The following is a 95,700-nucleotide window of genomic DNA, read 5'->3' as shown; positions in this document are numbered from 1 at the left end:
AGCGAAGAAGGCTCTCGTATCTACGCCAAACGGAAAATCGATGTCGAACCCGTTTTTGGCCGATTGAAGAGTGTTTTTGGCGTTCGCAGAATTCACGTTAGAGGTAACCAAGCCGTCCAAACGGAAGTCGGCTTCCTCTTCATGAGCATGAATCTCACGAAATTGGCCAAGAATCTCGACTCTAAAACATCACATACTCAAAAACCACACAGTGATTCTTTCATCTTGATTGTTTTCGAGACGGAAATCACTGTGTGGTTTTATTTTGAAGCTAGTTTTTGCCCAGCCTCGTCTTTTTTAATAAATGATTAAATATGATTGTTCAAAAAAATCATTTTCGCCTTGCTTTATAAAATTCAATGCAATTTATGTCATATTTTTTTAATAAGTTGGTACAAAAAGTACTCTTGCTCACTTGAGCTAAAAGCTATAATAATAGCATAATATTTCAAAGGAGCATAAGATTATGAAATACGAAAATCTTATCAATCAAATCGTTACAAATGTTGGTGGTGAATCTAACGTTGAAACTGTTGTTCATTGTGCGACACGTCTTCGTTTTGTACTGAAAGATGAAAGTAAATTTAATGCAGATGAATTGAAGAATTTGACAGGTGTTCTAACGGCTCTTCCTTCAGGTGGTCAATACCATGTGGTTATTGGAAATCATGTGTCAGATGTTTATAATGAGCTTGTATCAATGTATCCATCTACAGTTTCTAATGATCTTGCTCAAAAAGACCAGGAAGAAAAAGTATCTGACAAAAAGAAAAATCCACTAGGTGTCTTCATTGATACTATTGTTAGTATCATGCTACCTATGGTTAATATCATGGCGGCAACAGGGATTATCAAAGGGTTTGTTATTCTCTTTAATTCTCTAGGATGGTTAGCTTCTGATAGCGGTGCTTACAATATCTTATATGGGGTTTCAAATGTCTTCTTCTATTTCTTACCTCTATTTGTAGGCTATTCAGCAGCAAAACGCTTCAAATTGGATGAAACAATAGGGATTGCAGTGGGGGCTATCTTCTTCTATCCAACATTAGTTTCCCTCTTGTCTAATACTGAAAATGTAAAAACTCTTTTTACTGGAACTATGATTCAAAGTAATGTTGCAACAGATTTCTTTGGTATTCCAGTTATCTTTAATGATTATTCAACGACAATCATTCCAACTATCCTATCAGTATACTTTACAGCAAAAGTTTATCATGCTTTCAAAGGGAAATTACCTGTTCTTGTTGAAAGTTTCGGAACACCACTTTTGACTCTTCTTATTTCTTTGCCAATTTCTGTTATTGTTATTGGCCCAATCGCAAATGTCATCAGTTCATTCCTAGCTAATTCAGTAATGGCTCTTTACAATATCAACCCAACTATCATAAGCGCTTTACTTGGCGGATTCTGGATTCTCCTTGTTAGTATCGGTCTTCATAGTGCTATTGTTCCAATTGCTATTACAAACTTCTTTATTAATGGCTATGATGTTATCTTCCCAATGATTACAGCTCATGGTTTTGCTATTGCAGGTGCTATGTTCGCTATCGCACTTAAACAAAAATCTCAAGCTCAAAAATCATTGGCATGGTCAGCTGGATTCTCAGCTTGGGTACCAGGTGTTATCGAACCAGCTCTTTATGGATTTATTCTTGAAAACAAAAAACTGTTAGCAACTATGTGTCTTATCTCAGGTGTTGGTGGAGCTGCTTCTGGATTCTTTGGTGTGAAATTAGTGCAATTGGCCCCAGGTGGTATCTTTGCTGTCCCAGGATTTATTGAACAAGGTGGTTCAGGTTTACCTGTAGGCTTGGTTGTTACAGTAGCAACGATTGTCTTGAGTACGATTGCAGGCTTTGTGCTCACACTCATGATGTATAAAAACGAAAAATAGGTGAAAGTATGAAAGAAAATTTTTTGTGGGGAGTAGCCATGAGTGCTTCCCAAGCGGAAGGTGAAGCCTTAAAAGATGGTAAAGGCTTGGTTATGGATGATGTCGTAGCCAATGCCAATCATGAACGTTACCAAGCGACAGCAGATATTGACATTGCCTTGGGAAAAACTTACGATTACTACCCAAGTCACCGTGCTATTGATTTCTATAACCGTTACCCAGAAGATATCAAACGGTTTGCTGACCTCGGTGCTAAGGCCCTGAGAACATCAATTAACTGGGCGCGTATTTTCCCAAATGGAACAGAAGAAAAGCCAAATGAAGCAGGTTTAGCTTTCTATGACAGAGTTTTTGATGAGTGTCTCAAATATGGCATTGAACCTGTTATCACTCTCAATCACTTCAACACACCTTTTGAATTTTACTATTCTGGAGGCTGGAAAAATCGTGAATTGATTGGTCACTTTGCCCGTTATGCTGAAACGGTCTTCAAACGCTACAAAGACAAGGTTAAATATTGGATGACCATCAATGAAATCAATATGATTTTGAGCCTTCCTCTGGTTGGTGGTCTCATTAACCCGACCAAGGAAGAAAATGTAACTCAGGCTAAATATCAAGGTGCTCATTATCAATTGGTAGCTTCTGCTCTGGCTGTTAAAATTGGTAAAGAAATTAATCCAGATTTCCAAATTGGCTGCATGATGGGAGCTGGTATGACCTATCCTTACTCTTGCAATCCAGAAGATGTCTGGGAAGCTTACCAAGAAAACGAAAAAGAATATGCCCTCATTGATGTTCAAGTTAAAGGTGTTTACCCTTATTCATTGACTAATAAGCTAAAACGTGAAGGTATTGAGCTTGATATAACTGATGAAGATTTGACAATTCTTAAGGAAAATACGGTTGATTTTGTTGGACTCAGCTACTATTCATCGCGTTTAACTGCAGCAGATAAAGCAAGTTTGCAACGTGCAGGAGCTAATCTTAACAGCACACTAAAAAATCCTTACCTCAAATCAAATGATTTTGGCTGGCAGTCTGATCCACTTGGCTTCAGAATTACTTTGAACGAACTTTATTCTCGTTATCAATTGCCACTCTTTGTTGTGGAAAATGGCTATTCTGCACTTGAAAAAATGGAAGACAATAATCCAATCGAAGACGACTACCGTATCGATTACATTAGAGATCATCTTAAAGAGCTAAAAAATGCCATGGATGATGGTGTTGAGATTATTGGATACACACCGTGGTCAGGAATTGATATTATCAGTGCAAGTTCAGGTATGATTGAAAAACGTTACGGTCTCATCTATGTTGATCTTGACGATGAAGGTAATGGAAGTCTAGATCGTACTCCTAAAAAATCCTATCATTGGTATCAAAAAGTTATCTCTTCGAACGGAGCAGACCTATAAACTCATAAAGCAAGACAATTCGTTTTGCTTTTTTCTTTACTTATGGATAAAATACTTTTATGACTAAAACTAAAATTTGGGAAAATGTTTCCATCATACAATTAAAAGCAAAAGATGCTATTACAAATTTTACCGAAAATGCTAAGTTAGTTTATGTTCTCTCGGGAAAAATTGAAGTGGCTTTTGATGATTACACCATGACTTTTGGATTAGGTGAATTTTTTGTAGTACCTAATTTTACAACTGTCAAAATTTTGAATGCTGAAAGAAGTAGTCGATTCTATGCTATGGAATTCGCTTATTGGTCTGAAAATGAGGACAAGGGAAAGATAGACGTTTTTGAAGGTGATTCAAAGAGTAAAGGGGAAGCCAGTAATTCAACCCTATCACAATCTTTAGGTAGGATGTTACGCCTTTATTATTTGGAAAAAGAGTCAGCATCTTACTGGGAGGTAAATGCCCTTTACTTTCAGATTATCAGTAAGTTGGAACAGAAGTATCTGGTTAAACTAGAAGGAAATAAGTGGCAACTATCAGTTGAAAATATAGAAGCTTATCTTAATCAGAATATTTCTGAGGATTTGTCCCTTGAAGGTCTAGCTGAGGTCTTCTATGTCTCCAAACAATCCATGTCCCGTTTCATGAAGAAGCATTTCGACATATCTTTTAGCAAGTATCTCCAAGAGAAACGTTTTGAAAAACTTGAACTTTTATTAGCCACAAGTGATACTCCAATTAACAGCTTGGTTTATGAAGTGGGTTTTAAAAATCTCAATTCTTTTAACCGCTTATTTAGAAAGAAATATAACCTGTCTCCCAGAGAATGGCGCCAAGGACATAGTAAAGAAGTAGGCAATAGTACTGAAACAGAAGAAAAACTAAGCTTTGATGATTTCCAATCCTTTATGGAGGATTCAAAAAGTAATTTTAGTTTTAATGCTAACCAAAGTAAAAAGTCTCAGTCCCCCAAGTATATTTGGAATCTCTTAAATCTTGAGGCTTTAGGAGATTATCAGACTTATAGGAAAATCAAGTTTATACAATCCAAACTTACTTTGGATACGTTGCGCTTTCCACTTGATTTACAGAAGAAGGAAGAGGTATATTTTGATAGTTTCCTGGATTTTTTAGAGGACAGGCAGATTAAGCCTTATATGGTGATAGACTTGTCAGATTCTATTTCCAATAATCGCAGTTTAAATTATTTAAAAAGTCTATATCAACGTTATGGAGCTAAACAATTCAGTCAATATTACATTGAATTCCGCAGTCAGGTAATCAGTCAAGAAACTGTTAGTGAGTACAAGCGCCTTTGTTTTGCCCTAAAACAAATGAGCTCAGACCTTCAATGTGGTTTTGGCGACTTTAATATCTATGCTGATAAAGACAAAATGGAACAACTTATGGGGTATTCTGATTTAGAAGATAGTATTGATTTCATCGCAATTGAAGCATTGCCCATTGTCAAAGAACCTAGCCTATATTCATCAAGAGAGAATATCGTTCTAGGTTCAAATGTAAAAGCAATTTCACGTAAAATTGATGATTTTTTAGCTATTAGCAGAACCAGAGTTCCTTTTATTTTATCAGGTTATAATTTAACAGCTGACAATTTGGATGACATCAATGACTCAGCCTATAAGTCGGGGTATTGTTTGGCCTTTTTAGAACATAATGAAGATAAATTTGCAAAAATCGGTTATGCTAGTTTGCTAGATAATTGGAGTTTAGAACTGGCTAATTCTGCGGAATTTATTGGTTTATCTGGGCTCGTTACCAAATCTGGCTTGCCTAAGGTAGAATTATTTGCCTATGACTTTAAAAGTCGTCTACAGGATTACCTTATTGCCAAAGAGGATGGACTTATTTTGACCACTGATAGGGCAGGATCCTATACTATTTTGGCGCATAATCATCAAAAGTTAACGGATTACTATTCTAGCAGTAGGGATATTAATCTTCATGAAAGTCAAAACTATGTTTTTGAGACTCAAGGGCGACATTTACAAGTTGAACTTACTAATATTCCAAATGGAACCTATCAGGTAACCTTTACTATTTTAGGACCAAATGATGGTAATGCCCTTGACGAAGCTAGGAAATACACGGCTTTGAAACAATTTGATGTAAGAATGCTTGATTTTTTAAAGTCACGAATTCAACCAACTATTTACCAAAAACAGGTCCAAGTGCATGATTCTAAGTTACTTGAGAAGCTTATCCTCAAACCTTTAGAAGTTATCCTTGTTGAATTTAGGAGACTTTTGTAGTGAATAATAAAAAAGTATCAAATAAGTTGGTACTTTTTTATTTTGACTTTTTTATTTTTTTAAAAGTCTGTAAAAATGATGGAGTAGACAAGTTAAAAGTGACAAGTCATTTTCTTAGCTAAGGTCTATAATAATAAATGTAAACGATAACAAAACAAAAAACGGAGGTCATCTCATGACTAAACTTAAATTCGGTATCATCGGATGTGGTGGAATTGCTAACAGCAAACATTTCCCAGCTCTTGCTAAACTATCAGACAAACTTGAAATCGTCGCTTTCTGTGACGTTATTGAAGAACGTGCTGCTAAAGCAGCAGCAGAATACGGTGCAGAAGGAGCTCTTGTAACAACAGACTACCGAGACATCGCTAACCTCCCTGACATTGATGTTATCCATGTTTTGACACCAAACGTATCCCACTCAGAAATTACAGTTGCCTCACTTGAAGGTGGCAAACACGTTATGTGTGAAAAACCAATGGCTATCAACTATGAAGAAGCTAAAGCTATGCTAGATGCAGCAAAACGCACTGGTAAAAAATTGACTATCGGTTACCAAAACCGTTTCCGTGCAGATTCATTGGCAACCAAAGACGCTTGTGAAGCAGGTGAACTTGGTGATATCTACTTCGCTAAAGCACACGCAATTCGCCGTAAAGGTGTTCCAACTTGGGGTGTATTCCCAGATAAATCAAAACAGGGTGGCGGACCACTTATTGATATCGGTACACACGCTCTTGACTTGACACTTTGGTATATGGATAACTATGAACCAGCAATGGTTCTTGGTTCAACTTACCAAAAACTCAAAGATAACCCAATGGGTAACATGTTCGGACCATGGGATCCAGAAACATTTGAAACTGAAGATTCAGCCTTCGGTTTGATTAAAATGAAAAATGGTGCAACAATCTTCCTTGAAGCAGCATGGGCCCTTAACATGATTAACCCTAAAGAAGCACAAGTTACACTTTGTGGTGACAAAGGCGGAGCTGAAATGTTTGGTGCAGCTTTCATGGACCAAGGATATGTTGTCTTTAACAAGGCTGCCCATGGTCAATTGGAAGAAACAAAACCTTCTGAAGCTGGTGGTGTCTTTGGATTTGCAGGTGCAAGCCTTGAGCAACGTGATGCAGAAGCACAACAATGGATTGATGCTATCATCAACGATAAAGAACCAATGGTTAAACCAGAACAAGCTATCGTAGTTACTCGTATCCTTGAAGCTATCTACAAATCAGCTGAAACTGGTCAAGTTGTAGTCTTTGAAGACTAATAGATAACTAAAACATGTAACTAAGTATGATATTGGCATGAGGTAGAAAACATGACAGAAAAGAAATTACATTTTGGAATTATCGGATTTGGTTTTATGGGTCAAACTCATGCCAAAATGATTACTGATGATTTAGATTACGCAGAATTGATTGCAGTTTGTGACGCTAATAAATTGCAATTGGAAAATGCTGCTCAAGGTTACGATACCTATCTTAAAGCAGATGAATTGCTTAAAGATGACCGCATCGATACTGTGATTATTGCGGTTCCTAACCACCTCCACTTGGAAATGGTTAAGAAAGTTGTTGCAGCAGGTAAAGATGTTATCTGTGAAAAACCAGCTGCGATGAATGCTACTGAGTTTGAAGAAATGCAAAGAGTAACAGAAGAAGCAGGTGTTCGCTTCACTATCCACCATCAACGTCGTTGGGATAAGGATTACAACATTGCTAAAGAAGTTTACCAAAGTGGTACTTTAGGAAAAACCTACACTATCCAAAATAGCCTCTACGGTTTCAACGGTAATATGCATGACTGGCATGTTTACCCAGAATTCGGTGGCGGAATGCTCTACGACTGGGGGATTCATCTTCTTGACCAAATGCTTTACATGGTTGACAGCAAGCTAGTTGCAGTCTACGCCACTGTCAAAAATGTTATCAATACTGATGTTGATGATTACTTCAATATTCAATTGCAGTTTGAGAATGGTGTTACCGGTCAAGTTGAGCTTGGAACGTATTTCCTAAGTAATGAAGATGGCTGGTTCGAACGTCATTGGTTCCTTGGTGGTAATGAGGGAAGTGCTAAGATTGATGGTTTCCACCCACAGGGTGAAATCACTCGTACAACAGATTTTCTTCGCAATGTTCCAGGTCAAATCACAATGACAGCTGCTGGTCCAACACGTTCATTCGGTCCAGCACCAGAAGGTCGTATCGTGACAGAAGCTCTTCCAGAAGTGAATGTCAGTCACCGTGATTACTTCGATCGTTATTATGATTATGTCACAGGCAAAGGTGAATTAATTGTTAAACCTGAAGAAATTCATCGTTTGATGAAACTCATGGATGCTATACGTGTCTCTGCAGCAGAGCACCGCAGCGTATCTTTTGAATAAAATTGACGACAGAGTGGGAGCTCGCTTATGAGCGGGCTCCCTTTATATAGAAAGTATGAAAGGAATAGAATCGCAAAGCGCATATCCATGGAGGATGCAGGTAGCTGGTTCTAGGTAATTTACAATGAAATTAGGTCTTGTATCAGCCATTTTGGACAATGCCACATTTGAAGAATTGATTGATGTTGTTGCAGGAAATGGTCTTGACTGTGTTGAAGTGGCTTGCTGGCCACAAGGAAAAGCTGCTCGCCGTTATGCAGGTGTCTCTCACATCGATGTTGCTAATTTGACAGCGGAAAAAGCAGCAGAGCTCAACGCTTATGCAAATTCTAAAGGTGTTGAAATCTCATCTTTAGCTTACTATCCAAATCCACTTGATGAAGATTTGGAAAAACGTCAAGAAGTCATTGATCATCTTTATAAAGTTATTGATGGCTCAGCAATCTTGGGTGTCAACATGGTGACAACTTTCATCGGCCGTATGCCAAGTAAATCTGTTTCAGAAAACTTAGCTGAAGTTAAAAAAGTTTGGCCAGCCATTCTTGAATATGCGGCAGACAAGAGTGTTAAAATCGCCATTGAAAACTGTCCAATGCTCTTCACAGAAGATGAGTGGCCAGGCGGACAAAACCTTTTCACAACACCAGCTATCTGGCGTCAAGTCTTCGAAGTCCTTCCATACGATAACTTGGGAATTAACTATGACCCATCACACTTTGTATGGCAACATATTGACTATATTGCACCACTTTATGAATTCAAAGATAAAATCTTCCACGTTCATTACAAAGACATCAAAGTTTACCAAGACAAACTCAAAGATGTAGGAGTTATGGCAACACCGCTTCAATACATGAGTCCAAAACTTCCAGGACTTGGTGATGTCGATTGGGGTAAATACGTATCAGCCCTTACTGATATTGGCTTTGATGGCTATACTTGTATCGAAGTTGAAGATAAAGCTTTTGAAAAAACTGACCGTGATGTTAAAAACTCAATCACTCTCAGTGCCCGTTACCTTCGCAATTATGTGATTTAATAGAAAAAGAGGAAATAAGATGGCAATTAAAAATGCTGTGAGCTTGTATAGCTTGCAAGATGAATTCATGAATGGTCGTATGTCACTTGAAGACATCATGGCTTTCCTAGATGAAAATGAGGTTCCTGGATTTGAAATTCTTCCAGACCAAATGTTACATGGCACTCCAAACCCAACAGAAGAAACATTGGCTGAGTGGGATCGTATCATGGCAAAAACAAAATCTAAACCTGTTTGTGCCGATGTTTTCTTGAACACAAACCTTTATAACAACCGTGAATTGACACAAAAAGAATGTGTTGACCTCTTGATTGAAGAAATCAAATTGGCCAACCGTCTTGGTTTCAAATTGATTCGCTTGGTATCAATGGTCCCAGCCTTTGTTATTGAACCACTCTTGCCGTATGCTGAAAAATACGATGTAACTATCGCACTTGAAATTCACGCTGGTATGAGCTTTAATGAACCAGAAACAGCTGAGTTCATTAAAGAGATGAAACGTGTTAACTCACCATACTGTGGTTTGGTTGTGGATACTGGTATCTTCTGTGACCGCATTCCACGTGTCTTCTGTGAGTTTAACAAACAGGTTCTTGGTGTAAATCCTGACGTTATCGACTATTTCAATGCTTTCTTTGATAAAGGTCTTGATGGAACTCACGCTTTTGATGAAAACCACAATATGCAACCTGAATTGGCTGCTATGGCTGAGCCAAAAGACATGCCATTTATCATGTTGGCTGATGGTTATGAAAATACGCCATTGACAGTTTTAGATGATGTTATGCCTTATATCAAACATTTCCACTTCAAACTGTGGGAAATGACTGAGGAAGGCATCGAATACTCTATTGATTACAAGAAAATTCTCCAATACCTCCATGACAAAGGTTATGATGGCTATGTAGCAACTGAATATGAAGGCAATCGCTGGATTCTTCCTGGAAACCCAATGGTTGAAAAAGAACAAGTTGCTGCTCACCAAAAACTCTTGCGTGAAGCCATTGCAGAGATTGAAGGATAGGAGGAAGAAAACATGTTTGATAATAACGTCTTTAAAAAAGATTCATGCAAAAACACAGTAGTTGATGGTAAAGTAGTTGGATTTGAGCTTGAAACCTACATCACTTATTACCGTGCCATTCCATTGTCAATGGTAAATGAAATTGCTGTTAAAGTTGATGGCGTTGAAGTTCCACGCGAAGCCATCACTTGTAGTGCAGAAGGTAAAGATTGGTTTACCTTGGATGAAATGACAACCGTGACAACATACAAATGGGAATATGATGTTCCATTGAAAATTCGTGTTGCTCAAGAAGGTGGTTTGTCAAAAGGCGAACACGATGTTGAATTGACAGTTGAAACACGTACGGCCTATATTCCAATCCCAATCCACGGGGTAAACTCACGTAAAGTTACTATTGCTTAGTTCGTTGTTAAAAAGAAATCCTGCAATCAATCTCCTTGCAGGATTTTCTAGTAAAGTCTAAAGTTGTGAAAGGAAAAATGATGACTCAAAAAATTATTGGTATCGACCTTGGTGGGACTAGTGTTAAACTAGCAATTATTTCTCAAGAGGGAGACATTCTTGAAAAATGGTCTATTCCAACAAATATTCTAGATAATGGTCAACATGTCGTACCTGATATTATCGCTTCAATTCAAGAAAAATTGGACTTGTTCCAACTAACTCCTGCAGATTTTGTTGGTATTGGTATGGGGTCCCCTGGTAAAGTGGATGGCACAGCTGCTACCGTTATTGGAGCCTACAATCTTGGTTGGTCTGAGCTTCAAGAGATTGGTAAATCTTTTAAAGAAGCTTTTGCTCTGCCATTTTTCATCGGAAATGACGCCAATGTGGCAGCTCTTGGTGAACAATGGAAAGGTGCTGGTCAAGGCAATTCTGATGTGGTTGTGTTCACCTTGGGGACTGGTGTCGGCGGTGGTATCGTGGCTAATGGACAGCTAGTTACTGGTCAAGACGGTGCAGCTGGTGAAATCGGTCATCTGACGGTAGATACCGAATATGGATTTGCCTGTACTTGTGGCAAGAAAGGCTGTTTGGAAGCTGTAGCTTCAGCAACTGGTATCGTGAATTTGGCCCATAAGTTTTCAACTGACTATGAAGGTGACTCAGCCATCAAGGAAGCTATTGATAATGGCGATGAAGTGACCTCTAAAGATATTTTTGATGCTGCCAAAGAGGGTGATGTTTATGCAAACTTGATTGTTGATAAGTTTGTTCACTACCTTGGCCTAGCAGTTTCTCATATTGCCAATACCCTTAGTCCAAGCCATATCGTTATTGGTGGCGGGGTCTCAGCAGCTGGTGAATTTTTACGCGCAAAAATAGCAGAGCAGGCTTATGATTATACCTTCCCACAAATCCGCCAAACCTGTCAAATTGTTTTGGCAGAGTTAGGTAATGATGCTGGTGTTATTGGGGCAGCTCAATTGGTAAAATTAAGTTTGGGATAAAAGATAATGAACTATCGTGTTCAAAACATGATAGTTTTTTCTTGGTAATTGAGCCTAAAAATATCCTTTAATTAAATAGGAAGAAAGTTGATAAAATCAAGGTTTTCTAGGAAAAAAATAGTAAAAAACTTTGTTTTGAATCGTCTAAAAGCTCAGAATTTTGGTAAAATAGAAGTATTATGTGAGAGGAGGTGGCACGGTGGCAAATTCCATTTTACAAACGATGCAGGATATCGAAAATGAAGCTAAAGCAGTTTTAGCGGATTATGATAGCCAAATTCAAGGATTACGCTCACAATCAGCGAATCAATTGGATAGCATTAAAACGGATTGTGACCAGAAAACTCAAGCTGAGGTAGCAGCACTTGAAGAAGACTTAACGAAAGAAACAGCTCTTTTGAAAGAAAAACTAGCTGATACCATTGCTAAAAATGACAGCAACGTCAGATCAGTCTTGACTGATAAAAAAGACGATCTGGTTCAGCAAATTGTGGACAGGGTGGTAGAAAAATATGGCAATTAGTCAAATGAAGAAGATTTCTATCGTCTTCTCAAAAGAAAATCTTGACCCTGTTTTGTTGGCCTTGCAAGAATCAGAAACTGTTGAGGTTCGTGAGATTGCTCAGATGACTAACTGGCAAGAAGCCTTTGAAGAAGAAAAGGTTGACTTACCGCTTATTCATCAAATTGATGCCAAAACTCAGGAAGTCTTAGCAGGTGAAGAAGCTCTGTCTTACCTATCGCGTAGACAGCAGACTTTGGAAAATACCATCGAAAAATTGCGTCACTTCATTCCTAAAGAGGGAATGATTCAAGCGCTTAAAAAAGAGGATTATGTCCTTTCTTTCGAAGAACTTGAGCAATTTGGCCAAGATAATTCGGCTGAAGACTTGATTGATCAAGTCACCAAAAAAATCAGTCGTGTTTATTCTTTGGAACGTAAAATAGGTAAAAATGAGTCTGAAATTGCTAGCTTGACTAAATGGAAGAATCTTGAAGTCACACCAAAAGAGTTACGACAATTTGATTTTATCAGAGCAGTTATTGGTACAATACCTAAGACTGAAGATGATAATCTCTACCGTCTCTTTAAAGCTAATGAAGCTATTGAGGTTCAAGAAATCTTCAATTCTGAAATTGAATATGGTGTCCTTACCTTCTTTGATGCCAAGGCAGATATAAACCTGCATGATTACGGTTTTAAAGCCTTTGACTATGACAAAGATATCTTACCAGCGCAAGCTATTTCTCAAATGCAAGCCAAAAATCAAGATTGGTCAAAAGAAAAAGATAGCTTAATTGAAGAACTAAAAGGTTCGCAACAAGCTCTGCAAGACTTAGAAGTGCAAACGGATTATGTTCTAGGACTCTACAACCGTCAAGAGGTTAAGAAACACTTAGCCAGCACCAAGCATTTGGTTGCCCTTGAAGGTTGGGTTCAAGAAAATGAGGTTGCTCTCCTTAGAAACGAAATTACATCTCAATTTGGAGATAGCGTCTATGTCCAAGAACTTGATGTGGCTAAGGAAGATTGGGATCAGGTTCCGATTAAACTTAAGAACCACCCTCTCGTTGAACCTTTTGAATTAGTTACAGAGATGTATTCTCTGCCTAAATACAATGAAAAAGACCCAACACCATTTTTAGCACCATTCTACTTTGTCTTCTTTGGTATGATGGTTGCCGACCTTGGTTATGGTCTCTTGATGTTTGTTGGGACGCTTTTAGCTCTTAAATCCTTTAATTTAAACAAGGGAATGGCACGTTTCATGAGGTTCTTTAATCTCTTGGGAATTGCGGTTAGCCTATGGGGCTTGGTTTATGGTTCCTTCTTTGGAGCGGATCTTCCCTTCCACCTATTGAGTACGACAAATGATGTCATGACCATTCTCATGCTTTCAGTAGTCTTCGGTTTCATCACTGTACTCTTTGGTATGATTCTTGGCGGTCTGCAGAATCTCCGTATGAAGGACTATGCAGAAGCCTATAATTCAGGTTTTGCCTGGGTTGGTATCCTTGGGGGAATCGCAATGCTGGCAGTTGGAACACTTTTGCCAAGCTTATCCTTCCTAGTAAGTCTTGGAGCAATCCTTGCCATCATCAATGCCATTGGTATTTTGGTGGTATCAGTTATCCAAAGTAAGGGTCTTGGAGGACTTGGATCAGGTCTCTTCAATCTATACAATATTAGCTCATATGCAGGTGACCTTGTCAGCTTCACACGTTTGATGGCCCTTGGTTTATCAGGAGCAAGTATTGGACAAGCCTTTAACTTGATTGTTGGTATCTTCCCAACAGGTGCGAGATTCACTATCGGTATCGTGGTATTTGTGGTATTACATGCCATTAATATTTTCCTATCTCTGCTTTCAGGTTATGTGCATGGCGCACGTCTCATGTTCGTAGAGTTCTTCGGTAAATTTTACACAGGTGGCGGACGTGCTTTCGCTCCCCTAAAATCTGCTGAAAAGTATATTAAAATTAAAAAATAAGTTCAATTGGAGGACAATTAAAATGGAACAATTAGCAAACTATTTCTCACAATACGGTGGCGCATTCTTCGCTTCACTTGGTATCGTTTTGGCAGTTGGTTTTGCAGGTATGGGTTCTGCACTTGGTGTTGGTAAAGCTGGACAAGCTGCCGCTGCACTTTTGAAAGAACAACCTGAAAAATTTGCACAAGCTCTTATCCTTCAACTTTTGCCAGGTACACAAGGTCTTTACGGATTCGTTATCGGTATTTTGATTTGGTTGCAATTAACACCAGAAATGCCAGTAGCAACAGGACTTGCTTACTTCTTCGTAGCACTTCCAATCGCAATCGTTGGTTACTTCTCAGCTAAACACCAAGGTAATGTTGCCGTTGTCGGTATGCAAATCTTGGCTAAACGCCCAGAAGAATTCATGAAGGGTGCCATCCTTGCTGCCATGGTAGAAACTTATGCCATCCTCGCATTCGTTGTATCATTCTTGTTGACACTTCGTGTAGGATAATCTCCGAAAAGTTATAAAATAACAGAGAGATTAACCAAGGTTACATCTCAAATCTATGGAGGAGGTATTCTATGAGTGATGTTAATCGCTTAAAAACATCTATTATTGAACAATCTCACCAAGAAGGACAGGCAAAGTTAGCGGAAGCTAAAGCTCAAGTGGAAAAAGATTTTGAAGCGCGCAAAGCTCATCTTTTATTTGAAAAAGATGCAGAGCGCCAAAGTCAAATCAAGGCTGTTAATCAGCGTTTTCAAATTGAAGCTCAGCAAATTCGCAACCAAGAGCGCCAGTCAACCTTGGTGTCAAAACAAAAAATATTAAAAGAGCTGTTTGCAGCAGCCTTGGACAAGATGACGGCATGGAGCGCAGCTGATGAGCTTGCCTTCCTTCAAAAAATCTTGCCTAAGTATGCTGGACAAGCAGTCAGCGTTCAGTTTGGTGACATCACAGCAAATAAGTTTTCATCGTCTGATCTTGAACAAGTCAAACAAGCTTTCCCAAATGTGACCTTTGAAGCGTCAGCTATTGCCAGAGAGGCTGGTTTTGTTGTGTCAGATGGTAAGGTTGATGATACTTACTTATTTGCTAACTTGATTGATTCTATCTACAAAGAAGAAAGTTCACGTATCGCTGCTGACATTTTTAAAGAGAATTAAGAGGAGGAATCTCAATGGATACCAATCTTTTCTCACAAATTAATACAACAATTAGTGTCAAAGAAGCGAGTGTTGTTACAGTAGACCAATTTCAAAAACTCTTGCAGGCAGGAGACAAGGAAAATCTTTCTCTCCTCTTGCAGGCCACACCTTATCACCTATCAGCTGAGGATTTAGATGATCTTAACATCATTGATGATATCCTTATGAAAGAGTTGGCAAGTGAATACCAGTGGGCTTTTGAAGAAGCACCAGACAAGACTATTGTGACCATGTTTTCATTGCGTTACGTTTATCATAATATCAAGGCTTTGTTAAAAGCTCGCGCTTCTAAGCAAGATTTGTCTCACCTGCTTATTCCAATTGGTGAGCAATCTTTGGGAGCTCTTGAGCATTTGGTTTCAGCCCTTAGTTCAGAATTCTTCCCAGAATTCATGGTCCAAGAGCTCCAATCCATCTGGTCTGAATATGAAGGCTACCACGATGTCCGTGTTTTAGAAATTGGTGCCGATTTAGCTTATTTCAAACACTTGAAAAAAATAGCTACAGATTTTGACAATCCAGTCTTTAATCAAGCTATTATGCTAATGATTGACTTCTATAACGTCATCACAGTAAAACGTGCCTTTGCACAAGACAAACCAAAGAGTTTCATGTTGCAACTCTTGTCTGATGAAGGTAGCATGACTGCCAATGAATTCATTGCACTTGAAGAAGAAGGTGGTTTGATTAGCTGGTTTAATCAGATTAATCCAGACCATTTCACCCTTGCCCTAGCTGATTTTGAAGAAAAAATGAGTCAGGGAAGAGCGGGTGCAGTTGATTTGGAATATCTCTATGACCTCATGCAGTTCCACTTATTGGAAGAGGCAAGATATCAAACAGACGGACCACTAGTCCTAGCTCGATATTTATTAGGTCGTGAGTTCGAAGTTAAAAACATGCGTTTGCTTTTGTCGGCTTTCTGTAATGAATTGCCATTGGATGCTGTAAAAGAAAGGATGAGACCGATTTATGGACAATAAAAAATACAAAATTGGTGTTATTGGCAATCGTGATGCCATTCTTCCTTTCCGAATGATTGGTTTTCAAACCTTTCCGGTCAATCATGCTCAAGATGCTATTAATACGCTGCGTAAGCTAGCTAGAGATCATTATGGCATCGTTTATTTGACAGAAGATATTGCAGCAGAAATTCCAGACACTATCGCCTACTATGACAGTCAAGTAACACCTGCAGTTATTCTTATCCCAACCCATAAAGGGGCAACTGGGCTAGGACTTCAGCGTGTTCAGGATAATGTGGAGAAGGCTGTCGGACAGAACATCCTCTAACTCACCACCTATGGTTGGCGCTAAAGCATCTAACCATAGGACGGCAAACCCGATAGGGTTTTGCCTAGGTGCCTTACTAGCTCGAAACCAAAAAGGTATCGTTTTTGGTTTCTCACGTCGTAGAAGGTTACAATTTATACGAGGGTGTAGTCGTCGCCTACTAGTATTTAGGAATTGAACCATTAGACACTAGGTCAAAACGTTATGGATTTGTCCGAGCGCCTTACTAGCTCTAAATCAAAAAATAATGTTTTTTGATTTCTTATCGTTCTAGTCTGTCATTATTCAGGAATTGATACATTAGAAACTTTGTTTAAGGAGGAAAATCTTGAGCCAAGGAAAAATTATTAAAGTTTCAGGGCCACTTGTTGTGGCATCTGGTATGCAAGAAGCCAACATTCAAGATATTTGTCGTGTTGGTGACTTGGGCTTGATCGGTGAAATTATTGAAATGCGCCGTGACCAAGCATCTATTCAAGTATATGAAGAAACATCAGGAATCAGCCCAGGGGAACCTGTAGTTACTACAGGTAGCCCATTGTCAGTTGAATTGGGCCCTGGTTTGATTTCAGAAATGTTTGATGGGATTCAACGCCCACTCGATCGCTTTAAAAAAGCAACAGACAGTGATTTCTTGATTCGTGGTGTCGAGCTTCCAAGTCTTGACCGCGAAGCTAAATGGACATTCACACCAAGTCTTGAAGTAGGAGCAGAAGTTTCTACTGGTGATATTCTTGGTACTGTTCAAGAAACACTTGTTATCGAGCACCGCATCATGGTACCAAACCGTGTTGCTGGTAAACTGATTTCAATTTCAGCAGGTGACTTCACTGTTGAAGATACTGTTTATGAAATTGAACAAGCTGATGGTTCTGTCTACAAAGGGACCCTCATGCAAAAATGGCCAGTACGTCGTGGCCGTCCAGTTGCGCAGCGTCTTATTCCAGAACAACCACTGATTACAGGACAACGTGTTATTGATACTTTCTTCCCTGTAACTAAAGGTGGAGCTGCAGCTGTTCCTGGACCATTCGGTGCTGGTAAAACAGTCGTTCAACACCAAATCGCTAAATTTGCTAACGTAGACATCGTTATCTATGTTGGTTGTGGGGAACGTGGTAATGAAATGACTGACGTATTGAACGAATTCCCAGAATTGATTGACCCAAATACTGGTCAATCTATCATGGAGCGTACAGTTTTGATTGCCAATACATCAAACATGCCCGTTGCTGCCCGTGAAGCGTCAATCTATACAGGTATCACAATCGCAGAATACTTCCGCGATATGGGTTACTCTGTTGCCATCATGGCTGACTCAACATCTCGTTGGGCCGAAGCCCTTCGTGAAATGTCAGGTCGTTTGGAAGAAATGCCTGGTGATGAAGGTTATCCAGCTTACCTTGGTAGCCGTATCGCTGAGTACTACGAACGTGCAGGACGTGCCCGCGTGCTTGGTAGCGACGGTCGTGAAGGAACAATTACTGCTATCGGTGCCGTATCACCTCCAGGAGGAGATATTTCAGAGCCTGTAACGCAAAATACACTTCGTATCGTTAAAGTCTTCTGGGGACTTGATGCACCGCTTGCACAACGTCGACACTTCCCAGCTATCAACTGGTTATCATCATACTCACTTTATAAAGATGAGATTGGGGCTTATATCGATAAAACCCAAAATACAACTTGGGCAAGCAAGGTAACACGTGCTATGAACATTTTGCAACGTGAATCAAGCTTGGAAGAAATCGTTCGTTTGGTTGGTATTGATTCCTTGTCAGACCAAGACCGTTTGACTATGGAAATTGCCAAACAAATCCGTGAAGACTATCTTCAACAAAATGCCTTTGACTCTGTTGATACCTTCACATCATTTGACAAACAAGAAGCTATGCTTAATAATATCCTCAACTTTGCGGATGAAGCAGAAAAAGCTTTGGATTTAGGTGCATACTTCACTGAGATTATTGACGGAACTGTCGAAGTCCGTGACCGTATGGCACGTAGTAAATACATTTCAGAAGAAAATCTTGATCAAATCAAGGCACTTTCTACTGAAGCACAAGAAGCCATTCATCAAGTACTAGCGAAGGGAGGAATGTAGCATGAGTGTTCTTAAAGAATATCGAACAGTTAGCGAAGTTGTCGGCCCTTTGATGATTGTAGACCAAGTAGAAGGTGTACAATACAACGAGTTGGTTGAAATCAAACTCCATGATGGTGAACTTCGTCAAGGACAAGTCTTGGAAGTCCATGAAGACAAGGCTATGGTTCAGTTGTTTGAAGGTTCAAGTGGTATCAACCTTGAAAAAGCAAAAGTACGCTTTACAGGTCACCCTCTTGAATTGGCCGTGTCTGAAGATATGGTTGGTCGTATCTTCAACGGTATGGGTAAACCAATCGATGGTGGACCAGACTTGATTCCAGAAAAATATATGGATATTGATGGACAAGCCATCAACCCAGTGGCGCGTGACTATCCCGATGAATTTATCCAAACAGGGATTTCAGCCATCGACCACCTTAACACGCTTGTTCGTGGTCAAAAACTCCCTGTATTCTCAGGTTCAGGTCTGCCTCACAATGAATTGGCAGCTCAGATTGCCCGTCAAGCAGCGGTATTGAATTCCGATGAAAACTTTGCCGTAGTCTTTGCGGCTATGGGTATTACCTTTGAAGAAGCGGAATTCTTCATGAATGACCTTCGTCAAACAGGTGCCATCGACCGTTCTGTACTCTTTGTCAACTTAGCAAATGACCCAGCTATCGAGCGTATTGCGACTCCTCGTATCGCCTTGACAACTGCGGAATACCTTGCCTATGAAAAAGACATGCACGTATTGGTTATCATGACTGACATGACTAACTACTGTGAGGCCCTTCGTGAGGTTTCTGCAGCTCGTCGTGAAGTACCAGGTCGTCGTGGTTACCCAGGTTACCTTTACACTAACTTGTCAACGCTTTATGAGCGTGCAGGACGTTTGGTTGGTAAGAAAGGTTCTGTGACACAGATTCCAATCCTTACCATGCCTGAGGATGACATCACTCACCCAATCCCTGACTTGACTGGTTATATCACTGAAGGACAAATCATCCTATCACATGAATTGTACAATTCAGGTTACCGTCCACCAATCAATGTTTTGCCATCACTTTCTCGTCTTAAAGACAAGGGTTCAGGTGAAGGTAAGACACGTGGTGACCATGCGGCTACTATGAACCAGCTCTTTGCTGCCTATGCCCAAGGGAAACAAGCAGCAGAACTCGCTGTCGTACTGGGTGAATCAGCCCTTTCTGAAACCGATAAATTGTACGTTCAATTTACCAAACGTTTCGAAGAAGAGTACATCAACCAAGGCTTTACGACAAACCGAAGCATCGAGGATACCCTCAATCTTGGTTGGGAATTGCTGTCAATTCTTCCTCGTACCGAACTCAAACGTATCAAAGACGATATGTTGGATCAGTATTTGCCACAGACAAAAGCTGATTCTGACAAATAATCGTGAAAGGGGTGTAACCTATGGCACGATTAAATGTAAAGCCAACTCGTATGGAGTTGAGCAACCTAAAAGAACGTCTCAAAACAGCAACGCGTGGGCATAAATTGCTCAAAGACAAACGTGATGAGCTCATGCGTCGCTTCGTTGATTTGATCCGTGAAAATAATGTCCTTCGTAAAGAAGTTGAAGCTGCCTTGGTGACAAATATGCGAGACTTTGTCCTGGCTAAATCACTTGAAAACACCCTCATGGTAGAGGAGATGTTTGCAGTCCCAACCAAAGAAGTGCAACTATTTATCGAAACCGAAAACGTCATGAGTGTTAACGTTCCTAAGATGCACAGTCAAGTGGACAACCCTTATGGCGATGATGAGGGGGACGTGGTCTACAGTTATCTGGCTTCTAACAGCGAGATGGACGCAACCCTTCAGGCTATGGAAGGCTTGGTTGAAAAATTGCTGCGCTTGGCAGAGGTTGAAAAATCTTGTCAGCTGATGGCGGATGAAATTGAGAAAACGCGTCGCCGTGTAAACGGGCTGGAGTACTCAACCATTCCACAACTGGAAGAAACCATTCACTACATCGAACTCAAGCTTGAAGAAGCAGAGCGCGCTAACCTCGTGCGTATCATGAAGGTCAAATAAACAAGAATCCTATCTTAACTTATGTTGAGCTAGGATTTTTTTGTCTAGAATCACTCCGATAAACTCACTTAGACGTTTTGAAATTCAAAAATCTACTTTCTTATTCTCAAATATAGTCAAAATCAGACAAGGAAACGAGACGAAGGGGGGTAGGGCAGGCTGATAGTGACGATGTATCAAAGATAATTCAAAGAGCATTAAGCCTTCTTACTTATTCTTAGATACGCCTTTGTTAGCTAGACTCGACCATTTTGGAATTTTGTTGAGTATTAAAAGCTATAATGGATTTGGAAGGGTAGGACTAAAAATCAGAATTTTATTTTTCAAAAATATTACCACAAAACACATGAAAAAATGGCTAAGAAAGTGCCTAAGTAAATTTACAAAAGCGCTTACAAATGATATAATGAAATCACTTTCTAAGTATGAAAGTGACATGTAAAATATGTTTAGAGATGTGAGAAAAAGAGATGTCAAAGCATGAAATTGTAGTACCAGAAAATAATCTCCCAGCCTGGATTTATTTACATGAACAAAGCCTTTCTTCTTATATCGAGCCACATTGGCACTCTTCAGTAGAAATTAGTTATACAATGAGTGGTCATATTGCCAATTTTTTTATTGCAGGACAGTCATATGTAACCTCACCGGGCACTATTCTTGTTGTGAATTCAACAGAACTTCATAGCATTAGGACTTTTCATGAGCCAGATGTGCAGGCAAGAGCTCTTACTATTATTTTTCCCTATCATATTATTAAAATGTATAAGCCGACGATTAATCATTATAGGTTTAATTTGAACAATTTAAGCCTAGAGGATATTGCGAATAGTCAGGCTTATCAATGTTTGCAGGAAAAACTAGATATCGTTGCGTCTTTATATGATAGTAATAATTTTATCCGAAAAACAGTCTTACTCTTGGAAATTTTAGAAATTATGCTAGAACATTTCCTAGTAGAAAGAACCTTATCCATTACGGATAAGCATGATGGAAAGCAAAAAGAGCGTCTAAACGATATCAAGACCTACATTGAAGAAAATTATAAAGCCGATATTGATTTAGAAGATATTGCTAAGTTTTGTTATTTATCCAAAGAGCATCTAGCAAGATTTTTCAAAGAGCAAATGGATATTACGGTATTTCAATATCTTAACTATGTAAGAGCCAAGCATGCTAAACCACTTCTTCTGGAAGGGAAACTGACAGCAACACAGGTTGCTTTAGAGTGTGGATTTAGTGGTTTGAGGACCATGGATAGAGCCTTGATTAAAAACTATGGCTTAACTTCGCGTGATATTAGGAAAAAAGGTCAATCAGCGCCATAAAGATGCTAAGGTATTGATATCCTTTAGTAGAAAAAACTGATAGACTAATGATAAATAGTAGGAGAGGAATAGGAGTTAAATTATGACACAATTTTTGACCATTGATGTGGGTGGAACGAATATTAAATATGCATTGATGCAGGATGATGGTACTATTGGATTGACCAATAAAATACCAACACCCCCAAATTCTTTGGAAGAATTTTTAGAAAGTATCTTCACCATTATTGAAGCTGTTAAGACAGAAATTAAGGGTGTTGCATTTAGTGTTCCAGGAAAAGTAGATACGAAGACAGGGACTATTTATTTTGGTGGTGCTCTAACCTATTTGGATAAATTATGTCTGAAACAAATCATTGAAGAGAAATATGGTCTTGAAACCAGTGTTCAAAATGATGCTAAGGCGGCTGCAATGGCAGAGCTTTGGCTAGGAAGTCTTAAAGGTGTCAAAGATGCTGCTGTTATTGTTCTTGGAACAGGTGTCGGCGGAGGGATCATTCTTGACGGGAAACTACGATTGGGACCGCATTTCCAAGCTGGAGAATTGAGCTTGTCTGTCTTAGAATCTAGCAAACCTGAAGTAGAAAAAATGGTTGGTTTCATCGGCTCAGCAGTCAAGATGGTATCAGAAGTGAATAAGGCAGTTGGAAACGACGATTTAAAAGATGGAAAATTAGCTTTTGAAGCCATTTTGAATGGACAGGAAGCAGCTCTCAATATCTTCCAACACTATTGTAAACAAATTGCCTATCTCATTCTAAATCTGCAATCATTCTTTGATTTGACAACTTATGCGATTGGCGGTGGTATCAGTTCTCAACCTATTTTAGTTGAAGAAATCAATCGCCAGTTTAATGCTATGCTTGATGAATCTCCTTTGCTTCGAATGAATGTGCCTGATGTGGACATTATTCCAGCTAGCTATGGAAATGATGCGAATCTTTTTGGAGCCCTATACACACTATTAGAAAATCAAGAATAAGGAAAAAATAAGAATTCTAGAACAGAATTCTTGTTTTTTTGTTACTTAAGATATCGTCTAAAAAAGTTTAATTGTTCCTTGTTACATTTTATAGCTAATTCATCCTTAACATTGCAGTGAAAAACATGGTATCTTGGATTTTCCTCATTTCCATAAGAATGAAATTCATGGTAGATGTTTTTGGCTAGTAAATAGCCCTGCAGCCTTACAGAATTATCCCTTATAAAATCATGTGAACTTGTCATGATAAAGAGTGGTGGACAGTTTCTTGTAAGGTACTCTTCAGTACGTAGATGATTAGCAAAAATTTCTTGTTTTTCTTTAGGAAGATAAGCTTCCAAAGCACCGCTTATTGCTCCAGGTAGATAGAGAAAGGTTCCTGCACAGTTTATGGCAGCGGCTCTCAAGTGGATAGCAGGTTTTTCGTAGCCAAATAGGTGACGAAATTGATCATTGCTTAAAATAGCTATGTATTGCAGAGCCATCTGACCACCAGCACTATCTCCAACAATAAAAACATTTTCCAAATCAAGTTGATAAGTATCAGCATGTTCTACAAGCCAAAGGATGGCTAAATGAATATCATCTAATTCTTGAGGGAACTCTACAGAAGGTGCTAATTGATAACTGATATTGATAAAGGCAAAGTCGTCTTGTGCTAAATACATGCCATAATGTTGATAGGTTTCTTTGGTTCCATAAACGAATCCACCACCGTGAAAATTTATGATGAATGGTAATTTTCCAGACTTTCCTTTTGGTCGATAGATATCTAGTAAGTGCCATTCTTGATCAGGACCATATTTCAGATTATTTATTCTTTCTACTTTTGGAAGTTGTAGAGGTAAGTCCTTGTCTCTTTCCTCATCCGACTTGGCAAATAATTCTCTCATTTGTAGCGCAAGAGCTATGGTTTCTTTACTAGCAGGCATAAATATGTCTCCAATCTTTTAAGATGATAGAATTGAACAGTTCTTGTTTATCAGACTGGCTGGTTCAATTTACTCTATTATATGACCTATTATTGAAATAGATGGGTTTAATCTTGATTGAAAATAGGCGCTAATTGATATGTAATTAATCAATTAGCGCCTGTTTTTTAATTTAAAATGGACTATATGAGAGACAAAAAAGTCTTATAATTCAGATAAAGCTCTCAAGTAATCGAGACCTGAAAATATGATAAATTGTAAGTTCAGGTTAGAGTTAATAATGTATAAAAATGATACTTTGTATCTTATGAAAGGAGACAGAAATGTCAAATATCAATTCTACTAAGACATACAGACGTTATTTTGCTGTAGCTTCTGTTGGAGCAGCTTTGTTGCTTCAGGCTTGTTCTACGAAAGGAGAATCAGAAGTGACAAGTCAAAACGATATTCAGAAAATTTCACTAGGTGTTCAAGGTTATGAATTTGGTCCAGCAGTTAATAAGTTAATCATTGAATTGGATAATCCAGTTTCAAAAGTTGATATTGCAGGACTAAAAGTAGAGACAGCAAACACCGAAAGAGAGGTAAAAGAAGTCTATCTTTCTGATGAAAAAGGAAATCAAGGGACAGATAAAGAAAGTAAGTTTGTGACATTAGAACTTGATGTTACTTACTCACAAAAAACATTTTCTGGTATTGCCAGCCCATTCACCTTTAATTTTGAAACCTTTATGAATGAATGGTTAACAGAGTATCCAGTTAAGGTTTCAGACCTAACTGTTGGTGAAACAAAAGTATCCAAAGAAGAGGATGCTATAGGCAATAGAGTAATACCAGAAGCAGACAAATTTGCGGTACGAAAAGAGTTTAAGGGAACCTATCTTAATGCTATTAAGAATGAAGAAGAAGAACTGACTCTGAATTATGCAGCTTTTGAGCCAGACAATTTAAAAGATGGTGAAAAGAATCCACTTCTTATCTGGTTACATGGTCAAGGTGAGGGGGGGAAAGACATTACCATTTCATTGTTAGGAAATGAAGTAACTGCCCTAACTCGAGATGATATTCAAAGTCAATTCACTTCAGGCGATGAAGTCGGTGCTTATGTACTTGCTGTACAAACCCCTACTTATTGGATGGATGAAGGTGACGGTACCAATGGCTCAGGAGCAGGGGTATCACGCTATACTAAAATTTTGATGGACGCAATTGCTGATTACGTAGCATCAAATCCAAATGTCGATCCAAACCGGATTTACTTGTCAGGCTGTTCAAATGGTGGCTACATGACATTAAATATGGCCATTACTTACCCTGATTACTTTGCTGCACTTGTGCCAAATGCGCCAGCTTATTCATATTATAATTTTGAAAAAAATGAAGATGGCAGTTATAAGAAGGTTAAGGATGAAGAGACCGGTTATGAAATGCCTGTTCAACTAGAAACAAGATGGTTTGACCAAGAAAAGGTTGATAAAGTCAAAGATATTCCGATGTGGTTTATCCACTCGGCTGATGACACGACAGTTTCACCAGAAAACTATCCTCTACCAGTTTACAAGGCTTTAGTTGATGCTGGTGCCAAGAATACTTGGTTCTCATATTATGAATCAGTTTTAGGAACAGATGACGCATCTGCTCAATATATGGGACATTGGTCATGGATTTACTACTTTAACAATCAAGCTTCTGGTGTCCAAAACCCAACAGATATTGCTGGTAAAACAGATTTTTCAGGCTTTAAAGCAAATAATGCGAACTTAGGTGGAGAACAAAAAGCTAAAGTTGATGGTAAAGAGTACGATAATGTCTTTGCGTGGTTGAATGACCAAGTGAAATAATAATCAATTACCGCCATTTTTTTATCAATGCAAGTCATTCTTCAGAAAAATGAAAGCGCTATAATTGATTTAAATTAACACAAATTAACTATTATTCCTAAGGAGGATATGAATGAATAGCCATAAGTTCCCAGAAGACTTTCTTTGGGGTGGTGCAACAGCAGCTAACCAATATGAGGGAGGATACAGAGAAGGTGGAAAGGGTCTCAATACTAGTGATGTATTGACCAATGGGAGTCATACGGTAGCTAGAAGGATTACTTGGAGAAATCCTGACACTGGTGAGACGGGTTCAACTGGAATGGGATTTGGTGCTCAGATGGAAGTTCCAGAAGGTGCCGTTTTAGATGTTATTGCTGGAGAGTATTATCCATCACATGTAGCGACAGATTTTTATCATCATTACAAAGAGGATATCGCCCTCTTTGCTGAACAGGGTTTCAAATGTTTCCGACTTTCTATCAACTGGGCCCGTATTTTTCCAAATGGAGATGATGAAAGGCCAAATCAAGCTGGTATTGATTTCTATCATTCTGTTTTTGATGAATGTTTAAAATATGGTATCGAGCCACTTGTTACGATTTCTCATTATGAAACGCCACTTGGTCTAACCAATAAATATGGAGGCTGGTTGGACCGCAAAGTAGTTGACTTTTACCTCAATCTTTGTCGCGTTCTCTTTACAGAATACCGTGATAAGGTTAAATATTGGATGACTTTCAACGAAATCAATATTATGGGCATGGCTCCTTATATGGGTGGAGGACTTATCAAATCAGATGAACAGAGCAAGGCTCAGGCTGCTCATCATCAATTTGTTGCTAGTGCTAAAGCAGTACAGTTGGCGCGTGAACTTTCTCCGAATGCAAAAGTTGGTATGATGGTGGCTTACGGTGTTACTTATGGTGAAACCTGTAATCCAGCTGATCAACTAATGGTAATGGAGGGAAGTCACTGGGCACATTTCTATACGGATGTTCAATGTCGAGGGAAATATCCAAACTATAAACTAAAAGAGTATGAGCGTAATGGTATTGAAATTCAGATGGAAAAAGATGATTTGGAAATTCTAGCTGATGGAACTGTTGCTTTTATCGGATTCTCATATTATTCAACTCATGTAGCTAGTGCGGTTAAAGCTGCTGAACAAGGCGGTAACTTTATGGCTGGCGTTAAAAATCCGTATCTTGAAGCCAATGCTTGGGGCTGGCAAATTGACCCAACAGGTCTTCGTATTGCTCTTAATACTTTGTGGGAACGCTACGAATTACCACTTTGGATTGTAGAAAATGGCCTTGGTTTTGAGGATGTTTTAGAAGAAGACGGAAGTATTCACGATGACTACCGGATCGCCTATATGAAAGGACATATTGAATCAATGGCTGACGCTATTAACCTAGACGGTGTGAACTTGATTGGTTACACCCCTTGGGGTTGTATTGACTTAGTCAGTGCTGGAACGGGTGAGATGCGTAAGCGTTATGGAATGATTTATGTAGATCGTGACGATTCAGGACAAGGTAGCCTTGAACGTCGTCGAAAAGATAGTTTTTACTGGTATCAAAAAGTGATTCAGTCGAATGGAACTGAATTAGATTAAGAGGAGGACAGTTCATGTCATTTATGGATTCAATGCAATCTGGGCTAGAACGTTTCATGGGCCCATTTGCACAAAAACTAAGCGAAAGTAAAATTATTTCTGCTTTAACAGCAGGTATGATGTCATCTATGCCAATTACGCTTGGTGTAGCGGCCTTTGCTATCCTAGGAAATCTACCTTTTGAACCATGGCAAGCATTTCTTGCAAGTACTGGTATGGGACCACATATGTTGGACATCGTAGCAGGAACTTCAAGTTTGTTGGCAGCTTATATCGTACCAACTATTGCCTATCATTATGCTAAAAATGAAAAAGAAAATGGTTTAACAGCAGCAGTTCTAGCATTAGCATCTTTCATTGTTTTACAACCACAAAATATTATTGTTGGAGAAGCAAGTGTTGCAGGTCTGACTCAATCTAATATGGGGAGTAATGGAATCTTCGTTGGTATGATTACAGCTATTGCGGTTGCAGCAAGCTACTCTGCCCTAATGAAAAAGAACATTAAACTCAAATTACCATCATCAGTTCCACCAAACGTTTCTGAATCTTTAAGTCCAACCTTTGTGTCTATGATTCTTTTCCTTGGTGTATTTGTGGTTCGCTATGCAGCTGGTTTGACTTCTTATGGTAATATCTTTGATCTGGTTGCCAATGTGGTGTCTAAACCAGTTATGCTTTTTGGTGCTAACCCATGGTCATTAATTCTCTTCCACGCTTTCATGAACCTTTGCTGGTTCTTTGGTATTCACCCTGCTCCAATTCTTAGTGTTTACATTCCAGTTTTGATGTCAGCAGGAACTGCCAATACAGAGGCTTTCTTAGCAGGCACACCATCTTCTGAGTTACCATATCTTACTTTCTCGGTTCTCTATGGTTTCTGTTACATTGGAGGAACAGGTTCTACACTCTCCTTGGCTTTCTCAATGTTTACTGCTAAATCAGAACGTTACAAAGTCTTCAGAAATGTTGCAGTAGTCCCTAACATCTTTAATATTAATGAGCCTATGATTTTTGGGATGCCAATCATGCTTAACCCACTTTTCTTCATTCCGATGATTTTAGCAAGTCTTGTAGGTGGTTTGATGGGTATCTTTGCTCTAGATGTCTTAGGAGTTGGTTCAGCATTTAATCCGACTATTTCACTTCCTTGGGTAATGCCTCCATTTGTTGGCCCATTTATCACAGGAGGTTGGAAACTAGGATTAGCAATTATTGCCGTTATTTTTGTTCAAATGTTTATTTGGTATCCATTCTTCAAAATTGCAGATAACCAAGCATTGAAAGAAGAACAAGCAGCCCAAGCTTAAAAAGAAAAATAATAGATCAAAAGAAAGGAAAGTTTAGTTTGTCTAACTAAACTAGGACTAAATGCACTGCTTATTTTCAAGCGGATTACAAAGTCCTTGGTATCTTAATAATGAGAAAAGTACTCTTAGTTTGTTCAGCAGGTATGTCAACATCACTATTAATGAATAAAATGCGAGAATTTGCCGATAGCATTGGTTACGATATCTCAGTAGATGCTCATCCAGTATCAACGGTTGATGAAACTGGTAAAGACGCAGATGTCATTCTTCTTGGCCCACAAATTCGTTTCAATCTCAATAAAGTAAAAGGTATGTATCCCGATAAACCAGTTGAAGCTATGGATATTCAAGCATACGGCACTATGAATGGACAAAAAATTGTTGAACGTGTTAAAGAATTATTGGGGGACTAGGAATCAATGGAAGGTATCGAATTAGTTGCATTTCAAATCATTGCTTCTGTAGGTTCTGCACGCTCATCATATATCGAAGCAATTCAGGAAGCTAAAAATGGTAATTTCTCTGCAGCAGAAGACTTAATCAAAGCAGGAGATAAGGAATTTGCGGAAGGTCACCACGCTCACGCTTCACTTATTCAAAAGGAAGCCAATCAAGAAGAGGTAGATTTAAAGCTTCTCCTCATGCATGCTGAAGACCAGCTCATGAGTGCAGAAGGATTTAAATTTATTGCTCAAGAGTTCATAGATGTTTATGAAAGATTTGAAAGTCTTAAATAAAGATTTGCCTTAATCTAAAAGAGCTGTTTCAGAAAAAAATGTTTGGAACAGCTTTTTAGACTCTTAAAAAAGCTAGTCAGCAATTCGTACTTATGAGGATTAGATGGAAAGTCAATGAAAAGGTTGATGATTGTTATATAGACTAGTCATCTGGCTACTAAAGGTAGCCATTTTTTGATACAATGGATTTATCATAATTTAAGATGAGTTAAGGAGAATATATGAGTCATCGGATTTATAATATGACTTTTCCTGGAGTTTTTCAGGCTCTGATTGCAAAGGCAGAGCGTAAAGGTAAGACAAGGCAAGATGTGTTTGATTTAACCAGTTGGCTGACAGGTTACGATTTGGAAAGACTGGAAGACCTCTTTACATCGGACATAACTTATGGAGATTTCTTTCGACAGGCACCTCATTACACACCTTTTCGTGTTAATATTACAGGAAAAATCTGTGGCGTACAGATTGAAACCATCGAAGATCCCCTCATGCAGGAAATCCGTAGACTTGACCGCTTGGTAGACTGGTTGGCTAAGGGGAAATCTGTTACTGATATTATCGGGAAGTATCAAGTATGAAAAACTATGCCCAATACTACCAAGCAATAACTGTATCTCTTCGTAAGTCACTGCTTGCTCTTAAACTTTTGGAACTATTAAATGGCAGTGTGACCAAGTTAATGTATTTATTTTATCCCCTTTTATTGGCTTACCTAGCATGGAAGCTGCCTGAGCGACTGTTAATCTATATTCTTGTACCAGGAATTTCCTTTGTCCTAGTCAGCGGATTGCGGAAATTAATAAATCAAAAACGTCCTTACGAGAACTGGGACCTTGATCCCTTAATCAAAAAGGATACAAAGGGACAATCTATGCCGAGTCGACACGTCTTTTCAGCAACAATCATTTCCATGTGCTTTCTCAGTCTTAATCTATATTTAGGAATTCTTTTACTAATCTTTTCAGCTATACTAGCCCTTTGCCGTGTTCTAGGTGGCGTTCATTATCCCAAAGATGTCTTGGTTGGTATGCTGCTTGGTATTCTTGCTGGATTCTTAGTTTTTATTTTTTAATACAAAATTAACCCCCATCACAAGCACGATGGGGGTTACGTTTTATAGTACGAGAGTAATCTCGTTTTGATCTAGGAGGAGGTCTTCTGGTAGATAAGCTTCAGGTAGTTCTTGCCCATTTAGGATAAGCTTACTGAAACCTGATTCTTTATGATTTGGGTTTTCCACTGTGATATGAAGTTCTTTACCACGGAAGTTCTTATCCATTGTAAAGCTGTCCCAATCTTTTGGAATGGCTGGTGCTAGTTTGAGACCGTCAAGGTCTGGACGGAGTCCCAAGATACCTTCAACACATCCCACCATGACGGTTGATGCTGTTCCGGTTAACCAGTGAACATGAGAGTGACCGTGGTTAGGACTTGCTGGACCTTCAGTAAATTGTCCATAACAGTAGGGTTCCAATTGACGAATATCAGCTTGATCGTTCTGTGCAGCGGGAGCATTTTCCATAAAGTATGTGAAGGCACGCTCACCTTGTCCGCGAAGGGCCTCTGCCAGAATCAACCAGCCTTGAGATTGAGAGAAGATACCGGCATTTTCCTTATTTCCTTGGTTATAAATAACAGCAAGGGCACCATCGAAAGCATGTTTATGGTATGGAGGGTCCATGAGGATAGCACCGTAACTTGTATTGAGGCGGTTAAAGACATTGTCCATAGCTAGCTCAGCTTGTCTGTCGTCAGCAAGGCCGCTAATAACTGCCCAGCTTTGAGGGTTGAGCCACATATTTGCTTCAGGTGCGCAAGCTTCTCCGATACGCTCACCTGCTTCAGTGTAGCCACGTACGAATCGATCATCGTCCCAGCAAAGCTCCTGAATTTTTTCTCCCATTGACTCTTGTTCAGAATCAAGGAAAGTCAGGTATTCTGTATCTGCTTTTTGTTTAGCGAAGATTTTTAGAATACTTAGGGCGTAGTAGTATTGCAGAGCGACAAATGATGATTCACCTTGTGCTCCAAGACGGAGGCAGTCGTTCCAGTCAGCGTGAAGTCCAGCTGGCATACCATGTGGCCCAAGGTTATCCATTGAGAACTGAATAGCAGCTTTCAAGTGGTCGTAAACGGTAGCCTCTCCCTTGTTGGCATAAGGAATAACTTCATCAAGGAAAGCAGTGTTTCCAGTTTCAGAAATATATTTATAGACAGTTGGGAAAAGCCAGAGAGCATCGTCAGCACGATAGGCTGGGTGCCCAGTTTCTTGAACGTAGGATGCATCGTCTGGAGTGTCCTCATGACCAGGGTTGTGAGTGAATTTAACCAGTGGCAGTCCACCGCCGTTATCAACTTGTGCTGATAACATGAAACGAATCTTATCCACAGCCATTTCAGGAGCTAAGTGGATAATTCCTTGAATATCTTGAACAGTATCTCGGTAGCCGTAACCGTTACGTAGTCCACAGTAAATGAGAGAAGCAGCACGTGACCAGATAAAGGTCATGTAGCAGTTGTAAGCATTCCAAGTGTTGATCATAGTGTCAAAGACAGGACTTGGTGTTTTGACTTGCAAGCTCTCTAGGCGTCCGCCCCACTCTGCGCGGAGCTCGTCAACTTCGGCTTGGACGGTTGTTTTGGCATCTTTGTAACTGTCAACAATAGCTTGTGCTTCATTAGAATATTTTTCACCCAGTAGGAAGACAAGAGTCTTACTTTCATTAGGTGCAAGTGTTACTTTACTTGCAAGAGCACCACAAGGATTTTCGTTGTAGTTATTGGTGTCTCCAAGGTCACCTGAAGTGACTCCAAGAGGTTTATCGTAGCCATTGTAGCGCCCTAGAAAGGCCTTCTTATCGCCACAGAAAGAAGAAACGGGATTACCTGCTAGACCAAAGAAGCGTTCGGTAACATTTTTTTCATCAACTTGTTCATCTTCCTCAAGAGCGTTAAGATTCCCGTGAATTTGTTGAACGATACGGTTTTCTTGGAATGCTGTGCGCGAAATGAAAAGTGAGTATTGGAGGTTGACTTGGTCTTGCTCGTAGTTGCTGTGGTTAGTAAACTCAGCATAACCAGTTAATGTCAAATGACGTTCTTGGTCTGAAGTGTTTGTCACTTCAATGGCCCAAACTTCGTAGCTTTTACCTTTAGGAACATAATAAGTAGCTTCTGAATGAATGCCTGCGTAATCAGCTACCATTTTAGTGTAGCCAAGGCCGTGGTGACATTTACTGATGTAGTCTTTCAAGTCTTTTCCAACTGGTTGCCAAGAAGCAGACCAGAAGTCTTGATTATCATCGTCACGAAGGTAAATGTAGCGACCTGGTTGGTCAAAGTTGTTGAAGACATAACGGAGGATACGGCCATTAGCGCCAGATTTGGCAAAGCTGTAACCACCTGCGTTGTTTGAAATGATTGCTCCGTACTCTGGTGAACCTAGGTAGTTAACCCAAGGAGTTGGAGTATCAGGTCTGTCAATCACATATTCACGATTGACATCATCGAAATAACCGTATTTCATGAAAATCCCCTTTTTGTGTAATATTAAATCTAAAAATGCATTATCAAAATAAAAAATTGTTGCTAACTGAGTGTGCTTGAGGTAAGTTTACTTTTTGACATCACTTTCAGGCTGTTTTTAATTAAATAAGATACAGAATCAGTAGTTTCAATTTATTTATAACTATTTTTAACAGTTCCTAGCACTTCGTGTGACAAAAGTAGACCAAGAATCTAAATTTAAGGATAGAGAATAGATTCTTGGCGAACTCTTTTTTGTCACTAAGGAGAGTACTGTGTTGGTAACTTGTCTTATCTTATGTACAGCTATTTATTGTAGCGTAATGTTAATTTGATGACTTTCTTCGCTATTTAGTTTTGCTAATTTCTCTTTTGATAAGAAAGCATAGGAGTCATCGGTGATGCTGAGTTCAATTCCATTACATTCAGCCGATGTAATAACATAGTCTCCAAAGCCTTTATGATTTGGATTATCATAGTTGATTTGGAATGTTTTTCCAGAGAATTGAGTAGTGATAGAAGCTTTGCCATTTTCATCAAATTGTTCAGCCAAGAGTTTAGGATGAAGAACGAGGTCACCCGCCCTACCTTGAACACCGAACACTTCGGTTACCATAGTTAACATATACCAGCTAGCAGCCCCTGTTAGGTAGTGGTAAACTCCACGTCCATCAGCACGGAAGTACTCGGGAATACCAGGGAAGATATGACTGGTTTCGAAGTCAAGAGAAGTATCAGCGAGAGTTTTTAGAGCTTTCCATCCTTCTTTAGCAAATCCACGGCGATAGAGTGCATTTGCATACATGACTGTCATATGAGAGAAAACGGCACCGTTTTCTTTTTCACCATAAGCAAATCCAAACATGCGACCAAGGTCTGATTTGATTTCTTTAAAGTCAGTATTCAAACGATAACCACCAATTTCTTTACGATAGAGGTAGTGATCGGCACTCCTTGTAATTTTTTGAATTTGCTTATCTGTTGCTACAAAATTCATGATTGGGAAAACTTGTCCAGTTAACATCATGTGGATACGACCATTGTAATCACCATCAGTTGGACGTCCATTGTCGTCATAATAACTGTTGTACCATCCTTCTTCCTCGTTAAGGTCAATCCATTCTTCTTGTTGCAAGTGTTGGCGAAGCCATGTTGCTTTTTGAATAAGATTGAGTGCCAACTCAGAAAGGGGAATAGTAACTTTACGTCCGTTTACGTTATGGAGACATTGGTTAGTGTAGGCATCAAGAATTTGATGTTTACGACCAACATTATCATATATTGCAGTATCTTTCTTAAGGAGGAGACCAATCTCTTCCAAAATTTCAACTGATTGAGTTTGTGTTTGACTTTCAAGTAGTCTTATAAGTGCAGCCAATTCCATCAGATTACCAGAATAGGCAGCAGTAAAAGCAACACTTTCTCCATTTTCATTAGCCATGTCAAGTGCATCATTCCAATCAGCGCCTCTTAAGCGGTAGATGTTATGTTGACCAACTTCATAGAATCCTGTTAGGTGTTGAATGAGTAGGTGCTCTAGAATGCTACCTGTATAAATAGTACCATCCTCTGAACGTTGCTCATTGCCATACGCATCATTCCAGGCTTCATCTAGAGTAGTGCCACGTTTTACGTGTGGATCTTTGAAATATGAGACTTGTTTTGTCAGGATATCAACATCACCAGTCTGATCAATATAAAGTTTTGTTGTAATTAATGGCCATAGGGCATGGTCCATCCAAACTCGGCTAATACCATTTCGGTCGGCTAAGAAGTTACCATCTCCATCACCGATAATAGTAGCATTTGTACCGTCTAGACGTACACCTTTGAAATTATTGACAATCATGTGCCCCACTTGACTAGGTTCCATGAGAAGAAGTGAGAGACAATCTTGCCATAAGTCACGCCATCCTCGGCCCCCTCTACCATAATCATGATGAGGAAGGAAAGAACAACCAAAAATACGACGCAAAAATGGTTGGAAGCAGACCCACTTCATATAATTGTCAAAATTACTGTCTCCGGTTTTGAAATCTACAGTAACTTTATCTTGCCAATATTGTTTCGTTTCTTCTAAAACCTCTTGTACTGTCCCAAGTTTGCTATATTTTTCTCCTATTGATTTGATTGAGTCTTCATTGCGATCAATACCTAAAAGGATAGTAAAGCGCTTACTTTCTCCTGCAGATAAAGTAAAGTTATCAAATCGAAAAGCTCCCATGGCTTCGCGACCATCAATTTGATTATCAGAAGAAACTCCTTCGTAGGATTGATAGACTGCGCGTGGGTGGATAAAGCTTCCGCCCTCCCCAATAAAGGATTCAACTGTAGGATAAAATTCTTGTGGAGTATTTCCATCTTCATCAAAACCAAGAACATAATAGATTTCTTGATTTAATTGGTGTCCGCGTTCATCAAATGACATAGTAGGGCAAACTTCAATACCTGTTTTTGTCGTTTTGATTCGATGAAGCATTGACGTTACATTACGGTGATCACGGATATTATCTGCACTACGACCAAAAATTGGAATCGCAGCATAGGCAGTTAGTTCCTGAGCGACATCTGCGGTATTTGTTACCGAAATTTGCATGATTTCAACATTATCTTCACGAGGAATAAATGTAGTTGTCTCTACTTTAAGGTTAAGTCTGCTGAGCTGACGGTCCAATTTTTGCCACATCAAGCCAGCTGTTAGTTGACTGTCTTCTTGATTATCAGTAAATTTATCAGCTTCTTGTTGAGCAGAAGCACCTGAGATTGATTCTACTGTCCCGTCTTGATTACGTATCCAAAAATTTCTAGTTGAACGATTATTGTGAAGATTATCTACGCTCACTGGCTCAAGTAGAAAAGTTTCTTGATTGATTTTGCTATCACCGCCTAAGTTTGGCGTAATAGCACTCTTTAAACCAACTTCAGAAGCAAGTGGAAAGTACAAGGAACTGATATTTTCGGGTTGTTGAATAGTGAACTCCCCAGTATCATTTTTAAATCTTAATGGCTTCATTAAAATCTCCTTCTTTGAAAGAATTTCTATGGTTTCTATTGTAGTGAAAAGCCCTGGGATAAAAAATAAAAAAGTAGAGAAAAATATCAGAATTATGACATTAACTAAAAAAATACCAATATTCTTATAAATTCGGAAAGTGCAAGGATATTTTATATTTAATTTCAAAAATTCTGTAGAATGCTTACAAACATAGCTTTTTAGAAGAGTTTTTGGGGATTGTTGAAGATTTTTCTTCTATTAAATGCAAGAAAATATTTTAAATAAAAAATATAAAAAAAGTGAAATGAGGTCAAAAATCTGATATTTTTTGAAAAAATATAATATATCAAACTAAATTTACAGGATATAATACAAATACAAAAACACGAGGGAAGACCCTCAACAAAAAAAGGAGACTTATTATGAACAAAAAAGTAAGCGCTTTTATCGCAATCGCACTTGCAGCTGGAACAATGGTTGGATGTTCTTCTAAATCATCTTCCTCAGCATCAGGAGATGTTGAAGAAGGAAAAGTCATTAATATCTACTCTTGGAATGATGAATTCCGTCAACGTGTAGAAGCTGTTTACCCAGAAGTTGAATCAACTTCAAAGGATGGTACAGTAACTACTCTTAAAGATGGTACAGAGATTCATTGGATTGTAAACCCTAACCAAGATGGTGTCTATCAACAAAAACTAGATGAAGCTTTGTTAAAACAAGACTCTGCAGCAGCTGATGATAAAGTAGATATCTTCCTGTCAGAAACTGACTATGTTAATAAATATTCTTCAAAAGATGCTGGTGCAGCGATGGCTTTGAAAGATTTAGGAATTGATCCAGATAAAGACTTGGCTGATCAATATGAGTTTACAAAAGTAACTGCTTCTGACGAAGATGGTGTTCAACGTGGTTCTACATGGCAAACATGTCCAGGTGTCCTTGTGTACCGTCGTGACATTGCAAAAGCAGTTTTTGGAACAGATGATCCAGCAGCTATTGCTGAAAAAACAAAAGACTGGGATACATTGAAATCAACTGCTAAAGAACTTCAGGATAAAGGTTATCTTACATTTGCATCATACGCAGATACTTTCCGTCTATATGGCAATAATATCAAAGAGCCATGGGTTAAAGCCGGTGAAACAACTATCAACGTCGGACCTGAAATTATGGACTGGGTTAAAGACTCTAAAGAGTGGTTGGATGCTGGTTACTTTAATAAAACAGTTAAAGGTCAATGGACTGATGACTGGAACAAAGCAATGGGATCTAAATCAAATGTCTTTGCCTTCCTCTTCCCTGCTTGGGGTGTTGACTTTGTCTTGAAACCAAACTGGGATGGAGATGAAGGTGCATGGGCTGTGACAACTCCACCACAAGAGTACAACTGGGGTGGTTCATACATCCACGGTGCTGAAGGCACAGACAATCCAGAGCATGTTAAAGACATCATCATGGCTTTGACTGGAACAAAAGAAAACCTTTTGAAGATTTCAAAAGATTATCTAGATTTTACAAACACACAATCAGGAATGCAAGAAGCTGCTAAAGATGATAGCTTCACATCTGATTTCTTGGGTGGACAAAATCCATTTGAACAATTTGCACCAGTTGCAGAAAATATCGAGATCGCACCACTTTCAGCTTACGACCAAGGATGTGTTGAATTGATTCAAAACTCATTTAACGACTATCTCCAAGGTAAAGTAAGCTTTGATAAAGCTAAAGCAAACTTTGAAACTGCCATTAAAGAACGTTATCCAGAGATTACTGAAATTAAATGGCCAAACTAATATAAAGTCTAAAGTGTAAAAACACTAAGGCTACTTATTGAACAAGAACTAAGAGCTCTGTCACTATAAACAGACAGAAAGCAAAAAAGACAGAGCTCAAATATGTTCTTGTATATTGTTGAAGGAGTAAGAAAGATGAAACAAAAGCGCAAACGCATTGATTATGGTAAATGGGGATATATTTTTATCTTACCATTCTTCCTGAGTTTCTTTATTTTTTCTTTTATTCCATTGGTAGACACGGTAAGATATAGTTTTTATGAATATTACCGTTCAGGAATTAGGGAAATTGGTCCGACTTTCATTGGTTTAGAAAACTATGCCAATCTATTGAAGTCAGATATGTTAAGATACGCTGGGAATACCATGATTCTATGGATTATTGGGTTTGTACCTCAGATTGGAATTGCCATGCTTTTGGCAAACTGGTTTGTGGATGCGCGTCTAAAAATTCGTGGTAAACAGTTTTATAAGGTAGTTATTTACCTTCCGAACTTGATTATGGCATCTGCATTTGCTATGCTTTTCTTCACCCTCTTTTCAACAAATGGTCCTATGAACTCTATTTTGACTTCACTAGGATGGATTAAAGAACCGATTGATTTCATGGGGACAGCTTTCGGGACACGTTCTTTGGTTGGTGTCATGAACTTCCTTATGTGGTTTGGTAATACTACAATTATGCTCATGGCGGCAATCATGGGAATCAACCCAGATATTTTTGAAGCAGCTGAAATTGATGGTTGTAACAGTCGCCAGCGTTTCTTCTATATCACTCTTCCGATGATTCGCCCAATTCTTGCTTACACCTTGATTACTTCTATTATCGGTGGTTTGCAAATGTTTGATGTGCCACAAATTTTGACAAATGGTCAAGGTGCACCAGACCGTACATCGACAACATTAATTATGTTCCTAAATAATCATTTGAAGAGTAAAAACTATGGTATGGCCGGTGCCTTATCTGTATATCTCTTCATTGTAAGTGCTATTCTTTGCTGGTTTGTCTATAAGATGACAAATAATGAAGTGAAAGCAACAAAACAAAGAGCTAAAAAATTAGCTAAGAAGGCATAGTGAGGTGAAAAAAATGTCAACAAAAGCACAAAATCGATTACGACTTATTGTGGCACATTTTGTATTAATACTCCTTTCATTTATGTGCCTTTTCTTCTTCTATATTTTGATTATCAATGCAACGCATTCACATGCTGAATTGCAAAAAGGATTTTCTGCCTTGCCAGGATCTTCCCTTTTTGACAACCTTAAGAAGGTTGCAAATGATGGTAGTTTCCCAATGTTCCGTGGTATCTTAAATAGTTTACTGGTGTCAGGAGCTACTGCAGCTATTTGTACCTATTTCTCAGCATTAACAGCTTATGGACTTTACGTTTATGATTTCAAATTGAAAAAAATTGCCTTTACTTTTATCTTGGCGATTTTGGTAATGCCAACACAGGTAACATCAATGGGATTCTTGCGTTTGATTACAAACATGGGAATGTATGACAGCCTCTTGCCATTGATTATTCCATCTATCGCATCACCAGCGGTGTTCTACTTCATGTACAGTTACATGCAAGCATCACTACCTATTTCAATGGTTGAAGCAGCGCGTATCGATGGTTCTAATGAATTTAGAACATTTAATACAATCGTATTGCCAATCATGAAGCCAGCAATTGCGGTTCAAGCAATCTTTACATTCGTAGGTTCTTGGAATAACTACTTCATTCCAGCTTTGGTTATCCAATCAAAATCTAAGATGACAGTCCCAATTCTAATTGCGACACTACGTGGTGCGGACTACATGAGTTTTGATATGGGTAAAATCTACACAATGATTTTGGTTGCTATTGTCCCAATTATTATTGTTTACCTCTTCCTTTCAAAATACATCATCGCAGGTGTTACACTTGGTGGTGTGAAAGAATAGGTTGTTTACAACCCTTCCTATATGACTTTTAAATTGATATTTTTCCAGCAACTCCTAAGCTCTCATGAGGGCTGCTGGTTTAATATCTTTTTGATTGACATTTTATTTAAGCGCTTCCAGTTTCGGCCTTTTGAAAATAGCAGAGCTATTATTCTGAAAACAGTGTCTTGCTAGCGAAGCGTGAGACGTGTTTATAGTGTATTGAGATGAGATTAAACTTTTGTCACTGAATCGACCTGCCGTTAGTACAATTGACACCTCCTAATTTAGTTTATATTCTTTTAAAATCAAAATAATAGATGCCAGTTTAGACTTGGCGCACTTTGGTACTACCTTCGTCTCACTTCCTTTTCTGATTTTGATTTTATTTTAATATCATATCTATCTCAATTCACTATTGTTAATTCAGTTATCAAAAAAATATAAAAACGGAGACTTTTTATGACAAAAAAACATGTTCTAAAATGTGTATGTTATGCTGCAGCATTGTGCAGCTTGCAAGTTGGTTTGGCGACTGTTTCAGCCGAAGATGATGTGACAGTTTCAACACAAGCAGATACAACTCAGCTTACTACTACAGCCACAGAAGCTGATTCTGTTGATACAAGTTCAGACGTTTCTTCAGCAGGCGATGTTGATCAAAACACTACTGGTACAGAAGCAGATGCTTCGACAGTTGTTGAGGATACTGGAGCTTCTGTAACTGAAGAAGCTCCAGCAGACGCACCTGTAGCTGAAGAGGCACCAGCGGAGGCAGCTGCAACAGAAGAAACAGCTGAAAAAGCTTTGCCAACAGAATTTAGAACTGAATTTGATACATTCGATGAAGCAACTATGGCAAAAGCTGATTGGTGGAATGGAAATCCATTTGGAGCTGTCTGGAAACCAGAAAATGTTAAGGTTGAAAATGGGATTATGACGCTTACCATTGATAATGGAACAGATGAAACTGCACCGGTTCCATTCATCTCAGGTGAATTGCGTACTCAAGAATTTTTCCACTATGGTACTTATACAATTAGCATGAAACCAATTAAAAATCCAGGTACAGTAAGTTCATTCTTCACTTACACTGGTCCAAGTGATGATAATCCTTGGGATGAAGTAGATATTGAGTTCCTAGGGAAAGATACGACTAAAATTCAATTCAATTACTTTACCAATGGTGAAGGAGAACATGAGTTTGTTTATGAACTAGGATTTGATGCTTCTGAAGATTTCCATACTTATGCATTTGATTGGCAAGAAGATTACATTACCTGGTATGTTGATGGGGTAGCTGTCCACACAGCAACTGAAAATATTCCAGTGACTCCTGGTAGAATTATGATGAATGCTTGGCCAGGTACTGGTGTTGATGACTGGTTGGAACCATATGACGGAACTACTCCACTTGTTGCTTATTATGACTGGATGACCTATGAGGCAACAGCACCTAAACCACTCTCATCAGAAGAACCAGCTGAGGATGATGTTACTGAAACTCCAGATAATGAAGAAGTACCTTCAGAAGATGATGTTACTGAAACTCCAGATAATGAAGAAGTACCTTCAGGAGATGATGTTACTGAAACTCCAGCAGAAAAAGATTCTGAGGATAAAGGTAATAAAAATGTTGAAACTCCAGCAGCTGAAAAAGAAGCGCCAAAAGCTGGTGATGCAAAAGTTGCTAAGAGTGATGATAAAGAATTGCCAAGTACTGGTGAAAAATCAGGATTAATGGCTTCTCTAGTAGGTATTGTTCTTCTAGCAGGAGCTGCTATTTTCAAACCAAAAAGAAGAAAAGGATAATTCTTTTTGGAATTTAGTCAAAAATCAATAAATCCAATTTAGATAAGGATGGAAAGTTACTATAATGGAAAATAAGAATCCCCAATTTGGGACAAAGTTTGAATCTTACGAAGAAAGTTTTATGGAACTTAGAACAGGCTCAAATGGAGACATGTTCAACTGTATTTGGGAACCAGAAAATGTTGAATTTAGAGACAATCTGATGACCTTGAAAATTGACAGTGATGGACAAGGTGGGTTCACAGGAGGTGAATGGCGAACTAGAGACTACTTTAGCTATGGTTTCTATGAGGTTTCCATGAAACCAATCAAAAATCCTGGTGTAGTAACATCCTTCTTTACCTATACTGGCCCAAGCGATGGAACAAAATGGGATGAAATCGATATCGAATTCTTAGGTAAAGATACAACCAAGGTTCAGTTTAATTATTTTACTGATGGACAAGGTAATCATGAGTATTTATTGGATCTTGGATTTGATGCAAGCCAAGAATTTCACCGTTATGGATTTGATTGGCAAAAAGATAGCATCACTTGGTATGTTGATGGAGTAGCAGTTTACACGGCAACTGAGAATATTCCAGAAACACCAGGTAAAATTATGATGAATGCTTGGCCGGGAATTGGTGTTGATGATTGGCTAGATGCCTATGACGGGCAAACTCCGCTTTATGGTTACTACGATTGGATGTCATACAAAGCACCAGAAGAAATTTTGGACACTGAGGACCTTCAGTAGTCAGCATAGAGATTGGAATAATAGACAACATTAACTATAATAACCACACTTTCAAGAGGTTTTAAATAAAATTACCTTTGACAGTGTGGTATTTTTTAAAATATGCTGGGTATATTTTAATAGTGAGGTACATATATGCTGAAAAAATATTTTCGAGTAGTCGCCCTTCTAACTATTTTTTTGGGACTTAAATGTCAAGGAACAGTTAGTGCCCAATCGAGTCATTATAGTACTGGATTTGATAGATATGAAGCTAGTCATATGGAGCTTAGAAGCGGTACAAATGGTGGCATGTTTAATTGTACTTGGAAACCAGAAAATATAGCTTTTAACGGTGGAGTTATGTCTCTAAAAATCGACGGTGACGGCCGTGGAGGCTATACTGGAGGAGAGTGGCGTACAAGAGATTATTATGGTTATGGCTTGTATCAGGTTCGTATGAAACCTATAAAAAATTCAGGCGTTGTCAGTTCATTTTTCACTTATACAGGACCAAGTGATGGAACAAAATGGGATGAGATCGACATTGAATTCTTGGGAAAGGACACAACCAAGGTTCAGTTTAACTATTTCACAGATGGAAAAGGTGATCACGAAAAACTTTATGATTTAGGTTTTGATGCATCGGCAGCCTTTCATACTTATGGTTTTGATTGGCAAAAAGATCGTATCACTTGGTATGTTGATGGCAAAGCAGTTTATACAGCGACAAACAATATACCGGAAACACCAGGCAAAATTATGGTGAATGCTTGGCCAGGAATTGGTGTAGATGAGTGGCTTGCACCATATAATGGTCGTACGCCTCTATATGCCTATTATGATTGGATTAGCTACGATGGATCAACTTCAAGCGCTAATTCTTCATTTTCATCTGGAAAAACATATAAAATCGTTTCAAAAAATAGTGGCTATGCTTTGGATCTTGCTTGGGGTGATAGTAAGAATGGAGCCAATATCTTACAATACCCATATCAAGGTAATTTAAACCAAAAATGGTTGTTAAAACCGATTTCAAATGGTTATTATATCATTGAGAATAGTTTATCTGGGAAAGTCTTGGCTACTCAAGATAAGACAGCGAAAGATGGTGGCAATGTATGCCAGTGGGAATATCAATATCATCCAAGTCAGGAATGGGAGATTATTTCGATTGGTGATAACCTTTATAAGATTGCTAATCGTCAGACTGGCTTGTTATTAAATGTTTCCTACGCTAGTAAGGATAGGAATGCTAATATTGAAGTTTATCATGATGTCAATAGTCCAGCACAAAGTTGGTGGATTGATCTTGCAAATTGATAAATTGACGATAGTTTGATTGTTTTAAATCTTCCTGTTTTTCGGTAGATTTTTTGAAGAAACCGATTTGTTAGGACGTATGACGAAAATGAAATCGACTTTGAAAATTTGATGCATGGTCAATTATTAATATGATATAATGATTTACGGCATCGCTTTCTTTTTTTAATATAAATAGATAGAATAAAAAAGATGTGATACGAGAAAGTATAAAAATCGGGGGGATATAATGAATTACAAAGATGAATGGAAACTTTTTGAAGCCAGTGATAATGCAGATGAAGTTGCCCACCGCCCATTGACAGAAGAATTCCGGTTTTATCAGGCTGTTGCTGGTGGGGATGTTGAAGCTGTAAGAAAAAATTGTGAGCAGGAGAGATTTACAGAAAAAGATGGTGTCGGTAAATTATCACGTAACCCTGTTACCAATTTAAAATATCATTTTGTCATAACAACTGCACTTGTTACGCGCATGTGTGGACAAAAAGGAATGGAATTAGAGCAGGCATTTAGATTGAGTGATTTTTACATTCAAAAATTAGATGACCTTCATACTGTCCAAGAAGTTCAAAATTTACATGATGAAATGGTAATTGATTTTACAGAAAAAATGCGTCGAAGTATTCAAAAGGATGTGACGTCAAAACATATTTCAGCTTGTAAAGATTATATCTATTGTCATATAAAAGAGCGTATCACGGTAGATCAGCTTGCCGCAGAATACGGTGTATCTTCAAGTTATCTATCTCGTTTGTTCAAAAAGGAAGTCGGCATTTCAGTCAGTGCCTATGTCCGTAACAAGAAAATAGAGGTTGCTAAGGATTTGCTGAAATTTAGTAATTTCTCCATGATTGAAATCGCCAATCATCTATCCTTTTCATCTCAAAGTCACTTTATTCAGCAGTTTAAAGATACTGTGGGCATGACACCTAAAAAATATCGGGATACTAATCATACAGTTAAGTGGGATAAAAATTTAGTTGAAGAATAGAAAGCAGGAATGGACAGATTTGTCCATTCCTTTTAATCTTACAAAGCACAGAATTTCCATGTCTAATTTTGAATACAAGAAGGCGCAAGACTAGCTCTTTCATGTTATAATAAGAACATGAATATTTTCGATACCCATACCCACCTCAACATTGAAGACTTTGCAGGACGCGAAGCAGAAGAATTGGCCCTAGCCAAAGAAATGGGCGTAACCCGCCACAATGTTGTTGGTTTTGATCACAAGACAATCCAACGTGCTCTGGAATTAACTGAGATTTACCCTGAAATTTACGCGACAATCGGCTGGCATCCGACCGAAGCAGGAACTTATAACGACCAAGTTGAAAATTGGTTAGTTGAGCAACTTGCCCATCCCAAAATTCTTGCCCTTGGCGAGATTGGACTTGATTACCACTGGATGACTGCTCCAAAAGAAGTCCAGATTGAGGTCTTCAAGAGCCAGATTCAGCTCTCTAAAGACCATGACCTGCCTTTCGTCGTTCACACCCGTGACGCCCTAGAAGACACTTATCAAGTCATTAAAGAAGCAGGTGTTGGCCCACGCGGTGGTATTATGCATTCTTATTCAGGTTCTTTGGAAATGGCGGAGCGCTTTGTCGATTTGGGCATGACCATCTCATTTTCTGGTGTGGTGACCTTTAAGAAGGCTTTGAATGTCCAAGAAGCTGCGCAGCTATTGCCCTTAGACAAAATCTTGGTTGAAACTGACGCACCTTATCTAGCTCCAGTTCCAAAACGAGGTCGTGAAAACCGCACCGCTTACACCCGCTATGTTGTTGATAAAATCGCAGAGCTTCGCGGACTTACATCAGAAGAAGTCGCGCAAGCCACCTACGACAATGCACAAAAGCTCTTTGGACTGACAGACTAGTATTAAAAGAAAAAATGATGACAGAAAAAATTAAAATACAGGAAGTTTTGGTCGTTGAAGGCAAGGACGATACTGCCAATTTGCGTCGTTTTTACGATGTCGACACCTACGAAACACGAGGCTCCGCTATTGATGAGGACGATTTAGAACGCATCCAAAAGCTCAATGACCTGCGTGGAGTTATCGTTTTTACCGACCCAGACTACAATGGCGAGCGCATCCGTAAAATCATTATGCAGGCTGTCCCAACTGCCAAGCACGCCTTTCTCAATCGTGACGAAGCCAAACCAGGATCCAAAAGCAAGGGACGCTCGCTGGGCGTAGAACATGCTTCCTTTGAAGATATTCAAAAGGCTCTTTCTGGTGTCCTCGGTCACTATGACGATGAGAACAACTTCGATATCAGCAAGTCTGACCTCATGCGCCTTGGCCTTCTTATGGGAAACGACAGCCGCAAACGCCGTGAGTATTTAGGAGAAAAGCTTCGCATCGGTTACAGCAACGGCAAACAACTAATCAAACGCTTGGAACTCTTTGGGATAAGCTTAGCTGAAGTTGAAGAAGTTATGGGGAAATATGAAGGATGAAGAAAATCACCCTTCTACGCGGTGTCACACCTGTCGGTCAAAATAAGATTCCCAAAATGTCCTATTTGGTTCAAATATTAGAAGAAGCTGGCCTGAATAAAGTTAAAACCTATATCCAATCTGGTAATATCATTTTCGAGACTGATTTATCTGATAAGGAAGTGGCTCAGCTCATTCACGACACCATCAAAAGTAAAATCGGTGCCGATTTGGCAGTCATTATCAAAGACTAGAAGCAGCTTGACATGGCTGTAATTGAAAATCCTTTTGATGAAAACTATGATTTTTCCAGAGCCCATCTGGTTTTTACAAATGATGAGATTAATAGACTGAATTTAGACCAACTCTTAAGTCAAGATTTTGGAGATGAAGAACTTCATGCTGGCAATCAGTGCCTCTATATATACTTACCTAGAGACGCCAAGAAGAAGCGTCTCAACACCAACTATCTTGAAAAACAGCTGGGGATTGTTGCGACTATGAGGAAGCTCAGTGTAGTTTCTCGTTTGAGTGAGATGACAAAATGAAAATTACAGAGAATTACGAGGGATGATAATGGAAATTTCTCCTGCTTATAGAATGGAGCTAATCTATCGGGTAAAAGAAGAGATTTTTAATAAGTATAGTAGTTATGATGGAGCAGAACGGTATGTAAAGTTTTGGAAAGAAAACTACGCTAATTATGAATCGGATTTTTATATTAGTTATTTTGAGAGCGGAAATAATCAAGGGAAAATAAATTTGTATGATACTTTGGGGAATATTGCAGCTGAAGTACCAGAGAAATTACTAAGAATGGCTATTGATTTAGGAATTGAGACCCCAGACTTCATTCCCTCAATCCCAACATTTAGAAATAAAATAAAAGTTGAGTATAAAAATGCATCAAAAAGTTTTGAAAAGGCTTTTCAGAATATTGAAGAAGACCCTCAAGAAGCTGTCGGGAGTGCAAATTCTATATTAGAGAGTATTATCAAAGAGATTCTTTCAGATGACAGATTTGCAGATATAGATTCTTCAAAGGCAACAAGTGGTAAACTAGTAAAACAAATTTTAAAGGCATTTCAACTCAATCCAGATAGTCCTGAATTACCTGATGAAATGAAAGCGATAGGTAGCTCCTTGATAACAGTTGCAAAGGCAATTGAGGATTTGAGGAGTGACAAAACACTTCATCATGGTCAAGAATCAGAGAAATATCTAATTGATCAACCTTTATATGCATACTTTGTTGTTAATGCTTGTGCTACATTTGGCTTGTTTTTAATTGATTTTTACGAAAATAAGTTTCCAAAGCCAGTTGTTTCTTTTGAAGTTTTAGAAGATGAATTACCGTTTTAATGTGATTGAAGGAAAAGTACCGTATTAATTAATTCACAGTGTGCTGTTTTACGGTGATTTGAATTAATGAAAGTAGAGGTGAATTCAATTCGTAATGAAGATAGTTTAATATTTGAAATTATGTTATAATATTCACGCGTATGATTAGATTTTTGACTTGTGTGTTCGCAAGTATTAGCGATAATGGGTATGGTAGTGTTTAGCTCACTCCAGTATATCTACTTAGAGAAATCGAATGTCAGCTACTAAGAAAACTGTATTAGTAGAAGCCGTAAACTATTTCGGAAGTATTTCTTTACTGTCGTTCGCATAAGAGTTTTCATACGCTTTTTTTTGTTTTACTAAGGAAACACATAATGAACAAGCTAAAACAATTAGAGTCAAAAGACGATTTTGCAAGACTTCTTGGATTTCAAAATAGTAAGTATATCAATTACTTATTATATAGTGTGGGAACGGACAATTTGTATAAAACATTCTCTATACCCAAGAAAGGCGGGGGAGAGAGAATTATTAACGCTCCCAAAAAAGAACTGAAATTTCTACAGAGGAAATTGGCAAATGTTTTATGGGATTCATACATAGATAGTTTAAAATTAAAATCTAAAGACAAGAAATTCAAAATCCCTATGTTATCACATGCTTTTGAAAAAAATAAAAGTATTATCACAAATGCGCAGGTACATAGGAATAAAAGATATATTATAAATATTGATTTAAAAAACTATTTTGACAGTTTTAATTTTGGAAGAGTAAGGGGATTCTTTCTTAAAGACAGAGATTTTTGTGTCACTCCAGATATAGCTACCATAATTGCACAGATTGCATGTTACCAAGGTAAGTTACCACAAGGAGCGCCGTCTTCGCCGATAATTACAAATTTGATAACTAGAATTTTAGATTACCGTATTGTAAAAATAGCCAAAAAATACCGTTTCACATATACTAGGTATGCTGACGATATGACTTTCTCTACAAATCGTGACTTGTATTCAAATAAGTTGCAAGCGACTAAGGAATTAGAAAAATTTTTAAGAGAGTTGAATGAATTAGTTATTTCATCTGGTTTCGAAATTAATTCACAAAAGACGCGGTTAAGTAATGAAATGCAACGTCAAGAAGTAACGGGGCTTGTCGTTAATAAAAAGTTGAGTATAAAAAGAGAATATATTAAGAATACACGAGCAATGGCTTTTAGGTTGTATAAGGATGGTTATTTTGAAATTGATGGAAAACTTGGAACAATTGACCAGTTAACTGGTCGATTTGCTTTTATCTTCCAAATAAACCAGGTTAACAATTATTTACTTTACAAAAAATCTTTAGTAAAAAATAATCTCGAATTTCAAAAAAATTTGCTAGCACAGCAAACTCTTAAAAAATCAGAATCGAAATATTATTGGAAGTATATTTTTTACGCTAGGGATTTACGGAAAGAATTATTCTACAACGAGAAACATAAGACTTATAATCTCCCCACAGAGTTCTATGATATTAGCAAAAATGAAAAAAGAATGTACATGAGTTTATTTGATTCAAAAGAAAAAGAGTACAAAAAATTTCTTTTTTATAAATATTTTTTTGGAAATGATAAGCCAATAATAGTGACTGAAGGCATAACTGATCCAAGGTATATAAAAGCGGCTCTAAAAAGTCTTCATCAACAATATCCTGAATTGATTGAGAAAGTTGATGATAAATTTATATACAAAGTAGAATTTTTAAATCATAGTAATACGATAGAATACTTGTTTAATGTCCCAGAGGGTGGAGAAGGTTTCAAGTATTGGTATAATTATTTTTCTAATAAAGAGAACTTTCCGATGGATTCAAATGAAAAAATACTATACCCTAATTATATAGACTATTTCCAAAAACTAACAATCAGAAAACCCAAAAATCCAACAATGTTTTTATTTGATAACGAACCTACTGGAAGTCCTCTATACAATTTTGCTAGGTATGCAAAGGATTTAGATATTAATTCAAATAATTTGAATCAAATTAGACAACCAATGTTGAATTATAGGATTAACCGAAAATCTAGTTTATACTTGATGTTGACTCCGTTGATAATGGGAAGTAACTCATCGGATATCGAAGATCTATTGTTGTCAAAAAATACTCCTCCTATATTAAAAGGGAAAAGTTTTTCTAAGGGAGGAGGAAGCAATAATTATGGTAAAGATGTATTTTCGAAATATGTTTTGAAAAAATACAGTCAATTTGATTTCTCGGATTTTTGTCCACTGTTAGACAAAATAAGAGATAATATTTTAGATTATAGAAAATAGGTATCATGACACATGAGAATTGCAGATAAAAACGCAACCCGCGCCATTCTTGAGCGTCACGGGTTTACTTTTAAAAAATCATTCGGTCAGAACTTTTTGACTGACACCAATATCCTACAAAAAATTGTGGATACGGCGGAGATTGACAAGAATGTCAACGTTATTGAAATCGGTCCTGGTATCGGTGCGCTTACTGAGTTTTTGGCAGAAAATGCGGCAGAAGTTATGGCTTTTGAAATCGATGATCGTCTCGTGCCAATTCTGGCTGATACGCTCCGCGATTTTGACAATGTCCAAGTCATCAATGAGGACATCCTCAAGACTGATTTGCAGACCCGCATCAAGGACTTTGCCAACCCGGACCTGCCTATCAAGGTGGTGGCTAACCTTCCTTACTACATCACAACCCCTATCCTCATGCACCTGATTGAATCTAAGATTCCCTTTGCCGAGTTTGTGGTCATGATGCAAAAAGAAGTGGCGGACCGCATCTCAGCCAAGCCTAACACTAAGGCTTATGGCTCTTTGTCAATAGCTGTGCAGTATTACATGACGGCTAAGGTGGCCTTCATTGTGCCACGTACAGTCTTTGTACCAGCTCCAAATGTGGATTCAGCTATTCTTAAGATGACCCGCCGTGAGCAAGCGCTGGTTGAAGTTGAGGATGTGGATTTCTTCTTCCGCGTCTCTAAAGCAGCCTTCGTCCATCGCCGCAAAACCCTTTGGAATAATCTGACTAGCCACTTCGGTAAATCAGAAGAAATCAAGGCAAAACTTGAAACAGCCTTAGAAGCTGCAGAGCTCAAGCCATCTGTCCGTGGTGAAGCTCTGTCCATCGCAGAATTTGGGAAATTGGCCGATGCCCTTCTAGCAGCTGGAATCAAATAAGAAAGCATTAATAATTGAGTTTTGATTATAATGCTATAAAGAATAGAAAAACAAAGTAAGAAGGTGAAAACGGCTCCAGTGTGAAGGGCTAGTTTGAGCTTTCTTTTTTCTTTTATAAAACGTCTAAAGTATGGTAAAATAAAAGTTATGACAAAAGATTTTCATCATATCACAGTGCTCTTACATGAAACCGTTGATATGCTTGACATCAAGCCTGACGGAGTCTATGTTGACGCTACGCTTGGTGGAGCAGGGCACAGTGAGTATTTACTTTCAAAATTAGGGCCTAATGGCCATTTATACGCTTTTGACCAAGATCAAAAAGCCATTGATAATGCCCAAGTGCGTCTTAAAGAGGCCATTGCAGAAGGCAAAGTCACCTTTATCAAGGATAATTTTAGAAATCTGACATCAAATTTGGCTGCCCATGGTGTAACTGAAATTGATGGTATTTTGTATGACCTTGGGGTTTCAAGTCCTCAGCTGGATGAGCGTGAACGCGGATTTTCTTATAAGAAAGATGCTCCGCTGGATATGCGTATGAATCGCGACCAAGCTCTTTCTGCTTATGATGTGGTCAATACTTATGACTATCATGATTTGGTTCGAATTTTCTTCAAATATGGAGAAGATAAATTTTCTAAGCAAATTGCTAGGAAGATTGAACAGGCACGTCAGATTAAACCAATTGAGACCACAACAGAATTAGCTGAAATTATTAAATCTGCTAAACCGGCCAAAGAACTTAAGAAAAAAGGCCACCCAGCCAAGCAGATTTTCCAGGCTATTCGAATTGAAGTTAATGACGAACTTGGTGCTGCAGATGAATCCATTCAACAGGCATTGGATTTACTAGCAGTCGACGGTCGTATTTCAGTTATCACTTTCCATTCTTTGGAAGATCGCTTAACAAAACAGCTCTTTAAAGAAGCTAGTACTGTTGATGTCCCCAAAGGTTTGCCTTTTATTCCAGATGATTTACAACCAAAAATGGAATTAGTTAACCGGAAGCCCATCCTGCCAACAGAGCAAGAACTGGCTGTGAACAATCGTTCACACTCAGCTAAATTGCGCGTGGCTAGAAAAATTAGGAAATAAGCATGACAAATACAAAACATAGCGAAGCTGTATCAAATGCCCTACAAAAACGCATTAGAACTTTCAGCAGAGTTGAAAAAGTTTTCTATGGTGCTATTATACTAACGGCTATTACTATGGCAATTAGCATTATCTTTTTACAAAGCCGTAATTTACAAGTTCAACAACAAATTTCTGAATTGAACAGTGATATCAATGCTCAAAAAACTGAACTGAATAATGCTAAACAAGAGGTTAGCGAACTAACACAGAAAAGTCGCGTCACAGAAATTGCAAATCAGGCAGGTCTAAAAGCTGAGAACGCAACGATTGCAGAAGTGGAGTAACTGCCTATGAAGATATTTAAAAGATGGGTTAATGTCTTTCTAAATTATGTAATCAAGGATAGAAAGTCCCCAACTAAGAACCGTGAACGGGTTGGTCAGAACCTCATGCTTCTGGCTGTTTTCATGTTCTTTGTCTTTATGATTAATTTCATTATTATCATCGGGACAGACAGTAAATTTGGTGTTAATTTATCCAAAGGAGCCAAAAATGTTTACCAGGCAACTGTGACTGTTCAAGCCAAACGCGGTACGATTTATGATCGTGGTGGTAATCCAATTGCGGAAGATTCGACAACATATAGTGTTTATGCCATTGTTTCAAAATCTTATAAGACAGTAAGTGGGAAAAAGCTATACGTCCAAAGCTCTCAATTTGATAAGGTTGCTGAGATTTTTAATGAGCAGCTTGGGATGGAAAAGGACTATGTTCTTAAACAACTAAAAACAAAAGATGTTTTCCAAGTGAGTTTTGGAACACTGGGATCAGGCATTTCATATAGTACCATGAGTGCCATCGAGGCGGCAATGGAAGAGGCAGAGATTGAAGGAATTGCCTTTACAACAAGTCCAGGACGTATGTATAAAAATGGGACATTTGCCTCACAGTTCATTGGCTTTGCTCAATTACAAGAAGACGATGAAGGAAATAAATTACTAGTCGGAAAAACTGGACTCGAAGCCAGTCTTGATAGTATTTTATCTGGTCAAGATGGACAGGTTACCTATGAAAAAGATAAGAATGGTAACATCTTATTAGGAACTGAAACAACTGTTACTGAAGCGATTAATGGTCAAGATGTTTATACAACTTTATCTGAGCCACTGCAAACCTATTTAGAGACCCAGATGGATGTTTTCCAATCTAAAGCTAACGGCGTATTTGCAGGTGCTACTGTTGTCAATGCAAAAACAGGCGAGATTCTGGCAACCACTCAGCGACCAACCTACAACCCTGAGACCCTTGAGGGTTATAATCTAGAAAATCTAAATAATTCTTGGAATACTTTGCTGCATCAAGCAGGGTACGAACCTGGATCAACGATGAAAGTGATGACGTTAGCCTCAGCTATTGATGCGGGTGTCTTCAATGCTTCTGAAGGAGTTTCAACTGTTGATGGGATTACCGTTGTTGACACAACCATTAATGACTGGAACGTTAACGAAGGTGAAACAGGTGGCTATATGACCATGGCTCAAGGTTTTGCTTTTTCAAGTAATGTGGCCATGACGACCCTGGAGCAAAAAATGGGTGCAGACAAGTGGCTCAATTATTTATCATCTAAGTTCCGTTTTGGCTATCCTACGCGCTTTGGTTTAGGCGGTGAAGCTGCGGGTATCTTAACTGATGATAATGAAGTAACGACAGCCATGACTTCATTTGGTCAAGGTATTAACGTGACTCAAATTCAGATGCTCCGTGCTTTTACAGCTATTTCAAATGACGGTAAAATGTTGGAGCCTCAATTCATTTCCAAATTAGTTGATACGAATTCTGGTACAAGTAGAGTTTCAACGCCTGAAATCGTTGGTAATCCAGTTTCAGAAGAAGCTGCTAGCCAAACACGTGATTACATGGTAACAGTTGGTACGGACCCACAATATGGAACTCTGTATTCAAGACTTTATGGTCCTGTAATCCAAGTTGGTAACTACTCAGTTGCCGTTAAATCTGGTACGGCTCAAATTGCTGCGGAAGACGGAAGTGGTTACCTTGACAGTTCAGGAAATAATAACCTTTATTCTGTTGTTGCAATGGTCCCATCAGGAGATCCAAGTTTCATTATGTACGTGACTCTTCAGCAACCTAAAGATTTCCAAGTTTTATATTGGCGTGATGTCGTTAATCCAGTCTTGGAATATGCTATGCAGATTGAAGAAAGTCTGACTGCTCCAGCCCTTGCTGTAGGTGAGGAAGAAACAAGTTATGTCATGCCAGATTTTCTTGGGAAAGGGCCTGGAGAAACAGCTGCTGTGTTGAGACAAAATTTGGTTCACCCAATTGTTTTGGGAACAGGAAGTAAAATTGTTAAAATTTCTAAAAAAGAAGGTAGCAATGTAGCTTCTGGGGAACAAGTTCTTATCCTATCTAACACTCTGAAAGAAGTTCCGGATATGTATGGATGGACAAAAAAGACTGTTGAACGTTTCTCAAAATGGACAGGAATCACGATTAACTACAAAGGAGCAGAGTCGGGAACTGTCATTAAACAAAGCGTTGATGTTGGTAAAGACATCGATGATGTTAAAAAAATTACAATTACTCTAGGAGACTAAAATGTTATCAAGTTTACTTGCGGGGGTGCTTGCATTTGTACTTACCGTATTAGCTATGCCACGCTTTATTCGATTTTATCAAATGAAAAAAATCGGTGGTCAGCAAATGCACGAAGATGTAAAGCAACACTTAGAAAAAGCAGGGACACCAACGATGGGAGGAACTGTCTTCCTTGTTGTTAGTTTATTAGTAAGTGCTCTCTTCAATATTTTTCTTCAAGGTTTCAATAGCCTGGGAGCTACTATTGGTATCTTGTCAGTTGTTCTTATTTATGGATTGATTGGTTTCTTAGATGATTTCTTGAAGATTTTCAAACAAATCAACGAAGGATTAACCCCAAAACAAAAGATGGCTCTTCAAATTTTAGGCGGTTTAATCTTCTATTTCGTACATGTTAGACCAAGTGGCAGTGATACGCTTAATATCTTTGGTTATAATCTTCATCTTGGTATTTTCTATGTTTTCTTTGTCCTATTCTGGATAGTTGGTTTTTCAAATGCGGTCAACTTGACGGATGGTATTGATGGCTTAGCCTCAATTTCAGTTGCCATCAGTTTGGCTACATATGGAATAATTGCTTATATTCAAGGACAATTTGATATTTTACTGATTATTTTGGTGACAATTGGTGCCCTTCTAGGCTTCTTTGTCTTTAACCATAAACCGGCTAAGGTTTTCATGGGAGATGTGGGAAGCCTTGCTTTGGGAGGATTATTGGCTGTGATTTCAATTGCTCTTCACCAAGAATGGACATTGTTGATTATTGGGATTGTCTATGTCATTGAGACTAGCTCAGTCATGTTGCAAGTGTCTTATTTCAAATACACAAAGAAAAAATTTGGTGAAGGACGTCGTATTTTCCGTATGACACCTTTCCATCACCATCTTGAACTTGGCGGATTATCAGGAAAAGCTGATAAATGGTCAGAATGGAAAGTAGATGCTTTCCTTTGGACGCTAGGTTTAGTTGCTAGCTTGATTGTACTGGGAATTTTGTATTTCTAATTAGCTATCAAATATAATGAGTGGAGTTTGACTTTTAGTCAGTTTCATTTTTTATTTCTTTTAAGTTAAATATTTTACAAAAATGTTACAAAAATATTGACAATAGATTTCTTGGTGATATAATAGATGGTGTAAAAACATGATAAAGGAAAGAATCTAATGAAGGTAAAAGTAATTCGTATTGTCAGTCTTCTCTTGCTAAGTAGCTTTTTATTGATAGCTTGTGGTAAAAATCAGTCCAAAGATACTAGTCAATCAAGCGATAAAACAGAGCTAAAAACTTCGAAATCGACCTCATCAAGTAGTAAATCAAAAAATAAAGAAAAAACCAGTGAAAGTGAGTCAGCAACTGAAGCAGATCAGTCATCTACAGAAAATGACAGTAATGCAAGACAAGAGTCAACTAATGAAGAAAGCTCAGATGTGTCTTCTACAATTGACCTCAATGCTTTGTTAAATGGAGACAATACTAGCATAGCTGATACTTGGGAAAATGATTTGGGTGAATGGGTGACGATTACACCTAATGGGCAAGTTTATACTAATAAAACTGATTTGGAATATGCCATTCAATCGGATCGCATAGATCAAGTTTTCTGGGGTACGATTTATAATCCAGAAAGCGAGTATGGTAGCGCAGCCTTTATCGTAGTGCCAGCTGGAGTGGCGAATCCTCACTTTGGGGATACTTCAGATAAGGATAGAATTTTGATTGGCCAAGATATCAATGCCGATTATCATCCATATTTCCGTAAAGAACAGTAATATAACCTAAGAAGAGGGCAGGTGATGTCCTCTTTTCGTTACCTTTGCTTAAAATCACTATTTAATGGTATAATACTAGGAGAAGAAATCGAGGTATAACATGTCATTATTTAAGGATTTTAATTTTAAAACTTACATCCAAGAGGCCTTGGATGATTTAAAGTTTACAAAGCCAACTGATGTCCAGAAAAAGCTGATTCCAGTTGTTCGTTCTGGCCGTGATTTGGTAGGAGAGTCAAAGACTGGTTCTGGTAAAACACATACTTTCCTTTTGCCAATTTTTGAAAAATTAGATGAGGATGGAAAGTCTGTTCAGGTTGTTATTACAGCACCTTCTCGTGAATTGGCGACTCAGATTTATCAAGCAACAAAACAGATTGCAGATCATTCTGAAAAAGAAATTCGTGTTGCTAACTATGTTGGTGGTACAGATAAACTTCGTCAAATTGAAAAGCTCAAATCTTCACAGCCTCATATTGTTATTGGGACACCTGGTCGTGTGTATGATTTGGTTAAGTCTGGAGATTTAGAGATTCATAAGGCTCATACATTTGTAGTGGATGAAGCTGATATGACTCTAGATATGGGATTCTTGGACACAGTTGATAAGATTGCAGGTGCTTTGCCTAAGGACGTTCAAATCTTAGTCTTTTCAGCAACTATTCCACAAAAATTGCAGCCTTTCTTGAAGAAATATTTGACAAATCCTGTCATGGAAAAAATCAAGACTTCAACTGTTATCGCTGATACTATTGATAACTGGTTGGTTTCAACTAAGGGGCGCGATAAAAATGCTCAAATTTTGGAAATTGCCAAAACTCTTAACCCTTATATGGCTATGATTTTTGTCAACACCAAAGAACGTGCGGATGACCTTCACGCCTATCTTTCAAGCAATGGTCTTAAAGTGGCGAAAATCCATGGTGGTGTGGAGCCTCGTGAACGAAAACGTATTATGAACCAGGTTAAGAATCTACAGTTTGAATATATTGTAGCGACTGACCTTGCTGCTCGTGGTATTGATATTGAAGGGGTTAGTCATGTGATTAACGATGCCATTCCTCAAGATTTATCATTCTTCGTGCACCGTGTCGGACGTACTGGACGTAATGGTTTACCTGGCACAGCTATCACTCTCTATCAGCCAAGTGATGATTCTGACATCAGAGAACTTGAGAAGTTGGGCGTAGCCTTTGTGCCAAAAGTTCTTAAAGATGGTGAATTTCAGGATACTTACGACCGTGATCGTCGTGCTAATCGTGAGAAGTCATATAAGAAACTTGATACTGAGATGATTGGTTTGGTGAAGAAGAAAAAGAAAAAAATTAAACCAGGATACAAGAAAAAAATCCAGTGGAAAGTTGATGAAAAACGCAAACGTGAACGCCGTGCTGAAAATCGTGCCAAAGGCCGTGCTGAGCGTAAGGCTAAGAAACAAAGCTTCTAATAAAGCGACTCTTGAGATTCTGTCTCAGGAGTTTTTCTTTGTGATAGTTTTTGTCTATCAGGTAATAGAAATTCTCAAATAGTCTAGGTTCTATAATTTTGATAGAATGGAACAAAATATAAAATGAGGATTTATGATGAAAAATAGATTTTTAGTAGCTTTAGGTTTGGTTTCGGCAGCTTTTCTATTCTTAGCAGCTTGCTCGACAAAAAGCGATGAGGCTGCTTCTGGGAAAAAAGTGATAACTGTTGCGACTGATTCGGATACTGCACCTTTCACTTTCAAAAAAGATAATGACTTTAAGGGCTATGATATCGATTTGATTAATGCCATTTTTGATGACTCGGATACTTACGAAGTTAAATTTGTAACCACAGCCTTTGATTCTATTTTGACAGGAGTAGATGCAGGACGCTATCAGATTGCTGCCAATGACTTTAATTACAATAAAGAACGTTCTGAAAAATACTTATTCTCAGATCCAATTTCAAAATCAAATTATGCTATTACTAGTGCTAAAGGGGTAAGTTATTCTAGTTTGGATGATTTATCTGGTAAGTCAACAGAGGTAATTTCAGGATCAAATTATGCTCAGGTTTTAGAAGAATGGAATAAAGCTAATCCAGATAAAGAAGAGATTAAAATTAATTATGCTTCTAGTACGACAGGATTAACAACACGCATTCAGCATATTGAGAGTGGTAAAATTGATTTTATTCTCTATGATGCGATTTCATCATCATATTTGGTAAAAGATCAAGGTTTTGATTTGACTGTAAGTAATCTTGAAGATACAATTGGCGGAGAAACAGATGGACTTGAATATTTCTTGTTTGCTGATAGTCAAGAAGGAAAAGAACTTCAAGAATTTGTTAATGAACGTCTTAAAGACCTGCATGAAGATGGGACACTAGTTGAATTGAGCCAGGAGTATTTCGGTGGAGATTATGTTTCATCACTTAAGTAAGAAGTGATATTTCAGACTTATGATAAAGAGTACCTATCCTTGTGATAGGTTTTATTTATCACATGATAAGAATAAAATATTTTACAGAGGACTTGTTATCGTGTTAAAATATTAGGATGAAAAGGAGAAGGTGCCGTAAGAAACAGCCGTATTGTCAGTTTGTCATAGGTGTAACCAATTCTTCCCATAAATAGAAAAAGTAAGGAACAAGTTATGAGTTCACTAATATTAACTTCAGGATGGGCTTGGTATGATAAGTTTGTCCAAATGTTTCCACAAGGGAAACTCTTCAGTTGGCGGTCTGTTTTTGATGCCATTCCATCAATTTTAGGTCATTTACCAACAACCTTAGGATTGACACTTGCAGGGGCAGTCTTTGGATTGATGTTAGCTCTGCTATTTGCCATCGTCAAAATTAACCGTGTTAAGGTTCTTTATCCCATTCAAGCTGTTTTTGTCAGTTTTTTACGCGGGACACCGATTTTGGTTCAGCTTATGTTGACCTACTATGGAATTCCTCTCTTTTTGAAATTTCTTAATCAGAAGTATGGTTTTGCTTGGAATATTAATGATATCCCAGCTTCAGTCTTTGCTATTACTGCCTTTGCTTTTAATGAGGCGGCCTATACGAGTGAAACCATCCGTGCAGCTATTTTGGCTGTGAATTCTGGTGAAATTGAAGCTGCGCGAAGCTTGGGGATGACATCTATCCAAGTTTACCGTCGTGTCATCATTCCTAATGCGGCTGTTATTGCTACACCTACATTGATTAATGGTTTGATTGGTTTGACTAAAGGAACATCATTGGCCTTTAATGCGGGTATTGTCGAGATGTTTGCGCAAGCCCAAATTTTAGGTGGTTCTGACTATCGTTATTTTGAGCGCTATATTTCAGTTGCCTTGGTTTATTGGCTTGTCAGCATTGTCATTGAAAATATCGGCCGCTTGATTGAAAAACGCATGGAAATCAAGTCTCCAGAAAACATCACTAATGATATTCCAGGAGGTGTACGTTAATGATTAGAATTTCAAATTTAACCAAAGAATTTTCAGGGCAGAAAGTTTTGGATGGTCTTAACTTGGATATTGAAAAGGGTGAAGTTATTGCTTTGGTTGGTGCTTCAGGTGCAGGTAAATCAACTTTCTTGCGAAGTATGAATTACCTTGAAGAGCCTGACTCTGGAACAATTGCTATCGACGATTTTAAGGTAGATTTTAATAAAATCACAAAAGAAGAGATTCTAACCCTTCGTCGTAAGCTTGCCATGGTTTTCCAACAGTTTAATTTGTTTGAGCGTCGTACAGCACTTGAAAATGTCAAGGAAGGCCTCAAGATTGTTAAGAAGATGTCAGATGCTGAAGCGACAGCTATTGCCAAGGAAGAATTGAGGAAAGTTGGTTTGGCAGATCGTGAAAATCATTATCCTCGCCACCTTTCTGGTGGTCAGAAGCAGCGTGTGGCTTTGGCGCGTGCTCTTGCTATGAAGCCAGATGTCTTGCTATTGGATGAGCCTACTTCGGCTCTTGATCCTGAGCTAGTTGGTGAAGTTGAGAAATCTATCGCTGATGCTGCTAAATCAGGTCAGACCATGGTTCTAGTCAGTCACGATATGAATTTTGTCTACCAGGTTGCAGATAAGGTTCTCTTCTTGGAAAAAGGAAAGATTCTTGAGCAAGGGACACCTGATCAAGTTTTCAATCATCCAAAAGAAGAGCGCACCAAAGAATTTTTTGCTAGCTATACAAAATCATACATTTAAAGTCTGACTTTTGCTATAATGAGAAGAGTGAGAATTCTCGCTCTTTTTATTGTCAGTTCTTTACTTGGATGGCTGACGTTGTGAGAACAAAAGTAAGAATGATAAAGGTGATATGATGGTTGTAGAAATATTTTCCCTCTATGTGCAGGGGTTGTTACTGGCGATTTTAACAGTAATTATTGCAGGGGGTTTTTGGCTTGCTTGGAGAGCAAGTAAGAAGTTTGATAAGACGGTCAAAGAGCGACAAGCCTCTTTATATGAAGCAATGATGATGGCTGTCATGACTGCACCAATCTTATCTTTTGCTTACATGGCTATATTATTAATGCTCAAGTCGTAATGATTGCATTATGATTTTTGACTGGTAAAATGTAAGTAGAACTGATAACAAGGAGAAAAAACGTAATGTATGATACTTTAATTATTGGATCAGGACCTGCTGGGATGACAGCAGCCCTATATGCCGCACGCTCAAATCTCAAAGTTGGGATTATTGAACAAGGAGCACCGGGCGGTCAAATGAATAATACATCTGAAATCGAAAACTATCCGGGATATGAGCATATTTCAGGACCTGAGTTGTCTATGAAGATGTATGAACCACTTGAAAAATTCAATGTTGAACATATCTATGGAATTGTCGAAAATATCGAAAGTGATGGTTTGGTAAAACGTGTCATCACTGAGGATGAAACTTATGAAGCTAAGACTGTTGTTATCGCAACTGGTGCCAAATATCGTCTCTTGGGTACTCCAGGTGAGGAAGAGTATACTAGTCGAGGCGTTTCTTACTGTGCGGTCTGTGATGGAGCTTTCTTCCGTAATCAAGACTTACTAGTAGTTGGAGGCGGTGACTCTGCTGTTGAGGAAGCTATTTACCTTACTCAGTTTGCTAATACAGTAACAATTATTCATCGCCGTGATGAATTGCGTGCGCAGAAAATCTTGCAAGATCGTGCCTTTGCAAATCCTAAAATTAAATTCCTTTGGGATTCTGTTGTTAAAGAAATCAAAGGTGGGGATATCAAAGTTTCTGGTGTGACAGTTGAAAATGTCAAAACTGGCGAACTTAGCGAACATGATTTTGGTGGTATTTTCATCTATGTTGGTATGAATCCAGTTTCTGCCATGGTTTCAAAACTTGGTGTTACAGATGATGCTGGCTGGATTATGACAAATGATAAGATGGAAACAAGCGTTCCGGGTGTCTATGCAATTGGTGATGTTCGTCAGAAAGAACTTCGCCAGATTGCGACAGCAGTAGGTGAGGGTGCTATTGCTGGTCAAGGTGTTTATCACTATATTACTGAGAATTTTTCATAATGCATCCTATTGAAAGCAGACTAAGTTCTGCTTTTTTTGGTTATGGAGCTCTGCAATTTTCCGAAAATTAATGAAATATGTTATAATAGTCACAATATTGTGTATGACACATGAAAAAGGAGTCAATCTATGTATCAAGATGACAGTTTAACGCTACACACAGATTTGTATCAAATTAATATGATGCAGGTTTATTTTGAGCAAGGAATTCATAATAAAAAAGCTGTTTTTGAGGTCTATTTCCGTAAAGAGCCTTTTAATAATGGCTACGCTGTTTTTGCAGGGTTGGAAAGAATTGTTAATTATCTAAAAGATTTGAAGTTTTCGGAGTCTGACTTGGCTTATTTGGCTGAGCTGGGTTACAATGAAGCTTTTTTGACTTACTTACGTGACTTGAAATTAGAGCTTACTGTTAAATCTGCGCGTGAGGGAGACTTAGTCTTTGCTAATGAACCAATTGTACAAGTGGAAGGCCCGCTTGCTCAGTGTCAACTTGTTGAGACTGCTCTGCTTAATATTGTCAACTTTCAAACCTTGGTTGCTACAAAAGCAGCTCGCATTCGCTCAGTAATTGAAGATGAGCCACTCTTGGAATTTGGTACTCGTCGTGCTCAGGAAATGGATGCAGCTATTTGGGGTACCCGCGCAGCTGTTATTGGTGGAGCTGACGCCACATCAAATGTCCGCGCAGGAAAACTTTTCGGAATCCCTGTCTCAGGTACGCATGCGCATGCTCTTGTTCAAGCCTATGGTAATGACTATGATGCCTTTATGGCTTATGCAAGTACCCATAAAGATTGTGTTTTCCTAGTTGATACCTATGATACCTTGAAAATTGGGGTTCCAGCAGCTATACGCGCGGCTAAGGAATTAGGAGATAAGATTAATTTCCTAGGTGTTCGTTTGGATTCAGGTGACTTGGCCTATCTCTCTAAGAAAGTTCGTCAACAGTTAGATGATGCTGGATTTCCTGATGCCAAAATCTACGCCTCTAACGATTTGGATGAACATACTATCCTTAACCTTAAGATGCAAAAGGCAAAAATTGATGTTTGGGGAGTTGGAACAAAACTGATTACAGCCTTTGACCAGCCTGCTCTTGGAGCTGTCTATAAGATTGTCTCTATGGAAGATGACAATGGGGTCATGCAAGATACTATCAAGCTATCAAACAACGCTGAGAAAGTTTCAACACCAGGTAAGAAGCAAGTTTGGCGTATCACTAGTCGTGAAAAAGGTAAGTCAGAGGGAGATTACATCACCTTTACTGATACTAATGTTAACGACCTAGATGAGATTAACATGTTCCACCCAACCTATACTTATATTAATAAGACGGTTAAAGATTTTGATGCTGTTCCTCTTCTTGTGGATGTCTTCGATACAGGTGAATTAGTCTATGACTTACCAAGTCTAAAAGACATTCAAACTTACGCCCGTAAGGAATTTGATAAACTCTGGGATGAGTATAAACGTGTCCTTAACCCACAAGATTATCCAGTTGATTTGGCCAAAGATGTCTGGCAAAATAAAATGGATCTTATTGACCGTATTCGTAAAGAAACCTATGCAAGAGGTGAAATCAAATGAGTTTACAAGACCAAATAATTGCCTATGAGGGAGTCAAACCAGTTATTGATGCTAAGGAAGAAATCCGTAAATCAATCGATTTTCTCAAAAACTACATACTTAAACATCCTTTCTTAAAAACCTATGTTTTAGGAATTTCTGGAGGACAAGATTCAAGTTTAGCAGGTCGCTTAGCCCAGCTTGCTATGGAAGAACTTCGTGCTGAAACAGGCAATCAAGACTACAAATTCATTGCAGTCCGCCTTCCTTATGATGTTCAAGCTGATGAGGACGATGCTCAAAAAGCTTTGAGCTTTATTCAACCTGATATCTCTTTGGCAGTCAACATCAAAGAAGCAGTAGACGGTCAGGTAGCAGAGCTAATTAAGGCCGGGGTGAGCGTTTCAGACTTTAACAAGGGAAACATCAAGGCCCGTCAGCGCATGATTACTCAATATGCTATTGCTGGGGAAAATAGCGGAGCTGTTATCGGAACCGACCATGCTGCTGAAAACATCACAGGTTTCTTTACTAAGTTTGGTGATGGTGGAGCAGATATTTTGCCACTTTATCGCCTCAACAAACGCCAAGGCAAACAGCTTTTGGAAGAACTAGGTGCCAATAAGTCACTTTATGAAAAAGTTCCAATTGCAGACCTTGAAGAAAATCGTCCAGGCTTAGCGGATGAAGTTGCACTCGGTGTGACTTATGACGATATTGATGATTACCTTGAAGGTAAAAAAGTATCTGCGCAAGCCCAAGCTACCATTGAAAGCTGGTGGCACAAAGGTCAACACAAACGCCACTTACCAATCACCATCTTTGATGATTTTTGGAAATAAATCACTTAAAAAGGCTACTTGGCCTTTTTTTATTTTAGTTACTAACACTCTTTTAAAATCAAAATGATAAAGTCGAATGAAGAGTTTTCAGACAAGGAACGCAGGGCGCAGGTAGCTCAAACAGTCAGGGGAGTGACTGTTTGAGGTGGGAAATAAGAACTGACCTAGGTCAGTTTACAAAACAGTCAGGGGAGTGACTGTTTGAGGTGGGAAATAAGAACTGACCTAGGTCAGTTCACCAAACAGTCTGGAGATAGACTCTTGGGTTTGGTCTTGAAGAAACTTCTTTCTCTCAACCGAGAGTACGGAAAGCCGATAGTGACGATGTATCAAAGCTCTTCAAATGACTATACATTATCAGTTTCGACTTGTCCCATCCTAGCACTGCCTTTGTCTTACTTCCTCGTTTGATTTTGATATTATTTGATTTTGAATTGCAGATTTGCAAAAAATCTAAAGTCACTTTTTAATATTGCTATAATGACATAAGGAGGTGGTTTTATGAAAAAAATATCAATCAAACAGTTTATCCACTTATCGACAGCAACTATATTGGCTATTTTTCTAGCTAGTATCAATGGAGGTAATGTTATTGCAGAGGAAAAAAGTCAAGAAATAACTGAAATTGAAATATTTGAAGACAGCTCTGCAATTGAAGAAATCCCAGCTGAAAAAGAGGCCGTTGACTTGGGTGCTTCTTCAGAAGAAACAGATTTAGACTTACAGAACACCACTGAAAGTCAGGTTGAGAATGAATCTGATTTAGTCGTTAGTCAAGATGAAGTCCCAGAGGACTTTGCAACTAATGAGGAAAGCGAAGATTCAGTAGATAATTTAGAAGTTCCTAATAGAAGAGGTTTCTACTTGGATGAAAATGGTAATTGGCATTATGCCGATGAAAATGGCCAAGATGTGACAGGTATCCAAGTTATTGATGGTGCTACCCATCACTTTGACAAAAATGGTATCCAAACAAAAGGAAAAGAAGTGGTAATTGATGGCAAGGTTTACTTTTTTGATAAAGATAGCGGTCATCTATGGACGAATCGATTTCGTGACCTTGGTCGTACAACTTACATAAACGGAACATTTGATGAAAACTGGACATACTACGGTACAGACGGTGCTCGAGTTACTGGCGCGCAAATCATTGATGGTACAGAATACTATTTCAGTGATAGAGGGATACAATACCGCTATAAAACCTTGGGAAATGGAGATGGCACTACTAGTTATTATGGACCATCAGGAGCCAAAGTTTATAATGACTGGGGTGTCATTCGTGGAATGTATTTGCGTGGTTATTCGTTTAGTTTCACCATTTATTTGGATGAAAATGGTAATATGTTGAAAAATGGTGTCAAAGAGATTGATGGAAAGCTCTATTATTTTGACCAAAGTGGTTATCGTATCTACGGCTATTATTCATCAGGTAGCTATTATGCGACTTCCAATGCTTATTCAGGTGGAACATCTTATCCTATTATCTATGAAGGTAATGCCTACATTTGCAGCAACTCAGGACAATTGATTTCCAATACTTATTTCAAAAATCAATACCGTACCTTTGGTGGTAATTGGTATTATCTCGATGCTCAGGGACAGGTAGCTAAAGGAGCGCAAATCATTAATGATGCAGAAGTGTACTTTGATACTGAGTCGGGTGTACAAGTCAAGGGACGTACAATAACTGGTACTAAGCCAACAGTAGGTAACTATTATTATGATGCTGATACGGGAGAAAAATGGACTAATCGTTATCTAGAATACAATGACAACTGGTACTATCTTGATAATGATGGCAATCCATTGATTGGTTTTCAAGTGGTTGACGGTGCTTCTGTATATTTCCACGAAGACGGTCGCCAAGCCAAAGGAGAACTAATTAAAGATGAGAATGGTTACTATCATTACTATGATTCTGATACAGGTGAGCAAGTGACCAACACTTCAATTACAATTAATATTAATATGGATGGAGAAGGAAGCATACCCCTTTAATGAAAAACTAGGATTGAAAAAGCTAGGTTGTTTTCTCTATTCTATTAATTATCCGATATAAGCAACTCTTGAATGCCAAAAAATTTAAAAGAATGTTATAATATTTCTGGCATAAAAACACATCGCAGTTGGTAGTCTGCGAGCATCTGAGGATGTCAGTAACCTTCCCTCCCGGGTCGTCCGATGTCAGATATTTTAATTTTAGGGAGGGACTGGCATGAAAATGACAGTTTATTTTGATGGTGCTTTTTGGGCCGCCTTGATTGAATTTCGAGATAGCCAAAATCGTTACAAGGCTTTTAGCTATGTTTTTGGAAAAGAACCCAAGAATGAAGATATTTTGTACTTTCTTCATCATGATTTTGGAAAATGGCTGAGCAGATATGATAAGATAGAAATAAGTTCTAGCGTCGAAGCGTCAGCTATTGCACAAAAGAAAACAAATCCTAAAAAGATGCAACGAGAGCTAAATCGTGCAAAAAGAAAACCTGTAATCTCTACCAAGGCACAAGATGCCATGAAAGAGTTACAGGAAAGACTGAAGCAAGAACGCAAAACTCAGAGCAAGGAGAAACGTGAGGCAGAAAAAGTTTTTAAATATCAGCAAAAGCAGCAAAAGCGTCATCAGAAAAAGAAAGGGCATTAGAGAATATCATTGCCTCAAATTTTAAAATCTCAGTTCTAAACTGGGATTTTATTTTGTCTAAAAAATAACATGATGTAGCAAGGCTTGCAAATCTTTTTCTAAGTTCTATAATAGAGTGGTATCAATTATTTTAAAGTTAGAAAGGAAAGAGCATAGAAGAAAAGTTAGCGTCGCTGATTAAGCTAATAAATCTTTATGCTCTTGCTATCTTGATTTATGTCTTATATATCACAAGATTTTACTGAAAAGTTATTTGCCGACTATGAAGCAAATGCAAAATATCGTGCTGTTGAAAATGCAGTCACTCACAACGGTCTTCTTAAATCTCTTGAAACACGTCAAAGTGAGATTGAAAATGATCATGTCTTCTCAATTGATTTGACCAAGGATGAGGTGTCTAATCAGAAAGCTTCAGGTCGTTGTTGGATGTTTGCTGCGCTCAACACTTTCCGCCACAAACTCATTTCCGAATTTAAATTGGAAAACTTTGAATTGTCTCAGGCCCACACCTTCTTCTGGGATAAGTATGAAAAATCAAACTGGTTCATGGAACAAGTCATCACCACAGCAGACCAAGAATTGACCAGCCGCAAGGTCAAATTTCTCTTGGACGTGCCACAACAAGATGGCGGGCAGTGGGATATGGTTGTGTCACTCTTTGAAAAATATGGTGTCGTACCAAAATCTGTTTACCCAGAATCTATCTCATCAAGTAATAGTCGTGAGCTTAATCAATACCTCAACAAATTGCTTCGCCAAGATGCCCAAATCTTGCGTGATACGATTGCATCAGGTGGCGATGTGCAAGTTAAAAAAGAAGAACTCCTTCAGGAAATCTTCAATTTCCTTGCTATGAACCTTGGCTTGCCGCCACGTACCTTTGACTTTGCTTTCCGTGATAAAGACAATAACTACCAATCTGAAAAGAACATCACACCGAAAGCTTTCTTTGATAAATACGTTGGTCTTAGACTGTCTGATTATGTTTCTGTTATCAATGCTCCAACGGCTGACAAACCTTATGGCAAGTCTTATACTGTTGACATGCTTGGGAACGTTGTTGGCAGTCCAGACGTTCGTTATCTCAACTTACCAATGGAGCGCTTCAAAGAATTGGCTATCGCGCAAATGCAGCAAGGTGAGACTGTCTGGTTTGGTTCTGATGTTGGTCAAGTTTCTGACCGTCAAAAAGGGATTTTGGCAACTAATACTTATGATTTCAGCGCAGCCATGGACATTGAACTCAGCCAAGACAAGGCTGGTCGCCTAGACTACAGCGAGTCCCTCATGACTCACGCTATGGTCTTAACTGGTGTTGATTTGGATGAAAATGGCAGAGCTATTAAGTGGAAAGTGGAAAATTCATGGGGAGACAAGGTTGGTCAAAAAGGTTACTTCGTGGCCTCAGACGCTTGGATGGATGAATACACCTATCAGATTGTCGTCCGTAAAGATCTTCTGACAGCTGAAGAATTAGCAGCCTATGAAGCAGAGCCAATTGTCCTTGCACCATGGGACCCAATGGGGGCTTTGGCAAGCACGATTGACTACTAAAATTCAGAGTAATTGCCTGTAAAAATTAAAATGATGTTTCCTGACCTAATTACAGGTATGTTTGTGCCAATTTGCCTAATTTGATTTTTAGTGTAAATAATTGGGCTATCTCATAGGATAGAATAATGAGAATGAAAAAATACCTAAGCTCACACGGAGCTTAGGTATTTTACATTATTGTTGAGTAGCCGTATTGTCGCTATCTCCTGTCGAGTAATTATCAGTTGTTTCAGTATTTTCTTGGCTAGATTCAGTTGCACTGGATGTTTCAGTTTCAGTTGTAGAACTACTTTTTTCAGTTTCTTCTGAGCTTTCGCTTGTAGATCCATAGATGTTACTGTAAACAGAACTAGAGTTAGCGGAATAAGTGTATGCATTTGATCCGCTTAAATATGCGTAGCTACCACTTAGATAAACACCTTCTGGGACTGTGAAGTCTGTGCTACCACTTCCAAAAGTATTGTTAAGGTAAATCTGCATTGCTTTGTAGACTTGTGCGGCAACTTTCAGACCATCTCCATAAATTGGAGTTGAGCGATTTTTATAACCTGTCCAAACAGCCATTGAATATTCAGGGGTGTAACCAACGAATAGTTCGTCTGGTGCCATAGTACCCACATAACTGTTGTAGATTCCTGTTTCGGCTTCAATTGTAGGTAATTCGTCATCAGAATAGTTAGATGTTCCGGTTTTACCAGCTTGGAACATGCCAGAAATATAAGCTTCAGTACCAGTACCATATGTCAAAACAGTTTTTAACATATTGGTCATGAGATAAGCAGTAGTTTCTTTCATGGCGCGAGTTCCGACAGGTTCATAAGTCTGCGTTGTACCATCGCTGAATTCGATTTTGTTAATGTATTGTGGTTCGTAATAGATACCGCCATTTGCGAACGCAGCATAGGCAGCGGCCATTTTCTCGCTACTTGCTCCATATTCTGAACTGCTATCACTTGTAGAGCTAGAAATAGCGTTAGAATAGTAAAGTTCAGGATAATTGATACCAAGTCCACTCAAGAATGCTTTGGCTTCTTCTAAACCAACGGCTTCAAGAGCTTTCACTGCAGGGACATTACGTGATTGCATGACTGCTTGTTGGATAGTCATTGTTCCGTAATATTGGCGATCCCAGTTATAAATCTGAGTTGAAGTACCTGGCCAGCTGTATTTGACGTCAGTTGTTGTTGCAGCAGTGCTTGAATAAATACCATTTTCGATTGCAGGGGCGTAATCAGTGATTGGTTTCATTGTAGATCCCCAGTCACGGTCAGTTAAAACCGCTTGGTTGGTTCCTAACGAAACGCTAGTATCCTGATTTCTTGCTCCTAATTGTGCAATAACATGACCGTTATTAACATCAATGATAGTTGAAGCAACCTGCATCTCAGAGTCAGGGTATGAAACATAATAATCTGTGTTATATGTATTCCACAAATTTTGTTGAACATCTGTATTGACGTTAGTGTAGACTTTTAATCCAGCTGAATAGACATCTTTACCAGTTTTTTCACTTACTTGTTCAATGACCTGTTTAATGTAATTGTCTAAATAGGGTTCGAAGCTTGATGTCTCAGTAAGAGTTTGTAGACCATCGGTAACAGGTGTTGAAACAGCTGTATCATACTCTTCCTGAGTGATGTTGCCGTCTTCGAGCATCTCTGATAGAACGATGTCTCGACGATACTGAGCGGCTTCTGGATTAACATATGGGTCATATTGACTCGGAGCTTGAGGAATTCCAGCTAATAAAGCCAACTGTGCAATTGAAAGATCTTTCAATTCTTTACCGTAGTATGATTTAGCGGCAGTCAGCATACCATAGCTACCATTACCCATATAGACCTTGTTAATATAGAAGGTTAGGATTTCCTGCTTAGTATATTTACGCTCCATTTGAAGAGATAGCCAAGCTTCCTGAGCTTTACGTTTTAAAGTTTGGTCAGCTTCGGTAGTTGAATAATAAGCCAGTTTAATTAATTGCTGGTCGAGTGTGGAACCACCTTGAGTGCTACCTCGGAAGATATTATTAAATGCAGCTCCTAAAATACGGTAAATATCGACCCCTCTATGTTTGAAGAAGCGTTTATCTTCAATAGATGTGATTGCATTAACTAAGTTTAAAGGAATGCTATCTGCTGTGACATTCTCGCGTTTTTCAGAACCTAAGTCGGCAATTAAATTGTTATTAGCATCATAGATGAGACTTGAGTTTGTAGATTCTAGAGCCGTTTCAGTCAATTCTGGGCTGCTACTAACATAGTAAGTAAAGAGCCCTGCACCAGCAAGCACACCAACAATCAGTAAACTAATGCCCGTGATGAGAATATATTTAAGAGCTTTGAGTAGAGTTTCTTTTTTAATTTTAATCACCGCCTAAAAAAAATTTATCAATAATGTTAAGATAAGGAACTTGTGGTAATGAATTGTTTTCCACAGCGAAACCATTTTTTTTGATATAATCTAGTGGCATCGATTTTGTTCCCTGATCAATCTGGTAATAGCTTACAAGAGCGCTTGCAGGGAGAAAATAAGTTTCCTTAAGAGTAGAGAAGTGAAGAAGTACAAAGCAAATTCCTTTTTGTTCAAGGACATGCTCCATGTGTTCAATCTGGTGTGCATGAAAGTTCTTCATGGGCATGGCTGTTTTTTGCCGTGTTTCCTTAGCTTCAAAGTCAAGATAGTGCCCCTTGTAAACACCAGAGTAATCTGTTGTAGAGGCTTGTCGGAAGTAGGCCTCTACTATCTTGGCACGACTTCGTTTGGGATAGTCGACTCTGACTATTTGGACTGGTGTCGGCTTTTTATGAACGACAGCAATTCGTTTTGAAAGATAATATTCATTTGTAGAGTTAATTGCTGATTCAAAGGACATACCACGATTAGCAAAATTTATAGGTTTTGCTTGGCTAGGTGGATTTACTTGTTTTCGAATAAGATTATGTGGGTACTTAACCATAGTTCTCCTAACGTCCAAGGCTTAATGATAATATAAGCACCATTATTATAACATATTTTTTGAAAGGGTAACAAATTATGACTGCTATTCTAGTAACTGGTTATAGAAGTTTTGAACTAGGTATTTTTCAAGATAAAGATGAGCGTGTTAAGATTATCAAACGTGCTATCGAAAAAGACTTGATTCGCTTTTTTGAAGAAGGGGTAGATTGGCTCATTTTTATGGGAAACCTAGGATTTGAATACTGGGCATTAGAGGTTGCCTTGACTCTTAAAGATGAATATGATTTTCAAATAGCGACAATTATGCCATTTGAAAATCATGGACAGAATTGGAATGAGGCAAATCAGGAAAAATTGTCAAAATTTAAAACCGTAGATTTTGTGAAGTACACCTATCCAAATTATGAAAATCCAAGCCAGTTTAGACAGTATAATCAATTTTTGATTGATAATACTGAAGGAGCCTATGTTTTTTACGATCCTGAAAATGAAACCAATCTGAAATATTTGTTGCAAAAAATGCAAGAAAAAGAAGAGTATCATGTGAAATATCTAAACTTCGATAGACTTAATGAACTCTTAGAAGACTAGGAAAAAAGTAATGTTTTTTTAATAATGAATTTAGTGTAAAATACTTGCCTTTTAAAAGGAAATTCTGTAATATAGTTGATGGTATGACTTTACATATCAATGATAAGAATGAGTGAAGACCGATTTGGAGAGATAGAATGGCAAGTATTATTTTCAGTCCTAAAGACATTTTTGAACAAGAATTCAAAACCAGCATGCGTGGTTATGATAAAAAAGAAGTTGATGAATTTTTAGATGATATTATAAAAGATTATGATAATTACATCTCACAAATTCAGGAGCTTCGTGCTGAAAATGAGAAATTGAAACAACAATTGGCAGTAAAGCCTAAAGTTGCTCCAACGCCGGCATTCTCGACAGCACAACCTGTGGCTGAGCCAACTCGAATGGCTCAATCAGCGACAAATATTGATATTCTAAAACGTATTAGCCGTCTTGAGAAAGAAGTATTTGGAAAACAGATTGCTGAGCAATAAGTGAATATTTATGTGCAATTTTTGGATAATCGCGTAGTATTTTAATACTATGAGGAAAGTCCATGCTAGCACCGGCTGTGATGCTGGTAGTGTTTGTGCTAGGCGAAAAAATAAGCCTAGGGAGGTAGTTTATACCTTACGGCGAGTGAAATGGCTAAGTCTTCTTGATATGCCAAAATAACTCTGAAAGTGCCACAGTAACGTAGTTTTACTGGAAACGGTAAAAATGGAACGCGGTAAACCCCTCAAGCTAGCAACCCAAACTTTGGTAGGGGCATGGGATAGCTGGAAGACGAACGGTCTATCCTAACTGGAAACAGTAGACAGATGATTATCGAAGGAGATGGTACCTAGTCATCTCTGGAACAAAACATGGCTTACAGAAAATTGCATATAGGCTTTAGAGCTAAAGAAATTTAGCTCTTTTTAATATGCCGAATTTAAAAAGATTGCTATCTCTGTGATATAATTAAAAGAAGTGAAACTACATCAATGTTTAATCATAAAAAGTGATTTTATTTTCTGATTGTAGACAGTAATAAAGTTATTACACAGTAAAGTGACATAGAAAAGGTAACCAATGAAAGACAAATTTAATTTAGTAGCCACTGCTGCGGCTGGTTTAGAAGCAGTGGTTGGCAAAGAAATTCGCAACCTAGGGATCGATTGCCAAGTAGAAAATGGGAAAGTGCGTTTCCAAGGTGATGTTGAAACAATTGCTAAAACCAACCTCTGGCTCAGATCAGCTGACCGTATAAAAATAATTGTTGGAGAATTTCCTGCTCGTACTTTTGAAGAGCTGTTCCAAGGTGTTTTCGCTCTTGACTGGGAGAATTACCTACCATTAGGGGCAAAGTTCCCGATTTCAAAGGCCAAATGTGTTAAGTCTAAGCTTCATAATGAACCATCAGTACAAGCTATCACAAAAAAAGCAGTTGTAAAAAAATTACAGAAGCATTTTCATCGTCCAGAAGGTGTCCCTCTGCAAGAAACTGGTGCAGAATTTAAAATAGAGGTTTCAATTCTAAAAGACAAAGCTACCATTATGATTGACACAACCGGTTCAAGTCTTTTCAAACGTGGTTACCGTGTTGAAAAAGGCGGAGCTCCAATCAAAGAAAACATGGCTGCGGCTATCCTTCAACTCTCTAACTGGTACCCAGACAAACCTCTTATAGATCCTACATGTGGTTCAGGAACTTTCTGTATTGAAGCCGCTATGATCGGAATGAATATTGCTCCTGGCTTTAACCGTGATTTTGCTTTTGAAGCTTGGCCATGGGCAGACAAAGACTTAGTTCAAAAAGTTCGTGACGATGCTGAAAATCAAGCTAATTATGATATAGAGTTGGATATTATGGGATGTGATATCGATGCTCGTATGATTGAAATCGCCAAGAAAAATGCTGAGGAAGCTGGTCTCGGAGATGTTATCAAATTGAAACAAATGCGACTTCAGGACCTTAAAACCGACAAAATAAACGGAGTTATTATTTCAAACCCGCCTTACGGGGAGCGTCTGCTTGATGACAAGGCAGTTGATGTGTTGTATAATGAGATGGGACAAACCTTTGCACCGCTCAAGACTTGGAGCAAATTTATCCTAACAAGTGATGAGAATTTTGAAAAGAAATATGGTTCTCAGGCAGATAAAAAACGAAAATTATATAACGGAACACTTAAAGTTGATTTGTATCAATATTATGGTGAGCGAGTTAAACGTAATCTAAATTAGAGAGGTATGAAACGTGTCAGAAGAAAACAAGACCCAACATTCTGAACAGGAATCACAAATTCTTGATTTTGAGAAAGCTCAACAAATGACAATTGGAGAAGCAGTTCGTAAGGACTTGGAAATCAAGGCTGGTGTCACTGAAGATGATAATGTTTTAGATAAATATATCAAACAGCACCGTGAAGAAGTTGTTTCTCAAAAATTTGAAACAAAATTGTCTGATTTTGAAAAATTAGATACAGGAAGTCTCGATGACTTTATCAAAAAGCAGCGTGTAGAACTTGAAAATGGTGGCTTTTTAGATAATCAAGTTGATGATTCGGAAAAAATTGAAGAAGAAATCGAAAAAAAAGAAGTTTCGACAGTTGTCCCAGTTCAAGAACCTTCAGCAACAACACTTGAACCAGTTGTGGCTAATGCTTCTGAGACTGAAGAAGATCAGGAAGAGCAAATGATTACTCTTGGTGATGTAAAATCAACTCCATTTTACAAGACTAAGGGAGCGATAATCGGTGGCCTTATTGCCTTAGTGTTAGCTATTTTTGGTATTGCTTATGGTATGAATAACTTAAATGGCTCAAATTCTAAAGCGACCTCAACTAGCTCTTCATCAACGAGTACTTCTACAGAGTCATCAAGTGATGTTAAAGCTAAGGCGGATCGTAATGCTTTTAATGATCTTTACGAAACATTCTTTACTGATGAAAACTTGACGGATGTAAAAAATAGTGAATTTGATAATTTAAGCAATCTGGAAGCTGCTCTTAAAAAATTAGAGGGCACTGACTACTATGATGATGCTAAAGCAAAATATGACAGCCTTAACAAACAAATAACAGCTATCAAAGCTGTTAATAATTTATTTGAATCCGATACAATTGTTGATGGAAATAAGGTTTCTGCAACTGTAAAATCTGATGCTGATATTGATGCACTCCCTAGTTGTACGCTTAATACAGGTAATGCAAGTCTCGATACAACCTTGCAGTCGGCAATTTCTGATGGTCGCAAACAACTAGCTTCAGGACAAGAATCTACAACTGACACTAGCGTGGCAACACCAGTTGAATCTGCTCCAGCTACCTCGTCAGCACCTGCTGCGGAAGTAGCTCCTGCACCAGCAGAAACAACTCCAGCAACACCAAGTGTATCTGCGGCTACTAGTTACGGTATTACTCAATACGATCCGTCAATTCTTCAAAGACATCTTAGTCGAGTCCCATATAATGACTCAGCTATTGCTGATTCTGGCAACTCAGCTTGGGTATTTGGAGAAGGTATCTTAGAGAAGATCATTGCTATTTCAAATGAACGCGGTTACTTCTCTGGTAATAATTTCATTTTGGAACGTGTGAATATCATCAATGGAAATGGCTACTACAACATGTTCAAAGCTGATGGTACTTACCTGTTCTCAATCAATTGTAAAACAGGTTACTTTGTTGGGAATGCCAAAGGTAATTCAGACGATTTGGATTATTAATCATAGATTTAAACTCCAAATCACTATAACAAAAAAACGCTAGTCAAATTGTGACTGGCGTTTTCTTTACTTAGAAAAATTTTTAAGTGACTATTGCAACTAATCTTAGATGACGTGACGGTCAAAGGCATCATCTGAGATACCACGTTCTAAAATTAGTTTAGACCATTCTTTAGCTGAAAAGAGGCTGTGGTCCTTGTAATTTCCACAGGATTCAATTGTTGTACCTGGTACATCTTCCCATGATGTTGCGCTAGCAATTTCTTCCAAGCTAGATTTAATGACTTGAGCAATCTCAGTGCTGGTATGTTTTCCCCACATGATGAGATGGAAACCAGTACGACAGCCAAATGGCGAGCAGTCAATCATACCATCAATACGTTCACGGATCAGTTTTGCCAAAAGATGTTCGATGGTATGAAGACCAGCTGTTGGAATAGCATCTTCGTTAGGTTGTACAAGACGAACGTCAAAGTTTGTAATGCTGTCACCGACAGGACCAAATTCTTCAGAGATTAGACGGACATAAGGAGCTTTCACAGCAGTATGATCTAATTCAAAACTTTCAACAGTAACTTTTTTTGTCATTATTAAAATCCTTTCAATTTATAGCTGAGATTAAGAGAGTTTACTCTTCTTTCATAATAACATAAAAATTACTAAAACGCTTTACAATTTTAATTGTGGAAAATGGTTTTTTATGATAGACTAAAATGTAGCTTTCTGTTAAGAAATCTAATAATTAAATTGAGGTAGAGATATGTTAACTGTTGTTTTAACAATTGTCTTTGCACTCATTGGTTTGATACTAGGTTATGCACTGATTTCGATTAGACTTAAGTCTGCGAAAGAGGCTGCAGAGCTGACTCTTTTAAATGCAGAGCAGGATGCTGTCAATCTACGTGGAAAAGCTGAATTAGAAGCTGATCACATTAGACAATCAGCAGAGCGTGAGACAAAAGCTCACAGAAAAGAACTGTTGCTGGAAGCAAAAGAAGAAGCTAGAAAATATCGTGAAGAGATTGATAAAGAATTTAAGTCTGAGAAACAAGAGCTCAAACAAATGGAAGCTCGTTTAACAGAGCGAGCATCTTCTCTTGACCGAAAAGACGAGAATCTTACCAGCAAAGAAAAAGCGCTGGATAGTAAAGAACAAAGTCTAACCGATAAATCTAAACACATTAATGAGCGCGAAGTAAAAATTTCAGAGTTAGAGAAACAAAAGCAGGTAGAACTTGAAAAAGTTGCTATGATGACCATAGCAGAAGCCCGCGAAATTATTTTGACAGATACTGAAAATAAATTAACCCATGAAATCGCAAGTCGTCTCAAAGAAGCAGAACGTGAAATCAAAGATAAGTCAGATAAGACTGCTAAAAACATCTTGGCTCAAGCTATGCAACGAATTGCTGGGGAATACGTTACAGAACAAACAATAACTACTGTTCACCTGCCTGACGATAGTATGAAGGGACGTATCATTGGACGTGAAGGTCGTAATATTCGTACCCTTGAAAGCTTGACAGGTATTGATGTTATCATTGATGACACACCTGAAGTGGTTGTTCTGTCTGGCTTTGATCCAATTCGTCGTGAAATTGCTAGAATGACACTAGAAGCTTTGATAGCGGATGGACGTATTCATCCAGCACGTATTGAAGAATTAGTTGAGAAGAATCGTCTTGAAATGGATAACCGTATTCGTGAATACGGTGAAGCTGCTGCATTTGAAATTGGTGCACCAAATCTTCATCCTGACCTTATCAAGATTATGGGACGTTTGCAATTCCGTACGTCTTATGGGCAAAATGTGCTCCGCCACTCTGTTGAAGTTGGTAAATTGGCAGGTATCCTTGCTGGTGAGCTTGGTGAGAATGTCGATTTAGCCCGCCGTGCAGGATTTTTACATGATATGGGTAAAGCCATTGACCGTGAGGTTGAAGGCAGTCACGTTGAAATTGGGACAGAATTTGCTCGAAAATACAAAGAGCACCCAGTTGTTGTCAATACCATTGCAAGTCACCATGGAGATGTTGAGCCTGAGTCAGTAATCGCGGTACTAGTAGCAGCAGCTGACGCCCTTAGTTCAGCTCGTCCAGGTGCTCGAAATGAGTCAATGGAAAATTACATTAAACGATTGCGTGATTTGGAAGAGATTGCAACAAGCTTTGAAGGTATTCAACAGGCCTTTGCATTGCAAGCTGGTCGTGAAATTCGTATTATGGTTCAACCGAATAAAGTTTCTGATGATCAAGTCACGGTATTGGCACATAAAGTTCGTGAAAAAATTGAGAACAATCTGGATTACCCTGGAAATATCAAGGTAACCGTTATTCGTGAATTACGAGCAATTGATTATGCTAAATAACCCATCTATCTAATTCATAATTAAATCGTATCGATTATTAACAAAGACTTGGAACTGTTTATAATGGCAGAGCCAAGTCTTTTTTGATGTTGTCATACTCTTTTAAAACCAAGATGATACATCGCTGGTTTCGACTTGTCGTAGCCTAATACTGGCTTCGTCTCACTTCCTCGTCTGATTTTATTTGAGTATTAAATTTTTTATGATATCAGGCTTTGGAAGAAATTAATGGACTTGTTATTTGTAATGACTTTTAGTGTGAAAAATATGGACCTTAATACTTCTAGGAAACAGACAAATAAAAGAGTTGTCATTTTTTTCATTTTATAGAAACTTTCTCGTAACAATCGATCTGTATGATAGAGAACGTTGCTTTTAAAGAAAGAGAGAAAAATGAAATCTAAAATACTAATCCTACTCAGTTTTACATTGATTATCCTTGGAATGGGGACGGCATCAGTAAGCGCAGAAAGCTCAACAATTACTAAATCAAGTAAAAAAATAACTGCCTACCGCAAACATGAAGTTAGTTCTAAAAAAGTTGTTAAAAAAGAAACAGAAAAAGAACAGATAGCGGAGGAGGCAGTCGTTTACTCTCCCAACACCTATCCAATTGGTCAATGTACTTGGGGAGTAAAGGAATTAGCTCCTTGGGCAGGAAATAATTGGGGAAATGCTAACGATTGGGCTTCAAGTGCCGTCTCTGAAGGATTTACAGTAGAGACGACACCTAAAGTTGGTGCCATTCTTGTCTGGTCTGATGGTGGCTATGGACATGTAGCATTCGTGACAGAAGTCGGTGAAGACGGCTTGATACAAGTCCAAGAATCAAACTATGCAGGAAATATGACAATTAATAATTACCGTGGCTGGTTCAATCCAAATGATGGTGTTACTCCAGGTATTGTCAGCTACATTTATCCTAAAAATTAATCTGGCCAATTTACAATAATCTTTACTAGGTAAGGTTTAAGAGAGCATTGATAATTTGAGAATGGTATGGGTGAGATTATCTCATAAAATTCTTGAAAATCAATGCTCTTTTTGATAAACTAGGAAGGAGAAACTTATATTTCTATGAAAAACAAAGAAATCTATAAATCTTTAGTAAGCAGGAAGAATATCGAGATAAGTGACGAATTCTTTTCTGATGTTTTATAGGGATTGTCTTGTTTTTTGAGATATAGACTTTAATATTTTATAAGGATAACTTATGGTCTAGAGGTGACCGTTACTGTATAATTAAGGAGAACTAAATGTCTGAACGTGGATTGCTAATCGTTTTTTCTGGCCCATCGGGTGTGGGTAAGGGAACGGTTAGACAAGAAATTTTTTCAACACCTGACCATAAATTCGAATATTCTGTCTCAATGACTACCCGTCCGCAACGTCCAGGCGAAGTTGATGGTGTTGATTATTTTTTCCGAACACGTGAGGAATTTGAAGAACTCATTAAAAATGGGCAAATGCTTGAATATGCAGAATATGTCGGCAATTATTATGGGACACCACTGACTTATGTCAATGAAACTTTAGATAAAGGAATTGATGTTTTTCTTGAAATAGAGGTACAAGGTGCCTTGCAAGTTAAGAAAAATGTTCCAGACGGTGTTTTTATTTTCCTAACACCACCTGACTTGGATGAGTTGAAAGATCGCTTGGTTGGTCGTGGAACTGATAGTCAGGAAGTCATCGCTAAACGTATTGAACGTGCTAAGGAAGAAATTGCTTTGATGCGTGAGTACGATTATGCGGTGGTTAATGATGAAGTGCCCTTGGCTGCAGAGCGTGTTAAGCGTATTATCGAGGCAGAACATTATCGTGTAGAACGTGTTATCGGACGCTATAACGATATGATTAAAGATATTTAAAACAGTTAGAAAAGAGATTAAAAGTTATGATGTTAAAACCTTCTATCGATACTTTGTTGGATAAAGTTCCATCAAAATACTCACTTTGCATTTTGCAAGCTAAACGTGCTCACGAACTTGAAGCTGGTGCAGAACCAACACAAGATTTTAAATCAGTCAAATCTACCTTGCGTGCACTTGAAGAAATTGAATCAGGAAATGTAACTGTTCACCCTGATCCAGAAGCTAAACGTGCCGCAGTTGCTGCTCGTATCGAAGCAGAACGCTTAGCTAAAGAAGAAGAAGAACGCAGAATCAAAGAGCAGATTGCTAAAGAAAAAGAAGAAGAAGGAGAAAAAATCTAAGATAACACATCTTGGATTTTTCCTATTTTTAGGCAAAAAATGAAAGGAGTTTTATGTCACAGTTTGCTCAAATTATTGTAGATGTGCCACTGATGCAGACGGATAAACCCTTTACTTACATTATCCCAGAAGAATTACAGGATCAGATAGTATTAGGTGCTCGAGTGCATGTACCTTTTGGTCGTAGTAATCGTCTCTTACAGGGATTTGTCACTGGGCTTTTAGATTCTGTGGAAACATCCGAAACAGAATTAAAGCCAATTCATGAACTTCTTGATTTTGAGCCGGTTCTAAATGCAGAGCAATTGGACCTAGCAAATCAAATTCGTCATACGGTGTTTTCTTACAAGATTTCAATACTGAAATCTATGATTCCTAGCCTCCTTAATTCGCAGTACGATAAGCAACTGATACCAACAGAATTTCTTTCAGAAGATGATCGTTTAGCTTTTTTTGGTAATAAAGACGAACAGCTTTATTCAAGTCTAACTCCGGAACAGCAACGCATCGTAGGTCGTCTTGTTCAAAAGGGTGCTATAAAGGTTGATTATGTTGCTAAAGATAAGAAAAATATCAAGACTGAAAAATGGTATCAACCTAATAGTGACGGCCTTTTGAAAATTGATATTGCTGCGCGTGCTAAGAAACGCCTTGAACTGCGTGATTACTTGTTGCAACATCCAGAAGAAGATCGGTTATCAGATTTATACCAGAAGTATTCCCGTGATGTTGTTAAGTTTTTCCTTGAGGAAGATTTACTGACGATTCAGGAGAGAGAGCTTAGTCGCTCAGAAGACTATTTTGATGTAAAGACGACAGCCTTTTTAGACTTGAATGAAGAACAATCTAAGGTTGTAGACGAAGTAACAAGTCAGATTGGTCAGGAGACTAAGCCATTTTTGTTAGAGGGGATAACTGGTTCAGGAAAAACCGAAGTTTATTTACACATTATTGATAAGGTGTTAAAACTAGGTAAGACAGCTATAGTACTTGTGCCTGAAATTTCATTGACTCCTCAGATGACCAATCGATTTATCTCACGTTTTGGTAAGCAGGTTGCTATTATGCATTCAGGTTTGTCAGATGGTGAGAAGTTTGATGAATGGCGGAAAATAAAATCAGGTAAGGCTCGGGTAGTCGTTGGCGCTCGCTCTGCTATTTTCAGTCCCTTGGAAAATATTGGAGCTATCATCATTGATGAAGAGCATGAGGCTACCTATAAGCAAGAGTCTAATCCGAGGTACCATGCGCGTGACGTAGCTCTTTTACGAGCCAAATACCATAAAGCTGTGCTTCTTATGGGATCTGCAACGCCATCAATTGAAAGTCGTGCACGCGCGAGTCGAGGAGTCTATAATTTCTTGCAATTGACAAAACGTGCCAATGCTGGTGCAAGGATTCCACAAGTAGAGGTTCTTGATTTTAGAGATTTTGTTGGTAAGCAAGAAGTTAGTAATTTTACTCCGCTCTTGATTGATAAGATAAAAGACCGACTGGCGAAAAAAGAGCAAGTCGTTCTGATGTTAAATCGAAGAGGTTATTCAAGTTTTATCATGTGCAGGGATTGCGGTTTTGTTGATGAATGTCCAAACTGTGATATATCTTTGACCTTGCATATGGATACGAAGACGATGAACTGTCACTATTGTGGATTTGAAAAGGCTATTCCAAGAACTTGTCCACAGTGTCAGAGTCGTAGTATTGCATACTATGGAACGGGTACTCAAAAAGCATATGATGAATTGCTAGAGGTCTTACCTCAAGCTCGTATTCTTCGCATGGATGTTGATACAACACGTCAAAAAGGTGCTCACCAAAAGATTTTAGATAAATTTGGTGCTCAAGAAGCAGATATTTTATTAGGTACCCAAATGATTGCTAAGGGGCTTGATTTTCCAAATGTGACCTTAGTTGGAGTTCTAAATGCGGATACCGCTCTTAATTTGCCGGACTTTCGAGCTAGTGAAAGGACCTTCCAGCTTTTGACTCAGGTAGCTGGTCGGGCTGGTCGGGCTGAAAAAGAAGGGGAAGTGGTTATTCAAACCTATAATCCCAACCACTACGCTATTCAATTAGCTCAAAAGCAGGATTATGAAGCTTTCTATGCTTATGAGATGGGAATCCGTAAACAACTTGGTTATCCACCTTATTATTTTACAGTAGGATTAACCTTGTCTCATAAAGATGAACAGACTGTTATTCGCAAATCTTTTGAGATCTTACAATTGCTACGGAGCCAGTTATCAGATAAAATAAAGATACTTGGACCAACTCCAAAGCCCGTTGCTAGAACTCACAATCTTTATCACTATCAAATCATTGTTAAATACAGATTTGAAGATAATCTTGAGCTCGTTTTGAATCAGATTTTAGATTTGACCCAGTTACCAGATAATAAGGACTTGCGACTGGTTATTGACCATGAACCGCAGAATTTTATGTGATAGGCTGAAGAGTAATAGTTTTTAGTTGCATAAAGTCTAACTGACAAAAGAGATAAGTAAAAAGGAAATACTATGACACAAACAAAATTAATTTTTATGGGGACGCCTGATTTTTCAGCGACAGTTCTCAGAGGAATCTTGGCTGATGAGCGCTATCAAGTCTTGGCTGTTGTGACGCAGCCTGACCGTGCTGTTGGCCGTAAAAAAGAGATCAAGATGACGCCTGTTAAGGAAGTGGCTTTGGAGCATCAATTGCCTCTTTATCAACCTGAAAAACTATCTGGCTCGCAAGAAATGGAAGACTTGATGGCACTCGGTGCAGATGGTATTGTCACTGCTGCCTTTGGTCAATTCTTACCAATGAAACTCATTAACTCTGTGGACTTTGCGGTTAATGTCCACGCTTCTCTCCTTCCAAAATATCGCGGCGGAGCACCTATTCATTACGCCATCATCAATGGTGAAGAAGAAGCGGGTGTTACCATCATGGAAATGGTTCAGAAGATGGATGCAGGAGACATGGTAGCCAAGGCTTCAACACCTATCACGGATGAAGATAACGTCGGTACTATGTTTGAAAAGTTAGCTATCGTTGGCCGTGACTTGCTCTTAGAAACCCTGCCTGGATACCTTTCAGGTGATATTAAACCTGAGCCTCAGGACGAGAGTCAAGCAACTTTTTCACCAAACATATCACCTGATCAAGAACGTATTGACTGGAATAAGTCAGCCCGTGAGGTCTTTAATCATATTCGTGGTATGTACCCATGGCCTGTTGCCCACACTCTTTTAGATGGCAATCGCTTCAAAATCTATGAAGCTCAGCTAGCAGAAGGTCAAGGTCAACCTGGTCAAATTATTGAAAAAACGAAGAAATCCTTGCTAGTTGCCACAGGCAGCGGAGCTATTTCCCTAAAAACAGTTCAGCCAGCTGGAAAACCACGTATGACTATCAAAGATTTCCTTAACGGCGTTGGCCGTACCCTTGAAGTAGGTGATTTCCTTGGCAAATAATTGGAAAAAAACAGCGCGTGGCGGGGCTCTCTTGGTCCTAGATCAGGTTTTTCAGGAGGGGGCATACTCCAATATTGCCCTTAATAAGGTCTTGAATAAGCGTGATTACAGTGATAAAGACAAGAGTCTCATTACTGAAATTGTCTATGGAACAGTGGCTCGCAAAATCACCCTTGAGTGGTATTTGGCGCATTTTATTGCAGACCGTGACAAGCTGGAGCCGTGGGTCTACCATCTTCTTCTGCTCAGTCTCTACCAGATGATTTATCTGGATAAGATTCCTGCCCATGCTGTGGTCAATGATGCTGTCGCTATTGCAAAAAATCGCGGGAACAAACAAGGTGCGGAAAAATTAGTTAATGCTGTCTTACGCCGAGCTTCAGAACAAGAATTGCCAGACCCTTCAAGCATCAAGAGAAAGAATAAGCGTCTTTCAGTTGTCTACTCTACGCCAGTTTGGTTGGTCAAGAAATTGATCGAACAATACGGAGAGAAGCGTGCTCAAGCTATTCTAGAGAGTCTCTTTATTCGAAATAAGGCAAGTATTCGCGTAACGGCCCCTGAAAAAATGGCTGAGCTTGCTGCGGAGACCGGGGCGGAATATTCAAAACTTTCCCCAGTTGGCTTGGTCAAAGATTCTAGTCACTTTGCTGCGTCAGCCGCATTTGCTGCAGGTCAGATTACCATTCAGGATGAAACGAGTCAGTTGGTAGCGCCAACGCTTGATATTCAAAGGCATGAAAAGATCTTAGATGCCTGCAGCGCCCCAGGTGGGAAAACGACTCATATGGCATCTTATCTGACGACGGGTCATATCACAGCCCTAGATTTATATGACCATAAACTTGAATTGGTAGCTGAAAATGCTGAGCGTCTTCATGTGGCTGATAAGATAAGCACCCAGAAGCTTGATGCCACTAAGGTTCATGAAGTCTTTAGTCCTGATACTTTTGATAAGATTTTAGTTGATGCGCCATGTTCTGGAATTGGTCTTATTCGACGTAAACCTGATATTAAGTATAATAAGGAAAATCAAGATTTTACGGCTCTTCAAGAAATTCAGCTTCAGATACTATCTAGTGTTTGTCAAACCTTGCGAAAAGGTGGTATAATAACCTATAGCACTTGCACTATTTTTGATGAGGAGAATTTCCAGATTATTGAAAAATTCCTGGAGACGCATCCTAATTTTGAGCAGGTAAAACTGAGTCATCTACAAGAAGATATTGTTAAGGACGGCTGTCTTGCTATTACGCCTGAGCAATATCAAACAGACGGTTTCTTTATTGGACAAGTCAAACGTATCTTGTAAGGTCAAGGAGGAAACTGACACAGTCAGAGGAATAATTATGAAAATTTCACTTGTAACAGATATTGGGCAAAGACGCTCAAATAACCAAGATTTTATCAATCGATTTGATAATCAAAACGGAATTACGCTTATCGTTTTGGCTGATGGAATGGGTGGACATCGCGCAGGAAATATCGCCAGCGAAATGACGGTTACAGACCTTGGACGCGCATGGATTAATACTGATTTTACAGAGGTTGATCAGATTCGTGACTGGCTGTTGGTAATTCTTGAAACAGAAAATCGTAAAATATATGAGCTTGGTCAATCAGAGGAATATAAAGGTATGGGGACAACGGTAGAAGCAGTTGCCTTGCTTGGTAATACCGCTGTTTATGCCCATGTTGGCGATTCTCGTATTGGTCTAGTTCGTCAAGGACACTATACCCTGTTAACAAGCGACCATTCACTTGTTAATGAATTGGTTAAGGCTGGTCAATTGACTGAAGAAGAAGCGGCTAGCCACCCACAAAAAAATATCATTACTCAATCTATTGGGCAAGCTCAACCTGTACATCCAGATCTTGGGCAACAAGAACTTGAAGCAGATGACTACTTGGTTATCAACAGTGATGGCTTGACGAATATGATTAGCAACTCAGAGATTGTTGGTACCCTTGTGCAGTCAGGAAGTGTTGATGAAAAAAATCGTCAATTAGTTAACCTCGCTAATAACCGAGGAGGTCTTGACAATATCACGGTTGCCCTTGTTCACGTCGAAAGTGAGGACTTTTAATGATTCAGATTGGCAAATTATTTGCTGGTCGTTATCGGATTCTCAAGTCTATCGGGCGTGGTGGAATGGCGGATGTTTATCTAGCTAATGATTTGATTTTGGATAATGAAGAAGTCGCTATCAAGGTGCTTCGGACTAATTATCAGACAGATCAGATTGCTGTAGCACGTTTCCAGCGGGAAGCGCGAGCAATGGCAGAGCTAAATCATCCAAATATCGTAGCCATCCGTGATATTGGGGAAGAAGACGGGCAGCAATTCCTAGTAATGGAGTATGTTGACGGTTCTGACTTAAAGAAATACATCCAAGATCGCGCACCTTTGTCAAACACAGAGGTAGTACGAATCATGGAAGAAGTCTTGTCAGCTATGACCCTTGCCCATCAAAAGGGCATTGTCCATCGTGATTTAAAACCACAGAATATTCTTTTAACTAAAACAGGGACAGTTAAGGTTACAGACTTTGGTATTGCAGTTGCCTTTGCTGAAACGAGTTTAACACAGACTAACTCCATGTTAGGGTCTGTGCACTACCTTTCACCTGAACAGGCTCGTGGTTCAAAAGCCACTGTTCAGAGTGATATCTATGCTATGGGTATCATGCTTTTTGAAATGTTGACAGGTCACATCCCTTATGATGGTGATTCAGCAGTTACGATTGCATTGCAACATTTCCAAAAGCCACTACCATCTATCATTGCTGAGAACAGAAATGTTCCTCAGGCACTTGAGAATGTTGTTATTAAAGCCACTGCTAAAAAGTTGAGCGACCGCTATGCTTCAACCTTTGAAATGAGCCGTGATTTAATGACGGCACTTTCTTATAATAGAAGTCGTGAGCCCAAGCTTGTTTTTGAAGATACTGAAAGCACAAAAACTTTACCAAAGGTATCGCCTGTCAAACCACTGCAGTCAACCGAACAATTGCTAGAAAAGCAAAAAGAAAAGCAGGCTAAGCAGGAGTCCGTTGAGCCAACAAAAACCTCTAATGACTTACCACATAAGATTAAGAAATCACGTAAAAAAACAATTTTAAGTAGTTTCTTGAAACTCTTCTTCGCCTTCTTTGTAGTAGGCGTGATGATTTTAACCTACTTAGTATTGAACAATCCTAAAACGGTCAGTGTACCAGATGTAACTAATCTAACTCTTGAAGTAGCTAAATCTGAACTAGAAGATGCTGGCTTAGAGGTTGGGACAGTACAGGATGTTGCTAGTGATGATGTTGAAGAGGGACATGTTGTTAGAACTAATCCTAAATCAGGTACCAAGAAACGTGAAGGCTCTAAGGTTGATATTTACCTTTCTTCAGGCAACTCCGGTTTTACTATGCCAAACTATGTGGGTGAAGATTACGAAGATGCTATTGAAGAATTGACAAGTACCTATGGTGTTGCAAAATCTAAAATTAAAGTTGAACAAGTATCAACCAGTGATTATTCACCAGGAGTTATTATCAGTCAAACACCAGATGCAAAATCTACGGTTAATCCAGATAATGCTAAAATCACATTTACAGTAGCTACAGCAGGTTCTGTAACAATGCCTTTGGTGACAGATATGTCCTATGCTGATGCTGTTAACGCACTAACAGCACTGGGAATCTCTGCATCACAAATCAAAACTTACGTTCCGAGTCTTTCTTCAGCAAGTGGTTATATTGAAGTTCATTCACCATCTTCAACAGCCATAGTTTCAGCACAATCACCATATTATGGTAACCAAATTGACTTATCAAATTCTGGCGAAATCGTACTTTACCTCTATACAGACGATACAAGTGAAGAGTCTTCAGAACCATCAACAACAGAATCTTCTACAAGCTCAACGAGTGAATCAACTGCTTCAACAAGTGAGCAAAGTTCGGAGGAAGAGTCAGAAACTGAAACTGAGGACTACTCAGGTTAACAATATGAAAATATTTAAGGCCTATAAAAATTCCTGAAACTTTGATAAGTATTTTTAACGTTTTTACACACTCCAAAAGAAGCTTTGATGGCTTCTTTTTTTCTTTAAAAATCTTGTCAAAAGATGCATAATCACACTGTTTTTGGTAAAATGACAGAAAGTGCGTTTCAAGGAGAAGAAATGAAAAAATTTCAATTTTTCTTATTAGTAGAATGTATCCTCTTAGCCTTAGGGATAATGACCATTCTAGCTAATGATTTATCTAGTTTTATTTTGATACTGGTTCTAATTCTCTTGGCTTTGAGGTTTTATAATCAAGATACACGAAATAATTTTTTATTGACTGTCAGCTTATTAATGCTTTTTTTGATTTTCATGCTTAATCCCTATATTATCTTAGCGGTTGTATTGGGAGTTGCTTATGTGGTCATTAATCACTTTTCACAGGTTAAGAAAAAGAATCGTTTTGCCTTGATTCGTTTTCGTGAAGAAAAACTAGAAGTTCGCCCAAGCAGAAATCAGTGGATTGGTGCGGCAAGTTACGAGAGTGATTTCTATGCATTTGATGACGTTAATATCGTTCGAGTTAGTGGTAGTGATACTTTTGATTTAACCAATGTTATTATTTCTGGCAAAGACAATGTCATTATGATTCGTAAGGTCTTGGGGCCAACTAAAATTCTTGTTCCAATTGACGTTGCTGTTAAATTAGATGTGACAACAATTTATGGAACGATGACTTATTTTGACTATGAACCTTATGACTTGCGAAATGAGTCCATTAAACTATGGCGGCCAGAAGATCGTAAAGCCATTAAATCTGTTAAGGTTATTATTAATACGATAGCAGGAGATGTGGAGGTCAGCCGATTGTGAAAAAATATCATTACGTCCTTTTGCTACTTTACTCTAGTGTTATCATATCTGCCATTGTTTTTATTACGCTTGATAGTTTAGGATTGAAATTACAAGATTTAATAACAGATTTTTGGATCTTAGAACAGTTTGTGTTTTCCATTGTCTTTTTGATTTTGGCTGTCATGATTTTACTTCTTCTCTTATGGGTCATACTTGATGACAATAGTAAGCGCAGCATTAACCAAAACCTCAGACGAATTCTTAATAATCAGCCACTAAAATTGGATGAAGAAAGTGAAATCAATGTTAATTTGCAGCGCTTGTCTAAGAAAATGAGTCATTTGACGACTAGTATTCAGAATACTGAAAATACCAAAATTTTAAAGGGACAAGAGATTGTTAAACAGGAACGTAAACGAATTGCGCGTGATCTTCATGATACGGTTAGTCAAGAATTGTTTGCATCTTCGATGATTCTTTCTGGTGTCTCCATGAATATAGACCAATTGGAAAAAGATCAGCTTCAAACACAATTGCTTGCTGTCGAGGATCTCTTGCAGAATGCTCAGAAAGACTTGAGGATTCTTCTCTTACATTTAAGACCAACTGAGCTTGAGAATAAAACTTTATCCGAAGGATTTGATATGATCCTAAAAGAATTGACAGATAAAAGTGATATTGAGGTTGTTTACCAAAAAAATATCGATCGTCTGCCTAAGGCGATGGAGGATAACCTTTTCCGTATTGCACAGGAATTCATCAGTAATACTCTTAAACATGCTCGTGCAAGTCGTCTAGAAGTTTATCTGATTCAATCTGAAACAGAGGTTCAACTTAAAATGGTTGATGATGGCTGTGGATTCGATATGGATACTGCACGTGATCTGAGCTATGGCTTGACCAATATTGAGGACCGTGTAGATGATATGGCAGGAACGATTAAGCTCTTAAGTCAACCTGGAAAAGGGGTTTCTATGGATATTCGACTCCCCTTAGTTAAAGAAGAAACAGTGGAAGAAGATATAGTTGAGGAGAAAAAATGACAAAAATTAATGTAATTTTGGTTGATGACCACGAGATGGTACGCCTTGGTTTGAAGAGTTTTCTTAATTTGCAGCCAGATGTTGAAGTTATCGGTGAAGCTGGAAATGGCAGAGCGGGAATTGATGTGGCCCTTGATCTTCGCCCGGACGTTGTTGTCATGGATTTAGTCATGCCAGAGATGAATGGCGTAGAAGCAACTTTGGCACTTTTAAAAGAATGGCCAGAGGCAAAAATTTTAGTACTGACATCTTACTTGGATAATGAAAAAATTTATCCAGTTATTGATGCTGGCGCTAAAGGATACATGTTAAAAACCTCAAGCGCTGCAGAAATTTTAAATGCCATTCGTAAGGTGTCCAGAGGAGAATTGGCCATCGAAACCGAGGTTGATAAGAAAATCAAAGCCCACGATGCTAAACCAGACTTACATGAGGATTTAACGGCGCGTGAACGCGATATTTTGGCCCTCCTTGCCAAAGGTTATGATAATCAGACTATTGCTGACGAGCTCTTTATTTCATTAAAAACGGTTAAAACACACGTTTCAAATATTCTTGCCAAGTTAGAGGTTGATGACCGTACTCAGGCAGTCGTCTACGCTTTTAAACATCATTTAGTCGCACAAGACGATGAATAAATGGTATAATATACCTATGCTTTTTAAAGACTAATGGAGGACTTAGAGGGGCTAAAACAAATAAGTGATTATCCCTTTCTTAATAGAAATATGGACGTAAAAACGAAATATAAAGCTAAGAAAATCAAGGCTGTTTTCTTTGACATTGATGAGACTCTCCGTATTAAAGAGACAGGATATATGCCAGAATCTATTACTTATGTTTTTGAACAACTAAAGTCAAAAGGAATTCTGACAGGTATTGCTTCTGGGCGAGCTATTTATGGTGTAGTTGATGACATTCGTGCTCTTAAGCCAGATGTTTTTGTTACCATTAATGGTGCCTGTATTTTAGACAAGAAGGGGGAAATAGTCTATAAAGACCCTGTAAACCCAGAACTTGTTAAAGACTATGTTGCTTGGTGTAAGGAGAAAGGCATTGCCTATGGTTTTGCTGGTTCAGACACTGCAGTCGTTTCAGAACGCTCTCAACTTGTTGATGATGCCATTATTCCTGTTTATGGTCTAGGACTTGTAGATCCGGATTATCATTTATCAAATGATGTTTACCTTATGTGGACCTTTGCAGATAATAATGCTGAGCTTGTTTTGCCAGAAAATTTGGCTAGTGACTTGCGTCTAGTGCCATGGCATCCTCATTCATCAGATGTTATTCGTGAAGGCATTTCAAAAGCTTCTGGCGTTGCCCATGTTCTTGAAAAAGAGGGGCTTAAACCAGAGAATGTTCTTGTCTTTGGCGATGAACTCAATGACATGGAACTCTTTGATTATGCTGGATTGGCGGTAGCTATGGGTGTGTCCCATCCAGAATTGCAGAAAAAAGCAGATTTTATTACGAAAAAAGTAGAAGAAGATGGCATTTTGTATGCCTTGGAGGAACTCGGTTTGGTAGAAAAACAATTAAACTTCCCACAAGTTGACCTTTCAAGTATTGAAGGTCCTGTAGCAACAATTAAAACAAATCATGGTGACATGAAGATTAAACTCTTCCCAGAACATGCACCAAAAACAGTAGCAAACTTTGTAGCTTTGGCTAAAGATGGCTACTATGATGGTATTATCTTCCACCGTATTATCAAAGATTTCATGATTCAAGGTGGTGACCCAACAGGAACTGGTATGGGTGGACAATCTATCTATGGTGATAGCTTTGAAGATGAGTTTTCAGATGAACTTTACAATGTTCGCGGTGCCCTTTCTATGGCTAATGCTGGACCAAACACTAATGGAAGCCAATTCTTTATCGTGCAAAACGATAAAATTCCTTATGCTCAAAAAGAATTAGAGCGTGGTGGCTGGCCTGCACCAATCGCAGAGCTTTATGCTGCAAAAGGTGGAACACCACATTTGGATCGTCGTCACACTGTTTTTGGTCAATTGATGGATGAAGCATCTTATCAAGTTCTTGATGCTATTGCTGGTGTTCAAACTGGTGCTCAAGACAAACCTGTAGAGGATGTTGTTATTGAAACAATCGAGGTAGCTGACTAATGAAGATTGGCGACAAACTCACTGGGACGATTACAGGCATCAAGCCTTACGGTGCCTTTGTCGCCCTTGATAATGGGACGACAGGTCTCATTCATATTTCAGAAATTAAGACAGGCTATATAGATAATATCTATAATTCCTTGACTCTTGGCGAGGAAGTACTTGTTCAAGTGGTGGATTTTGATGAATTTACCCAAAAAGCTAGCCTCTCACTACGTACCTTGGAAGAGGAAAAACATCACTTTCCACATCGCCATCGTTTTTCAAACAGTCGATACAAAATCGGCTTTAAACCGCTTGGAGATAGTCTTCCAAAATGGACAAAAGAAGCACTAGAGTTTCTGCAAGATAAAAAATAAAATGAAAGCTAACTTCGGTTGGCTTTTTCTTTTTCTTCAAGCTATAAAGCTCTGCTATTTTCCCGAAAATATGGTAAAATAAGAGGTAGACTATAAAAAATTGGAGAATAGAATAAACCTTGAGTATTGATGATTATAGGCCGACCTTCGTGGTTGAGGCAGTTTATGATTTAAGAGCGGAAGATTTGTTGCGTCATGGTATTCGTGCAGTCTTAGTTGATTTGGATAATACCCTTATAGCCTGGAATAATCCTGATGGTACGCCTGAGGTGCGTGCTTGGCTGGATGAGATGACCATTGCCGACATTTCAGTAGTTGTTGTGTCTAATAACAATCACTCTCGTGTAGAGCGTGCTGTGGCAAGATTTGGTGTTGACTTTGTCAGCCGCGCTATGAAGCCACTCACACGAGGTATTGACATTGTTATGGAGCGCTACGGATTTGATAAAGATGAAGTGATTATGGTTGGAGATCAGCTCATGACTGATATCAGAGCTAGTCATCGAGCTGGTATTAAATCAGTTCTTGTTAAACCATTAATCAAATCTGATGCTTGGAATACTAAGATTAATCGCTGGCGCGAACGTCGAGTTTGGGCCAAACTTGAAGAAAAATACGGAAAAATCGTATATCATAAAGGAATTTAATGGAAGAACTATTTTGTATTGGCTGTGGAGCCAAAATCCAAACGGAAGATAAGGAAAAGGCTGGCTATACCCCTGCCAGCTCAATTCAAAAAGCAGAGGAAACGGGTGAACTTTATTGCCAACGCTGTTTCCGCTTGCGTCATTACAATGAAATCGTGGACGTTCACATCACAGATGATGAGTTTTTGAAACTCCTTCACGAAGTTGGTGACAGTGACGCCCTTGTGGTCAATGTGGTTGATATTTTTGACTTCAATGGCTCAGTTATTCCTGGCTTGTCACGTTTCGTCTCTGGTAATGACGTCCTTTTAGTCGGCAATAAAAAAGACATTTTGCCTAAGTCAGTAAAAGACGGCAAGGTGACACAATGGTTAGCAGAGCGCGCCCACGAAGAAGGTCTTCGTCCAGTTGATGTCATTTTGACCAGTGCTCAAAACCATCATGCTATCAAAGACTTGATTGATTGTGTTGACAAGTACCGTAAAGGTCGTGATGTCTATGTGGTTGGTGTAACCAATGTTGGTAAATCAACTCTTATCAACGCTATTATCAAGGAAATCACAGGAGATAAGGATATCATTACCACTTCACGTTTCCCAGGAACAACCCTTGATAAGATTGAAATACCTTTGGATGACGGTAGCTACATCTTTGACACACCGGGGATTATTCACCGTCACCAGATGGCCCACTATTTGAGCGCCAAAAACCTCAAATATGTCAGTCCTAAGAAAGAAATCAAACCAAAAACCTATCAGCTCAACCCTGAGCAAACCCTTTTCTTGGGTGGCTTGGGTCGCTTTGATTTTATTCAGGGCAATAAGCAGGGCTTCACAGCTTACTTTGACAATAATCTCAATCTTCACCGTACCAAGCTTGAGGGAGCTGACGCTTTCTATGACAAGCATGTTGGAAGCCTTCTTATGCCGCCTGGACCAAAAGAAGTGGCAGATTTTCCAAAACTTGTTCGCCATGAATTTACCATCAAGGACAAGATGGACATCGTCTACTCAGGACTAGGCTGGATTCGCATCCAAGGCAAGCAAGATAATCCTGTAAAAATCGCTGCATGGGCACCAGAAGGTGTCGGTGTCGTCATCAGAAAAGCTCTTATTTAAGACTTGTTTAGGACTGGACTTGTTGACGGCTTATGCTGAAGGTATCATTTATAAGATGAACTGATTAGCTTACATAAGAAAAACACAAAAGAAAGAGGTCGGCTTGCCAGACAAGCCAGCTCAAGGAAAGAAAATAAAAAGAAAGGATGTTCGAGTCAGAATATTTTCTGATTTGAACAGGCCCTAAGAGCTATGTGAAAAAGATAAAGATTTTTCCAAGACACAAGTATCTTGAAAGAGTCTGCATCTTGAAGAGGGTGCGTCTGCAAAATCAATTTCTTGGAAAGAACGATTTTGGTCTTACTTTTTTTCACATTGCAGTTTACGGGCTTCGTATCATAATATATGCTAACATCTAAACAGCGTGCCTTCTTAAAATCAGAAGCACATACACTTAAACCCATTGTTCAAATTGGGAAAAATGGTCTTAATGACCAAATCAAAACAAGCGTTCGTAACGCTCTTGATGCCCGTGAATTGATTAAGGTAACTCTTCTTCAAAATACTGATGAAGATATATATGAAGTTGCGGAAATCTTGGAAGAAGAAATTGGCTGCGATACTGTACTTAAAATTGGACGTATCCTTATTCTCTATAAAGAATCAGCTAAAAAAGAAAACCGTAAACTATCACCAAAAGTAAAAGCTATTAATAAATAATAAAGAGCTTAGTTTGAGGTAAGCTAGATAGAAAAAGGTAAGACCCTAACGTCGTTTGGAGGCACTATGGCAATTGAATTACTGACTCCTTTTACAAAGGTGGAGTTAGAGAAAGAGAAAAAAGATAAAAATCGTAAACAAATTGGTATCCTGGGCGGAAATTTTAATCCCGTTCACAATGCCCATTTACTTATGGCTGATCAAGTACGTCAGCAACTTGGCTTGGATGAGGTTTTGCTCATGCCAGAATACCAGCCACCTCATGTAGATAAAAAAGAAACCATTGATGAAAAACATCGCCTTAAGATGCTTGAACTAGCTCTTGAAGGTACTGAAGGTCTGGGTATTGAAACAATTGAGTTGGAACGTAAAGGTATCAGCTACACATACGATACCATGAAACTCTTGATTGAGAAAAATCCAGATGTAGACTATTATTTCATCATTGGTGCAGATATGGTGGATTATTTACCTAAATGGCACCGAATTGAAGAACTGATTCAAATGGTACAGTTTGTTGGTGTTCAACGTCCTAAATATAAGGCTGGAACATCATATCCAGTTATTTGGGTTGATATGCCGCTCATGGATATCTCATCAAGCATGATTCGCCACCGCATTGCCATTGGTTGCAAACCAAACTTCCTGTTACCTAAACCTGTTCTTGATTATATCGAGAAAGAAGGGCTATATCTATGACCTACCAAAAGTATACAGGTATGTCTCGTGAGGCTTTATTGGAAAAAGTGCAGAGCGTCATGTCTGAAAAACGTTTCAACCATGTTTTAGGTGTGGAAAAGGCAGCTATCGACTTGGCTGAGCTTTACAAGTGTGACAAGGAAAAGGCAGGACTTGCAGGACTGATTCATGATTACGCTAAGGAATTACCAGACCAAGACTTTCTGGACCTGATTGATAAGTACCAGCTTGACCCTGAACTCAAAAAATGGGGCAATAATGTCTGGCATGGTCTGGTCGGGATTTACAAAATTCAAGAGGACTTAGGAATCACAGATTCCGAAATCTTGCGCAGTATTGAGATTCATACGGTCGGAGCAAGTGAGATGAGCTTGCTGGATAAGATTGTTTATGTGGCAGATTACATTGAACATAACCGGAATTTCCCACTAGTGCAGGAAGCGCGTGTGATAGCACAGCAGAATTTGGATAAGGCAGTAGCCTTCGAAACTGTTCATACAGTAGAACATTTGGCTCACCAAGCTCTGCCTATTTTCCCACAAACCATTGAAACTTATAATGCATTTTACAAGTATTTGAAAGAGGATTAATAGTGACTAAAGAAGAATTATTAGAATTAGTAGTCCGTGCGGCTGATGAAAAACGCGCTGAGGACATTGTTGCCCTGGATTTGGCTGGTTTGACAAGCTTGACAGATTATTTTGTGATTTTGTCAGCAACAAATAGCCGTCAATTGGACGCCATTGCTGATAACATTCGTGAGAAAGTTAAAGAAGCTGGTGGAGATGCTAGCCATTCTGAAGGTAAAGATGGTTGGATTTTGATTGACCTTAATGATGTTATCGTTCATATCTTTACAGAAGATGAGCGTCTTCATTATAATCTTGAAAAAC

At 38.5% G+C, this 95,700-nt stretch carries 86 protein-coding genes, 1 other RNA gene and 1 pseudogene (1 of these 88 cut by a window edge); 82 read left to right on the top strand and 6 right to left on the bottom strand.

Going from position 1 to position 95,700, the window contains the following annotated elements; translation table 11 throughout:
• The 21 genes from F601_RS0107110 to F601_RS0107005 all read left to right on the top strand — a co-directional run.
• Positions 1-312, top strand: a 312-nt coding sequence (locus F601_RS0107110) for a transposase (protein WP_026183147.1), incomplete at its 5' end; no start/stop codon positions are given.
• 154 nt (positions 313-466) lie between these two features.
• Positions 467-1,894, top strand: a complete 1,428-nt coding sequence (locus F601_RS0107105) for a PTS transporter subunit EIIC (protein ID WP_018164981.1) — start codon at positions 467-469, stop codon at positions 1,892-1,894.
• Positions 1,895-1,902: 8 nt separating this feature from the next.
• A complete protein-coding gene (locus tag F601_RS0107100) occupies positions 1,903-3,315 on the top strand; it encodes a glycoside hydrolase family 1 protein (RefSeq protein WP_018164980.1) in 1,413 nt (470 codons plus the stop codon).
• A 59-nt stretch (positions 3,316-3,374) separates the two neighbouring features.
• Positions 3,375-5,585: an AraC family transcriptional regulator gene (locus tag F601_RS0107095; RefSeq protein WP_018164979.1), complete on the top strand. Its 2,211-nt coding sequence runs from the start codon at positions 3,375-3,377 to the stop codon at positions 5,583-5,585.
• A gap of 175 nt (positions 5,586-5,760) precedes the next feature.
• The gene (locus F601_RS0107085; RefSeq protein ID WP_018164977.1) at positions 5,761-6,861 is read left to right on the top strand and encodes a Gfo/Idh/MocA family protein; all 1,101 of its coding nucleotides are present in this window, start codon (positions 5,761-5,763) and stop codon (positions 6,859-6,861) included.
• A 51-nt stretch (positions 6,862-6,912) separates the two neighbouring features.
• Positions 6,913-7,983, top strand: a complete 1,071-nt coding sequence (locus F601_RS0107080; RefSeq protein ID WP_018164976.1) for a Gfo/Idh/MocA family protein — start codon at positions 6,913-6,915, stop codon at positions 7,981-7,983.
• A gap of 124 nt (positions 7,984-8,107) precedes the next feature.
• Complete coding sequence (locus F601_RS0107075; protein ID WP_018164975.1) at positions 8,108-9,022, top strand: sugar phosphate isomerase/epimerase family protein; 915 nt, start codon at positions 8,108-8,110, stop codon at positions 9,020-9,022.
• A 19-nt stretch (positions 9,023-9,041) separates the two neighbouring features.
• The gene (locus tag F601_RS0107070; RefSeq protein WP_018164974.1) at positions 9,042-10,046 is read left to right on the top strand and encodes a sugar phosphate isomerase/epimerase family protein; all 1,005 of its coding nucleotides are present in this window, start codon (positions 9,042-9,044) and stop codon (positions 10,044-10,046) included.
• 12 nt (positions 10,047-10,058) lie between these two features.
• A complete protein-coding gene (locus F601_RS0107065; RefSeq protein ID WP_018164973.1) occupies positions 10,059-10,451 on the top strand; it encodes a C-glycoside deglycosidase beta subunit domain-containing protein in 393 nt (130 codons plus the stop codon).
• Between the two features lie 80 nt (positions 10,452-10,531).
• Positions 10,532-11,500 carry an ROK family glucokinase gene (locus F601_RS0107060; RefSeq protein ID WP_018164972.1) on the top strand — a complete coding sequence of 323 codons (969 nt, stop codon included), beginning with the start codon at positions 10,532-10,534 and terminating at the stop codon, positions 11,498-11,500.
• Between the two features lie 199 nt (positions 11,501-11,699).
• Complete coding sequence (locus tag F601_RS0107055; protein ID WP_018164971.1) at positions 11,700-12,023, top strand: ATP synthase subunit B family protein; 324 nt, start codon at positions 11,700-11,702, stop codon at positions 12,021-12,023.
• Positions 12,013-13,992: a V-type ATP synthase subunit I gene (locus tag F601_RS0107050; RefSeq protein ID WP_018164970.1), complete on the top strand. Its 1,980-nt coding sequence runs from the start codon at positions 12,013-12,015 to the stop codon at positions 13,990-13,992. Before F601_RS0107055 ends, F601_RS0107050 begins: the two co-directional genes overlap by 11 nt.
• A gap of 22 nt (positions 13,993-14,014) precedes the next feature.
• Positions 14,015-14,494, top strand: a complete 480-nt coding sequence (locus F601_RS0107045) for a V-type ATP synthase subunit K (RefSeq protein ID WP_018164969.1) — start codon at positions 14,015-14,017, stop codon at positions 14,492-14,494.
• 71 nt (positions 14,495-14,565) lie between these two features.
• Positions 14,566-15,150 carry a V-type ATP synthase subunit E family protein gene (locus tag F601_RS0107040; protein ID WP_018164968.1) on the top strand — a complete coding sequence of 195 codons (585 nt, stop codon included), beginning with the start codon at positions 14,566-14,568 and terminating at the stop codon, positions 15,148-15,150.
• 14 nt (positions 15,151-15,164) lie between these two features.
• Positions 15,165-16,175, top strand: a complete 1,011-nt coding sequence (locus F601_RS0107035; RefSeq protein ID WP_018164967.1) for a V-type ATPase subunit — start codon at positions 15,165-15,167, stop codon at positions 16,173-16,175.
• Complete coding sequence (locus tag F601_RS0107030; RefSeq protein WP_018164966.1) at positions 16,165-16,485, top strand: V-type ATP synthase subunit F; 321 nt, start codon at positions 16,165-16,167, stop codon at positions 16,483-16,485. Before F601_RS0107035 ends, F601_RS0107030 begins: the two co-directional genes overlap by 11 nt.
• A 328-nt stretch (positions 16,486-16,813) precedes the next feature.
• Entirely contained in the window at positions 16,814-18,589 is a 1,776-nt protein-coding gene (locus tag F601_RS0107025; RefSeq protein ID WP_018164965.1) for a V-type ATP synthase subunit A, read from the top strand.
• A 1-nt stretch (position 18,590) separates the two neighbouring features.
• A complete protein-coding gene (locus tag F601_RS0107020) occupies positions 18,591-19,988 on the top strand; it encodes a V-type ATP synthase subunit B (RefSeq protein WP_018164964.1) in 1,398 nt (465 codons plus the stop codon).
• A 20-nt stretch (positions 19,989-20,008) separates the two neighbouring features.
• On the top strand, positions 20,009-20,632 hold the full coding sequence (locus F601_RS0107015; protein WP_018164963.1) for a V-type ATP synthase subunit D: 624 nt from the start codon (positions 20,009-20,011) through the stop codon (positions 20,630-20,632).
• Between the two features lie 470 nt (positions 20,633-21,102).
• Entirely contained in the window at positions 21,103-21,960 is an 858-nt protein-coding gene (locus F601_RS0107010) for an AraC family transcriptional regulator (RefSeq protein WP_018164962.1), read from the top strand.
• A gap of 82 nt (positions 21,961-22,042) precedes the next feature.
• Positions 22,043-22,942: an ROK family protein gene (locus tag F601_RS0107005; RefSeq protein WP_018164961.1), complete on the top strand. Its 900-nt coding sequence runs from the start codon at positions 22,043-22,045 to the stop codon at positions 22,940-22,942.
• A 41-nt stretch (positions 22,943-22,983) separates the two neighbouring features.
• Here the strand turns inward: F601_RS0107005 and F601_RS0107000 are convergent, their stop codons facing one another.
• Positions 22,984-23,874 (bottom strand): alpha/beta hydrolase, encoded by an 891-nt coding sequence (locus tag F601_RS0107000; protein WP_018164960.1) that lies wholly within the window; start codon positions 23,872-23,874, stop codon positions 22,984-22,986.
• A gap of 323 nt (positions 23,875-24,197) precedes the next feature.
• Between F601_RS0107000 and F601_RS0106995 the strand changes: the two genes are divergently transcribed.
• The 7 genes from F601_RS0106995 to F601_RS0106965 all read left to right on the top strand — a co-directional run bounded on the left by F601_RS0106995 (position 24,198) and on the right by F601_RS0106965 (position 30,434).
• Positions 24,198-25,715: a prolyl oligopeptidase family serine peptidase gene (locus tag F601_RS0106995; RefSeq protein WP_018164959.1), complete on the top strand. Its 1,518-nt coding sequence runs from the start codon at positions 24,198-24,200 to the stop codon at positions 25,713-25,715.
• Positions 25,716-25,827: 112 nt separating this feature from the next.
• Positions 25,828-27,315: a glycoside hydrolase family 1 protein gene (locus tag F601_RS0106990; protein ID WP_018164958.1), complete on the top strand. Its 1,488-nt coding sequence runs from the start codon at positions 25,828-25,830 to the stop codon at positions 27,313-27,315.
• Between the two features lie 14 nt (positions 27,316-27,329).
• On the top strand, positions 27,330-28,625 hold the full coding sequence (locus F601_RS0106985; protein ID WP_018164957.1) for a PTS sugar transporter subunit IIC: 1,296 nt from the start codon (positions 27,330-27,332) through the stop codon (positions 28,623-28,625).
• Positions 28,626-28,735: 110 nt separating this feature from the next.
• The gene (locus F601_RS0106980; protein ID WP_026183144.1) at positions 28,736-29,038 is read left to right on the top strand and encodes a PTS sugar transporter subunit IIB; all 303 of its coding nucleotides are present in this window, start codon (positions 28,736-28,738) and stop codon (positions 29,036-29,038) included.
• Positions 29,039-29,044: 6 nt separating this feature from the next.
• The gene (locus F601_RS0106975; RefSeq protein WP_018164955.1) at positions 29,045-29,362 is read left to right on the top strand and encodes a PTS sugar transporter subunit IIA; all 318 of its coding nucleotides are present in this window, start codon (positions 29,045-29,047) and stop codon (positions 29,360-29,362) included.
• Between the two features lie 221 nt (positions 29,363-29,583).
• A complete protein-coding gene (locus F601_RS0106970) occupies positions 29,584-29,940 on the top strand; it encodes a DUF2200 domain-containing protein (protein WP_018164954.1) in 357 nt (118 codons plus the stop codon).
• On the top strand, positions 29,937-30,434 hold the full coding sequence (locus F601_RS0106965; protein WP_018164953.1) for a phosphatase PAP2 family protein: 498 nt from the start codon (positions 29,937-29,939) through the stop codon (positions 30,432-30,434). Before F601_RS0106970 ends, F601_RS0106965 begins: the two co-directional genes overlap by 4 nt.
• A gap of 42 nt (positions 30,435-30,476) precedes the next feature.
• Here F601_RS0106965 and F601_RS0106960 read toward each other — a convergent pair whose 3' ends face one another.
• A complete protein-coding gene (locus tag F601_RS0106960) occupies positions 30,477-32,888 on the bottom strand; it encodes a glycoside hydrolase family 94 protein (protein ID WP_018164952.1) in 2,412 nt (803 codons plus the stop codon).
• A gap of 309 nt (positions 32,889-33,197) precedes the next feature.
• Positions 33,198-35,900: a GH36-type glycosyl hydrolase domain-containing protein gene (locus tag F601_RS0106955; RefSeq protein ID WP_018164951.1), complete on the bottom strand. Its 2,703-nt coding sequence runs from the start codon at positions 35,898-35,900 to the stop codon at positions 33,198-33,200.
• 404 nt (positions 35,901-36,304) lie between these two features.
• Between F601_RS0106955 and F601_RS0106950 the strand changes: the two genes are divergently transcribed.
• The 29 genes and pseudogenes from F601_RS0106950 (at position 36,305) to pepC (ending at position 68,016) form a co-directional block, all read left to right on the top strand.
• Positions 36,305-37,678, top strand: coding sequence for an ABC transporter substrate-binding protein (locus tag F601_RS0106950; protein WP_018164950.1), 1,374 nt, complete (start codon positions 36,305-36,307; stop codon positions 37,676-37,678).
• A 135-nt stretch (positions 37,679-37,813) separates the two neighbouring features.
• Entirely contained in the window at positions 37,814-38,755 is a 942-nt protein-coding gene (locus F601_RS0106945; protein ID WP_018164949.1) for a carbohydrate ABC transporter permease, read from the top strand.
• Between the two features lie 13 nt (positions 38,756-38,768).
• On the top strand, positions 38,769-39,614 hold the full coding sequence (locus F601_RS0106940; RefSeq protein ID WP_018164948.1) for a carbohydrate ABC transporter permease: 846 nt from the start codon (positions 38,769-38,771) through the stop codon (positions 39,612-39,614).
• A 441-nt stretch (positions 39,615-40,055) separates the two neighbouring features.
• Entirely contained in the window at positions 40,056-41,405 is a 1,350-nt protein-coding gene (gene bglS, locus F601_RS13630) for a beta-glucanase (RefSeq protein ID WP_018164947.1), read from the top strand.
• A gap of 64 nt (positions 41,406-41,469) precedes the next feature.
• The gene (bglS, locus tag F601_RS0106930; protein ID WP_018164946.1) at positions 41,470-42,144 is read left to right on the top strand and encodes a beta-glucanase; all 675 of its coding nucleotides are present in this window, start codon (positions 41,470-41,472) and stop codon (positions 42,142-42,144) included.
• A gap of 135 nt (positions 42,145-42,279) precedes the next feature.
• Positions 42,280-43,446: a beta-glucanase gene (bglS, locus tag F601_RS13625; RefSeq protein WP_211205909.1), complete on the top strand. Its 1,167-nt coding sequence runs from the start codon at positions 42,280-42,282 to the stop codon at positions 43,444-43,446.
• Between the two features lie 229 nt (positions 43,447-43,675).
• A complete protein-coding gene (locus F601_RS0106920; protein WP_018164944.1) occupies positions 43,676-44,437 on the top strand; it encodes an AraC family transcriptional regulator in 762 nt (253 codons plus the stop codon).
• Positions 44,438-44,554: 117 nt separating this feature from the next.
• Positions 44,555-45,328 carry a TatD family hydrolase gene (locus F601_RS0106915; RefSeq protein WP_018164943.1) on the top strand — a complete coding sequence of 258 codons (774 nt, stop codon included), beginning with the start codon at positions 44,555-44,557 and terminating at the stop codon, positions 45,326-45,328.
• Positions 45,329-45,345: 17 nt separating this feature from the next.
• Complete coding sequence (rnmV, locus tag F601_RS0106910; RefSeq protein ID WP_018164942.1) at positions 45,346-45,915, top strand: ribonuclease M5; 570 nt, start codon at positions 45,346-45,348, stop codon at positions 45,913-45,915.
• Positions 45,912-46,442 (top strand): annotated as a pseudogene (locus F601_RS13110) (DUF1697 domain-containing protein). Before rnmV ends, F601_RS13110 begins: the two are co-directional and overlap by 4 nt.
• Positions 46,443-46,464: 22 nt before the next feature.
• On the top strand, positions 46,465-47,256 hold the full coding sequence (locus tag F601_RS0106895; protein ID WP_040833428.1) for an abortive infection family protein: 792 nt from the start codon (positions 46,465-46,467) through the stop codon (positions 47,254-47,256).
• Between the two features lie 356 nt (positions 47,257-47,612).
• Positions 47,613-49,550 (top strand): retron Ec67 family RNA-directed DNA polymerase/endonuclease, encoded by a 1,938-nt coding sequence (locus tag F601_RS0106890; protein WP_018164938.1) that lies wholly within the window; start codon positions 47,613-47,615, stop codon positions 49,548-49,550.
• 12 nt (positions 49,551-49,562) lie between these two features.
• Complete coding sequence (gene rsmA / locus F601_RS0106885; RefSeq protein ID WP_018164937.1) at positions 49,563-50,438, top strand: 16S rRNA (adenine(1518)-N(6)/adenine(1519)-N(6))-dimethyltransferase RsmA; 876 nt, start codon at positions 49,563-49,565, stop codon at positions 50,436-50,438.
• Positions 50,439-50,585: 147 nt separating this feature from the next.
• Positions 50,586-51,536, top strand: coding sequence for a 16S rRNA (cytosine(1402)-N(4))-methyltransferase RsmH (gene rsmH, locus F601_RS0106880; RefSeq protein ID WP_051070623.1), 951 nt, complete (start codon positions 50,586-50,588; stop codon positions 51,534-51,536).
• 2 nt (positions 51,537-51,538) lie between these two features.
• On the top strand, positions 51,539-51,862 hold the full coding sequence (gene ftsL, locus F601_RS0106875; protein ID WP_018164935.1) for a cell division protein FtsL: 324 nt from the start codon (positions 51,539-51,541) through the stop codon (positions 51,860-51,862).
• A gap of 6 nt (positions 51,863-51,868) precedes the next feature.
• Positions 51,869-54,136, top strand: coding sequence for a penicillin-binding protein PBP2X (gene pbp2x, locus F601_RS0106870; protein ID WP_018164934.1), 2,268 nt, complete (start codon positions 51,869-51,871; stop codon positions 54,134-54,136).
• Between the two features lies 1 nt (position 54,137).
• Positions 54,138-55,142 carry a phospho-N-acetylmuramoyl-pentapeptide-transferase gene (gene mraY / locus F601_RS0106865; RefSeq protein WP_018164933.1) on the top strand — a complete coding sequence of 335 codons (1,005 nt, stop codon included), beginning with the start codon at positions 54,138-54,140 and terminating at the stop codon, positions 55,140-55,142.
• Positions 55,143-55,301: 159 nt separating this feature from the next.
• A complete protein-coding gene (locus tag F601_RS0106860) occupies positions 55,302-55,907 on the top strand; it encodes a DUF6287 domain-containing protein (RefSeq protein WP_018164932.1) in 606 nt (201 codons plus the stop codon).
• Positions 55,908-56,007: 100 nt separating this feature from the next.
• Positions 56,008-57,354, top strand: coding sequence for a DEAD/DEAH box helicase (locus F601_RS0106855; protein ID WP_018164931.1), 1,347 nt, complete (start codon positions 56,008-56,010; stop codon positions 57,352-57,354).
• Positions 57,355-57,490: 136 nt separating this feature from the next.
• Complete coding sequence (locus F601_RS0106850; protein ID WP_018164930.1) at positions 57,491-58,321, top strand: transporter substrate-binding domain-containing protein; 831 nt, start codon at positions 57,491-57,493, stop codon at positions 58,319-58,321.
• A gap of 213 nt (positions 58,322-58,534) precedes the next feature.
• Positions 58,535-59,338: an amino acid ABC transporter permease gene (locus F601_RS0106845; protein ID WP_018164929.1), complete on the top strand. Its 804-nt coding sequence runs from the start codon at positions 58,535-58,537 to the stop codon at positions 59,336-59,338.
• Positions 59,338-60,081, top strand: a complete 744-nt coding sequence (locus F601_RS0106840; protein WP_018164928.1) for an amino acid ABC transporter ATP-binding protein — start codon at positions 59,338-59,340, stop codon at positions 60,079-60,081. The genes F601_RS0106845 and F601_RS0106840 overlap by 1 nt, the downstream gene beginning before the upstream one ends.
• Positions 60,082-60,196: 115 nt before the next feature.
• Positions 60,197-60,421 carry a DUF4059 family protein gene (locus F601_RS0106835; protein ID WP_018164927.1) on the top strand — a complete coding sequence of 75 codons (225 nt, stop codon included), beginning with the start codon at positions 60,197-60,199 and terminating at the stop codon, positions 60,419-60,421.
• Between the two features lie 65 nt (positions 60,422-60,486).
• The gene (gene trxB, locus F601_RS0106830) at positions 60,487-61,404 is read left to right on the top strand and encodes a thioredoxin-disulfide reductase (protein WP_018164926.1); all 918 of its coding nucleotides are present in this window, start codon (positions 60,487-60,489) and stop codon (positions 61,402-61,404) included.
• 129 nt (positions 61,405-61,533) lie between these two features.
• Positions 61,534-62,994, top strand: a complete 1,461-nt coding sequence (locus tag F601_RS0106825) for a nicotinate phosphoribosyltransferase (protein ID WP_018164925.1) — start codon at positions 61,534-61,536, stop codon at positions 62,992-62,994.
• Positions 62,991-63,815 (top strand): ammonia-dependent NAD(+) synthetase, encoded by an 825-nt coding sequence (nadE, locus tag F601_RS0106820; protein WP_018164924.1) that lies wholly within the window; start codon positions 62,991-62,993, stop codon positions 63,813-63,815. Before F601_RS0106825 ends, nadE begins: the two co-directional genes overlap by 4 nt.
• Before the next feature lie 501 nt (positions 63,816-64,316).
• Positions 64,317-65,816: a hypothetical protein gene (locus F601_RS12435; RefSeq protein ID WP_018164923.1), complete on the top strand. Its 1,500-nt coding sequence runs from the start codon at positions 64,317-64,319 to the stop codon at positions 65,814-65,816.
• 217 nt (positions 65,817-66,033) lie between these two features.
• Positions 66,034-66,462, top strand: coding sequence for a YjdF family protein (locus tag F601_RS0106810; RefSeq protein WP_018164922.1), 429 nt, complete (start codon positions 66,034-66,036; stop codon positions 66,460-66,462).
• Between the two features lie 216 nt (positions 66,463-66,678).
• On the top strand, positions 66,679-68,016 hold the full coding sequence (pepC, locus tag F601_RS0106805) for an aminopeptidase C (RefSeq protein WP_018164921.1): 1,338 nt from the start codon (positions 66,679-66,681) through the stop codon (positions 68,014-68,016).
• A gap of 174 nt (positions 68,017-68,190) precedes the next feature.
• Here pepC and pbp1a read toward each other — a convergent pair whose 3' ends face one another.
• On the bottom strand, positions 68,191-70,386 hold the full coding sequence (pbp1a, locus tag F601_RS0106800) for a penicillin-binding protein PBP1A (protein ID WP_018164920.1): 2,196 nt from the start codon (positions 70,384-70,386) through the stop codon (positions 68,191-68,193).
• On the bottom strand, positions 70,379-70,972 hold the full coding sequence (gene recU, locus F601_RS0106795; protein WP_018164919.1) for a Holliday junction resolvase RecU: 594 nt from the start codon (positions 70,970-70,972) through the stop codon (positions 70,379-70,381). The genes pbp1a and recU overlap by 8 nt, the downstream gene beginning before the upstream one ends.
• 74 nt (positions 70,973-71,046) lie before the next feature.
• On the opposite strand from recU, the gene F601_RS0106790 reads away from it, so the two are divergent.
• The 5 genes from F601_RS0106790 to F601_RS0106775 all read left to right on the top strand — a co-directional run bounded on the left by F601_RS0106790 (position 71,047) and on the right by F601_RS0106775 (position 75,259).
• Entirely contained in the window at positions 71,047-71,565 is a 519-nt protein-coding gene (locus F601_RS0106790) for an SLOG family protein (protein ID WP_026183142.1), read from the top strand.
• A gap of 137 nt (positions 71,566-71,702) precedes the next feature.
• The gene (gene gpsB, locus F601_RS0106785) at positions 71,703-72,041 is read left to right on the top strand and encodes a cell division regulator GpsB (RefSeq protein ID WP_018164917.1); all 339 of its coding nucleotides are present in this window, start codon (positions 71,703-71,705) and stop codon (positions 72,039-72,041) included.
• Positions 72,042-72,058: 17 nt separating this feature from the next.
• Positions 72,059-72,426, top strand: an RNA gene (gene rnpB, locus F601_RS12905) — RNase P RNA component class B.
• A 195-nt stretch (positions 72,427-72,621) separates the two neighbouring features.
• Positions 72,622-73,776, top strand: coding sequence for a THUMP domain-containing class I SAM-dependent RNA methyltransferase (locus F601_RS0106780; protein WP_018164916.1), 1,155 nt, complete (start codon positions 72,622-72,624; stop codon positions 73,774-73,776).
• Between the two features lie 13 nt (positions 73,777-73,789).
• A complete protein-coding gene (locus F601_RS0106775) occupies positions 73,790-75,259 on the top strand; it encodes a cell division site-positioning protein MapZ family protein (protein WP_018164915.1) in 1,470 nt (489 codons plus the stop codon).
• A gap of 105 nt (positions 75,260-75,364) precedes the next feature.
• Here the strand turns inward: F601_RS0106775 and F601_RS0106770 are convergent, their stop codons facing one another.
• A complete protein-coding gene (locus F601_RS0106770; protein ID WP_018164914.1) occupies positions 75,365-75,847 on the bottom strand; it encodes an S-ribosylhomocysteine lyase in 483 nt (160 codons plus the stop codon).
• Positions 75,848-76,019: 172 nt separating this feature from the next.
• Here F601_RS0106770 and F601_RS0106765 point away from each other — a divergent pair, with 172 nt between their 5' ends.
• The 20 genes from F601_RS0106765 to rsfS all read left to right on the top strand — a co-directional run.
• Complete coding sequence (locus F601_RS0106765) at positions 76,020-77,627, top strand: ribonuclease Y (protein ID WP_018164913.1); 1,608 nt, start codon at positions 76,020-76,022, stop codon at positions 77,625-77,627.
• A 393-nt stretch (positions 77,628-78,020) separates the two neighbouring features.
• Positions 78,021-78,560 (top strand): CHAP domain-containing protein, encoded by a 540-nt coding sequence (locus tag F601_RS13695; protein WP_018164912.1) that lies wholly within the window; start codon positions 78,021-78,023, stop codon positions 78,558-78,560.
• 323 nt (positions 78,561-78,883) lie between these two features.
• Entirely contained in the window at positions 78,884-79,498 is a 615-nt protein-coding gene (gene gmk, locus F601_RS0106755; RefSeq protein ID WP_018164911.1) for a guanylate kinase, read from the top strand.
• A gap of 26 nt (positions 79,499-79,524) precedes the next feature.
• A complete protein-coding gene (rpoZ, locus tag F601_RS0106750; protein ID WP_018164910.1) occupies positions 79,525-79,842 on the top strand; it encodes a DNA-directed RNA polymerase subunit omega in 318 nt (105 codons plus the stop codon).
• Positions 79,843-79,895: 53 nt separating this feature from the next.
• Complete coding sequence (locus tag F601_RS0106745) at positions 79,896-82,286, top strand: primosomal protein N' (RefSeq protein WP_018164909.1); 2,391 nt, start codon at positions 79,896-79,898, stop codon at positions 82,284-82,286.
• 72 nt (positions 82,287-82,358) lie between these two features.
• Positions 82,359-83,300 carry a methionyl-tRNA formyltransferase gene (fmt, locus tag F601_RS0106740; RefSeq protein ID WP_018164908.1) on the top strand — a complete coding sequence of 314 codons (942 nt, stop codon included), beginning with the start codon at positions 82,359-82,361 and terminating at the stop codon, positions 83,298-83,300.
• Positions 83,290-84,612, top strand: coding sequence for a 16S rRNA (cytosine(967)-C(5))-methyltransferase RsmB (gene rsmB, locus F601_RS0106735; protein ID WP_018164907.1), 1,323 nt, complete (start codon positions 83,290-83,292; stop codon positions 84,610-84,612). Before fmt ends, rsmB begins: the two co-directional genes overlap by 11 nt.
• A 37-nt stretch (positions 84,613-84,649) precedes the next feature.
• On the top strand, positions 84,650-85,387 hold the full coding sequence (locus F601_RS0106730) for a Stp1/IreP family PP2C-type Ser/Thr phosphatase (protein WP_018164906.1): 738 nt from the start codon (positions 84,650-84,652) through the stop codon (positions 85,385-85,387).
• Positions 85,387-87,294, top strand: a complete 1,908-nt coding sequence (pknB, locus tag F601_RS0106725) for a Stk1 family PASTA domain-containing Ser/Thr kinase (RefSeq protein WP_018164905.1) — start codon at positions 85,387-85,389, stop codon at positions 87,292-87,294. Before F601_RS0106730 ends, pknB begins: the two co-directional genes overlap by 1 nt.
• Positions 87,295-87,474: 180 nt before the next feature.
• Positions 87,475-88,170 carry a cell wall-active antibiotics response protein LiaF gene (gene liaF / locus F601_RS0106720; RefSeq protein ID WP_018164904.1) on the top strand — a complete coding sequence of 232 codons (696 nt, stop codon included), beginning with the start codon at positions 87,475-87,477 and terminating at the stop codon, positions 88,168-88,170.
• Complete coding sequence (locus tag F601_RS0106715) at positions 88,167-89,195, top strand: envelope stress sensor histidine kinase LiaS (RefSeq protein ID WP_018164903.1); 1,029 nt, start codon at positions 88,167-88,169, stop codon at positions 89,193-89,195. The genes liaF and F601_RS0106715 overlap by 4 nt, the downstream gene beginning before the upstream one ends.
• Positions 89,192-89,833, top strand: coding sequence for a response regulator transcription factor (locus F601_RS0106710; protein WP_018164902.1), 642 nt, complete (start codon positions 89,192-89,194; stop codon positions 89,831-89,833). Before F601_RS0106715 ends, F601_RS0106710 begins: the two co-directional genes overlap by 4 nt.
• A 90-nt stretch (positions 89,834-89,923) precedes the next feature.
• Positions 89,924-91,324 carry a Cof-type HAD-IIB family hydrolase gene (locus F601_RS0106705; protein ID WP_026183141.1) on the top strand — a complete coding sequence of 467 codons (1,401 nt, stop codon included), beginning with the start codon at positions 89,924-89,926 and terminating at the stop codon, positions 91,322-91,324.
• Positions 91,324-91,683, top strand: a complete 360-nt coding sequence (locus F601_RS0106700; RefSeq protein ID WP_018164900.1) for a S1 RNA-binding domain-containing protein — start codon at positions 91,324-91,326, stop codon at positions 91,681-91,683. Before F601_RS0106705 ends, F601_RS0106700 begins: the two co-directional genes overlap by 1 nt.
• A gap of 119 nt (positions 91,684-91,802) precedes the next feature.
• Positions 91,803-92,330 (top strand): YqeG family HAD IIIA-type phosphatase, encoded by a 528-nt coding sequence (locus F601_RS0106695; RefSeq protein WP_018164899.1) that lies wholly within the window; start codon positions 91,803-91,805, stop codon positions 92,328-92,330.
• Positions 92,330-93,448, top strand: a complete 1,119-nt coding sequence (gene yqeH / locus F601_RS0106690) for a ribosome biogenesis GTPase YqeH (protein ID WP_018164898.1) — start codon at positions 92,330-92,332, stop codon at positions 93,446-93,448. The genes F601_RS0106695 and yqeH overlap by 1 nt, the downstream gene beginning before the upstream one ends.
• A gap of 345 nt (positions 93,449-93,793) precedes the next feature.
• Complete coding sequence (gene yhbY / locus F601_RS0106685) at positions 93,794-94,108, top strand: ribosome assembly RNA-binding protein YhbY (protein WP_018164897.1); 315 nt, start codon at positions 93,794-93,796, stop codon at positions 94,106-94,108.
• Positions 94,109-94,174: 66 nt separating this feature from the next.
• On the top strand, positions 94,175-94,807 hold the full coding sequence (locus tag F601_RS0106680) for a nicotinate-nucleotide adenylyltransferase (RefSeq protein WP_018164896.1): 633 nt from the start codon (positions 94,175-94,177) through the stop codon (positions 94,805-94,807).
• A complete protein-coding gene (gene yqeK, locus F601_RS0106675) occupies positions 94,804-95,397 on the top strand; it encodes a bis(5'-nucleosyl)-tetraphosphatase (symmetrical) YqeK (protein WP_018164895.1) in 594 nt (197 codons plus the stop codon). Before F601_RS0106680 ends, yqeK begins: the two co-directional genes overlap by 4 nt.
• Before the next feature lie 2 nt (positions 95,398-95,399).
• A protein-coding gene (gene rsfS / locus F601_RS0106670) for a ribosome silencing factor (protein WP_018164894.1) crosses the window boundary here: on the top strand, positions 95,400-95,700 show its 5' portion. 47 nt of this gene lie beyond the right edge of the window; only the first 301 of its 348 coding nucleotides appear in the window; its start codon is at positions 95,400-95,402; its stop codon lies off the right edge, out of view.

This window comes from Streptococcus henryi DSM 19005 (assembly GCF_000376985.1).
GTDB classification, from domain to species: Bacteria; Bacillota; Bacilli; order Lactobacillales; family Streptococcaceae; genus Streptococcus; species Streptococcus henryi.
The sequence above is the reverse complement of the archived record's forward strand: the minus strand, read 5'-3'. Positions and strand labels throughout refer to the sequence as shown.

What these genes read in the sequence shown, in the direction of transcription:
- F601_RS0106955 (WP_018164951.1), bottom strand. Translation starts at nt 35,900, where the DNA reads ATGAAGCCATTAAGATTTAAAAATGATACTGGGGAGTTCACTATTCAA.
- F601_RS0107050 (WP_018164970.1), top strand. Translation starts at nt 12,013, where the DNA reads ATGGCAATTAGTCAAATGAAGAAGATTTCTATCGTCTTCTCAAAAGAA.
- F601_RS0106710 (WP_018164902.1), top strand. Translation starts at nt 89,192, where the DNA reads ATGACAAAAATTAATGTAATTTTGGTTGATGACCACGAGATGGTACGC.
- F601_RS0107100 (WP_018164980.1), top strand. Translation starts at nt 1,903, where the DNA reads ATGAAAGAAAATTTTTTGTGGGGAGTAGCCATGAGTGCTTCCCAAGCG.
- F601_RS0106835 (WP_018164927.1), top strand. Translation starts at nt 60,197, where the DNA reads ATGGTTGTAGAAATATTTTCCCTCTATGTGCAGGGGTTGTTACTGGCG.
- F601_RS0106890 (WP_018164938.1), top strand. Translation starts at nt 47,613, where the DNA reads ATGAACAAGCTAAAACAATTAGAGTCAAAAGACGATTTTGCAAGACTT.
- F601_RS0106945 (WP_018164949.1), top strand. Translation starts at nt 37,814, where the DNA reads ATGAAACAAAAGCGCAAACGCATTGATTATGGTAAATGGGGATATATT.
- F601_RS0107035 (WP_018164967.1), top strand. Translation starts at nt 15,165, where the DNA reads ATGGATACCAATCTTTTCTCACAAATTAATACAACAATTAGTGTCAAA.
- F601_RS0106700 (WP_018164900.1), top strand. Translation starts at nt 91,324, where the DNA reads ATGAAGATTGGCGACAAACTCACTGGGACGATTACAGGCATCAAGCCT.
- liaF (WP_018164904.1), top strand. Translation starts at nt 87,475, where the DNA reads ATGAAAAAATTTCAATTTTTCTTATTAGTAGAATGTATCCTCTTAGCC.
- F601_RS0107085 (WP_018164977.1), top strand. Translation starts at nt 5,761, where the DNA reads ATGACTAAACTTAAATTCGGTATCATCGGATGTGGTGGAATTGCTAAC.
- F601_RS0106895 (WP_040833428.1), top strand. Translation starts at nt 46,465, where the DNA reads ATGATAATGGAAATTTCTCCTGCTTATAGAATGGAGCTAATCTATCGG.
- F601_RS0106990 (WP_018164958.1), top strand. Translation starts at nt 25,828, where the DNA reads ATGAATAGCCATAAGTTCCCAGAAGACTTTCTTTGGGGTGGTGCAACA.
- F601_RS0107095 (WP_018164979.1), top strand. Translation starts at nt 3,375, where the DNA reads ATGACTAAAACTAAAATTTGGGAAAATGTTTCCATCATACAATTAAAA.
- F601_RS0106940 (WP_018164948.1), top strand. Translation starts at nt 38,769, where the DNA reads ATGTCAACAAAAGCACAAAATCGATTACGACTTATTGTGGCACATTTT.
- F601_RS0107080 (WP_018164976.1), top strand. Translation starts at nt 6,913, where the DNA reads ATGACAGAAAAGAAATTACATTTTGGAATTATCGGATTTGGTTTTATG.
- F601_RS0106970 (WP_018164954.1), top strand. Translation starts at nt 29,584, where the DNA reads ATGAGTCATCGGATTTATAATATGACTTTTCCTGGAGTTTTTCAGGCT.
- pknB (WP_018164905.1), top strand. Translation starts at nt 85,387, where the DNA reads ATGATTCAGATTGGCAAATTATTTGCTGGTCGTTATCGGATTCTCAAG.
- F601_RS13695 (WP_018164912.1), top strand. Translation starts at nt 78,021, where the DNA reads ATGAAATCTAAAATACTAATCCTACTCAGTTTTACATTGATTATCCTT.
- F601_RS0106985 (WP_018164957.1), top strand. Translation starts at nt 27,330, where the DNA reads ATGTCATTTATGGATTCAATGCAATCTGGGCTAGAACGTTTCATGGGC.
- F601_RS0106770 (WP_018164914.1), bottom strand. Translation starts at nt 75,847, where the DNA reads ATGACAAAAAAAGTTACTGTTGAAAGTTTTGAATTAGATCATACTGCT.
- F601_RS0107060 (WP_018164972.1), top strand. Translation starts at nt 10,532, where the DNA reads ATGACTCAAAAAATTATTGGTATCGACCTTGGTGGGACTAGTGTTAAA.
- F601_RS0106780 (WP_018164916.1), top strand. Translation starts at nt 72,622, where the DNA reads ATGAAAGACAAATTTAATTTAGTAGCCACTGCTGCGGCTGGTTTAGAA.
- yqeK (WP_018164895.1), top strand. Translation starts at nt 94,804, where the DNA reads ATGACCTACCAAAAGTATACAGGTATGTCTCGTGAGGCTTTATTGGAA.
- F601_RS0107030 (WP_018164966.1), top strand. Translation starts at nt 16,165, where the DNA reads ATGGACAATAAAAAATACAAAATTGGTGTTATTGGCAATCGTGATGCC.
- recU (WP_018164919.1), bottom strand. Translation starts at nt 70,972, where the DNA reads ATGGTTAAGTACCCACATAATCTTATTCGAAAACAAGTAAATCCACCT.
- F601_RS0107015 (WP_018164963.1), top strand. Translation starts at nt 20,009, where the DNA reads ATGGCACGATTAAATGTAAAGCCAACTCGTATGGAGTTGAGCAACCTA.
- fmt (WP_018164908.1), top strand. Translation starts at nt 82,359, where the DNA reads ATGACACAAACAAAATTAATTTTTATGGGGACGCCTGATTTTTCAGCG.
- F601_RS0107070 (WP_018164974.1), top strand. Translation starts at nt 9,042, where the DNA reads ATGGCAATTAAAAATGCTGTGAGCTTGTATAGCTTGCAAGATGAATTC.
- F601_RS0107065 (WP_018164973.1), top strand. Translation starts at nt 10,059, where the DNA reads ATGTTTGATAATAACGTCTTTAAAAAAGATTCATGCAAAAACACAGTA.
- yhbY (WP_018164897.1), top strand. Translation starts at nt 93,794, where the DNA reads ATGCTAACATCTAAACAGCGTGCCTTCTTAAAATCAGAAGCACATACA.
- F601_RS0106845 (WP_018164929.1), top strand. Translation starts at nt 58,535, where the DNA reads ATGAGTTCACTAATATTAACTTCAGGATGGGCTTGGTATGATAAGTTT.
- F601_RS0107045 (WP_018164969.1), top strand. Translation starts at nt 14,015, where the DNA reads ATGGAACAATTAGCAAACTATTTCTCACAATACGGTGGCGCATTCTTC.
- trxB (WP_018164926.1), top strand. Translation starts at nt 60,487, where the DNA reads ATGTATGATACTTTAATTATTGGATCAGGACCTGCTGGGATGACAGCA.
- F601_RS0106680 (WP_018164896.1), top strand. Translation starts at nt 94,175, where the DNA reads ATGGCAATTGAATTACTGACTCCTTTTACAAAGGTGGAGTTAGAGAAA.
- rsmH (WP_051070623.1), top strand. Translation starts at nt 50,586, where the DNA reads ATGACAAAAGATTTTCATCATATCACAGTGCTCTTACATGAAACCGTT.
- F601_RS12435 (WP_018164923.1), top strand. Translation starts at nt 64,317, where the DNA reads ATGAAAAAAATATCAATCAAACAGTTTATCCACTTATCGACAGCAACT.
- F601_RS0106840 (WP_018164928.1), top strand. Translation starts at nt 59,338, where the DNA reads ATGATTAGAATTTCAAATTTAACCAAAGAATTTTCAGGGCAGAAAGTT.
- F601_RS0107040 (WP_018164968.1), top strand. Translation starts at nt 14,566, where the DNA reads ATGAGTGATGTTAATCGCTTAAAAACATCTATTATTGAACAATCTCAC.
- F601_RS0106860 (WP_018164932.1), top strand. Translation starts at nt 55,302, where the DNA reads ATGAAGGTAAAAGTAATTCGTATTGTCAGTCTTCTCTTGCTAAGTAGC.
- rnmV (WP_018164942.1), top strand. Translation starts at nt 45,346, where the DNA reads ATGACAGAAAAAATTAAAATACAGGAAGTTTTGGTCGTTGAAGGCAAG.
- F601_RS0106915 (WP_018164943.1), top strand. Translation starts at nt 44,555, where the DNA reads ATGAATATTTTCGATACCCATACCCACCTCAACATTGAAGACTTTGCA.
- F601_RS0106745 (WP_018164909.1), top strand. Translation starts at nt 79,896, where the DNA reads ATGTCACAGTTTGCTCAAATTATTGTAGATGTGCCACTGATGCAGACG.
- F601_RS0106995 (WP_018164959.1), top strand. Translation starts at nt 24,198, where the DNA reads ATGTCAAATATCAATTCTACTAAGACATACAGACGTTATTTTGCTGTA.
- F601_RS0106765 (WP_018164913.1), top strand. Translation starts at nt 76,020, where the DNA reads ATGTTAACTGTTGTTTTAACAATTGTCTTTGCACTCATTGGTTTGATA.
- F601_RS0106705 (WP_026183141.1), top strand. Translation starts at nt 89,924, where the DNA reads ATGGACGTAAAAACGAAATATAAAGCTAAGAAAATCAAGGCTGTTTTC.
- bglS (WP_018164947.1), top strand. Translation starts at nt 40,056, where the DNA reads ATGACAAAAAAACATGTTCTAAAATGTGTATGTTATGCTGCAGCATTG.
- bglS (WP_211205909.1), top strand. Translation starts at nt 42,280, where the DNA reads ATGCTGAAAAAATATTTTCGAGTAGTCGCCCTTCTAACTATTTTTTTG.
- yqeH (WP_018164898.1), top strand. Translation starts at nt 92,330, where the DNA reads ATGGAAGAACTATTTTGTATTGGCTGTGGAGCCAAAATCCAAACGGAA.
- F601_RS0106965 (WP_018164953.1), top strand. Translation starts at nt 29,937, where the DNA reads ATGAAAAACTATGCCCAATACTACCAAGCAATAACTGTATCTCTTCGT.
- F601_RS0107010 (WP_018164962.1), top strand. Translation starts at nt 21,103, where the DNA reads ATGTCAAAGCATGAAATTGTAGTACCAGAAAATAATCTCCCAGCCTGG.
- F601_RS0106810 (WP_018164922.1), top strand. Translation starts at nt 66,034, where the DNA reads ATGAAAATGACAGTTTATTTTGATGGTGCTTTTTGGGCCGCCTTGATT.
- bglS (WP_018164946.1), top strand. Translation starts at nt 41,470, where the DNA reads ATGGAAAATAAGAATCCCCAATTTGGGACAAAGTTTGAATCTTACGAA.
- F601_RS0107000 (WP_018164960.1), bottom strand. Translation starts at nt 23,874, where the DNA reads ATGCCTGCTAGTAAAGAAACCATAGCTCTTGCGCTACAAATGAGAGAA.
- F601_RS0107005 (WP_018164961.1), top strand. Translation starts at nt 22,043, where the DNA reads ATGACACAATTTTTGACCATTGATGTGGGTGGAACGAATATTAAATAT.
- F601_RS0107075 (WP_018164975.1), top strand. Translation starts at nt 8,108, where the DNA reads ATGAAATTAGGTCTTGTATCAGCCATTTTGGACAATGCCACATTTGAA.
- mraY (WP_018164933.1), top strand. Translation starts at nt 54,138, where the DNA reads ATGTTATCAAGTTTACTTGCGGGGGTGCTTGCATTTGTACTTACCGTA.
- F601_RS0106975 (WP_018164955.1), top strand. Translation starts at nt 29,045, where the DNA reads ATGGAAGGTATCGAATTAGTTGCATTTCAAATCATTGCTTCTGTAGGT.
- F601_RS0107020 (WP_018164964.1), top strand. Translation starts at nt 18,591, where the DNA reads ATGAGTGTTCTTAAAGAATATCGAACAGTTAGCGAAGTTGTCGGCCCT.
- gmk (WP_018164911.1), top strand. Translation starts at nt 78,884, where the DNA reads ATGTCTGAACGTGGATTGCTAATCGTTTTTTCTGGCCCATCGGGTGTG.
- F601_RS0107105 (WP_018164981.1), top strand. Translation starts at nt 467, where the DNA reads ATGAAATACGAAAATCTTATCAATCAAATCGTTACAAATGTTGGTGGT.
- F601_RS0106980 (WP_026183144.1), top strand. Translation starts at nt 28,736, where the DNA reads ATGAGAAAAGTACTCTTAGTTTGTTCAGCAGGTATGTCAACATCACTA.
- F601_RS0106950 (WP_018164950.1), top strand. Translation starts at nt 36,305, where the DNA reads ATGAACAAAAAAGTAAGCGCTTTTATCGCAATCGCACTTGCAGCTGGA.
- nadE (WP_018164924.1), top strand. Translation starts at nt 62,991, where the DNA reads ATGAGTTTACAAGACCAAATAATTGCCTATGAGGGAGTCAAACCAGTT.
- F601_RS0106730 (WP_018164906.1), top strand. Translation starts at nt 84,650, where the DNA reads ATGAAAATTTCACTTGTAACAGATATTGGGCAAAGACGCTCAAATAAC.
- F601_RS0106855 (WP_018164931.1), top strand. Translation starts at nt 56,008, where the DNA reads ATGTCATTATTTAAGGATTTTAATTTTAAAACTTACATCCAAGAGGCC.
- F601_RS0106825 (WP_018164925.1), top strand. Translation starts at nt 61,534, where the DNA reads ATGTATCAAGATGACAGTTTAACGCTACACACAGATTTGTATCAAATT.
- gpsB (WP_018164917.1), top strand. Translation starts at nt 71,703, where the DNA reads ATGGCAAGTATTATTTTCAGTCCTAAAGACATTTTTGAACAAGAATTC.
- pepC (WP_018164921.1), top strand. Translation starts at nt 66,679, where the DNA reads ATGTCTTATATATCACAAGATTTTACTGAAAAGTTATTTGCCGACTAT.
- F601_RS0106920 (WP_018164944.1), top strand. Translation starts at nt 43,676, where the DNA reads ATGAATTACAAAGATGAATGGAAACTTTTTGAAGCCAGTGATAATGCA.
- rpoZ (WP_018164910.1), top strand. Translation starts at nt 79,525, where the DNA reads ATGATGTTAAAACCTTCTATCGATACTTTGTTGGATAAAGTTCCATCA.
- rsmA (WP_018164937.1), top strand. Translation starts at nt 49,563, where the DNA reads ATGAGAATTGCAGATAAAAACGCAACCCGCGCCATTCTTGAGCGTCAC.
- ftsL (WP_018164935.1), top strand. Translation starts at nt 51,539, where the DNA reads ATGACAAATACAAAACATAGCGAAGCTGTATCAAATGCCCTACAAAAA.
- F601_RS0106960 (WP_018164952.1), bottom strand. Translation starts at nt 32,888, where the DNA reads ATGAAATACGGTTATTTCGATGATGTCAATCGTGAATATGTGATTGAC.
- F601_RS0106850 (WP_018164930.1), top strand. Translation starts at nt 57,491, where the DNA reads ATGAAAAATAGATTTTTAGTAGCTTTAGGTTTGGTTTCGGCAGCTTTT.
- pbp2x (WP_018164934.1), top strand. Translation starts at nt 51,869, where the DNA reads ATGAAGATATTTAAAAGATGGGTTAATGTCTTTCTAAATTATGTAATC.